At 63.7% G+C, this 110,740-nt stretch carries 115 protein-coding genes and 1 tRNA gene (2 of these 116 only partly in view); 40 read left to right on the top strand and 76 right to left on the bottom strand.

From position 1 onward, the window contains the following. On the top strand, positions 1 to 476 hold the 3' portion of the coding sequence (locus MKI86_RS12115) for a gamma-glutamylcyclotransferase (protein ID WP_241601146.1). The gene continues 76 nt to the left of window position 1, outside the view; 476 of the gene's 552 nt are visible here — the last part of the coding sequence; its start codon lies off the left edge, out of view; its stop codon occupies positions 474 to 476. Here the strand turns inward: MKI86_RS12115 and MKI86_RS12110 are convergent. From MKI86_RS12110 to ftsE, 4 genes are all read right to left on the bottom strand, one after another. After that, positions 455 to 1,264 carry a lysophospholipid acyltransferase family protein gene (locus MKI86_RS12110; RefSeq protein ID WP_241601145.1) on the bottom strand — a complete coding sequence of 270 codons (810 nt, stop codon included), beginning with the start codon at positions 1,262 to 1,264 and terminating at the stop codon, positions 455 to 457. The two genes, MKI86_RS12115 and MKI86_RS12110, sit on opposite strands and share 22 nt — an antisense overlap. A 75-nt stretch (positions 1,265 to 1,339) precedes the next feature. Further along, the gene (locus tag MKI86_RS12105; protein ID WP_370879955.1) at positions 1,340 to 2,041 is read right to left on the bottom strand and encodes a YdcF family protein; all 702 of its coding nucleotides are present in this window, start codon (positions 2,039 to 2,041) and stop codon (positions 1,340 to 1,342) included. Between the two features lie 70 nt (positions 2,042 to 2,111). Next, entirely contained in the window at positions 2,112 to 3,116 is a 1,005-nt protein-coding gene (locus tag MKI86_RS12100) for a cell division protein FtsX (RefSeq protein ID WP_241601144.1), read from the bottom strand. Further along, complete coding sequence (gene ftsE, locus MKI86_RS12095; protein WP_241601142.1) at positions 3,109 to 3,768, bottom strand: cell division ATP-binding protein FtsE; 660 nt, start codon at positions 3,766 to 3,768, stop codon at positions 3,109 to 3,111. Before ftsE ends, MKI86_RS12100 begins: the two co-directional genes overlap by 8 nt. Positions 3,769 to 3,951: 183 nt before the next feature. Here ftsE and MKI86_RS12090 point away from each other — a divergent pair, with 183 nt between their 5' ends. From MKI86_RS12090 to MKI86_RS12080, 3 genes are all read left to right on the top strand, one after another. Continuing rightward, a complete protein-coding gene (locus tag MKI86_RS12090) occupies positions 3,952 to 4,617 on the top strand; it encodes a hypothetical protein (protein ID WP_241601141.1) in 666 nt (221 codons plus the stop codon). A gap of 46 nt (positions 4,618 to 4,663) precedes the next feature. Beyond that, the gene (hpt, locus tag MKI86_RS12085) at positions 4,664 to 5,209 is read left to right on the top strand and encodes a hypoxanthine phosphoribosyltransferase (RefSeq protein ID WP_241601140.1); all 546 of its coding nucleotides are present in this window, start codon (positions 4,664 to 4,666) and stop codon (positions 5,207 to 5,209) included. Between the two features lie 101 nt (positions 5,210 to 5,310). Then, positions 5,311 to 5,670, top strand: coding sequence for a response regulator (locus tag MKI86_RS12080; RefSeq protein ID WP_241601214.1), 360 nt, complete (start codon positions 5,311 to 5,313; stop codon positions 5,668 to 5,670). A gap of 10 nt (positions 5,671 to 5,680) precedes the next feature. Here the strand turns inward: MKI86_RS12080 and MKI86_RS12075 are convergent, their stop codons facing one another. From MKI86_RS12075 to argH, 4 genes are all read right to left on the bottom strand, one after another. Next, a complete protein-coding gene (locus tag MKI86_RS12075; RefSeq protein ID WP_241601138.1) occupies positions 5,681 to 8,293 on the bottom strand; it encodes a TIGR02302 family protein in 2,613 nt (870 codons plus the stop codon). Between the two features lie 106 nt (positions 8,294 to 8,399). After that, the gene (gene lysA, locus MKI86_RS12070; RefSeq protein ID WP_241601137.1) at positions 8,400 to 9,668 is read right to left on the bottom strand and encodes a diaminopimelate decarboxylase; all 1,269 of its coding nucleotides are present in this window, start codon (positions 9,666 to 9,668) and stop codon (positions 8,400 to 8,402) included. Positions 9,669 to 9,732: 64 nt separating this feature from the next. Then, positions 9,733 to 9,915 (bottom strand): LPS translocon maturation chaperone LptM, encoded by a 183-nt coding sequence (gene lptM / locus MKI86_RS12065; protein ID WP_241601136.1) that lies wholly within the window; start codon positions 9,913 to 9,915, stop codon positions 9,733 to 9,735. Positions 9,916 to 10,017: 102 nt separating this feature from the next. Further along, a complete protein-coding gene (argH, locus tag MKI86_RS12060) occupies positions 10,018 to 11,421 on the bottom strand; it encodes an argininosuccinate lyase (protein WP_241601134.1) in 1,404 nt (467 codons plus the stop codon). A gap of 35 nt (positions 11,422 to 11,456) precedes the next feature. Between argH and tlpA the strand changes: the two genes are divergently transcribed. Further along, a complete protein-coding gene (gene tlpA, locus MKI86_RS12055) occupies positions 11,457 to 12,137 on the top strand; it encodes a thiol:disulfide interchange protein TlpA (protein ID WP_241601133.1) in 681 nt (226 codons plus the stop codon). A 2-nt stretch (positions 12,138 to 12,139) separates the two neighbouring features. Here the strand turns inward: tlpA and MKI86_RS12050 are convergent, their stop codons facing one another. From MKI86_RS12050 to MKI86_RS11995, 12 genes are all read right to left on the bottom strand, one after another. After that, a complete protein-coding gene (locus tag MKI86_RS12050; RefSeq protein ID WP_241601132.1) occupies positions 12,140 to 13,162 on the bottom strand; it encodes a sulfate/molybdate ABC transporter ATP-binding protein in 1,023 nt (340 codons plus the stop codon). After that, a complete protein-coding gene (cysW, locus tag MKI86_RS12045) occupies positions 13,159 to 14,055 on the bottom strand; it encodes a sulfate ABC transporter permease subunit CysW (protein WP_241601131.1) in 897 nt (298 codons plus the stop codon). The genes MKI86_RS12050 and cysW overlap by 4 nt, the downstream gene beginning before the upstream one ends. A 2-nt stretch (positions 14,056 to 14,057) precedes the next feature. Further along, complete coding sequence (gene cysT / locus MKI86_RS12040) at positions 14,058 to 14,885, bottom strand: sulfate ABC transporter permease subunit CysT (RefSeq protein WP_241601130.1); 828 nt, start codon at positions 14,883 to 14,885, stop codon at positions 14,058 to 14,060. A gap of 71 nt (positions 14,886 to 14,956) precedes the next feature. Beyond that, complete coding sequence (gene cysP, locus MKI86_RS12035; protein WP_241601128.1) at positions 14,957 to 15,940, bottom strand: sulfate ABC transporter substrate-binding protein; 984 nt, start codon at positions 15,938 to 15,940, stop codon at positions 14,957 to 14,959. Between the two features lie 185 nt (positions 15,941 to 16,125). After that, positions 16,126 to 17,466, bottom strand: coding sequence for a sulfatase-like hydrolase/transferase (locus tag MKI86_RS12030; RefSeq protein WP_241601126.1), 1,341 nt, complete (start codon positions 17,464 to 17,466; stop codon positions 16,126 to 16,128). Positions 17,467 to 17,552: 86 nt separating this feature from the next. Further along, a complete protein-coding gene (locus MKI86_RS12025; protein WP_241601125.1) occupies positions 17,553 to 18,425 on the bottom strand; it encodes a 3-hydroxybutyryl-CoA dehydrogenase in 873 nt (290 codons plus the stop codon). Between the two features lie 146 nt (positions 18,426 to 18,571). Beyond that, positions 18,572 to 19,501 (bottom strand): electron transfer flavoprotein subunit alpha/FixB family protein, encoded by a 930-nt coding sequence (locus MKI86_RS12020; RefSeq protein WP_241601124.1) that lies wholly within the window; start codon positions 19,499 to 19,501, stop codon positions 18,572 to 18,574. Between the two features lie 23 nt (positions 19,502 to 19,524). Then, a complete protein-coding gene (locus tag MKI86_RS12015; RefSeq protein WP_241601122.1) occupies positions 19,525 to 20,271 on the bottom strand; it encodes an electron transfer flavoprotein subunit beta/FixA family protein in 747 nt (248 codons plus the stop codon). Positions 20,272 to 20,455: 184 nt separating this feature from the next. After that, positions 20,456 to 21,241 (bottom strand): rhomboid family intramembrane serine protease, encoded by a 786-nt coding sequence (locus tag MKI86_RS12010; protein ID WP_241601121.1) that lies wholly within the window; start codon positions 21,239 to 21,241, stop codon positions 20,456 to 20,458. A gap of 33 nt (positions 21,242 to 21,274) precedes the next feature. Further along, complete coding sequence (locus MKI86_RS12005) at positions 21,275 to 21,853, bottom strand: cob(I)yrinic acid a,c-diamide adenosyltransferase (protein WP_241601120.1); 579 nt, start codon at positions 21,851 to 21,853, stop codon at positions 21,275 to 21,277. Then, on the bottom strand, positions 21,853 to 22,053 hold the full coding sequence (locus MKI86_RS12000; protein WP_134649373.1) for a twin transmembrane helix small protein: 201 nt from the start codon (positions 22,051 to 22,053) through the stop codon (positions 21,853 to 21,855). Before MKI86_RS12000 ends, MKI86_RS12005 begins: the two co-directional genes overlap by 1 nt. A 98-nt stretch (positions 22,054 to 22,151) precedes the next feature. Next, on the bottom strand, positions 22,152 to 23,000 hold the full coding sequence (locus MKI86_RS11995; RefSeq protein WP_241601119.1) for an SDR family oxidoreductase: 849 nt from the start codon (positions 22,998 to 23,000) through the stop codon (positions 22,152 to 22,154). A 192-nt stretch (positions 23,001 to 23,192) separates the two neighbouring features. Here MKI86_RS11995 and MKI86_RS11990 point away from each other — a divergent pair, with 192 nt between their 5' ends. Then, entirely contained in the window at positions 23,193 to 24,134 is a 942-nt protein-coding gene (locus MKI86_RS11990; RefSeq protein ID WP_241601118.1) for a YihY/virulence factor BrkB family protein, read from the top strand. On the opposite strand, the gene gluQRS is transcribed toward MKI86_RS11990, so the two are convergent. Continuing rightward, positions 24,087 to 24,980: a tRNA glutamyl-Q(34) synthetase GluQRS gene (gluQRS, locus tag MKI86_RS11985; RefSeq protein WP_370879961.1), complete on the bottom strand. Its 894-nt coding sequence runs from the start codon at positions 24,978 to 24,980 to the stop codon at positions 24,087 to 24,089. The genes MKI86_RS11990 and gluQRS overlap by 48 nt on opposite strands. Positions 24,981 to 25,087: 107 nt before the next feature. Here gluQRS and MKI86_RS11980 point away from each other — a divergent pair, with 107 nt between their 5' ends. Next, positions 25,088 to 25,738: a DNA-3-methyladenine glycosylase family protein gene (locus MKI86_RS11980; protein WP_241601116.1), complete on the top strand. Its 651-nt coding sequence runs from the start codon at positions 25,088 to 25,090 to the stop codon at positions 25,736 to 25,738. Between the two features lie 104 nt (positions 25,739 to 25,842). Continuing rightward, complete coding sequence (locus tag MKI86_RS11975; protein WP_241601115.1) at positions 25,843 to 26,400, top strand: HNH endonuclease; 558 nt, start codon at positions 25,843 to 25,845, stop codon at positions 26,398 to 26,400. A gap of 13 nt (positions 26,401 to 26,413) precedes the next feature. Here MKI86_RS11975 and MKI86_RS11970 read toward each other — a convergent pair whose 3' ends face one another. Both MKI86_RS11970 and MKI86_RS11965 read right to left on the bottom strand, forming a co-directional pair. Next, positions 26,414 to 26,923 carry a disulfide bond formation protein B gene (locus MKI86_RS11970; RefSeq protein WP_241601114.1) on the bottom strand — a complete coding sequence of 170 codons (510 nt, stop codon included), beginning with the start codon at positions 26,921 to 26,923 and terminating at the stop codon, positions 26,414 to 26,416. Positions 26,924 to 27,114: 191 nt separating this feature from the next. Then, positions 27,115 to 27,199, bottom strand: a tRNA-Leu gene (locus MKI86_RS11965). A 322-nt stretch (positions 27,200 to 27,521) separates the two neighbouring features. Here MKI86_RS11965 and MKI86_RS11960 point away from each other — a divergent pair. Both MKI86_RS11960 and MKI86_RS11955 read left to right on the top strand, forming a co-directional pair. Continuing rightward, positions 27,522 to 27,785 (top strand): BON domain-containing protein, encoded by a 264-nt coding sequence (locus MKI86_RS11960; RefSeq protein ID WP_241601113.1) that lies wholly within the window; start codon positions 27,522 to 27,524, stop codon positions 27,783 to 27,785. 76 nt (positions 27,786 to 27,861) lie between these two features. Then, positions 27,862 to 29,505, top strand: a complete 1,644-nt coding sequence (locus MKI86_RS11955; RefSeq protein WP_241601112.1) for an AMP-binding protein — start codon at positions 27,862 to 27,864, stop codon at positions 29,503 to 29,505. 1 nt (position 29,506) lies between these two features. On the opposite strand, the gene MKI86_RS11950 is transcribed toward MKI86_RS11955, so the two are convergent. The 3 genes from MKI86_RS11950 to secA form a co-directional block, all read right to left on the bottom strand. Next, on the bottom strand, positions 29,507 to 30,778 hold the full coding sequence (locus tag MKI86_RS11950) for a GNAT family N-acetyltransferase (protein WP_241601111.1): 1,272 nt from the start codon (positions 30,776 to 30,778) through the stop codon (positions 29,507 to 29,509). Next, entirely contained in the window at positions 30,768 to 32,183 is a 1,416-nt protein-coding gene (locus MKI86_RS11945) for a lipopolysaccharide biosynthesis protein (protein ID WP_241601213.1), read from the bottom strand. The genes MKI86_RS11950 and MKI86_RS11945 overlap by 11 nt, the downstream gene beginning before the upstream one ends. A gap of 149 nt (positions 32,184 to 32,332) precedes the next feature. Continuing rightward, positions 32,333 to 35,053 carry a preprotein translocase subunit SecA gene (gene secA / locus MKI86_RS11940; protein WP_241601110.1) on the bottom strand — a complete coding sequence of 907 codons (2,721 nt, stop codon included), beginning with the start codon at positions 35,051 to 35,053 and terminating at the stop codon, positions 32,333 to 32,335. A 239-nt stretch (positions 35,054 to 35,292) separates the two neighbouring features. Between secA and MKI86_RS11935 the strand changes: the two genes are divergently transcribed. The 6 genes from MKI86_RS11935 (at position 35,293) to MKI86_RS11910 (ending at position 39,400) form a co-directional block, all read left to right on the top strand. After that, positions 35,293 to 36,192: a peptidylprolyl isomerase gene (locus MKI86_RS11935; RefSeq protein WP_241601109.1), complete on the top strand. Its 900-nt coding sequence runs from the start codon at positions 35,293 to 35,295 to the stop codon at positions 36,190 to 36,192. A gap of 56 nt (positions 36,193 to 36,248) precedes the next feature. Beyond that, the gene (gene argJ / locus MKI86_RS11930; protein ID WP_241601108.1) at positions 36,249 to 37,487 is read left to right on the top strand and encodes a bifunctional glutamate N-acetyltransferase/amino-acid acetyltransferase ArgJ; all 1,239 of its coding nucleotides are present in this window, start codon (positions 36,249 to 36,251) and stop codon (positions 37,485 to 37,487) included. A gap of 97 nt (positions 37,488 to 37,584) precedes the next feature. Next, positions 37,585 to 38,343, top strand: a complete 759-nt coding sequence (locus tag MKI86_RS11925; protein WP_241601212.1) for a GNAT family N-acetyltransferase — start codon at positions 37,585 to 37,587, stop codon at positions 38,341 to 38,343. Then, on the top strand, positions 38,340 to 38,762 hold the full coding sequence (mutT, locus tag MKI86_RS11920; RefSeq protein ID WP_241601107.1) for an 8-oxo-dGTP diphosphatase MutT: 423 nt from the start codon (positions 38,340 to 38,342) through the stop codon (positions 38,760 to 38,762). Before MKI86_RS11925 ends, mutT begins: the two co-directional genes overlap by 4 nt. A gap of 107 nt (positions 38,763 to 38,869) precedes the next feature. Beyond that, positions 38,870 to 39,187: a hypothetical protein gene (locus tag MKI86_RS11915; RefSeq protein WP_241601106.1), complete on the top strand. Its 318-nt coding sequence runs from the start codon at positions 38,870 to 38,872 to the stop codon at positions 39,185 to 39,187. Positions 39,188 to 39,226: 39 nt separating this feature from the next. Further along, positions 39,227 to 39,400, top strand: coding sequence for a Flp family type IVb pilin (locus MKI86_RS11910; protein WP_241601211.1), 174 nt, complete (start codon positions 39,227 to 39,229; stop codon positions 39,398 to 39,400). 2 nt (positions 39,401 to 39,402) lie between these two features. Here the strand turns inward: MKI86_RS11910 and MKI86_RS11905 are convergent, their stop codons facing one another. After that, positions 39,403 to 40,272 (bottom strand): methyltransferase domain-containing protein, encoded by an 870-nt coding sequence (locus MKI86_RS11905; protein WP_241601105.1) that lies wholly within the window; start codon positions 40,270 to 40,272, stop codon positions 39,403 to 39,405. Positions 40,273 to 40,333: 61 nt separating this feature from the next. On the opposite strand from MKI86_RS11905, the gene MKI86_RS11900 reads away from it, so the two are divergent. Genes MKI86_RS11900 through MKI86_RS11880 form a run of 5 tightly spaced genes read left to right on the top strand, consistent with a single transcriptional unit; the run spans position 40,334 to position 43,296 of the window. Then, a complete protein-coding gene (locus MKI86_RS11900; protein WP_241601104.1) occupies positions 40,334 to 41,125 on the top strand; it encodes a ComF family protein in 792 nt (263 codons plus the stop codon). 33 nt (positions 41,126 to 41,158) lie between these two features. After that, positions 41,159 to 41,416, top strand: coding sequence for a glutaredoxin 3 (grxC, locus tag MKI86_RS11895; protein ID WP_241601103.1), 258 nt, complete (start codon positions 41,159 to 41,161; stop codon positions 41,414 to 41,416). Between the two features lie 19 nt (positions 41,417 to 41,435). Next, on the top strand, positions 41,436 to 42,293 hold the full coding sequence (locus MKI86_RS11890) for a carbon-nitrogen hydrolase family protein (RefSeq protein WP_241601102.1): 858 nt from the start codon (positions 41,436 to 41,438) through the stop codon (positions 42,291 to 42,293). Beyond that, positions 42,290 to 42,718, top strand: a complete 429-nt coding sequence (locus MKI86_RS11885) for a DUF1178 family protein (RefSeq protein WP_241601101.1) — start codon at positions 42,290 to 42,292, stop codon at positions 42,716 to 42,718. The genes MKI86_RS11890 and MKI86_RS11885 overlap by 4 nt, the downstream gene beginning before the upstream one ends. Continuing rightward, positions 42,718 to 43,296: a DUF3291 domain-containing protein gene (locus MKI86_RS11880; RefSeq protein ID WP_241601100.1), complete on the top strand. Its 579-nt coding sequence runs from the start codon at positions 42,718 to 42,720 to the stop codon at positions 43,294 to 43,296. Before MKI86_RS11885 ends, MKI86_RS11880 begins: the two co-directional genes overlap by 1 nt. Here the strand turns inward: MKI86_RS11880 and ubiG are convergent, their stop codons facing one another. The 10 genes from ubiG to MKI86_RS11830 form a co-directional block, all read right to left on the bottom strand. After that, positions 43,297 to 44,043 carry a bifunctional 2-polyprenyl-6-hydroxyphenol methylase/3-demethylubiquinol 3-O-methyltransferase UbiG gene (ubiG, locus tag MKI86_RS11875; protein ID WP_241601099.1) on the bottom strand — a complete coding sequence of 249 codons (747 nt, stop codon included), beginning with the start codon at positions 44,041 to 44,043 and terminating at the stop codon, positions 43,297 to 43,299. A gap of 95 nt (positions 44,044 to 44,138) precedes the next feature. Beyond that, positions 44,139 to 45,566 (bottom strand): mannose-1-phosphate guanylyltransferase/mannose-6-phosphate isomerase, encoded by a 1,428-nt coding sequence (locus MKI86_RS11870; RefSeq protein ID WP_241601098.1) that lies wholly within the window; start codon positions 45,564 to 45,566, stop codon positions 44,139 to 44,141. Positions 45,567 to 45,728: 162 nt separating this feature from the next. After that, positions 45,729 to 46,136 (bottom strand): F0F1 ATP synthase subunit epsilon, encoded by a 408-nt coding sequence (locus MKI86_RS11865; RefSeq protein ID WP_241601097.1) that lies wholly within the window; start codon positions 46,134 to 46,136, stop codon positions 45,729 to 45,731. 74 nt (positions 46,137 to 46,210) lie between these two features. Further along, positions 46,211 to 47,809: a F0F1 ATP synthase subunit beta gene (gene atpD, locus MKI86_RS11860; protein WP_241601096.1), complete on the bottom strand. Its 1,599-nt coding sequence runs from the start codon at positions 47,807 to 47,809 to the stop codon at positions 46,211 to 46,213. A gap of 26 nt (positions 47,810 to 47,835) precedes the next feature. Then, the gene (locus tag MKI86_RS11855) at positions 47,836 to 48,717 is read right to left on the bottom strand and encodes a F0F1 ATP synthase subunit gamma (RefSeq protein WP_241601095.1); all 882 of its coding nucleotides are present in this window, start codon (positions 48,715 to 48,717) and stop codon (positions 47,836 to 47,838) included. Between the two features lie 116 nt (positions 48,718 to 48,833). Beyond that, complete coding sequence (gene atpA / locus MKI86_RS11850; RefSeq protein ID WP_241601094.1) at positions 48,834 to 50,363, bottom strand: F0F1 ATP synthase subunit alpha; 1,530 nt, start codon at positions 50,361 to 50,363, stop codon at positions 48,834 to 48,836. Then, positions 50,363 to 50,929 carry a F0F1 ATP synthase subunit delta gene (locus tag MKI86_RS11845; RefSeq protein ID WP_241601093.1) on the bottom strand — a complete coding sequence of 189 codons (567 nt, stop codon included), beginning with the start codon at positions 50,927 to 50,929 and terminating at the stop codon, positions 50,363 to 50,365. The genes atpA and MKI86_RS11845 overlap by 1 nt, the downstream gene beginning before the upstream one ends. Before the next feature lie 260 nt (positions 50,930 to 51,189). Then, a complete protein-coding gene (locus MKI86_RS11840) occupies positions 51,190 to 51,573 on the bottom strand; it encodes an AGROH133_08824 family phage infection protein (RefSeq protein WP_241601210.1) in 384 nt (127 codons plus the stop codon). 103 nt (positions 51,574 to 51,676) lie between these two features. Next, positions 51,677 to 53,881 (bottom strand): primosomal protein N', encoded by a 2,205-nt coding sequence (locus MKI86_RS11835; protein WP_241601092.1) that lies wholly within the window; start codon positions 53,879 to 53,881, stop codon positions 51,677 to 51,679. Positions 53,882 to 53,938: 57 nt separating this feature from the next. After that, positions 53,939 to 55,075: an AAA family ATPase gene (locus MKI86_RS11830; protein ID WP_241601091.1), complete on the bottom strand. Its 1,137-nt coding sequence runs from the start codon at positions 55,073 to 55,075 to the stop codon at positions 53,939 to 53,941. Positions 55,076 to 55,235: 160 nt separating this feature from the next. Between MKI86_RS11830 and MKI86_RS11825 the strand changes: the two genes are divergently transcribed. Together MKI86_RS11825 and MKI86_RS11820 are read left to right on the top strand one after the other, a co-directional pair. Beyond that, a complete protein-coding gene (locus MKI86_RS11825; RefSeq protein WP_241601090.1) occupies positions 55,236 to 56,171 on the top strand; it encodes a tyrosine recombinase XerC in 936 nt (311 codons plus the stop codon). 63 nt (positions 56,172 to 56,234) lie between these two features. Then, on the top strand, positions 56,235 to 57,317 hold the full coding sequence (locus MKI86_RS11820) for a TraB/GumN family protein (protein WP_241601089.1): 1,083 nt from the start codon (positions 56,235 to 56,237) through the stop codon (positions 57,315 to 57,317). On the opposite strand, the gene MKI86_RS11815 is transcribed toward MKI86_RS11820, so the two are convergent. From MKI86_RS11815 to sdhC, 18 genes are all read right to left on the bottom strand, one after another. After that, the gene (locus tag MKI86_RS11815; protein ID WP_241601088.1) at positions 57,301 to 57,795 is read right to left on the bottom strand and encodes a DUF2867 domain-containing protein; all 495 of its coding nucleotides are present in this window, start codon (positions 57,793 to 57,795) and stop codon (positions 57,301 to 57,303) included. The genes MKI86_RS11820 and MKI86_RS11815 overlap by 17 nt on opposite strands. A 114-nt stretch (positions 57,796 to 57,909) precedes the next feature. Continuing rightward, entirely contained in the window at positions 57,910 to 58,413 is a 504-nt protein-coding gene (locus MKI86_RS11810) for a cytochrome b (RefSeq protein WP_241601087.1), read from the bottom strand. Between the two features lie 117 nt (positions 58,414 to 58,530). Next, positions 58,531 to 59,937 (bottom strand): dihydrolipoyl dehydrogenase, encoded by a 1,407-nt coding sequence (lpdA, locus tag MKI86_RS11805; RefSeq protein WP_241601086.1) that lies wholly within the window; start codon positions 59,935 to 59,937, stop codon positions 58,531 to 58,533. A 23-nt stretch (positions 59,938 to 59,960) separates the two neighbouring features. Beyond that, positions 59,961 to 60,713, bottom strand: coding sequence for an SDR family oxidoreductase (locus tag MKI86_RS11800; RefSeq protein WP_241601085.1), 753 nt, complete (start codon positions 60,711 to 60,713; stop codon positions 59,961 to 59,963). After that, entirely contained in the window at positions 60,710 to 61,198 is a 489-nt protein-coding gene (locus MKI86_RS11795; protein WP_241601084.1) for a hypothetical protein, read from the bottom strand. Before MKI86_RS11795 ends, MKI86_RS11800 begins: the two co-directional genes overlap by 4 nt. Before the next feature lie 3 nt (positions 61,199 to 61,201). Beyond that, positions 61,202 to 61,846, bottom strand: a complete 645-nt coding sequence (locus MKI86_RS11790) for a LysE family translocator (protein ID WP_241601083.1) — start codon at positions 61,844 to 61,846, stop codon at positions 61,202 to 61,204. A 13-nt stretch (positions 61,847 to 61,859) separates the two neighbouring features. Then, entirely contained in the window at positions 61,860 to 62,273 is a 414-nt protein-coding gene (locus MKI86_RS11785; RefSeq protein WP_241601082.1) for an MAPEG family protein, read from the bottom strand. 10 nt (positions 62,274 to 62,283) lie between these two features. Continuing rightward, positions 62,284 to 63,525 carry a 2-oxoglutarate dehydrogenase complex dihydrolipoyllysine-residue succinyltransferase gene (gene odhB, locus MKI86_RS11780; RefSeq protein WP_241601081.1) on the bottom strand — a complete coding sequence of 414 codons (1,242 nt, stop codon included), beginning with the start codon at positions 63,523 to 63,525 and terminating at the stop codon, positions 62,284 to 62,286. A gap of 51 nt (positions 63,526 to 63,576) precedes the next feature. After that, the gene (locus tag MKI86_RS11775) at positions 63,577 to 66,573 is read right to left on the bottom strand and encodes a 2-oxoglutarate dehydrogenase E1 component (protein ID WP_241601080.1); all 2,997 of its coding nucleotides are present in this window, start codon (positions 66,571 to 66,573) and stop codon (positions 63,577 to 63,579) included. Positions 66,574 to 66,717: 144 nt separating this feature from the next. Beyond that, positions 66,718 to 67,620 (bottom strand): succinate--CoA ligase subunit alpha, encoded by a 903-nt coding sequence (gene sucD / locus MKI86_RS11770; RefSeq protein WP_241601079.1) that lies wholly within the window; start codon positions 67,618 to 67,620, stop codon positions 66,718 to 66,720. Positions 67,621 to 67,637: 17 nt separating this feature from the next. Next, the gene (gene sucC, locus MKI86_RS11765) at positions 67,638 to 68,831 is read right to left on the bottom strand and encodes an ADP-forming succinate--CoA ligase subunit beta (protein ID WP_241601078.1); all 1,194 of its coding nucleotides are present in this window, start codon (positions 68,829 to 68,831) and stop codon (positions 67,638 to 67,640) included. 70 nt (positions 68,832 to 68,901) lie between these two features. Continuing rightward, positions 68,902 to 69,864: a malate dehydrogenase gene (gene mdh, locus MKI86_RS11760; RefSeq protein ID WP_134649327.1), complete on the bottom strand. Its 963-nt coding sequence runs from the start codon at positions 69,862 to 69,864 to the stop codon at positions 68,902 to 68,904. A gap of 166 nt (positions 69,865 to 70,030) precedes the next feature. Further along, positions 70,031 to 71,224 (bottom strand): cell division protein ZapE, encoded by a 1,194-nt coding sequence (gene zapE / locus MKI86_RS11755; RefSeq protein WP_241601077.1) that lies wholly within the window; start codon positions 71,222 to 71,224, stop codon positions 70,031 to 70,033. A 42-nt stretch (positions 71,225 to 71,266) separates the two neighbouring features. Then, a complete protein-coding gene (locus MKI86_RS11750) occupies positions 71,267 to 71,797 on the bottom strand; it encodes a protease inhibitor Inh/omp19 family protein (RefSeq protein ID WP_241601076.1) in 531 nt (176 codons plus the stop codon). Positions 71,798 to 71,940: 143 nt separating this feature from the next. Continuing rightward, entirely contained in the window at positions 71,941 to 72,720 is a 780-nt protein-coding gene (locus MKI86_RS11745) for a succinate dehydrogenase iron-sulfur subunit (protein WP_241601075.1), read from the bottom strand. Positions 72,721 to 72,738: 18 nt separating this feature from the next. Next, the gene (gene sdhA, locus MKI86_RS11740; protein ID WP_241601074.1) at positions 72,739 to 74,580 is read right to left on the bottom strand and encodes a succinate dehydrogenase flavoprotein subunit; all 1,842 of its coding nucleotides are present in this window, start codon (positions 74,578 to 74,580) and stop codon (positions 72,739 to 72,741) included. 6 nt (positions 74,581 to 74,586) lie between these two features. Beyond that, the gene (sdhD, locus tag MKI86_RS11735; protein ID WP_241601073.1) at positions 74,587 to 74,967 is read right to left on the bottom strand and encodes a succinate dehydrogenase, hydrophobic membrane anchor protein; all 381 of its coding nucleotides are present in this window, start codon (positions 74,965 to 74,967) and stop codon (positions 74,587 to 74,589) included. 10 nt (positions 74,968 to 74,977) lie between these two features. After that, complete coding sequence (gene sdhC, locus MKI86_RS11730) at positions 74,978 to 75,370, bottom strand: succinate dehydrogenase, cytochrome b556 subunit (protein ID WP_241601072.1); 393 nt, start codon at positions 75,368 to 75,370, stop codon at positions 74,978 to 74,980. A 302-nt stretch (positions 75,371 to 75,672) separates the two neighbouring features. Here sdhC and MKI86_RS11725 point away from each other — a divergent pair, with 302 nt between their 5' ends. After that, positions 75,673 to 76,098 (top strand): hypothetical protein, encoded by a 426-nt coding sequence (locus MKI86_RS11725; RefSeq protein WP_241601071.1) that lies wholly within the window; start codon positions 75,673 to 75,675, stop codon positions 76,096 to 76,098. On the opposite strand, the gene MKI86_RS11720 is transcribed toward MKI86_RS11725, so the two are convergent. The 5 genes from MKI86_RS11720 to tsaD are packed head-to-tail and all read right to left on the bottom strand — an operon-like array spanning position 76,079 to position 79,584. Next, entirely contained in the window at positions 76,079 to 76,735 is a 657-nt protein-coding gene (locus tag MKI86_RS11720; RefSeq protein ID WP_241601070.1) for a class I SAM-dependent methyltransferase, read from the bottom strand. The genes MKI86_RS11725 and MKI86_RS11720 overlap by 20 nt on opposite strands. Before the next feature lie 8 nt (positions 76,736 to 76,743). Next, the gene (locus tag MKI86_RS11715) at positions 76,744 to 77,175 is read right to left on the bottom strand and encodes an EVE domain-containing protein (RefSeq protein WP_241601069.1); all 432 of its coding nucleotides are present in this window, start codon (positions 77,173 to 77,175) and stop codon (positions 76,744 to 76,746) included. A 5-nt stretch (positions 77,176 to 77,180) separates the two neighbouring features. Beyond that, the gene (locus MKI86_RS11710; RefSeq protein WP_241601068.1) at positions 77,181 to 77,474 is read right to left on the bottom strand and encodes a YciI-like protein; all 294 of its coding nucleotides are present in this window, start codon (positions 77,472 to 77,474) and stop codon (positions 77,181 to 77,183) included. A gap of 32 nt (positions 77,475 to 77,506) precedes the next feature. After that, a complete protein-coding gene (locus tag MKI86_RS11705; protein WP_241601067.1) occupies positions 77,507 to 78,493 on the bottom strand; it encodes an NAD(P)H-dependent glycerol-3-phosphate dehydrogenase in 987 nt (328 codons plus the stop codon). Beyond that, positions 78,490 to 79,584 carry a tRNA (adenosine(37)-N6)-threonylcarbamoyltransferase complex transferase subunit TsaD gene (gene tsaD, locus MKI86_RS11700; protein ID WP_241601066.1) on the bottom strand — a complete coding sequence of 365 codons (1,095 nt, stop codon included), beginning with the start codon at positions 79,582 to 79,584 and terminating at the stop codon, positions 78,490 to 78,492. Before tsaD ends, MKI86_RS11705 begins: the two co-directional genes overlap by 4 nt. 73 nt (positions 79,585 to 79,657) lie before the next feature. On the opposite strand from tsaD, the gene hemC reads away from it, so the two are divergent. The 8 genes from hemC (at position 79,658) to MKI86_RS11660 (ending at position 86,293) form a co-directional block, all read left to right on the top strand. After that, the gene (gene hemC, locus MKI86_RS11695; protein ID WP_241601065.1) at positions 79,658 to 80,587 is read left to right on the top strand and encodes a hydroxymethylbilane synthase; all 930 of its coding nucleotides are present in this window, start codon (positions 79,658 to 79,660) and stop codon (positions 80,585 to 80,587) included. Between the two features lie 2 nt (positions 80,588 to 80,589). Then, entirely contained in the window at positions 80,590 to 81,315 is a 726-nt protein-coding gene (locus tag MKI86_RS11690; protein WP_241601064.1) for a uroporphyrinogen-III synthase, read from the top strand. Positions 81,316 to 81,414: 99 nt separating this feature from the next. Then, entirely contained in the window at positions 81,415 to 82,632 is a 1,218-nt protein-coding gene (locus MKI86_RS11685) for a COG4223 family protein (protein ID WP_241601063.1), read from the top strand. A gap of 13 nt (positions 82,633 to 82,645) precedes the next feature. Beyond that, positions 82,646 to 84,262 carry a heme biosynthesis protein HemY gene (locus MKI86_RS11680; RefSeq protein WP_241601062.1) on the top strand — a complete coding sequence of 539 codons (1,617 nt, stop codon included), beginning with the start codon at positions 82,646 to 82,648 and terminating at the stop codon, positions 84,260 to 84,262. A 99-nt stretch (positions 84,263 to 84,361) separates the two neighbouring features. Next, positions 84,362 to 84,850, top strand: a complete 489-nt coding sequence (locus MKI86_RS11675; RefSeq protein WP_241601061.1) for a tellurite resistance TerB family protein — start codon at positions 84,362 to 84,364, stop codon at positions 84,848 to 84,850. Positions 84,851 to 84,853: 3 nt separating this feature from the next. Then, positions 84,854 to 85,570, top strand: coding sequence for a glutamine amidotransferase (locus MKI86_RS11670; protein WP_241601060.1), 717 nt, complete (start codon positions 84,854 to 84,856; stop codon positions 85,568 to 85,570). A gap of 98 nt (positions 85,571 to 85,668) precedes the next feature. Beyond that, positions 85,669 to 85,962, top strand: coding sequence for a YggT family protein (locus tag MKI86_RS11665; RefSeq protein ID WP_134649308.1), 294 nt, complete (start codon positions 85,669 to 85,671; stop codon positions 85,960 to 85,962). Positions 85,963 to 85,966: 4 nt separating this feature from the next. After that, entirely contained in the window at positions 85,967 to 86,293 is a 327-nt protein-coding gene (locus MKI86_RS11660; protein WP_241601059.1) for a DUF167 domain-containing protein, read from the top strand. Between the two features lie 3 nt (positions 86,294 to 86,296). On the opposite strand, the gene ppa is transcribed toward MKI86_RS11660, so the two are convergent. After that, positions 86,297 to 86,830: an inorganic diphosphatase gene (gene ppa, locus MKI86_RS11655; protein WP_134649307.1), complete on the bottom strand. Its 534-nt coding sequence runs from the start codon at positions 86,828 to 86,830 to the stop codon at positions 86,297 to 86,299. A 135-nt stretch (positions 86,831 to 86,965) separates the two neighbouring features. Between ppa and MKI86_RS11650 the strand changes: the two genes are divergently transcribed. Continuing rightward, the gene (locus MKI86_RS11650) at positions 86,966 to 87,580 is read left to right on the top strand and encodes a hypothetical protein (RefSeq protein ID WP_241601058.1); all 615 of its coding nucleotides are present in this window, start codon (positions 86,966 to 86,968) and stop codon (positions 87,578 to 87,580) included. Positions 87,581 to 87,587: 7 nt separating this feature from the next. Here MKI86_RS11650 and MKI86_RS11645 read toward each other — a convergent pair whose 3' ends face one another. The 4 genes from MKI86_RS11645 to MKI86_RS11630 all read right to left on the bottom strand — a co-directional run bounded on the left by MKI86_RS11645 (position 87,588) and on the right by MKI86_RS11630 (position 94,042). After that, a complete protein-coding gene (locus tag MKI86_RS11645) occupies positions 87,588 to 88,094 on the bottom strand; it encodes a GNAT family N-acetyltransferase (RefSeq protein WP_241601057.1) in 507 nt (168 codons plus the stop codon). A 204-nt stretch (positions 88,095 to 88,298) separates the two neighbouring features. Next, complete coding sequence (typA, locus tag MKI86_RS11640; RefSeq protein WP_241601056.1) at positions 88,299 to 90,125, bottom strand: translational GTPase TypA; 1,827 nt, start codon at positions 90,123 to 90,125, stop codon at positions 88,299 to 88,301. 134 nt (positions 90,126 to 90,259) lie between these two features. Beyond that, on the bottom strand, positions 90,260 to 91,822 hold the full coding sequence (locus MKI86_RS11635; protein ID WP_241601055.1) for an alkaline phosphatase D family protein: 1,563 nt from the start codon (positions 91,820 to 91,822) through the stop codon (positions 90,260 to 90,262). A 159-nt stretch (positions 91,823 to 91,981) separates the two neighbouring features. Then, positions 91,982 to 94,042: a M3 family metallopeptidase gene (locus tag MKI86_RS11630; RefSeq protein ID WP_241601054.1), complete on the bottom strand. Its 2,061-nt coding sequence runs from the start codon at positions 94,040 to 94,042 to the stop codon at positions 91,982 to 91,984. A gap of 380 nt (positions 94,043 to 94,422) precedes the next feature. On the opposite strand from MKI86_RS11630, the gene MKI86_RS11625 reads away from it, so the two are divergent. Continuing rightward, positions 94,423 to 95,541 carry a DUF475 domain-containing protein gene (locus tag MKI86_RS11625; protein ID WP_241601053.1) on the top strand — a complete coding sequence of 373 codons (1,119 nt, stop codon included), beginning with the start codon at positions 94,423 to 94,425 and terminating at the stop codon, positions 95,539 to 95,541. 120 nt (positions 95,542 to 95,661) lie between these two features. Here the strand turns inward: MKI86_RS11625 and MKI86_RS11620 are convergent, their stop codons facing one another. The 5 genes from MKI86_RS11620 to MKI86_RS11600 form a co-directional block, all read right to left on the bottom strand. Beyond that, complete coding sequence (locus MKI86_RS11620; RefSeq protein ID WP_241601052.1) at positions 95,662 to 95,826, bottom strand: hypothetical protein; 165 nt, start codon at positions 95,824 to 95,826, stop codon at positions 95,662 to 95,664. A 153-nt stretch (positions 95,827 to 95,979) separates the two neighbouring features. Continuing rightward, a complete protein-coding gene (locus MKI86_RS11615) occupies positions 95,980 to 97,497 on the bottom strand; it encodes a tripartite tricarboxylate transporter permease (protein ID WP_241601051.1) in 1,518 nt (505 codons plus the stop codon). A gap of 10 nt (positions 97,498 to 97,507) precedes the next feature. Further along, complete coding sequence (locus tag MKI86_RS11610) at positions 97,508 to 97,996, bottom strand: tripartite tricarboxylate transporter TctB family protein (RefSeq protein WP_241601050.1); 489 nt, start codon at positions 97,994 to 97,996, stop codon at positions 97,508 to 97,510. Then, positions 97,993 to 98,937 (bottom strand): Bug family tripartite tricarboxylate transporter substrate binding protein, encoded by a 945-nt coding sequence (locus tag MKI86_RS11605; RefSeq protein ID WP_241601049.1) that lies wholly within the window; start codon positions 98,935 to 98,937, stop codon positions 97,993 to 97,995. The genes MKI86_RS11610 and MKI86_RS11605 overlap by 4 nt, the downstream gene beginning before the upstream one ends. Positions 98,938 to 99,158: 221 nt before the next feature. Next, a complete protein-coding gene (locus tag MKI86_RS11600; protein ID WP_370879959.1) occupies positions 99,159 to 100,202 on the bottom strand; it encodes an ABC transporter substrate-binding protein in 1,044 nt (347 codons plus the stop codon). A 100-nt stretch (positions 100,203 to 100,302) separates the two neighbouring features. Here MKI86_RS11600 and MKI86_RS11595 point away from each other — a divergent pair, with 100 nt between their 5' ends. After that, positions 100,303 to 100,977, top strand: coding sequence for a response regulator (locus MKI86_RS11595; protein WP_134649296.1), 675 nt, complete (start codon positions 100,303 to 100,305; stop codon positions 100,975 to 100,977). 5 nt (positions 100,978 to 100,982) lie between these two features. Then, complete coding sequence (locus MKI86_RS11590; RefSeq protein WP_370879958.1) at positions 100,983 to 102,365, top strand: sensor histidine kinase; 1,383 nt, start codon at positions 100,983 to 100,985, stop codon at positions 102,363 to 102,365. Here the strand turns inward: MKI86_RS11590 and MKI86_RS11585 are convergent. After that, on the bottom strand, positions 102,362 to 102,955 hold the full coding sequence (locus tag MKI86_RS11585; RefSeq protein ID WP_241601046.1) for a LysE family translocator: 594 nt from the start codon (positions 102,953 to 102,955) through the stop codon (positions 102,362 to 102,364). The two genes, MKI86_RS11590 and MKI86_RS11585, sit on opposite strands and share 4 nt — an antisense overlap. A 173-nt stretch (positions 102,956 to 103,128) precedes the next feature. Between MKI86_RS11585 and MKI86_RS11580 the strand changes: the two genes are divergently transcribed. Next, positions 103,129 to 103,614, top strand: coding sequence for a MarR family winged helix-turn-helix transcriptional regulator (locus tag MKI86_RS11580; RefSeq protein ID WP_241601045.1), 486 nt, complete (start codon positions 103,129 to 103,131; stop codon positions 103,612 to 103,614). Then, positions 103,611 to 104,846: a multidrug effflux MFS transporter gene (locus MKI86_RS11575; RefSeq protein ID WP_241601044.1), complete on the top strand. Its 1,236-nt coding sequence runs from the start codon at positions 103,611 to 103,613 to the stop codon at positions 104,844 to 104,846. The genes MKI86_RS11580 and MKI86_RS11575 overlap by 4 nt, the downstream gene beginning before the upstream one ends. 51 nt (positions 104,847 to 104,897) lie before the next feature. Here the strand turns inward: MKI86_RS11575 and MKI86_RS11570 are convergent, their stop codons facing one another. Further along, complete coding sequence (locus MKI86_RS11570) at positions 104,898 to 106,121, bottom strand: argininosuccinate synthase (RefSeq protein ID WP_241601043.1); 1,224 nt, start codon at positions 106,119 to 106,121, stop codon at positions 104,898 to 104,900. A gap of 185 nt (positions 106,122 to 106,306) precedes the next feature. Here MKI86_RS11570 and MKI86_RS11565 point away from each other — a divergent pair, with 185 nt between their 5' ends. Both MKI86_RS11565 and MKI86_RS11560 read left to right on the top strand, forming a co-directional pair. Beyond that, the gene (locus tag MKI86_RS11565; RefSeq protein WP_241601042.1) at positions 106,307 to 107,158 is read left to right on the top strand and encodes an SDR family NAD(P)-dependent oxidoreductase; all 852 of its coding nucleotides are present in this window, start codon (positions 106,307 to 106,309) and stop codon (positions 107,156 to 107,158) included. An 82-nt stretch (positions 107,159 to 107,240) separates the two neighbouring features. After that, positions 107,241 to 107,882, top strand: a complete 642-nt coding sequence (locus MKI86_RS11560; protein ID WP_241601041.1) for a LysE family translocator — start codon at positions 107,241 to 107,243, stop codon at positions 107,880 to 107,882. 6 nt (positions 107,883 to 107,888) lie between these two features. On the opposite strand, the gene MKI86_RS11555 is transcribed toward MKI86_RS11560, so the two are convergent. The 4 genes from MKI86_RS11555 to MKI86_RS11540 form a co-directional block, all read right to left on the bottom strand. After that, positions 107,889 to 108,497: a DUF1287 domain-containing protein gene (locus MKI86_RS11555; RefSeq protein ID WP_241601040.1), complete on the bottom strand. Its 609-nt coding sequence runs from the start codon at positions 108,495 to 108,497 to the stop codon at positions 107,889 to 107,891. A gap of 66 nt (positions 108,498 to 108,563) precedes the next feature. After that, positions 108,564 to 109,358 carry an ABC transporter ATP-binding protein gene (locus MKI86_RS11550; protein WP_241601039.1) on the bottom strand — a complete coding sequence of 265 codons (795 nt, stop codon included), beginning with the start codon at positions 109,356 to 109,358 and terminating at the stop codon, positions 108,564 to 108,566. After that, positions 109,358 to 110,236 (bottom strand): ABC transporter permease, encoded by an 879-nt coding sequence (locus tag MKI86_RS11545; RefSeq protein ID WP_241601038.1) that lies wholly within the window; start codon positions 110,234 to 110,236, stop codon positions 109,358 to 109,360. Before MKI86_RS11545 ends, MKI86_RS11550 begins: the two co-directional genes overlap by 1 nt. 126 nt (positions 110,237 to 110,362) lie before the next feature. Next, positions 110,363 to 110,740 carry the end of an ABC transporter substrate-binding protein gene (locus tag MKI86_RS11540; RefSeq protein ID WP_241601037.1) on the bottom strand. 576 nt of this gene lie beyond the right edge of the window, so the window shows 378 of its 954 coding nt (coding positions 577-954); its start codon lies beyond the right edge, outside the window; its stop codon occupies positions 110,363 to 110,365.

Here is a 110,740-nt window from a genome sequence, read left to right as displayed (position 1 = left end):
AACGACAGCCGGCTCATCTTTTCGGCTTCCGCCGTTCGCTGTGCGTGCGCTCTTGGGTCCATCGCGGCACCGAGCAAAAACCCGGCCTGGTACTCGGCCTCGACCGGGGCGGCTCTTGCCGTGGCGTGGCCTTTCGCGTTGCGCCGAACGCCCGGGACGCCGTCGTCGACTATCTGCGCGAGCGCGAACTTGTGACACACGTCTACAAGGAGCGGACGCTCCCTGCCACGCTCGGCGACGGGCGGCGCGTTTCAACGCTCACCTATATCTGCGACCGTGCCCATCACCAGTTCGCCGGATCGCTGTCCGTCGACGAGGCGGCGCGGACCATCAGCACCGCCGTCGGCAAGTCGGGGCACAATATGGATTACGTGCGCAACACGCTGTCGCACCTGCGCGACATGGGCATCCGCGACCACTGGCTGGAGGATGTCGGCCGCACGGCGGAAGGCCTTTACACCCGCATCTCCGCCTGACCGGGCGTTCCCGCCTTCAGTTCCGCCAGTCGCTTGATGGCTGTCGGCGGCAGCATGAGATGCGGATTGGCCTCGACCGTCTCGACGAGCAGCTTGTCGCTGGCCGTCTCCATGACGTCGACGAGATGGGCGAGGAATGCATCGGGATCCATGCCCGGCGCGATGGCGGGCAGAATCTGTACCTTGAAATGGCCCGGCTGGCGGATGAACTTGCGGCGCGGCCAGAACAGGCCCGGATGCATCACGACGGGCACGACCGGCACCTGGAGATCGCGATAGAGCCGCGCGATGCCATACTTGTATTCCGGGGGCGCACCCGGGGGACGGCGCGTGCCTTCCGGATAGATGATCAGCTGGCGCCCGGCATTCATTTCCGCCTTGGTGCGCTCCATTACTGCGGTCATCACCTTGCCGCGCGCACCGCGGTTCACGGGCACCATGCGTTGTTTCTTGATGTACCAGCCGAACAGCGGGATCCAGGTCAGCTCGCGCTTGAGAATGTAGAACGGGTCGCTGAGCCACGGCAGCAGAGCATAGGCATCCCAGAAGGATTGGTGCTTCGGTGCGAAGATGTAGCCGCCCGCCGGAATGTTCTCCAGCCCCTCGATCTCGAAGGTCGTGCCGACGATGACCTTGAAAAGCCAATGGTTGCTGCGCGCCCAGAACTTGGGAACGAAATAGGCCTTCTTGCGCGGCAGCAGGAAGTAGATCGGCGTGAAGACGATCATCTGCGCGATGAGATTGAGATAGAAGACGGCGTTGAAAAGCACGGAGCGAAAAGCGATCATCGGGCGGCCTGTGAACGGAACATGCTCCCGCCCTACACGATATTGCCGGACGGGGAAACTCCCGCCTGATCGATGTCAGCCGCCTTCGATATCGCCCCGAAGGCCGGACCAGTTGCGCGCACCGGCAAACGCCCTTATCTGCGCGAGACTGTACTTCACATATTCGGAAAGCATCGCCTTCAGCACGCCCGGCTGGCGCAGCCAGTTGCCGTTCTTGAGATCCGTGTTGACGACGGGATAGGCAATGAATTCGGTCTGCGGATCGCTGGCCTTCAACTCGAGCAGGCTGCGCGGCATATGATAGTTGTTGGTGACAACGAGAACGCGCCGGAACCGATGGTCATTGATCCAGCGCGCCGCCTCATTGGCATTGCCGACCGTGTCGATGGCATCGTAGCCCATGTCGACGCAGCACTCGAACAATGTGGAGGAGCTCTGCGTGAGCTTGCGCAGCTGGTTGCCGCTTGTCGACGGATTGGCCCCGGAAATCAGCAGGCGCCCGCCGGCCCCCTTTTTTAGAAGGTCGATGGCGTGGTCGATGCGCTGGTAGCCGCCGGTCAGCACGACGATGGCGTCGGCTTTGGGATCGCCAGGCGTTTCCAGCCCGGCCACCGTTTCAGCGAAATACAGGAAGCCCGCGCTTCCGAGGATGGCGGCCAGCAGGATGGCCGCGAGAATGGCGCGCACCAGCAGTCGCACGGGGCCTTTCCGCCTCCGTCGTCCGTCCCGCAGCAGCCCGTTGGGCATGCCGGCCTTCGTCTGATCCAGCATGTTCATGATTCTGTCCATAGAACCGGATTAAGGCAACCCCTAGTCCGTTTCGCAGCGATGGTAGACCGGGCGCGCATTAGGAATCGGGCAGTTGATCGGTACGGGATGGATCCGAGCGGATTTGGTCGATTTCATGGATCGTGCGCATCACCGTGAAGCGGGCCGTCAGCGTGGTGAGGAGCGCGATCACCGCGATGGTTCCTGCAATGCCTAGATAGCCCGTAAGCCCCATGGAAAAGCTGCCGAACAGGGCAGTCGCCTGATCGCTCTGGGGCGTGGCGATCGCCCGCCCCTGCCAGAAACCCGCAATGGCGAAGAACAAGGCGGCCAGCAAGCCGCCGGCAAGCGATCCCTTGAGGCTGATCTTCAGGAAGTGTTTCTGAAATTCGGAGGCGACGAAACCCGCCTCCGCACCCACGAAATGCAGCACTTCCACGATATGCCGGTTTCCCGAAAGCGCGCCCCGGGTGGCAAAGACGACCGTCAGCACCATGGCCGAAAACACCAGAACGAGAACGCCGGTGCCGATGAAGGCGGTCGTTCGCGCCATGGCCACGAGGCGGTCGACCCAGGTGCGGTGATCGTCAAGGAAAGCCTGGGGGATCTTCTGCGACAACGCTGCCCGCATCGCGGTGAAATCCGGCGGGCTCTGCTCGTCGATGGTGACGATGACGAGGCGCGGCACCGGCAGCTCGTCGATATCCAGCCCGTCACCGAGCCAGGGCTCCAGGAGACGCGCGGTGGCAGCCTTGTCGACGATCGTGCCGTCCCGCGTGCCGGTGAAGGTCAGCGCAAGATCGCGCGCGTCTTTCAGCGCCTGTTCCATGTCGAGATTGTCGTCCGGCTTGATCTGGATGGTGATCTCGCGGGAAATCTCGCTCTGCCAGCTCGCGGCCGTTGCGCGCACCATGCTGACGGCACCGAAGGTGAGGCAGGCAAGAAAGGCCATGATGGCGATGACCAGCATCAGCGCGTTGCCGGACACGTTGGACGGCGGCACGATGGGCGCCGTGGGCCGCACGCGCATTTCCGGCCGGCGGGCCGGCTGCTCGGTCTCGGCGGTGTCGCGCATGTCAGTCATAGATGTCGAGCCGTCCCTGCGAGAGGATCATGCGCCGCGCCTCAACCTGATCCATCAGCGACAGGTCGTGCGTGGCGATCACCACGGCCGTGCCGAGCCGGTTGAGTTCGAGGAAGAGGCTGAGCAGCCGCCTTGCCATTGGCGGATCGACGTTACCGGTCGGCTCGTCCGCCAGAAGCAGTTCCGGCCGGTCGATGAGCGCGCGTGCGATGGCCGCACGCTGCTTTTCCCCACCAGACAGGACAGGCGGCAGCACATTGATTCGCTCGCCTAGCCCCACCCACTTCAGGAGTTCCAGCACGTCGGCGCGGTAGCTGATCTCCTCCTTGCCGCGCACGCGCAGCGGCAGCGCGACGTTCTCGTAGGTCGTCAGGTGATCGAGCAGGCGGAAATCCTGGAAGACGATGCCGATACGCCGGCGCAGCATCGGCAATTCGTCGCGCGGGATGGTCGAGATTTCGCGGTCGAAGCTGCGGATGATGCCGCGCGTCGGCTGAAGCGACAGGAACAGCAGACGCAAAAGCGTCGTCTTGCCCGCACCCGACGGGCCGGTGAGGAACTGGAAGGAGCGACGCGGAATATCGAAGGTCAGGTCACGGAGGATTTCCGGTCCCATTCCATAGCGCAGTCCGACATTCTCGAAGTGAATCAAAGGCCAATCCGGTTCTAGAGACGATCACCCAGCGGTACCGCGGCCGACGTCGCACAGGAAAGCGGCTCTTTCACGGTCAGGTTTCCGAAGCATTAACCAGTATGGTTTACGTTTCGTAAGGATTTCATTCAATGCCCGACTTTTCGCCTAGGATTTGCGGGAAGCCGGCGACGGGAGGTGGCGATGAACGCCTTCAAAATCAAGCGCGAAGCGAAAAGCCGGGTCGACGTCCTGCCGCCCGAACCCGGCACGAAGGCCGCAAATCGCGCCCCGCGGTTTTCCAGAAGAATAGAAGTGGTGGACGCCGACTTCGTGGTGATTCGCAGCAGCGCCGCCCGGACGTCGAACGACAATCATCGCAGGCACCCAGCCGCAAACGCCCGCCCCATGTCGGACCATCCTTTGTTCCGGCTGGGTGCGACATGCGCCCGCCTTTGCGAAGCCGGGCTGCAGCGCCTTCCGGGCCGCGCCTTTGCCGGCCTCGTCGCGCTTGCCTTTCTCTTCGTCTTCGCCTTTGCCGGCGGGCTGACCGCGCTCAAGGCAGCCATCCTGCCGACGGCGCAGGCCGATCTGCTGCGCCTTACCGATATTTCCGCGATGGTCGATGACCGCAACGGCATGAAAGTTCTCACCGTTTATGGCCGCCTCGCCAATACGGGTGACAGCGTGAAGATCGTGCCACCGCTCGACGTTATGCTGGAAGGCAGTGGGACGCGCCGCGTCGTGCTCGATGCCGAAACGATCGCGCCCGGTGGCGCCGAGCACTTCGCGCTGCGCATCCCGCACAGCGGCGGAAAAGTACCGAAAGTCTCGGTTTCCCTCGCCCGCGAGGGTGCACCGGCCACCTGACTGTGCTAATCGGCTCCTTCATATCCATTCAGGGAGCCGCCAAGCGATGCAGATTGTCCGCGGAAAGAAGATCGAAACGCTCTACGATGCCGGGCAGATTGCCAAGCGCAACGAGGAGCTTGCCGCACAGATCGCCTCCGGCCCGACGCAGGATCTCCTCGTCATCGCCGTTCTGAAGGGCTCCTTCATCTTTGCGGCCGATCTCACCCGTGCACTGCACGCCGCAGGTCTCGCTCCGGAAGTCGAGTTCATCACGCTTTCAAGCTACGGCGCGGGCACGGTCTCGCAGGGCGTGAAGGTCATCAAGGACATCGACAGCGACGTGCATGGCCGCGATATCCTGCTCATCGACGACATCCTGGAATCCGGCCGCACGCTGAGCTACGCCAAGGAGCTCATGTACGAGCGCGGCGCACGCAATGTCACCATTGCGGTGCTGCTTGACAAGCGCGAGAAGCGCAAGACGGACCTGGAAGCGGACTATGTCGGCTTCGAATGTCCGGATCATTTTGTTGTCGGATATGGCATGGACGTCGCCTATGCCTTCCGCGAACTGCCCTTCGTGGGCGTCGTTACGGGCGACGCGGAATAGAAGGGGAAAACGCACCGCACGCTAATTCCCCCCGTCGTTCGTTTACCGATCGACAAGGAAAGTCTGGTCTTGTCGTACCGGACTGACTGAAAGGGAACATGATGGCGAAGATCCTGATCACGGAAGACGAGGATTCGCTGCGTCTCTTCGTGGCGCGCGCATTGCGGCTGGATGGTCATGAGACCGTGGAAGCGCCCGATGGCGCCGCAGGGCTCGACGCCCTGACCGAAGGCGGTTTCGATCTCCTGCTTTCCGATATCCGCATGCCTGTCATGGACGGCATCGAACTCGCGCATAAGGCATCCGCCGCGCACCCTGCCCTCAAGATCCTGCTCATGACCGGCTATGCCGAACAGCGCGAACGCGCCGACGACCTCTCGTCGAAGATCGTAGATGTCGTGAGCAAGCCCTTCAGCCTGCCGGATATCCGCCGCGCCGTAGCGCAGGCGCTCGCCGCCTGATCACCCACGCTCAACGAATGCCGAGCAACCGCTCCAGATAATCCCGCTCGAAGCCCGGCGCAGCACCCGTGCCGAGGCGGCGGCGGATTTCATCGAGAATTTCGCGCGCCCGCTGAATATCGATCTCTTCCGGAATCTTGGTCGGCCCGCCGGTGTCCGGTCCACGACCATTGACATTGCGATCACGGCCAAGCGGGTCGCGACCGTTGCGCCCGGCCTGCGGAATACCCATACCCGGTCCCTGGCCTTCGCCCATCGCCTGCATCTGGCTCATCATGCTCTGCGCGCCCTGACGCAGCGCCTCCAGCGCGCGGCCCTGGCTGCCGACGGCCGGCTCACCCTGGCCTTCGCCCAGCGCTTCGGATGCGCCCTTCATCTCGCGGCCGGCCTGGCCGAAACCTTCGCCGGGATCGAGCCCCATGCCCTTCAGGGCCTGCTCGACCTCCCCGAGTTGTTTGCCGAGCGCGTCCTGCTGCTCCCTCAGCTTCTTTAGTGCATCACGCAACTGTTCGGCCGTCATCCGGTCCGTGTCCTGCTGGCCGGCACCGTTGTCGCCTTCCTGCTGTTGCTGCTCCCCGTCCTCGCCCGGCATCGGGTCGCCCATCTGCTGACGATCCCGCAGCGCCTGGTCGAGCTTGAAGGTCTGCTCCATCAGCTGTTGTTGATTGCGCATGAGTTCGCCGAGCTTGTCCATCTGCTGGCGCATGGCGTCGTTCTGCTGACCTTGCTGGCCTTGCTGCGGTCGGCCGGCCTGCAGGTTGTTCATCATACGCTGGAGATCGGAGAGCATCTGCTGCGCCTGATCGCGAGCGCCGGAGCGCGCCAGGTTCTCGATCTGGTCCATCATGCGCTGGAGATCCTGTTGCCGCAGAATGCGGCCCTGCTGCTGCGCATTCTCACGCAACTGTCCGTTCTTGGCGGCCTGCCGGGCAAGCTCCTGCATATAGGCCTGCATCGCCTCGCGCAGCTCCTGCATGAGCTTTGCGACCTCTTCGTCCGGCGCATTGCGCTCAAGCGCCTCCGACAGCGCCTTCTGCGCGTCGCGCAGCCGGCGATCGGCGAGCGACAGGTTGCCATCCTCGATGCCGAGCGCGATTTCCCAGAGGTAATCCGCCGCCTCGCGCAACTGGTCGTCCGTCCGGGCGAGTTTCATGCGGGCATTGGCCGATTGCAGCAGCAAATAATGCGTGGGGTTCGGAATGGTCTCTTCCGGCCGGATCATCAGCGCCTCATTGAGCGCAATGGCATGGGGCAGCTGATTGGCGTCGAGAGCGAAAACTTGGCGCTGTTCGGCGACGGCCGCGGCCAACGGCTCGAAGAAGGCCTTTGCCGGCAATACCATTTCCACGGGCTGGCTGCGGCCCTCCTGTCCCGCCGCATCCTTGGCGACGAGCGTGATCTTCACGCGCTTGCCGGCCAGGGGATGTTCGGAAAGGTTGCGGCTGGTCGTGCCCTTTGCTTCGCGCGCCACGCGGCGCGGCAGGTCGAGCCTGTATTCGGGCAACGGATAGAGCGGCCGCGCCTCCGTGGGCTGATCGACCGGCACGATCTCGGCATGGGCCTCCTGAAGCCCGTAATCGTCCTTGGCGATGAAGCTGATATCCAGCGCCGCCGTAACGGTGGCCTTGGGAATGCCGTCGAAGGCGATTTCGGGCACCCGATCAGGTATGACGCTGAACGTCCATGAGCGGCCGTCGACCGTCAGCGTGCCGTCCTTCTGGATGCTGTAATGCATGGTCCTCGCGGCATTCGCGACCGCAACCGCTGGCGTGGTGTCCGTTTTGGCGGCCGCCGCCGTCTCATCCTTCGGCTTGGCCTCCTCCGGGCGGATGGCCGTCGCGGTCGTCTCGCCCGCGGCCTGATAGGTTGCCTGCTCGTTGCCGCTGCCGCCCGTCACACGAACCGTCAGCTCGCTGAACTGCGGAATACGGACGTCGCCCGTCACCGCCTCCCCCTGACCGTTTCCGGTGAGGAAGACGGGCGCGCGCGACGTATGCGCCGGCGGCGTTACCCAAGCGTCGATGCGCACATCCGGCGTGGTCTCGGCAGGCGCGCGGATGGAAACGACATCGGCCAGAAGGCCGCCGCGGTTGGAATAGGAGAAGGCAAAGGCGATGACGACAAGAAGCACAGGCAGCGCACGCAGCGCATGGCGGTCGTGACGCGCGATGTCCGGCTCCGGCGCGCCGGTACGCAGGGCACCGATCATGCGGGCCATGCGCGCCTGGTGCTCGCGCCATAAGGCATCCGCGAAGGCATCGCCACCGGCCGGCCGGTCGTCCTGCACGCGGATAGCCTGGTGGGCGAGCGCATTGCGCCCCTCCAGCATGCGATCGGCCGCATCGACCGATGGCCAGACCAGACCGCGCAGCCGCAGAAGCAGGAGGATTGCGCCGAGGGCGAAGACGGCCAGCGTTGCAATATGCAGCCAGGCCGGCACATGGCGGAAATAGCCGAACCAGGTCAGCGCAAGGAAACCCGCCACGAGCAGCAGGACCGGAAGAAGCCGCGGCGCCAACGCCTCGAGATAGAGCACGACTTTGGCAGCGAGGCGCTTGCCCGCAAGCCGGCGCCCCAGCGGATTGCCGGTCGCCTCCCTCTTGCGCTGCTCTTCAATTGCCATCGTTCACCGCTCGCCGTCGCCTGTTGTCAGGCCTTCGAGGATAACACGCTTTGTGGCGAAGACGAGGGCGCGCGCAAAATCGTGAACGGCATCTTCGGCCGGCAGGTCAGGCAAGCCAGGCCGGAAGCGAGTCGAGACCGATCAGATCGTCATAGGTGGGACGCGGCCGGATGACGTGGAATTCCGAACCGTTGACCAGCACTTCAGGGACGAGAAGACGGCTGTTGTAGGTGCCGGCCTGGACCGCGCCATAGGCACCGGCCGAACCGACGGCGATGAGATCGCCCGGCTTCGGCACCGCCATTTCACGGTCGAGCGCCAGATAATCGCCCGTCTCGCAGACCGGGCCGACGACATCCGCGCGGATGCGAGGCGCATTGGCCGCCGAAATGACGACCGGCTGGATTTCGTGCCAGGCCTCGTAGAGCGTCGGGCGAATGAGATCGTTCATCGCCGCATCGACCACGACGAAGGTCTTCTCCCCGCCGTCCTTCACATAGAGGACTTCGGTAACGAGGATGCCGGCATTGCCGACGATCAGGCGGCCGGGCTCCGTGACGATCTTGCAGCCGAGTCCCTTGAGCTGGTTCTTGACGATTTCCGCATAGGCATCCGGCAGCGGTGGCGGCGCGTTGTCCGTCTTGTAGGGAATGCCGAGACCACCGCCGACATCGACGTGATCGATCGCATGGCCATCGGCACGCAACGTCTCGACGAGTTCGCGCAGCAGCCGGAACGCGTCATCGAAGGGCTGCAGTTCGGTGATCTGGCTGCCGATATGCATGTCGATGCCGGTCACCTTGATGCCGGGCAGCGTCGCGGCGCGGGCATAGACGGTGCGCGCGCGCTCCCAGGAGATGCCGAACTTGTTTTCCTTCTTGCCCGTCGAGATTTTCGCATGGGTGCGGGCGTCCACATCGGGATTGATGCGGAAGGAAACGTGCGCGACCTTACCGGCCTTCACAGCACGGGCGTTCAAAACCTCAAGTTCAGGCTCGGATTCGACGTTGAAGCAGTAGATGCCGGCCTCAAGCGCCAGATCCATTTCCCGCGGCGTCTTGCCGACGCCGGAGAACATGATGCGCGAGGCCGGGACACCTGCCGCGAGTGCGCGGCGCAGTTCCCCCTCGGAAACCACATCGATGCCGGCGCCGAGCCGGGCGAGCGTCTTCAGCACCGCCTGGTTGGAATTTGCCTTCATGGCGTAGCAGACCAGCGCATCGACGCCGTCGAAGGCCTTAGAGAACACCTTGAAGTGCCGCTCCAGCGTTGCCGTCGAATAGACATAGAAGGGTGTGCCGACCGCCTTGGCGATTTCCGGAACCGGCACGTCCTCCGCATGGAGGACACCGTCACGATGCTCGAAATGATTCACGCTTGCAGTCCATTCAGGGCAATTCCGGCAAAGCCAACGTCGTTCGGAATCGCGTTAGGAAAAATTAGAGAAGGGGGTCGAGAAGGAAGCGCCTATCTTCAACCTGCTCGACCTTCTTGCCGTCGACGGTCGTCACGGCCGGCTGCACGCCGGGTCGCTCGAGGTCGCCCTTGCGGCCGCACGCCGTCAGAACCGCTGCAGAAAGGCAGAGCACGAGCGCCAGCTTGCCGATGTCGATGCGTGTCATGAACGTTCCCTGGAATTGCCGGGTGGAGTGGGCAACATCCTTAGCGAATTCGCCCGCCCTTGTGCACCCTTAATCTGCTGATGGGTCCTGCAAGCGCCTTGATCAGTTGCGCTGCCGCCACCAGGCGATCTGCCGGCGAACCTCTGACGGCGCCGTGCCGCCATAGCTCTTGCGACTGGCGACCGAAGCCTCGACCGTCAGCACGTTGAAGATATCGGCGGTGATCGCCTCATGGATCGACTGCAACTCCTCCAGCGACAGTTCGGCGAGATCGCAGCCCTTGCTTTCCGCCAGCGCCACGGCGCGGCCCGTCACATGATGCGCGTCGCGGAACGGCAGGCCCGCCTCGCGCACCAGCCAGTCGGCGAGGTCAGTAGCGGTTGAGTAGCCGGAACCGGCCGCAGCCTTCATCTTGTCGGTGCGAATGGCCATGTCGCGCACCATGCCGGTCATCGCGGCAATGGCGAGTTCCAGGCTCTCGGCGGCGTCGAAGACCTGTTCCTTGTCTTCCTGCATGTCCTTGGAATAGGCGAGCGGCAGGCCCTTCATCACGGTCAAGAGCGCGATCAGCGACCCGTTGATGCGGCCGGTCTTGGCGCGCACCAGTTCCGCCGCATCGGGATTCTTCTTCTGCGGCATGATGGAGGAGCCGGTCGAGAAGGCATCCGACAGGCGGATGAAGCCGAACTGCGGCGTCGACCAGATGACGATTTCTTCCGCAAGGCGCGACAGGTGGACCGAGGCAATGGCCGCGATGGAGAGAAACTCCAGCGCGAAATCGCGGTCGGAGACCGTGTCGATGGAGTTGCGCGTCGGTTCGCGGAAGCCGAGTGCCTTTGCCGTCATGTGGCGATCGATATTGTAGCCGGTGCCGGCAAGTGCTGCCGCACCGATCGGGCTCTCGTCGAGATGCTCGATGGCGTGGCGCACGCGCTGGCGGTCGCGGCCGAACATTTCGACATAGGCCATGCAATGGTGGCCGAAGGTCACCGGCTGGGCGGTCTGGAGATGGGTGAAACCGGGCATGACGGTTTCGGCATGCTCTTCCGCGCGGTCGAGGAAGGCGGCGATCAGGCCGGTCAGCGCCTTCTCGGTCTTCTGCAGCTCTTCCTTCACCCAGAGGCGGAAATCGAGCGCCACCTGGTCATTGCGCGAGCGGGCCGTGTGCAGGCGGCCGGCAGCCGGGCCGATCAGCGTGGCAAGCCGCGCTTCGACATTCATGTGGATGTCTTCGAGCTTTCGCGAAAATTCGAAATTGCCGCTTTCGATCTCTGACAGGATCGTGTCGAGACCGTGAACGATCTTTTCCTTATCGTCCGCCGAAATGATGCCCTGATGGGCGAGCATTTCCGCATGCGCCTTTGAGCCGCGGATGTCCTGGGCATAAAGCTTCTTGTCGAAGCCGATGGAGGCATTTATCTCCTCCATGATCGCATCCGGTCCCGAGGCGAAGCGGCCGCCCCACATCTGGTTCGAGGATTTCGTCTCGGAAGTGCCGTCTGCCATGGGTGCCTGCCTGGAAAAGTGTCCTGGAGAATGAAATGTCAGTAAAGAAGACCTTCGGCCTGCCGGCAGGAAAGCTCATCGCCATTGCCGGCCTTGCCGGACTTCTCGCCGGTGGTGCTGCGATATACGTGACGGAGAGCCTGTCTGGCAATGCCACGGGTGCTGTCGCGTCTGTCGATCCCGCCGCCTGCCCGCTCACCGCCGCCAAGGCCGAGGCCATCACCCCCTTCTCTAAGGGACAGGTCGCCGCCATGAGCACGGTCGACGAACACCGTCCGCTGCCGGAACTCGTCTTCGACGGCCCCGACGGCAAGAAGAAGACCATCGCCGATTTCGCGGGCAAGACCCTGCTGGTAAACCTTTGGGCCACCTGGTGCGTGCCGTGCCGCGAGGAAATGCCCGCACTCAACGCGCTGGAGAAGGACCTCGGCAGCGACAGGTTCGAAGTCGTGGCGATCAACATCGACACCGGCGACGACGAGAAGCCGAAGACCTTCCTCGATGAGACCGGGGTCCATGAGCTCGCCTACTATCGCGATGCGTCGATGGGCGTCTTCAACACGCTGAAGAAGGAGGGCCTTGCCTTCGGCCTGCCCGTCACACTCCTGATGGACGACAAGGGCTGTCTGATCTCGGCCATGAACGGGCCCGCCGCCTGGGACAGCGACGATGCCAAGGCGCTGATCAATGCAGCGCTGACCAGCCCGAAGAGCTGACGTCAGGCCGCAGCGTAAACGCGCGGGCGGCGGATATCGAGGAAGCCCGCATCGCCTCTGCGGTGCGGGAACTCCGGCGCGGTGTCGAATTCCACCGCCTGGCCGCTTCGCGTCATCGCCAGCACGCGGCGCGAATCCGGCCGGTCGATCACGCGTACGATGCTGGCGGCGATGCCCTGCCCGTCCTCACGCCAGGTGACATCGGCCGGGCGGAACAGGATCTGCCCGCTGCCATCTGCAATTCCATCAGCCTCGAACGCAATGCCATCGACATGGGCCTTACCGCCGCGGATATCGGCATCCAGACGGTTGGCGTCACCCAGAAAATTCATCACAAAGGCATCGGCGGGACTGCGGCACACCGCTTCGGGCGTGCCTTCCTGGACGATCTTGCCCTTGTTGAGGATGACGACGCGGTCGGCGAGGTCGAGCGCCTCTTCCTGGTCATGCGTTACGAAAAGCGTGGTGATGCCGAGTTCATCATGGATCTTGCGCAGCCAGCGGCGCAGGTCGCGCCGCACATTGGCATCGAGCGCGCCGAAAGGCTCGTCCAGCAACAGGACGCGCGGATCGACGGCGAGCGCGCGCGCCAGCGCCACGCGCTGCCGCTGCCCACCGGAGATCTGGCCCGGAAAACGATCCTTGAGGCCGCTCAGCTGCACGAGGTCGAGCAATTCCTTCACCCGCGCGGCAATGGCCTGCGGCGAACGCTTGATCTTCGAGACCTTCATGCCGAAGGCGATGTTTTCGCCGACTGTCATATGCGGGAAGAGCGCATAGTGCTGGAAGACGAAGCCGACGCCGCGCTCGCGCACCGGAATATCGGTGGCATTCTCATCGCCGAAATAGATCGCGCCGGCATCGGCATATTCGAGGCCAGCGACCATGCGCAGGATCGTGGTCTTGCCGGAACCGGAGGGACCAAGCAGCGCGACCAGTTCCCCGCTGTCGATATCGAGCGAGACGCCATGCACGGCGCGAAAGGTCTCGAACTCTTTGACCACATTGTCGAGGCGGATCTTCACGGTTTGACCTCCGGAGTGACGGTATCGGCGCCCGCAAGAGCAGAAGGACGCTGGATGCGGCCCGCGCCCTGCCGCTCGAGCGCCACCTTGACGACGAGCGTGACGATGGCGAGGCCGGCGAGGATGGATGCGGCGGCAAACGAGCCCGCCGCGTTGTAATCGTGATAGAGCAGCTCGATATGCAGCGGCAGCGTGTTCGTCTGGCCGCGAATATTGCCCGAGACCACCGAGACCGCGCCGAATTCGCCCATCACGCGCGAATTGCAGAGCACGACGCCGTAGAGCAGAGCCCATTTGATGTTGGGCAGCGTGACTGAGAAGAAAGTGCGCCATCCGCTGGCGCCAAGCGAGGTTGCGGCTTCCTCGAGATCACGCCCCTGCGCCTGCATGAGCGGAATCAGTTCGCGCGCCACGAAGGGTGCGGTGACGAACATGCTGGCGAGCACAATGCCCGGCAGCGCAAACAGGATCTTGATCTCCATCGCCTGCAGCGCATGGCCGAATAGGCCCTGGAGGCCGAAGACGAAGAGATAGGCCACGCCCGCGACGATCGGCGAGACCGAGAACGGGATCTCGATGATGACAGTCAGCAATCGCTTGCCGGGAAAATCGTGTTTGGTGATCGCCCAAGCCGCCGCCACGCCGAAAGCTGTGTTGACGGGCACGGCGATCAGCGCCGTGATCACCGTCAGCATGATGGCATGGCGGGTATCGGGATCGGCGATGGATGCCCCGAAATATGCAACGCCCTTCGAAAATGCCTCGACGCCGATGACGACGAGCGGCGCGACGATCATCAGCCCGACGAGAACGAGGACGAATGTGAGGAGTGCGCGCCGGAAGAGCGGATGGTCGCCCACACGCGGCGGCTTGCCTTTTCCATGATGCGCCATGGTCAGCCCCTTACCGTGTAGCGCAGGGCGCGGGCCTGCATGAAATTGGTGATCGCCAGCATCACGAAGGCCGTCAGGAGCATCACGGAGGCAATCGCGGCGGATGCCGGATAGTCGTATTCCTCAAGCCGGATGAAGGCGAGAAGTGCGGTGATCTCCGTCGAGAACGGCTGGTTTCCGGCGATGAAGATGATCGCACCGAATTCGCCAAGGCTGCGCGCAAAGGACAGCGACACGCCCGCCAGCAGAGCCGGCGTCAGCAGCGGCAGGATGACGGTCACGAAGATCGAGAGATCGCCTGCCCCCAGCGTCTGCCCCGCCTCTTCCAGAGCTGGGTCGAGTTCTTCCAGAACAGGCTGAACCGTGCGCACGATGAAAGGAATGCTCGTGAAGCTCATGGCTACCATGATGCCGAGCGGCGTATAGGCGACCTTGATGCCGATGAGCGATAGCGGCCCGCCGAACCATCCATTGGTGGCAAAGAGCGTTGTCAGCGCAATGCCCGCAACGGCGGTCGGCAGCGCGAAGGGCAGGTCCACCAGCGCATCGACCAGGCGGCGGCCGGGAAAACGGTAGCGAACGAGAACCCAGGCAAGCGACAGGCCGAAGACGAGATTGAACGCCGTCGCCGCAAGCGCACAGGTGACCGTCACGCGGTAGCTCGCAACCGCACGGTCGGAGGAAATGATCCGCCAGTAATCCTCAGGCCCGAGGCTTGCCGCCTTGAAGACGAGCGCGGCCAGCGGCAGCACAACGATGATGGCCACATAGACGAGGGTGATGCCGAGCGCGAGCGGCAATCCTGGCAGTACACGCCGTCTCAAGCGCATGGTCCTTTCTCATGGCAACAACCGGCGGGTTTCTAGCCCACCGGTTGCCCTACAAACAATGGTCGAACGGATCAACGGCTGCCGTAGATTTTGTCCAGCGTGCCGCCTTCGGCGAAGTGCTCTTCGGAGATCTTCTTCCAGCCACCGAACACGTCATCGACATTCACGAGGCGGATTTCCGGGAACTGGTCCTTGAATTCGGCAGCGACCTTTTCGTCATGGACGCGATGGCCGAATTCGGCGGCGATCTTCTGACCCTCGGGCGCATAGAGGAAATCCAGATAGGACTTTGCGAGGTCACGGCTGCCCCTGGCATCCGCTACCTTGTCGACGATTGCGACCGGAAACTCGGCAAGCAGCGAAACGGAGGGCACGACGCTCTGGAACTTGTCTTCGCCATACTGCTTGGCGATCGACTTGGTCTCGGCCTCGAAGGTGATGATCACGTCGCCGATCTCGCGCTCCACAAAGGTCGTCGTCGCCGCGCGACCGCCCGTGTCAAAGACCGGGACATTGTCGAAGATCTTGGTAACGAATTCCTCGACCTTGGCCGGATCGTTGTTGAAGGCTTCCTTGGCATAGGCAGTGGCGGCCAGATAGGTGTAGCGCGCATTGCCCGAGGTCTTCGGGTTGGGGAAGATGACCTTCACGTCGTCGCGGGCAAGGTCAGACCAGTCCTTGATGTTCTTCGGATTGCCCGCGCGAACGAGGAAGGACGGGAAGGAGTAGAAGGGCGACGCATTGTTCGGGAACTTCTGCTGCCAGCCTTCCGCAACGAAGCCGTTCTTCACGAGGAAGTCGATATCCGTCACCTGGTTGAAGGTCACGACATCAGCCTCGAGGCCTTCCACGATGGCGCGCGCCTGCTTGGACGTGCCGCCATGTGACTGGTCGATCGTAATGCCCGGATGCTGCTTGACGAAGGCTTCGTTCTCCGCGGCAAAGAGTTCGCGCGCAACGTCATAGGAGGCGTTCAAAAGCTTGTCGGCGGCATGCGCGGAAATCGGAGCGGCAAGACCGAGAAGGGCCGCGCCGAGAAGGAGAATGCGTTTCATCTGAACACCCCAATGCAATAAGAATTGAGGCAGACAATACCGGCAGCCAGGTGAGCATCCGAGACACGGCTCTGTCGCGGGCCTCACGGCAGGCGAAACAATTTTCCGCGAAAGCAGGCTTTAACGGATTCTTCCGCCGCTCAGCGCTTGGGAAACGGCACTTCGCCTGCTGTTTGACAAATAGGTCAGGACGCCTTTCGCAGCATGTACCAGTCCACGAGACCGAGTGTGAAGCGATCCTTCGCGGCCCGCTCCCACAAGGGAGTATGATGATCTCCAACGACGAGAATATCTGTAGGAAGAAGACGAGTATCAGCCGCTATCACCGCGATGGCATCGAAAACATCGCCCCACAATTCTGTCAGTTCGCACACTGTTGCGTTTGTAATTGGCGAATTCCCAGTGCGGCAACCCAGCGCTCCCCGGTCCTTCGCGACAAACGGCACATGCGAATTGAGTGTGAGCCAATAGACAAACTTCGGTTTATCGCCCGGCTCAAGTAGGCGGGAATGAACCAAGGCGCCGACATCGCTGTCACACAACCCGAGAAAAACGCTGCCGCAACGGCGCGCGGCCAGCATCGGCGCATCCCGGATCATCGTTTCCATGGAATGGAATTCCGAGAAACCGATATTGGGGTACCAAGTGTGTCGCTCAAACATGTCGGACGTGTAACCATGATAGGCAACAGTCTCGTAACCCCGCTCACGAAGAAGTTTCGGCAGGCAATTGTCCGTATGGGCACCAGCGATATAATCGCGATGATCACCCCAGCGCCCACACAATTCCCGGGACGCGGCACCCGTCGTGGAGCCTGAATAAGGCGTGGTTCCACTGGAGAAGGTGTAACCAGCGTGTGAGGCGGCTTTTTCCAGTTTACTGCTGAGAATTTTTTTCTCTGCAGGATCAGCAAAAGCACCGAGCTCCTCTACCATCACGATGAGCAGCTTACCGCCGCGCGCGGCGACCGCGTCGGCACTCAACCCGTTTTGGGAATCGGCGCTGTCAAAAACAGATGTAGACTTGGGGAAGTAATGAAAGTTGAAGTGAAAGTCCGCAGCCATGAGCGACAATGCGACAAGAAGCACGGGTAGCGGCGATGCCAACCGTATCTCGGTGCGGGTTCGATCGAACAGCCACGCAGAAACCAGGGCAAGCGCGAGGTTTATACTTATGACAGCCACATAGAAACTGGAAGCCGATACGTCGATCGTCGCCATATACCGCACGGAATCGATCGCCAGGGCAAGCGGCAGGTGAAAAGCCACCATGACGATAAGGCAGAGATCGATGACGGCTATTATGAAGAAAAGAGCATAGACTGCGAAACGCGGCAGGAAGAGTGCGGCAATCGCGGCAGTCACATAGAGCATCGGCGTAATCAACCGTTCGGCGATGAAGAACGGCATGACCAAAAGAAAAAAGAGATTGGGCAGGAGCCCGACGATCAGCACGAACAGAAGAGCGCCACGTCCGATGAAACGCTGTGCGCCGCGCTCTTCCGGTAAGATAGAAATATCCGTCATAGTACCGTCGCGAGACTGAATAACCTAGTCCTCGCGAGATACCATTGAATTCTTTCAAAAGAACTGAAGTCGAAGCTTTATACGCCTCAGCGCGTGGGAACCGGCACTTCGCCGCGATAGTCGTAGAAGCCGCGGCCGGATTTGCGGCCGAGCCAGCCGGCCTCGACGTATTTCACCAGCAGCGGGCACGGGCGGTATTTGGAATCGGCGAGACCGTCATGCAGGACCTGCATGATCGACAGGCAGGTATCCAGGCCGATGAAATCGGCGAGCTGAAGCGGGCCCATGGGATGGTTGGCGCCGAGCTTCATGGCCGTATCGATGGCTTCGACCGAACCGACGCCCTCATAGAGAGTGTAGATGGCCTCGTTGATCATCGGAAGCAGGATACGGTTGACGATAAAGGCCGGGAAATCTTCCGCGACCGTGATGGTCTTGTCGAGCTTGGCGACGAATTCCTTGGCGGCGGAAAAGGTGCTTTCCTCGGTGGCGATACCGCGCACGAGCTCGACCAGCTTCATGACCGGAACGGGGTTCATGAAGTGTATACCCATGAAGCGCTCCGGCCGGTCGGTGGCGGAGGCAAGGCGTGTGATCGAGAGCGAAGAGGTGTTGGTAGCGAGGATCGCCTCCGGCTTCAGTACGGAACAGACCTGGCCGTAAATCTTGCGCTTGACGGTCTCATCCTCGGTCGCGGCCTCGATGACAAGATCCGCATCCGAGAGATCGTTCACGTCGGTGGAGCCCTTGATGAGCGCCAGCGCCTTCTTCCGGTCTTCGTCAGACATCTTGCCGGACGAGACCTGACGGGCGAGATTGCCGTGGATCGTGGCAAGGCCGGCTTCGATCCGCTCGGCGGACAGGTCGTAGATATGGACCTTGTATCCGGCAAGAGCAGCAACATGCGCGATGCCGCATCCCATCTGGCCCGCACCCACAATACCGACGTTCTTGATCATCGCGCCAATCGCCTCGTTATTTCAGCCTGAGCCCAGTGCCCAGGCAAAAAAACACCGGGCCGGTCAAGCCGGCCCGGTGAATTGATAAAGGCACGCGACGGATATTTCCAGTGAAATCATCGTCGCAAAGACGGCACACGGCCGGCTCAGAGCGCCTTTTCGAGCTGCGGCAGGATCTCGAAGAGATCGCCGACGAGGCCGTAGTCTGCGACCTGGAAGATCGGGGCTTCCTCGTCCTTGTTGATGGCGACGATGACCTTCGAGTCCTTCATGCCGGCAAGGTGCTGGATGGCACCCGAAATGCCGCAAGCGATGTAGAGCTGCGGGGCGACGACCTTGCCCGTCTGGCCGACCTGCCAGTCGTTGGGGGCGTAGCCCGCATCGACGGCGGCGCGCGAGGCACCGACAGCAGCACCGAGCTTGTCTGCGACCGGAAGGATGACTTCCTGGAACTTCTCCGACGAGCCGAGCGCGCGGCCGCCAGAGATAATGATCTTTGCAGATGTCAGCTCCGGACGGTCAGACGAGGACAGCGCGTCGTTGACATGGGTGGAGAGGCCCGGATTCGCAGCCGCTGCGACGGTTTCGACGGGTGCATTGCCGCCCTCGCCCGCTGCGGTGAAGGATGCCGTGCGGACGGTGATCACCTTCTTGGCATCGGTCGACTGAACCGTCTGAATGGCATTGCCTGCGTAGATCGGGCGCTTGAACGTGTCGGCACTGATGACCTCGACGATTTCCGAGACCTGAGCGACATCGAGCAGGGCGGCAACGCGCGGCAGCACGTTCTTGCCCACCGAGGTCGCAGCCGAGACGATAGCCTCATAGTTGCCGGCCAGCGACACGATGAGCGCAGCCAGCGGTTCGGCGAGGTTGTTGGCGAGGCTAGCATCGTCGGCGACGAGCACCTTGGAGACGCCGGACAGCTTGGCAGCGGCGTCGGCGGCCGCCTTGGCGCCCGCGCCGGCGACGAGCACATGCACGTCCGAACCGATCTGCGAAGCCGCCGTCAGCGCCTTGGCGGTCTGGTCGGAAAGGGTGGCGTTGTCGTGGTCTGCCAGAAGAAGAATGGCCATGATCGTGATCTCCTCAATCTTCCTTACAGAACGCCTGCGGTCTTCAGGCTCGCCACCAGTTCGGCAACGTCCTTGACCTTGACACCAGCCTTGCGGCCCGAGGGCTCCTCGGTCTTCAGCACCTTCAGGCGGGGGGCGGTATCGACGCCGAAGTCGCCGGGCGTCTTCTTGTCGAGCGGCTTCTTCTTCGCCTTCATGATGTTGGGCAGCGAGGCATAGCGCGGCTCGTTGAGGCGCAGGTCCGTCGTCACGACGGCCGGCAGCTTCACTTCGATCGTCTGGAGGCCGCCGTCGACTTCGCGGGTGACCTGAGCCGAACCCGAGCCGATCTCGACCTTGGAGGCGAACGTTGCCTGCGCCCAGCCGAGCAGCGCCGACAGCATCTGGCCGGTCTGGTTCGAATCGTCGTCGATCGCCTGCTTGCCGACAATGACGAGGCCGGGCTGTTCAGCCTCGACGACACCCTTCAGGATCTTGGCGACCGCCAGCGGCTCGACAGCATCGTCCGTCTCCACCAGCACCGCCCGGTCGGCGCCCATGGCGAGCGCGGTGCGAAGCGTCTCCTCGGCCTTCGCCGGGCCGATCGACACGACGACCACTTCCTCAGCCTTGCCGGCTTCCTTCAGACGAAGCGCCTCTTCCACCGAAATCTCGTCGAACGGGTTCATCGACATCTTCACATTGGCAAGCTCGACACCCGAGCCATCCGCCTTCACGCGAATTTTGACATTGTAATCAACGACCCGCTTGACTGGGACCAAGATCTTCATGGCTTCCTTCCTTACATATGTCCGCGAGGGGAAAATGCGCCTTTCGAGGGCGCCCTGATTGTCGGTTGGCGACATCGATACGCGTTTTTTCCCCAATTACAATGCGGCACGGCTCCTCTCCGCATGAAAACGGGCCGGTTATAAATAACCTTTACGTTAACGTCAAACTGCCGCGCGTGCGACGTCACCGTCCCCAATGGGTGGGCGGCACGGCGGGGCGATCGGCGACTTTTTCAGCGGGAACCGGCGTCTGCTCCGCATGACGAACAGCCTTGGGCGTGACGATGGTGCGATCGAACAGCGGCACGCCCCGCCTCCGCAAAACGATCACCAGAAACGCTCCGGCAAGGATGCCGCCGACATGCGCGCCCCAGGACACGCTGCCATCGCCATCCACCGCCAGCATATAGAACTGCTGGGCAATCCAGAAGGCGAGCGGGATGACCGCCGGCAGCGGCAGCGGAATTCGGAAGAACACCAGCACCCAAACGCGCACCTTGGGATGAAGCAGGAAATAAGCCGCCACCACCCCGGAGACGGCCCCGGACGCGCCGATCAGCGGCGCTTCGGAAGAGGGCTCCACAAGCCCGTGTACGAGCGCCCCGGCAGCGGCACAGGCGAGATAGAATACCAGAAAGCGGAAATGCCCGAGCGCATCCTCGACATTGTCGCCAAACACCCAGAGAAACAGCATATTGGAGGCGAGATGCATGAAATCGCCGTGCAGAAACGCATAGGTGATGTAGGTGGCATTCTCCGGGACAAGCACCAGCCCCGGCTCGAGGTCCGCGAAATCGAAGACGACGGCGGGTATATAGCCGAGCCCGACGACCGCCGCATCGGAAAAGGCCTGCGTCGAGGCGAAGCCCGTTACGAGCCACACCACCACATTGATGGCGATCAGGCTGATCGTGACATACTGGACCTTGATGTATTTCAGGGAGTTCGCGTCATGCAGCGGTATGAACATGGGTTCCCTTCCGGCCTCGCCTTGCCGGGGACCTTACCTGTTCTGCCCCGGCACCCACAATATGTCCGTGCGTCCCTTTTCGTTCACCCAACGCGCAGCGACGAACAGGAAGTCCGACAGCCGGTTTATGTAGGCAACGGCGGCCGCCGAGACCGCCTCGCCCTCACAATCCTGCAGGGCGACGATACGGCGTTCGGCGCGGCGCGCCACGGTACGCGCCAGATGCAGGGCTGCGGCCGCCGGCGTGCCACCCGGCAAAACGAAGGAGCGCAACGGCTCCAGGTCAGCGTTCAGCGCATCGATTTCCTTTTCCAGCCGGTCAACCTGCGACTGGGCGATGCGCAGCGGCTCGTATTCGGGCTTCTTGCCCGTATCCGGCGTTGCGAGATCCGCGCCGAGATCGAATAGATCGTTCTGGATGCGCATGAGTGTCTTGTCGAGCGAAGGATGATCGGCGAGCTGCTGGCGCGCCAGACCGATGCAGGAATTCGCCTCGTCGACCTCGCCGTAGGATTCGACGCGCAGATCGTGCTTCTTGCGGCGCGGACCGGCAACGAGACCGGTCGTCCCGTCATCGCCCGTGCGGGTGTAGATCTTGTTGAGCTTGACCATCAGCCGCGGCCGCCTCCCGTCACCCACAGCGTCAGCATGATGAGGACAATGGCGATTGCCTGCAGCAGGACGCGTGCCTGCATCAGCTTGTTGGACGTGTTGCCGCTGCCGCCCTTTGCCATGTTGACGAGGCCGCGCACCAGCACGATGGCGACAAGACCCATGACGAGCAGTGTCAGGAATGTAAGGAAGGAAGACATGCCAGCGTTCCGGTTTGATTTCTGTCAGGCATTCACATAGGGCATTTCGCGCAAAGTGCACGCATTTTGCGTTGCCGTGGCTGCGACGACGCGCCGCGTCAGCCGAGACGGCCGATGATACGGTAAAAGAGCGACGCCGGCAGCAGCTTCTTGAGCAGCGCCCCCTGCCGGGCCGGCGTGGTCACGATGTAATGCGGACGCGGCGACCGCGCCGTCAGCGCGTGGCGCAAGACGGCATGCACCGCCTCCGGCCCCAGCTTGCCGCGCGCCGGCTTCGATTCGCCGCGCAAGCGCTGGAGCTGCCGGCGATACTCGTCCGCATGCACGGAGTTTTCGAGGTCGATGTTCTTTTCGATATGCATCAGCGCATTGGCTGTGAAGCGCGAGGCGATCGGGCCCGGCTCGATGAGGCTGACATGGATTCCGGACCCCGCAAGCTCCATGCGCAAGGTCAGCGACAGGCCTTCCAGCGCGAATTTCGAGGCGTTGTATGCGCCCCGCCAGCGATAGGGCACGATGCCGAGGATGGACGAGCAATGCACGATGCGGCCGTGGCCCTGCCGGCGCATAACGGGAATCACCCGCCGCGTCAGGTCGTGCCAGCCGAAGACATTGGTCTCGAACTGCGCCCGCAGCACCTCGACGGAGAGGTCCTCGACGGCGCCGGCCTGGCCGTAGGCACCGTTATTGAACAGGGCATCGAGCCGCCCGCCGGTGCGCGCCAGCACCTCTTCGGTGAGCGCGGCGATGCTGTCGGGCTTCGTATAGTCCATCAGCAGTGCTTCGATGCCGTCGGCCGCAAGGCTTGCGAGGTCCTCGTCGCGCCGAACCGTGGCGAACACGCGCCAGCCTTCCGCCTTCAGCGCACGCGCGCAATAAGCCCCGATCCCCGACGAGCAGCCGGTGACGATGATGCTGGGCCGATCGGCGGCAGTTGGAGAAGACATGACGGTTTCCTGTACAAATTCGCCACCCTTTCCCATATTCACAGGCCAGGGTCCTGCGCGGCGACGCGCAAGTTGGCCGGGGAATCTGAAATAGGACATAACCCCTTAAACCAAATCCGGTTTAAGGGGTTATGTCCTGACAGACAATGAGACAGGCAGCCGGAAACGGCCGCGAACGAACTGGAATTGCCGATGCCTAGCCCAATCCGTGTTGCCTACAGAGTCGTTTTCGACGCGATCTGGCACTTCTCCGAAGACGATGGCTGGGCCATGGCGAGCCATGTCGCCCTTTCGACCTTGCTGGCCATCTTCCCGTTCCTGATCTTCGGCACCGCGCTCGGCTCATTCCTCGGTGCGGACCAGTTTGCCGAGACCGCCGTCCACCTCATCTTCGACACCTGGCCGGAATCGATCGCCGCTCCCATTTCACGCGAGGTCGTGGCGGTTCTGACCATTCCACGCGGCGGCCTGCTGACCGTTTCCGTGCTTGCCGCCGCCTACTTCGCCTCCAACGGCGTGGAGGCGTTGCGCGTCTCTCTCAACCGCGCCTATCGCGTGGCGGAGACCCGCTACTGGTACATCACCCGCCTCGCCAGCCTGGGTTTCGTCATCGCGGGCGTCGTGGCGCTTGCGGTTCTCAGTATCGTGCTCGTTGCGGCACCGCTTGCCGTGCGCGCCACCGGCGACTGGCTGCCCTGGCTGACCTACATCTATTCCTGGGTGGAGAGCTGGGGGCTTTTCGGCACGATCCTCGTCCTGCTCATCGGCTTGCTGATCGCCCATCTCTGGCTGCCGGCCGGCCGGCGCAAGATCGCAGACGTGCTGCCGGGCATCCTCTTCACGCTTGTCGCCTGGAGCATCGGCGCCTATGCTTTCGCGTCCTATCTCGCGACATTCTCCAGCTATGTATCGACCTATGCAGGCCTCGCCTCGATCATGATCGCGCTGGTCTTCCTCTACATCATCGGAGCAATCTTCATCATCGGCGCCGAGATCAACGCGGCGCTGCTGAAATACCGCGTCAAGCATCTGGTTCTCGACCGGATACGCGGCGTGCGCCAGCAGCCTGAGGCCGAGGAGAAGGAATCAGATGAAGCCATAGCCCGCGAGCAGGGTGCGAATGCCGGACGGTGAAACGCCCCTCTCCCGATAGGCGGCGATGCCCGTGTCCTGGCTGCTCTTCGAAAGCTTTCGCCCGTCCGCACCCAGAACCAGTCCATGATGCCGGTAGGTCGGCACCGGCAGACCGAGCAAACTTTGCAACAGCCGATGCACCGCCGTTGCGTGGAAGAGATCCTGCCCCCGCACCACGTCGGTCACGCCCTGCGCCGCGTCGTCGAGAACCACCGCGAGATGATAGCTCGCCGGTGCATCCGGCCGCGACAGCATGACATCGCCCCAGCGTTCCGGGCGGGCCAGCACCTGCCCCGTTTCACCCTCCGGTCCCGAGCCGGTTTCCCGCCATTCCAGCGTCGCCGGCGCCAGCGCGCGGGCCTTTTCCATGTCGAGCCGCCAGGCGTGTTGGCGCCCCGCCGCGATCCAGTCGAGCGCCTGCCCACGGTCAAGATCCCGCTCTTCCGTCGGGTAGAGCGGTGCGCCGTCCGGATCGCGTGGCCAGTCACCACCTGCCGCCTCCACCCGGGCCTTCACCTCACCCCGGCTCAGGAAGCCCGGATAGAGCACGCCCATCGCCTTAAGCCGCTCCAGCGCTTCACCATAAAACGCGACATGCTCGGACTGACGGCGCACCGGTTTTTCCCAATCGAGGCCGAGCCAGGCGAGATCGCGATAGATCGCCTCTTCGAATTCGGGTCGCGAGCGGGCCGGATCTATGTCTTCCATGCGCAGCAGGAAGCGGCCGCCGCTGGCGGCAGCGAGATCGTGGTTGAGGATCGCCGACACCGCATGGCCGAGATGCAGCAACCCGTTCGGGCTTGGCGCGAAACGAAAGACGCGATTTTTTGACAAAGCACTTGGCATGGGGTCTTCTGCCATGAACAGCCCTGTCCCGTCACTACAGGCATGCACGACGGAACCGGCCTGAAGAGGTGCCCGTCGCACAAGAGCGAGGCCGCTTGAAAATGCATATGCACATGATCAGGACGGATGCGGATGTCGCGGCGGGTCTCGTCGACCTCGCTTTGCTCGATGCGCGCCTTTTCAGCGTCATCGACAAGGCGGGGCCTGTGCCGCTGCGGCGGCTCGCACCCGGCTATCGCGGCCTTGCCGGCATCATCGTCTCGCAGATGGTTTCGCGCGCGAGCGCCGATGCGATCTGGCGCCGACTGGAAACGGCGGCGGGCGACATCACGCCCCACCACATCCTCGGACTGTCTGACGATGATTGCCGGGCCATCGGACTGTCGCGCGCCAAGACGGAGACGTTGCGCCGTGCCGCGGAAGCCGTTGACCGGGGCGATCTCGACCTCGATGCCGTCTGCCTGCTCGACGCGCAGGCTGCGGCCCGCACACTTACCGCCATCAATGGCATCGGCCGCTGGACGGCGGACGTCTACCTGCTGTTTTGCGGCGGCCATCCCGATATCTTCCCGTCAGGCGATATCGCCCTACAGAATGCCGTTGCCCATGCACTCGGCCTTGCCGTACGGCCGAGCCCGCAGGAACTCGACCGTATCGCTGAGGCATGGTCGCCCTGGCGCGGCGTTTCGGCCCGGCTTTTCTGGGCATATTATGCCCGGGAGATGCGCCGGGAGGTCGCGCCGGTGCTTGAAGGATGAAGAACGCGAAATAGCTTGTTTTCGCTTTTCATTCCCCGCTTCACAATGCTGTAACAACGCGCCTAATATAGAAGGGCAGATGCCGAATCGCTCAGGAGAAGCCCTTGACGATTTCAGTTTCACCACAGGCCCTGCCAGCTCTCGTATTGAATGCTGACTACAGGCCGCTGAGTTATTACCCCTTGTCGCTCTGGTCATGGCAGGACGCGATCAAGGCCGTATTTCTTGACCGCGTACACATCATTGCCGAATATGAATACTCGGTATCCTCACCGAGTTTTTCGATGCGCCTGCCAAGCGTCGTATGCCTGAAAACCTACGTGCAGCCGTCACGCCACCCGGCCTTTACCCGGTTCAACGTGTTCCTGCGCGACAAGTTCGAATGCCAGTACTGCGGGTCGCCGCACGATCTGACCTTCGACCACGTCATCCCCCGCGCCCATGGCGGCGAAACGACGTGGCAGAATGTGGTCGCTGCCTGCTCCCCGTGCAATTTGAGAAAAGGCAGCAAGCTGCCGAAGCAGGCGGGCATGCACCCGCATCAGAAGCCCTACCAGCCGACGGTTCAGGATCTGCACAACAACGGGCGACTGTTTCCACCCAACTATCTCCACGAAAGCTGGATGGACTATCTCTACTGGGACGTCGAACTGCAGCCCTGACCGGCTGCGGGGATCATGCCTTGCGCGACCGCACGCCGGAGAAGGCGATCGCGGCGAGGATGAGGCTTGCAATCACGTTCCAGCCGGCAAAGGACAGACCGAGGAAACGGAAGGATGCTTCCGTGCACGACGGTCCATGCTTGCTGTTGAGATCGGCGAGCAGGTCGCCTGCATTCTGGGTGACGCCCTGGGCCGTGGTCGCGCAGGTCGCCGGGCCTTCCCAGAAACCCCACTCGACACCCGCGTGATAGACGCCCATGCCCGCACCCACGAGCATCATGATGCCGGCGATCGCCAGCAGCGTCCGCGTCAGCCAGGCCGGGCCGCCGAAAAGCGCCGAGGCCAGCGCCGCAACGGCAACCGGAATGCCGTAATAATAGGGATCGCGCTGAAGCAGGCAGAGCGCGCAGGGAATGTAACCGCCGATATGCTCGAAGCCCAGGGCGCCGCCGACCGTCGCCACCATGCCAAGGGCGAGCAGCGCGGAGGAGACCACGGGCGAGGAAACGCGTTGGAAAGACATGGATGCTCCAGTTCAAGACAGGTCCCCGGCGGCCTCAGACCGGCGCGGGAAACGCGATGACGGCGGCAGTCGCGGGCCGCACCCCGTATCGCGGACATTTACCACCTGCCGTCACCAAGTAAATCACCGCACGAACTTGTGATGCGTTCTAAGTGCTGGAGACGTCATTCGTATGGGACATAGGTGGGAAATGGTGCCCCGCGCCGGGATCGAACCAGCACTCCGTGAGGAACCGCATTTTGAGTGCGGCGCGTCTACCAATTCCGCCAGCGGGGCATGCCTCCCCAATAGAGCGAGGTGGCATGGGGTGTCAACGGGAAAGGCCGGTTGCACGACCGATGATGCCGGCCCCTCCATTTTCTCAAAAATTTCTTTTTAGCGGGAACGAATTTTCGTTAGCCCCGTTTAAGGGACGCAACTGCAGACACCCCCGGATGCGGTTGCGAGGGGGACCCAAGGGCGATGTGCACGCTCTTGGGTCTCAACCCAAATGTCCGACATCCACAAAACTTCCAACATGATTGAACCCATGCGCCGGCCTAGACGAACAATTGCGTCTGTCCGGCGTTCTGTCGCGCAGACGGCAAAGGAGAGCACCATGGTTTTCAAGGAAGGCACCTTCAAGGGCGAACAGCCCGAGCATTTCGAAGGCCCCCACCCCGCATGGCTTGAAACGGCCGTCGCGGATGCGCTTTCGACGGCGGGCGATATCGATGCGTCCGACATCTCCGTTACCTGCAAGGGAACGCGCATCATACTGACCGGCAGTGTCGGCACTCCGGAAGAGGGCACCCGGGCCGTCGAGATCGCGGCGTCCGTCAAGGATGTCAGCGAGGTCGATAGCCGCCTCTCCTGGCTCTGACCCGCAAAAGCGGCCATTGCCCGGCCGCGCTCCGGAATGCTAGTTGCGATGCAGCAGCACACTGGAGCTATGGCGGATGCTTGTCGAAAGACCGGACTATGAAGCGCTGTACGCGGATTTCCGCTGGGATATCCCTGACCGCTTCAATATCGGCACCGCCGTTTCCAATGCATGGGCCGCACGCGATCCAGATCGCGTGTGCCTCCAGCATTTCCTGCCCGATGCCGCCCCTCTCTCCCTGACCTATGGCGAACTTGCCGCGAGATCTGATGCGCTGGCGGCTGCCCTCCGCGCAGAGGGCGTCGAGAAGGGCGACCGCGTCGCGATCCTGCTGCCGCAGGGCTTCGAGACGGTCATCGCCCACTTGGCGGCATACAAGATCGGCGCCATCGCCCTGCCCCTCGCCCTGCTCTTCGGCGCCGACGCCCTGTTCTTCCGTCTGGAGAATGCCGGCGCGAAGGCTATCATCACAAATAACTTCGGTCTTGAGCGCCTCCAGCCGATCCGCAGGGAGCTACCATCGCTGCAACTCGTCATCGCGACGGACGCCGCCGCCGATCCCACCGCGAAATCCTTTTACGACCTCGTGTCGCGTCACACAGGCCCCTTCGACGCGGTCGACAGCGGCCCCGATGATCCCGCGATGATGATCTACACGTCGGGCACGACGGGCCCGCCGAAGGGCGCGCTGCACGGCCATCGCGTTCTGCTGGGTCATGTCCCCGGCTTCCAGATGCATCACGAGTTCCTGCCGCAGCCGGGAGACCGCATCTGGACGCCGGCCGACTGGGCCTGGGCGGGCGGCCTGCTCAACGTTCTCCTGCCGGCGTTGCTGCTCGGCGTGCCCGTCGTTTCCTCGCCGGGCCAGAAATTCGACCCCGACATGGCCTATCGCATCATGCAGGACATGGACGTGCGCAACGCCTTCATTCCGCCCACAGCGCTCCGACTGATGAAGACGGTCGCTAATCCCCATGCGAAATACAGGCTGAACCTGCGCACGATCGGCTCGGCCGGCGAATCGCTCGGCCGCGAGACCTGGGAATGGGTGCGCGACACGCTCGGCATCACCATCAACGAGTTCTACGGCCAGACCGAGTGCAACATCGTGCTTGGCTCCATCGGCAAGCTCGGCGTCTCGCGGCCCGGCCCTATCGGCAAGCCCGTGCCCGGGCACACGGTCGCCATCATCGATGCGAATGGCGCGGAAGTGCCGCGCGGCACCGTCGGCCAGGTCGCCGTCAAGCGCCCCGATCCCGTGATGTTTCTCGGATACTGGAACAACGCCGGGGCAACCGCGGACAAATTCATCGGCGACTGGATGACGACCGGGGACCTCGGGCACATGGACAAGGCGGGTTATGTCACCTTCTTCGGGCGTGACGACGACGTCATCACTTCGTCCGGCTACCGCATCGGCCCAAGCGAAATCGAGGATTGCCTGGCCGGTCATCCCGCCGTGCAGCTCGCCGCGGCGGTGGGCAAGCCCGATCCGGTTCGCACGGAGATCGTCAAGGCCTATGTCATGTTGCGGCCCGACCACGCGCCATCCGCAACGCTCGCCGCCGACATCCGCGACTGGGTGAAGTCCCGCCTCTCGATGCACGAATATCCGCGCGAGGTGGAATTCGTCGATGCGCTGCCGCTGACCACGTCCGGCAAGGTGATCCGCCACCTCTTGCGCAAGCGCGCAGCGGCCGAAGCGCCGTTTTCCGCCTAACCTATCGCCGGGCGAGAGACCGGATCTTCTCGCGCAGCAGCCGCGCCACGTTGCGGGTGTTGCGGTAGAGGTGCAGCTGCGTCGCCACCTGCCGCACATCCCGGTCCCGGTTCTGCTGAAGACCCACGACCAGCGTGCCCATATCCTCTCGCTCTTCCCAGAACCGGCTCATGACGGGATGATCCGGCACGGCGCAAGAGTCCGAGCGCAGGATATTGGCGTCGTCCAGATGCCATTCGGTCAGCTCGGCAAGGAGAAGCTTGCCGGGCGAATATTTCGCGAACTCCTCGTCATAGGCCGTCTTCCACGTATAGGCCTCGCCCCCCATCAGGAAGACGACCATGGACGCGATGGCGCGACCGTCGAGATCGAGCGTATGGATACGCACGCCGTCTGTCTCGGCAAGATTCGTGATCGCCTCGCGGGCGAAGGCAGCGCGATAGCGGTCGTTGATCATCGCCGTGCGGCTGCGGCCCTTCCAGCCAGAGGCTTCGAGCAGGAGGAACTCCTCCATGCGCACACGGATATCCGCGGGCTGGCGGGCGACATTGTAGCTGAGCGCGCCGAGCCGGTCGAGCTTGCGCCACTGCCGCCGCAGTTCGCGGAAATGCTCCGGGGAGATTGCTTTCTGAAGGTAGGTCTGCCCGTCCAGCAGGCTTTCCAGCATCGGGCGCCGATAGGTGTCGGTCACGGTCACCGGCAGGTTGCGGCCAATCGCGACGGCGCGCATCAGCTGCGCGAAGGGGCCGGTGAGCCGTAGGTCCGGCAGGACGAGCACCGATGGCAGCGCCACGCCGGAGCCGCCGAGCGCCTCCAGGAAGTTGTCTAGCGTCTCGGCCGCATCTTCCGCATCGACGAGCGGCGTGCCGATCGGGCCGAACGGATTGGACCAGGCACGCAGGATGCTGGAGCCGATGGAAAAGCCGGGCTTCTCGACGGAAAACGGCATGAGCAGGCGGATGCGGCTGCGCTCCGCGCTTTCGTCCCTGATAATGGCGAGGCGGACGGTACGATCTTCCAGCCGCGGCATGGCGGGCGCCAGAAAGCGCCCGGAGAAGAAGACATTCGGCTCCATGACGCGGTTCGACAGGAAATCGAGCTCCTGCTGAAGCTCATAGCCGGCGGCTGCCGGATAGAGCGCGAGCGAGCGCCCGGCGCGGCCGACGGCAACGCGCAAATCTGCCGGCGGATGGGCCAGCGGCGGTGCCGGCGGGATGGCTGCCTGCGCGCGTCCTCCAGCGATTGCATGGTCGAAGCCGTGGCTATCGGTCATGGTTGTCCATCCCGTTGACAAGGCTTGCCTTCACCGGATTGGCGAAGGCGAAGAGAATGATCGAGAGTTTGCCCCGCACGGCGATATGCAGAAGCAGCGCTTCCACCATCATGGCACCGGCCGTGGCCACAGCGGCCCCGGTTATGCCGAAGAGCGGTATGAGGGTGACGTTGAAGGTAATATTCGCTGCAAGCGCCGTGGCATAGACGATGACGCAGAGCTTCTGCTCGCCGGACATGGTGAGCAGCACCTCTCCCGGCCCGACCAGCGCCTTGGCCATAATGCCGGAAAACAAAATGAACATCAGGCTCCATCCCGCTGTGAAGGCAGGCCCGAACAGCGACAGCAGAAGATGGCCGAACGCGAGAACGGTGAGCCCCACGCCCAGCGACGGCCAGAAGCTCCAGCGGACCGTCTCGCCGGCAAAGTTCGCAAGCGCCACACGGTCGCCGGAAGAAAAGAGCGCGGAGAAGCGCGGCGCCGCGGCCGCCTTCACCGAAAAAAACACGAAATGCACCAGCGCCATCGTCTTGGCGGCCGCAAAATAGACCGCAACGCTTTCCGGATCCAGAAACAGGCCGACCACGATCACATCGGAATTGGTGAGCAGGAAGCCGAAACCCTCGATGAGGAAGATCGGCAACGCCGCCTTGAGCCACAGCGAAAACTCCGTCTTGTGGGGCCCCGCGACATAACGTTTGCCGAGCCGGTGGACGATGTTGAAGAACTGCACGACGGTCGTGAGATATGTCGCAGCCAGCGCGGCGACCATTGCTGTCAGTGCTGTATGCGGGGCCCCGAGCGTCACAGCCAGCACCATGAAGCCGAGAATGAGCAGCGGCCGCGCGATATAAGTCGGGCTCAGCGCCACCACCGCCCAGCTGTGCGCCCGCGCGGTGCTTTCGAGCACATCGCCCAGCGCGATCATCGGCATGCAGAAGAATCCGATGAAGAGCGGCACGACATAGTAGCCCGTCACGCTGTCGCGCAACAGCCAGAGCAGCAGGAGGCCGACAGCCGCGATGGCGCTCGAGGACAGCATGGCGAAGGTGCGCGCGGTCGACGTGAGGCCACGGATTTCCGCATGCGCATTGCGGCCGGCATAGCCGGGCAGGAAGCGCACCACGGTCGTGTGGAAGCCAAGGCAGGACATATCGCCGATGATGACCACCAGCGCCCAGACGAAGACGAAGATACCGTATTCGAACTCGCCCATCGTGCGGGCAAGAACGATCTGCGTGAGAAAGGCGATTGCCGCGCTGGCGACACGGATGGCAAAGGCGGCGAGCGCCATGCGCTGGGTGAGCGTGCGCGGATCGTCGCTGGCCAGTACGCGCAGCAAAGGTACCACCCTGCCGCGCAGACCCGATGGCAGCAATTTCTCTGCCGACTGAATGACCGCTATCAACACAGGAACCCGAACGCTACGCAGAACTCAACACGCCAGTCTTGTCAGGTCAGGGTTAACAAACGGTTGGCCGGCACTGCGGAGGCCTTAACAGTGCACAAAAGAAAATGCCGCCCGAAGGCGGCATTTTCGAAGGATTTCAGCGATCAGGCCTGCTCGAAGGCACCATGGCAGTGCTTGTACTTCTTGCCGGAGCCGCAGGGGCACAGCTCGTTTCTGCCGACACGACCCCAGGTAGACGGATCGTCGGGATTGCGATCCTCCGCGGCAACGGCCATGAAGCCCGTCGCCTCACCGACATTGAACTCGTCCTCGCCGGTCGTGCCGTCGATGTGATGGCCCTCCATCGCCGGCGGCACCGGTGCCGGGGCATCGGCGGCCTGACGCACGAGTTCGACGCGCATCAGCTGTGCCGTTACCGTCTGACGCAGGTTGGCCAGGAGCGCCTGGAAGAGCTCGAAGGCTTCCGCCTTGTATTCCTGCAGCGGATCGCGCTGGGCATAGCCGCGGAAGCCGATGACGGAACGCAGATGGTCGAGATTGACGATATGCTCGCGCCACAGGTGATCCAGCGTCTGGAGCAGCACCGAGCGCTCGACATAGGTCATGATCTCAGGGCCGAAACGCTCGGCGCGGTCGGCGGCGGCATCGTCGGCAGCCTTGCGCAAACGCTCGAGAATGTCCTTCTCGTCGATGCCTTCCTCGGCCGCCCAGGCCTCGATGGGCAGGTCGAGATTGAGCTGTTCGAGAACGCCCGCCTTCAGGCCCTCGACATTCCATTGCTCGGCATAGGCGTTTTCCGGAATGTTGAGCTGGACGAGGTTCTCGACCACCTCATGGCGCATGTCATTCACGATCTCGGACAGGTTTTCGCTGTCCATGAGCTCGATGCGCTGCTCGAAGATGACCTTGCGCTGGTCGTTGAGCACGTCGTCATACTTGAGAAGGTTCTTACGGACGTCGAAGTTCCGCGCCTCAACCTTCTTCTGCGCGCGCTCCAGCGCCTTGTTGATCCAGGGATGGACGATCGCCTCGCCCTCCTTGAGACCCAACTTCTGCAGCATCGAATCCATGCGGTCGGACCCGAAGATGCGCATCAGGTCGTCCTGCAGCGACAGGAAGAACTTCGATCGGCCCGGGTCGCCCTGACGGCCCGAACGACCGCGCAGCTGGTTGTCGATACGGCGGCTTTCGTGGCGCTCGGTTGCGAGAACATAGAGGCCGCCGGCGGCCAGCGCCTCTTCCTTCAGCTTCTTCACCTCGGCAATGACGGCGCTTCGCTTGGCATCAAGCTCCGGGCCCGGCTCCATGTCGGCCAGTTCGCGCTCGAGACGCATTTCCAGGTTGCCGCCGAGCTGGATATCGGTACCGCGACCGGCCATGTTGGTGGCAATCGTGACCGCGCCGGGCACGCCGGCCTGCGAAACGATATACGCTTCCTGCTCGTGGTAGCGGGCGTTCAGGACCTGGAAGTCCTTGAAACCGGATTTCTTCAGGAGTTCGGCCAGAAGCTCGGATTTTTCGATCGAGGTCGTGCCGACAAGGATCGGCTGACCCTTGGCGCGGGCCGCCTTGATCTCTTCGATGATAGCCGAGTACTTCTCTTCCGCCGTCCGATAGACCTCGTCGTCCTCGTCGATACGCTGGATCGGCAGGTTGGTCGGGACTTCCACGACCTCAAGGCCATAGATGTTGCCGAATTCCTCGGCTTCCGTGGACGCCGTACCCGTCATGCCGCCGAGCTTGGAATACATGCGGAAGTAGTTCTGGAAGGTGATCGAGGCCAGCGTCTGGTTTTCCGGCTGGATCGTGACCTTTTCCTTGGCTTCCAGTGCCTGGTGCTGGCCTTCCGAATAGCGGCGGCCCGGCATCATGCGGCCGGTGAATTCGTCGATGATGACGATCTCGTCGTTGCGGACGATGTAGTCCTTGTCGCGGGTGAAGAGCTTGTGAGCCTTCAGCGCGTTGTTGATGTGGTGAACGATCGCGACGTTCTCTACGTCGTAGAGCGATTCACCCTTGAGAAGGCCGGCTTGGCGCAGCAGGTTCTCCAGCTTCTCCGTGCCGACTTCCGAGAAGTTGGCGGAGCGCTGCTTCTCGTCGATCTCGTAATCCCCTTCATCGAGCAGCGGGATGTAGGCATCAATGGTGGTGTAGAGATCGGAACGGTCGTCGAGCGGGCCGGAGATGATCAGCGGCGTGCGCGCCTCGTCGACGAGGATCGAGTCCACTTCGTCGACAATGGCAAAGAAGTGACCGCGCTGTACCATCTGGCCGCGCTCGTACTTCATGTTGTCGCGCAGATAGTCGAAGCCGAGTTCGTTGTTCGTCGCGTAGGTGATGTCGCAGGCATAGGCCGCGCGGCGCTGGTCGTCATCGATCCCATGAACGATGACGCCGGTGGTCAGCCCGAGAAAGCCGTAGATCTTGCCCATCTGGGCGCTGTCGCGGGTGGCGAGGTAGTCGTTGACCGTCACGACATGCACGCCCTTGCCGGCCAGCGCATTGAGATAGACGGGAAGCGTCGCGACGAGCGTCTTGCCTTCACCGGTCTTCATTTCGGCGATCGACTTCTCGTGAAGGATCATGCCGCCGATGAGCTGAACATCGAAGGGACGCAGGCCGAGAACGCGGAAGGCCGCTTCCCGCGCGACCGCAAACGCCGGCACGAGAATATCGTCCAGCGTCTTGCCCGCAGCGAGCTGCTCGCGGAATTCCACGGTTTTTGCCCTCAGCGCGTCGTCGGAGAGCGCTTTCGTCTCAGCTTCGAGCGCATTGATGGCATCAACGCGATTATTATAGGAGCGAACGCGGCGATCGTTCGAGGAACCGAACAACTTGCGGGCTAGGCCGCCAAGGCTGACCATCAGGATGGTCCTTTCTTTATGGGCGCCCCGGCGCGTGACAGGTCGCACGATAATTGCGCGCAAACCCGTGAAACGCCCGGAAACTGTTCTGGACGCGGGATTGCGTGACAGATAAGAGGGGGGTCGAATGATGTCAACGGCTCAGGCGGTTGCACAACTGCCACATTCTGGTGGTGTTGAGCGGTCTGGCACCGGATATCGACCCGATTCCGGCGAGGATGTGAAAGGTCTTTTTTCGTATGTTCAAGTACAGCAAGCTCGCAGCGGTCGCCCTGATCGCGATCGCCGCCGCCAGCACGGGTGCCCGTGCGCAGGACGCCGGCGCCGATCCGGTCGTCGCCAAGGTCGGCACCGTGGAGATCCATGAATCCGAACTCAAGCTCGCAATGGCCGGCCTCGACCCGCAGCTTGCCAACCTGCCGGAAGAGCAGAAGCGCGTGGCCGCGCTTTCCTCCATCATCGACGTCAAGCTGCTGGCAGCCGACGCCGACAAGGAAGGCCTGCGTGACAGCGCCGACTTCAAGCAGCGCCTTGCCTTCCTCACGGACCGCGAACTGCACAACGCCTATTTCAAGAAGCACGTCGTCGACGCCGTTACCCCGGAAGAGGTGAAGGCGCGCTACGACAAGGAAATCGCCGCCATCAAGCCGGAAGACGAGATTCATGCCCGTCACATCCTGGTCAAGACCGAGGATGAGGCCAAGGCCATCATCAAGGATCTCGATGCCGGCAAGGATTTTGTCGAAATCGCCAAGGAAAAGTCCACCGACCCGAACAAGTCGGAAGGCGGCGACCTCGGCTATTTCAGCAAGGGCCGCATGGTTCCGGAATTTGAAGAAGCCGCGTTCGCCCTCGAAAAGGGCGCCTATTCCAAGGTGCCGGTGAAGACCCAGTTCGGCTACCACGTCATCAAGGTCGAGGATAAGCGCAAGCAGCAGCCCCCGGCGCTCGACCAGGTCGAGCCGCAGGTTCGTCAGCTCGTCATGCGCGACAAGTATCTCGAACTGCTGGAAAAGGCCAAGACGGCAGCGCCCGTCGATATCCAGGACCCGGCATTGAAGACGGCCTATGACGCTGTCAACAAGCAGGAAGCCGAAGGTGGCGAAGACGCCGCTCCGGCTGCCGAAGGCCAGCAGTAAGAACACAATGGCCCGGTGGATCCCGCCGGGCCTCTTCCCACCGCAGGAAAAAAAGAATGTCCGGTTCGATCTCTCCGCTTGCCCCGAAAACCTATGCCGAAATGCCGCCGGTGCGCGGTGTGCGCATGGCGACCGCCGCCGCAGGGATCAAGTACAAGAACCGGACTGACGTGCTGATGATGGTCTTCGATCGCCCCGCGGCGGTCGCGGGCGTCTTCACCCGCTCGAAATGCCCTTCGGCGCCCGTCGATTTCTGCCGCGACAACCTGCCCGGCGGCGTCGCGCGCGCCGTTGTCGTCAATTCCGGCAATGCCAATGCCTTCACCGGCCGCAAGGGCCGCGAATCGACGAAACTTACCGCCGAAGCCGCGGCAAAGGCCGTCGGCTGCAAGGAGAGCGAAGTCTTCCTCGCCTCGACGGGCGTGATTGGCGAACCGCTTGATGCCACGAAATTCTCCGGCGTCCTCGATGGCCTCGCCACCTCGGGCACGGGCGACTTCTGGCTGGAGGCCGCCAAGGCGATCATGACCACGGATACCTATCCGAAGGTCGCCACCCGCACCGCCGAGCTCGGCGGCGTCACCGTGCGTATCAATGGCATTGCCAAGGGCGCCGGCATGATCGCGCCCGATATGGCAACCATGCTGTCCTTCGTCGTGACGGACGCTGATCTCCCCGCTGCGGTACTGCAATCGCTGCTCTCGGCCGGCGTCGGCAAAACATTCAATGCCATCACCGTGGACAGCGACACATCGACCTCGGACACGCTTCTGCTGTTTGCGACTGGCGCTGCGGCAGCCGACGGCCAGAAGGCCGTGACGGCGGACGACGCCACGCTCGATGGCTTCCGTGCCGCTCTCAACGATCTTTTGCGCGATCTCGCCCTCCAGGTCGTGCGTGACGGCGAAGGTGCGCGCAAGATGGTGGAGATCACCGTCGAAGGTGCGGAAAGCGACGAAGCCGCCAAGCGGATCGCGCTTTCGATCGCCAATTCACCTCTGGTCAAGACCGCCGTGGCCGGCGAAGACGCCAACTGGGGTCGCATCGTCATGGCCGTGGGCAAATCCGGCGAGTTGGCCGATCGCGATCGCCTTGCCATCTGGTTCGGCGATGTTCGCGTCGCCGTCGACGGCGAACGCGACCCTGGCTATTCCGAGGAAGCGACGAGCGCGATCATGCAGCGTCAAGATATCCCTGTTCGCGTCGAGATCGGCCTCGGCAACGGCCGCGCGACGGTGTGGACCTGCGACCTCACCAAGGAATATGTCGAGATCAACGGCGATTATCGCAGCTAAGCCATTTTCAGGAAATATGCGCAGCCGCACCATGTTCGTGGGGTTGCGCCAGACTAGAGGCCCGGACAGCGTGACCCTTTCGGGACAGAAGACCAAGATGATCGATCTTGCAAAAGTCAGGCGGCTGGAAGCCGTCGGCTTCCGTGCCTGGCCCGCCGCCACAGTGCTGTATGACGGGAGCTGGCTGTGCCGGCTGACCGCCGGCCACCCTTCACGGCGGCTGAACTCGATCAATCCGCTGGATCCGTCCGATTACCGCGATATTGCCATTCGGCTGGAAAAGGCGGCGAAGCGCTTTGCCGATTACGGCCGTCCGCTGCTAGTGCGTCAGACGCCGCTCACGCCGCCGCAACTGATTGCGTTCATGGACGATGCCGGCTGGATGGATATGGGTCGCACGGTCGTCATGATGGCCGATCTGGCCACCCTGCCCCGTGACGAAGGCCTCGATCATCTTCCGAGCCGTGATGTCGGCCGTTTCGTCGATGCGCGGCTGCGCGTGTCCGGCGACGACCCGGCCTTGAAGCCCGGCCTGACCGAGATCATCAACGCCATCAAGCCCGAGGCCGGCCTCTTCATCTTCGAGGAACCGGGCTTCGGCCCGACCGCGGTGACCATCGCGGTACAGGACAACGACCTCGTCGGCATCCTGCAACTCGGTGTCGCCGAGGAACGGCGCGGCCAGGGCCTCGGCACAGGGATTCTTCACGCAAGCCTGCGCTGGGCGAAGCTCAAGGGCGCGCGCCATGCCTGGGTGCAGGTGGAGGCCAACAACACCGCCGCGCTCGCGCTTTATCGCCGTGCGGGCTTCCAGGACGTTTATGAGTACAGCTATCGGGAACCGGCGAGCGTATGACCGAAACGATCGAACAGCCCCGCCGTATCCTGCTCGTAGCCGCCTGCGCGCTCGTCGACGCGGACGGGCGCGTGCTTCTGGCCCAGCGCCCCGAGGGCAAGTCGCTGGCCGGCCTTTGGGAGTTTCCCGGCGGCAAGGTAGAGCCGGGCGAGACGCCCGAGGAGACGCTGATCCGCGAGCTCGACGAGGAACTCGGCATTCGCACGAAGGTGGCGTGCCTCGCGCCGCTCACCTTTGCGAGCCACACCTACGACGATTTTCACCTCCTGATGCCGCTCTACATCTGCCGCCGCTTTGAAGGCACGGCGCATGGACGCGAGGGACAGGCCATCAAGTGGGTGCGGCCGAAAGCGCTGCGCGATTACCCCATGCCCCCCGCCGACGAGCCCCTCATTCCCTTCCTGATGGACCTGCTCTGAGCCGTTCATTAGAATTTAAGTGCGAATTTTCAGTCTCCGTTAAGCAATCGTTTAGCAGCCTCGTTCAAATAATGCCGTGAACGTTGCAATGCCTGCGAGATCCTGTGATGCGTGACGAAGACTTCTGGAAAACCGTTCAGGAGAAAGATTTCACGCCGGCCGGCGATACCCGGACTGGCGCGTTGAATCTGGCTCTGCTTTTCGGGACAGCCGTGATTGCGCTGGCGCTCGTCCTGACACCCGTGCTGTCAGCCAAATCGGACAAGCGCATGATGGCGAATGTCCCCGATGAATTCGACATGATCTCGACGGGCTCCATCCCGACGGACGGAGCCAAGCGCTACACAGTGCGCCGCAGCGTGCTTCAGGAAATGCCCGGCGCCGTCTGCATCGTCAACGGCTCGGGTGCCAGCGGCGGCTGCTGAGAGCGAAATTCATGCGCAAGGGGCGCGGGGATAGGAATGATGACGAGACTGCTGAAATCGTTCCTGTCCGCCGAACATGGCGCGACCGCTGTGGAATACGGCCTGCTTGCAGCCCTCATCTCCGTCGGCATGCTCGTCGGCCTGGGCTCCTTCTCCGACACGCTCGAGAACACTTTCATGATGCTCAGCGAGAAGATCGACCCCACCAAGTGAGGTCACTTGCCTCCGCCCTGCTTGAGCGCGTCCGCAAGCCGCATCGTCGCCGAACCCGGCTTCAGCGGCTTCTGCTGGCTTTCATGCGGCGCCCAGCCCGAGACATAGATGATCGAAAAGGTCGCCCTGATCCGGCCGTCGGGGTCTGAGAAGCGTTCGGCATACAGTTCCGCCGCGCGCAGCAGGACACCGCGTGCCAGCGGCCGCCGGCTGCGGCCGGACAGCGGGTTCGCCATGCCCATGGCGCGCAGATCCTTCATCAGCGGAAAGAGCGAATCGTAGCGCACCGTATAGGTTTCCTTGTCCGTCACCGGCAAGGCAAAGCCGCCGCGCTGGAGCAGGGCCCCGACATCCCGCACATCCGGAAATGGAATGACGCGCGGGCTGGCGCCGCCGGAAATCTCGCTTTCGGCCGCCAGCAACACCTCTCGCAGTTCCTGCAACGTGCCGCTGCCGGGAATGGCGGCAAGGAAAAGGCCATCCGGCTTCAGCGCCCGTCGGATCTGTACGAAAACGCCGGGCGTGTCATTCGTGAGGTGCAGAGCCAGCGGCGACACGATGAGATTGACGGATTGCGGCGCAAGCGGCACCGTTTCGAGCGCAGAAACGGTTACAGGCTCCCCTGCGGCCGAAAACCGCCGGTCGCTCTCCACGCGCTCGATGGCATCGACCTTGCCGGTACCGGCAATCGCCCGCGCCACGGCTCCGGTATGACCATGGAGCTCCACCGCCTTCTCGAAACGGCGGTCGATCACGCTCAGCCGCTCGGCAAATTCCTCCGCGACGATGTCGAGCAGGAAGTCCGCCGGGCCGCTGCGAAGGGCGCGCAACCGGTTGGTGTCGATGAGGGCATGGTCGAAGAGCGTTTCCATTGCAGCAATCCTGTTCGGAATTCCTTCGCTTTGGCCGGCAAGTGCGACTATTGTCAACCGCATGGGCGAAATAGAGGCCGAGGCATTGCCGGCAGTCCCGCTCCGGCAGGCCCTTGCCCGCCGGATGAAAGCCTTCGCGGGTGCGGCTCTCGACGTCATATACCCGCCCGCCTGCGCCGGATGCGGCCGCCTGCTCGGCACGGGTGCGGGGCTTTGCGCACACTGCTGGTCGCGGCTTGCATTGATCGAGCGCCCCTATTGCGAAGTGCTCGGCACACCCTTTTCCCACGATCTCGGCCCCGGCATCCTCAGCGCCGACGCTATCGCCCATCCGCCGCCCTTTGACCGGCTGCGCTCCGTCGCTCTCTATGACGACCTCGCCCGCATCCTCGTCCATTCGCTGAAATATCGCGACCGCACGGACCTCGCTCCCATGATGGCACAATGGATGCTGCGCGCCGGCGACGGCGCGGTCGGAGCCGCCGATGTTATCGTGCCGGTGCCGCTGCACCGCTTGCGGCTGGTCTGGCGCAAGTTCAACCAGGCGGCGGAACTTGCCCGCTCGCTCGGCGCGCTGTCCGGTAGGCCCGTTCTCATCGATGCGGTGCGCCGCACGAAACGCACACGCCGCCAGATCGGGCTCAACCCGCGTGCCCGCGAGGAGAATGTCCGTGGCGCCTTCGCGATCACCACCGCAGGCCGCGAGGCCCTGTTCGGCAAGCGTGTCGTTCTGGTAGATGATGTCTATACCACAGGCGCCACCATTGCCGCCGTCGCGCGCACCCTCAAGCGCGCGGGTGTTGCCGACATCACGGTTTTGACCTTTGCAAGGGCGCTTCCGGGACCTATATAAAGCACGGTTTTTCCGAGTATTGGAGCAGAAAGCATGGCCCCGGTCGTCATCTACACGCGTCAGTTCTGCGGCTATTGCAGCGCCGCCAAGAAGCTTCTCGAGACAAAGGGCGTGGCCTACAAGGAGCATGACGCGACCTATGCACCGGATGTGCGCCAGGAGATGATCAAGCGCTCCAACGGCCGCAACACCTTCCCGCAGATCTTCATCGGCGAGCGCCATGTCGGCGGCTGCGACGATCTGCATGCCCTCGAGCGCGCCGGCGAACTCGACGCGCTTCTCGCCGCCTGAACCGGCACAGGAGCCCGCCATGACCGTGACGATCGCCGCAATCCAGATGTGCTCGGGCACCGATCCCGTCCGCAACGTGGAAACGATGCAGCGCCTCGTGCGCGAGGCTGCCGCCAAGGGCGCGGTCTATGTCCAGACGCCGGAAATGACCGGCGCCATCCAGAAGGACCGCCAGGGCCTGCGCGCTATCCTGCGCCCGGAGGCCGACGACCTCGTGGTCGCCGCCGCCGCCGACCTTGCGCGTGACCTCGGTATCCATGTTCATGTCGGCTCCACGGCCATCGCACTCGCCGACGGCAAGGTCGCCAATCGTGGCTTTCTCTTCGGCCCCGATGGCAAGCGCATCTGCAGCTACGACAAGATCCACATGTTCGATGTCGACCTCGACAATGGCGAAAGCTGGCGCGAGAGCGCCGTCTACACGCCCGGCAACGTCGCCCGCATGGCGGACCTGCCCTTCGCAAAGCTCGGCTTCGCCATCTGCTACGACGTGCGGTTTCCCGAACTCTTCAAGGCACAGGCACAGGCCGGCGCCGAGATCATCTCCGTGCCCGCCGCCTTCACCCGACAGACGGGGGAAGCGCATTGGGAAACGCTGCTGCGCGCACGCGCCATCGAGAACGGCGTCTACATCATCGCTGCCGCGCAGGCCGGCGTCCATGAGGATGGCCGGGAGACCTTCGGCCATTCGATGATCATCGATCCCTGGGGCCGCGTGCTCGCCGCTGCAGGCGGCACGGGCGAGGCCATCGTGCTCGCCGATATCGATACGGGCGCCGTGAAGGCTGCCCATGACCGCATTCCCAACCTGCGCAACGGGCGGACCTTCACGCTCGAGACGGCTTCTGCCTCCGCCAAGGGGGGCGTTGCCGCGTGATCCGCTACGATCTCTCCTGCGACAACGGCCACGCCTTCGAAGGATGGTTCGGCTCGGCGGATGATTTCGACCGCCAGCAGAAGATGTCGCTGGTCTCGTGTCCCGTGTGCGGCTCCACCCATGTTGCCAAGCGCCTCATGGCCCCCTCCGTGTCGACCGCCCGCAAGAAGGAGCGTCGTCAGGAAATGGTCATGCAGGCCGGCCAGAAGGAAATGGTCGCCAAGCTGCGGGAGATCGTTTCGACGATCCGCGCCAATTCCGAGGATGTCGGGGAGCGCTTTCCCGAGGAAGCCCGCAAGATCCATTATGGCGAGGCCGAACAGCGGGGCCTCATCGGCCAGGCAACACTGGACGAGGTGCGCGACCTCCTGGAAGAGGGTGTCGAGATCGCGCCGCTCCCGGTACTGCCTGACGACACGAACTGATGCGCGGTCACCACCTCGCCGTCTACAATTTCGGCATTCACCTCGATGAATATGAAAGCGAGCGCGTCGCGGGTTTTCGCCTGCGCGAACCTTTCAACTTCGAGGCGGCGAGCCGGGCGGAAGGCTATATCGGCCGCTCGGGCTATGACGAGGTGCCGGGGCCGGAAAGCTGGGGTGAGAAGGTCTATCCCCGCTTCCTCGCCGGCAGCGGTTTCCAAGACGCGCCATCATCGCTTTCCCTCTGGTCCAGCCTCGAAAGCCTCATGGCCTTCACCTATGACGGTGTGCATGCCGATGCGCTCAAGCACGCTCGCAACTGGAACCAGAAACAGGCGTGGCCGGCTCTGGTGCTCTGGTGGGTGAGGGAAGGCGCACGGCCTGTGTGGGCAGATGGAGCGGAACGTCTGGAGCATCTCGCCGACCATGGGCCGACGCCCCGCGCCTTCACCTTCAAGAAACCGTTCTGCCCCGATGGCGAACCCGTCATCATCGATCGGGATCGCGTAAAGGCCATCGGTTCGCGCAATGCCGTGGGCCAGCGAGAACTGCTGGCTGGCGTGCGGCTGCTCGAACCCTGATCAGGCCGGCCGACGCGCCACCAGCATGTAGTTGACGTCCATGTCCTTGGACAGGTTCCACTGGTTCAGCAGCGGGTTGAAGAAAACCCCGGTGCGGTCGGTCACGGTGAGGCCGGACGCTGTCAGCGGCTTTTCGATCTCTTCCGGGCGCACAAGCTTTTCATATTGATGCGTGCCGCGCGGCAACCAGCGCAGTACGTTTTCGGCCGCGAAGATCGCGAGCGCTGCGGCCTTCAGCGTACGGTTGATGGTCGCCACGAACGTCATGCCGCCGGGGCGCACCATCGAGGCGCAGGTGGTGAGGAAGAAGTCGACGTCGGAAACGTGCTCGACCACCTCCATGTTGAGCACCACATCGAAGGTCTCGCCGGCCTCGGCCAGGGCCTCGGCCGTCACCGCGCGATAGTCGACCGCAACGCCGCTTCCGGCCGCATGGGCCTTTGCAATGCCGATGTTCTTTTCCGAGGCATCCGCGCCCAGCACCTCGGCCCCCATACGCGCCATCGGCTCGGAAAGCAGCCCGCCGCCGCAACCGATATCGAGGATGCGAAGCCCCTCCAGCGGGCGATGGGCGGTGGGATCGCGACCGAACTGCGCGGAGACGAGATCGCGGATGTAAGCGAGCCGCACCGGGTTGAACTTGTGCAGCGGACGGAATTTGCCGGTGGGATCCCACCACTCCGCCGCCATCGCGGAAAAGCGGTCGACTTCCGCCTGGTCGATCGTCGTGCGGGCTGCCTCGCTCATGGCCGTCTCCTTCGCGTGGATCTATACCCGTGAAGTCGTCCTACCGGCCCAAGTTGTCAAGAGGACGATATGAAGCGCCCCTGCTGGAGACGGTCTCAGCCGCGGCCGAACTCGTCTTCGATGCGGATGATATCGTCCTCGCCGAGATAGGATCCGGTCTGCACCTCGATCAGTTCCAGGAGGATTTTGCCGGGATTGGCGAGCCGGTGCAGCTCGCCCTGCGGAATATAGACCGACTCGTTTTCCCTGAGCGCGATGGTCTTGTCCCCGATCGTCACTTCCGCGGTGCCGCGTACCACGATCCAGTGCTCGGAGCGGTGGTGGTGCTTCTGGAGGGACAGCCGCTTGCCCGGCGTCACGAAAAGGCGCTTCACCTGGAAACGCTCGCCGTTCAGCACGGACGTATAACCGCCCCAGGGCCGGTAGGCGGTGGGGTGCGTCTCCGTCAGCTTCTGCGTCTTGGGCAGGCTGGCAAGCTGCTTGACGAGCTTGCCGACATTCTGGCTGTCCTCCAGTCGGCCGACATAGACCGCATCCTCGCTGGCCACGACGGCGATATCGTCGAGCCCCTGCACGGCGACATGAATATCGCGTGAGATGATCAGCGAGTTGCGGGTGTCGAGCACTGTCGTACTGCCATCAGCGACATTGCCGGCCTCATCCCGCTGGCCGATCTTCCAGACGGAATCCCAGCTGCCGAGATCAGACCAGGAAATCGGCGAGGGAACGACGGCGGCAATGGGTGTCTTTTCGAAAATCGCGTAATCGATGGAGATATCCGGCGCCCGTGTAAAGGCCGCCTCGTCGAGCCGCTCGAAATCGAGGTCGTGATGCGCCTTGTCGACGGCCTCCTGCGCGGCTGCCAGCACCTCCGGCGCATATTGCTGAAGCTCACGCAGGAAAAGCCCGACGGGCAGCATGAACATGCCGGAATTCCAGAGATAACCGCCTGCCGCAAGCATCTCGACGGCCTTGTCGCGGCCCGGCTTCTCGACGAAGCGGCGCACGGCGTTCGCACCGTTGCCGAGATCCTCACCGATCTCGATATAGCCATAGCCCGTGGCAGGCTCGTTCGGCGTGATACCGAACGTCACCAGCCGGCCGGCTCTCGCTGCGACGGCTGCCTTGTCGATACAGCTGAAATAGGTCGAATCGGCATTGATCTCGTGATCCGAGGCGAGCACCTGAATGAGCGCGTCCTCGCCGTACTTGCGTGCAACGACCGTTGCGGCTGCGGCAAGCGCCGGCGCCGTGTTGCGCGCAACCGGCTCCAGAAGGATGGAGGCGAGGGAAACACCGGCAGTACGGGCCTGTTCGGCGACGAGAAAGCGGAAATCACTGTTCGTGATCACGACAGCCGGCTCATAGCGTGCGGTATCAGAGACCCGCGCCAGCGTTCTCTGGAACAGCGTGGTCTCGCCGAGAAATTCGAGGAACTGCTTGGGAGCCGATGCGCGAGACAGCGGCCACAGGCGGGTGCCCTTGCCGCCAGCCATGATTACGGGCACGATCTTGCTGCTCATCATTCCTCCCGGTGAAGCGGCGGTGCCCATTCTATTGGGTCGTCCTGTCCGATATCTTCTTAATCGCCGTGCGCGCAAACAGCAAATGCCGCGACTCAGACAACATGATCGCAACAAAAAACCCGCCGGGGGCGGGTTCGATGTCTTGCGATGGGCGCAGGATCAAACGGGAACGACGATGCCGCGCAACGTGGTGAGTTCCGCCAGATAGCTTTCGATACCGAACTTGTGTTCGTCCGTCGTTGCCTGCGACAGCTCGGCACGAGCCGTTTCAACGCGACGCGCGATCTCATCGGCATTGAAGTCATCGACATGGACTGCGGATTCCGCAAGCAGCGTGCAACCGGTCGGGACGATATCCGCGAAACCGCCAAAGACCACATAGCGATCCTTCTTGCCGTCCGCGAACTTTACGGTGACGACACCCGGCTTGATCGTCGTCATGGTCGGCGCGTGGTTGGCCATGACGGTCATCTCACCCTCGGTCGCCGGAATGACGACTTCGCTGACGCTGCCGGAAACCAACAGGCGCTCGGGAGAAACGAGTTCAAAGTTGAAGTTGTCAGCCATGACCATTCACTTTTTCTGATTTCATACGGCCGGGAAGATTGGCGGGCGCGCCCATCGGGCGCCCGCCAAAAACATCAAGCAGCTTCAGCAGCCAGCTTCTTGGCCTTCTCGATGGCTTCTTCCATGGAACCGACCATGTAGAAGGCGGCCTCCGGAAGGTGGTCGTACTCGCCGTTGACGAGGCCCTTGAAGCCCTTGATCGTGTCTTCGAGAGCAACCAGCTTGCCCGGCGAACCGGTGAAGACTTCGGCCACGAAGAACGGCTGCGACAGGAAGCGCTCGATCTTACGGGCGCGGGCAACGGCCAGCTTGTCGTCTTCCGACAGTTCGTCCATGCCCAGGATGGCGATGATGTCCTGCAGGGCCTTGTAGCGCTGCAGCGTCGTCTGGACCTTACGGGCGACTTCGTAGTGCTCTTCGCCGACAACCATCGGGTCGAGCATGCGCGAGGTCGAGTCGAGCGGGTCAACGGCCGGGTAGATGCCCTTTTCGGCGATCGAACGCGACAGAACGGTCGTGGCATCCAGGTGGGCGAACGAGGTGGCCGGCGCAGGGTCGGTCAAGTCGTCGGCGGGAACGTAGATGGCCTGAACCGAGGTGATCGAGCCCTTGGTCGTGGTCGTGATGCGCTCCTGCATCTGGCCCATGTCCGTGGCGAGCGTCGGCTGGTAGCCCACGGCCGACGGGATACGGCCGAGCAGAGCCGACACTTCGGAACCTGCCTGCGTGAAGCGGAAGATGTTGTCGACGAAGAACAGAACGTCCTGTCCCTTGTCGCGGAAGTCTTCAGCGATGGTCAGACCGGTCAGGGCGACGCGTGCACGCGCGCCCGGCGGTTCGTTCATCTGGCCGTAAACGAGGGCAGCCTTGGAGCCTTCGCCGCCGCCGTGCTTGTTCACGCCCGATTCGATCATTTCGTGGTAAAGGTCGTTGCCTTCGCGGGTACGTTCACCCACGCCAGCGAATACCGAGTAACCACCGTGTGCCTTCGCGACGTTGTTGATCAGTTCCATGATGAGAACGGTCTTGCCAACGCCGGCGCCGCCGAACAGGCCGATCTTGCCGCCCTTTGCGTAGGGAGCGAGAAGGTCCACGACCTTGATGCCGGTGACCAGGATCTGGGCTTCCGTGGACTGCTCGACGTAGGACGGTGCTTCCTGGTGGATCGCACGCTTACCGGAGGTGACCAGCGGGCCGGCTTCGTCGACGGGCTCGCCGATGACGTTCATGATGCGGCCGAGCGTTTCCGGGCCGACCGGAACGGTGATCGGAGCGCCCGTGTCGGCAACGGCCTGGCCGCGGACGAGACCTTCGGTCGAGTCCATGGCGATCGTGCGAACGGTGTTTTCGCCGAGGTGCTGGGCGACTTCGAGAACGAGGCGGTTGCCGTTGTTGTCGGTTTCCAGCGCGTTCAGGATCTGCGGCAGTTCACCGTCGAACGAAACGTCGACGACAGCGCCGATGACCTGCGTCACGCGACCGGTTGCAACAAAAGCAGCCGGAGCCGCAGCCTTCGTGGAGGCCTTGGTGGCAGCGGCCTTCGCAGCCGGTGCCTTTGCGGCCGGAGCCTTGGTTGCTGCGGCTGCGGCCGGAGCCGCCGCTGCTGCGGCCGTCTTGGTCGCAGCCGGCTTCTTTGCCGCTGCGGTGTCCTTCGGGGTAGCTGCCTTAGCCATGTCTCTTACCCTCTTTGTCCTGGTCCTTAGAGCGCTTCAGCGCCCGAGATGATTTCGATGAGTTCCTTGGTGATCTGAGCCTGGCGCTGACGGTTGTAGTTGAGCGTCAGCTTGTTGATCATTTCACCAGCATTGCGGGTCGCGTTGTCCATGGCGCTCATCTTGGCGCCCATTTCGCCGGCGACGTTCTCGAGCAGGGCCCGGAAGATCTGGACGGAAATGTTGCGCGGGATGAGATCGCCGAGGATCGCGGCGGCATCCGGCTCGTAGTCGTAGATCGCGGTCGCGCCGGTCGTCTCCGCCACGGCCACCGGAGCGGAAGCGGGGATAAGCTGGAGCGCGGTCGGGATCTGCGAGATGACCGACTTGAACTCAGAATAGAACAGCGTGCAGACGTCGAACTCGCCCTTCTCGAACAGACCGATGACCTTGCGGCCCACCTGGTCGGCGTTCTCGAAACCGATGCGCTTGACTTCACGCAGGTCGACGCGGTCGATGATCAGCGAAGCGTATTCGCGCCGCAGGATATCGAAGCCCTTCTTGCCCACGCAGATGATCTTGACCGTCTTGCCGCTCGCCAGAAGCTTGCGGGTATGGTCACGCGCCAGACGAGCGATCTGCGAATTGAAACCGCCGCACAGGCCACGCTCGGCCGTGCAGACGACGAGCAGATGAACCTGGTCCTTGCCCGTGCCGGTCATCAGCCGCGGCGCGCTATCGTCCTGGCCGACGGCCTGGGCGATATTGGCGAGAACCGCGCTCATGCGCTGCGAATAGGGCCGGGCAGCCTCGGCCGCTTCCTGGGCACGCCGAAGCTTCGCCGCGGCGACCATTTTCATCGCCTTGGTGATCTTCTGCGTCGCCTTGACGGAGGCGATCCGGTTTTTCAGATCCTTAAGTGAAGGCATCCGTTTTCCGTCCTGTAGCACGATCTCCCGGACAGGTGTCGGGGATGGTCATGCGTCAAATCCAAAAGCTCGGAGCACCTGCGCGCTTCGGGCGCGCAGGGCTGTAACCGTCAGCCTCAGCCGAAGGTCTTGGCGAAGGAGTCGAGAGCAGCCTTGAGCTTGCCCTTCGTGTCGTCGCTGATCGCCTTGTCGGTGCGGATGGCATCGAGGATCGCCTTGCCTTCCGAACGGAAGTAGCCGAGCAGACCCTGCTCGAACTTGCCGACGTCGGAGACAGCGATCTTGTCGAGGTAGCCGTTCACGCCGGCGAAGATCACCACGACCTGCTCTTCCGTCTTCAGCGGCGAGAACTGCGGCTGCTTCAGGAGTTCGGTCAGGCGGGCACCGCGGTTCAGCAGGCGCTGCGTTGCGGCATCCAGGTCCGAGCCGAACTGGGCGAAGGCTGCCATTTCGCGATACTGGGCGAGTTCACCCTTGATCGAGCCGGCGACCTGCTTCATCGCCTTGATCTGTGCGGACGAGCCGACGCGGGAAACCGACAGACCGACGTTAACGGCCGGGCGGATACCCTGGTAGAACAGGTCCGTTTCAAGGAAGATCTGGCCGTCGGTGATCGAGATCACGTTGGTCGGAATGAACGCCGAAACGTCGTTACCCTGGGTTTCGATAACCGGCAGAGCCGTCAGCGAGCCAGCGCCCATGTCGTCGTTGAGCTTTGCAGCGCGCTCGAGGAGACGCGAGTGCAGGTAGAAAACGTCGCCCGGGTAAGCTTCGCGGCCCGGCGGGCGGCGCAGCAGGAGCGACATCTGACGGTAGGAAACGGCCTGCTTGGAAAGGTCGTCGTAACCGATGAGGGCGTGCTTGCCGTTGTCACGGAAGTATTCGCCCATCGCGCAGCCGGCGAACGGTGCGAGATACTGCATCGGCGCCGGATCGGAAGCCGTTGCGGCAACGATGATCGAGTACTGGAGAGCGCCGCGCTCTTCGAGAACCTTCACGAACTGGGCAACCGTCGAACGCTTCTGGCCGATAGCGACGTAGACGCAGTACAGCTTGTCGCCGTCCGGGCCGTTGTCGTGGATCGCCTTCTGGTTCAGGATCGTGTCCAGGATGATAGCGGTCTTGCCGGTCTGGCGGTCGCCGATGACGAGCTCGCGCTGGCCGCGGCCGACCGGGATGAGGGCGTCGATGGCCTTCAGGCCGGTCGACATCGGCTCATGAACCGACTTGCGCGGAATGATGCCGGGAGCCTTGACGTCAACGCGGGCGCGCTGCTTGGCATTGATCGGGCCCTTGCCGTCGATCGGGTTGCCGAGCGCATCGACAACGCGACCGAGCAGTTCCGGACCGACCGGAACGTCAACGATGGCGCCGGTCCGCTTGACGGTGTCGCCTTCCTTGATGTCACGGTCCGAACCGAAGATAACGACACCGACGTTGTCGCTTTCCAGGTTCAGCGCCATCCCGCGGATGCCACCGGGGAACTCGACCATTTCACCGGCCTGGACGTTGTCGAGGCCGTAAACGCGGGCGATACCGTCACCGACGGAAAGCACCTGGCCGACTTCAGAGACTTCCGCCTCTTTGCCGAAATTTTTGATCTGATCTTTGAGAATTGCGGAAATTTCCGCGGCGCGGATATCCATCAGCCGACCTCTTTCAGTGCAAGCTTAAGAGTAGAGAGTTTGGTGCGAAGGGACGTGTCGATCTGGCGCGATCCCACCTTGACGATCAGACCACCGAGAATGGACGGGTCGACGGTGACGGCAATCGCCACGTCTTTGCCGGTGACGCCTTTCAGCGCCGCCTTCAATTCTTTTTCCTGCGCTGCGGTCAGCGCATGGGCCGAAGTGACGTCGGCCGTGATTTCGCCGCGGGCACGAGCCGCGATGACGCGGTAGGCCTTGATCATGCCCGGGACGGCGAAGAGGCGGCGATTTGACGCAACCACCTTGAGGAAGTTTGCCACGAGGCCCGTGATGCCGGCCTTGGCGGCAACGGCGGAAATGGCCTTGGTCTGATCTTCGGCGGAGAAGACGGGGCTGACGATCAGCCGCTTGAGGTCGTCGCTTTCGTCGATCAGGGCCTGGAAACGGTCGAGATCGGCACCGACACTGTCAGCCGAACCGGCTTCCTGAGCAAGGTCGAAAAGCGAGGACGCATATCTTTCTGCAACACCGGAAACGAGCTGGGATGTGTCTGCCACGGGCACAAGCTTCTCTTCTTTTCATCCAGAGTATTGGTCAGTAGCGGAGCTACGGCCCTAACACGCTGAAATCGTTGCTGTAATCTTCAGCTCCCACAGGCGTTGACGCCCGCTTTTTCTGAATTTCGCGGTTCGTCTAGCATAGGAAACCCGGACTCGCAACACGCCGGACGCAGGAATGCGCCATAAGTCGGCCACAGTCGGGGCGAAACTTCACTGCGCGACGTGTGTTCGTCTGTCTGACGACACGAAACGCCGCTTTTGGCTCAGATGAAGCCGAATGCATATCCGAGCGGAAGCGCAGCAAGCACTGCCTGGACTGCAAGCACGAGAAGGTTCTTCAGGCTGAAGGAACCGTCCGACGCAAACGAGACGATGCGGCCGAAGGCGGCAAGTGCAAAGCCCCCGCCGATCGCCATGTAGATCCAGCTCTGCGCCATCATCAGCGCGACGATGGAAAGTCCGGCATAGAAGCCGCCGGCCGAGCGCACGAAGGCTGTCCCTTCCCGGCTGGCGTCCTGGCGCTGCAGGCCCGCAAGCCGGAGCGCCGTGCCCGGGGCAAACAGTCCAAACAGTCCGATAAGTCCCGTCACGACGGCCGCACAGAAGGCCAGAAACTCGCCTGTCTCGGTGGGGATGTAGAATTCCATCATAGGGGCCTCCGTCGCTTTGCGCGCATCTTCTATCGCATGGCGCAGCGGGCCGCAGAAGCCGGCGAAACGTCTGCGCACAATTCTTTGTTAACCATGTCCCTCACAGGAAGCTCTGCGGATCGATGTCGAGCTGAACCTGGATCGACGCGCGTTCCTTCGGGCCGTTGGCGAGCATGGCGCGCAGGAAGGCCTGCATCTCGCTTCCCCGCCGGCCGTGTACCAGCAGGCGAAAGCGATGGCGACCGCGCACAAGCGCCAGCGGCGCTTCCGCAGGTCCCAGGATGGAGATGCCGTCCGCATGGGGGGCCGCCTGCCGAAGGCCGCGCGCATGCGCTTCCGCCTCGTTTCGGCTGTCGGCCGAGACGATGACGGAGGCGAGCCGGCCGAAGGGCGGCAGAAGCGCCTTTTCCCGTTCGCCGATCTCTCGGTCGTAGAAGGCCTGGGCATCGCCGGAGACGATAGCCTGCATCACCGGATGCGTCGGCTGATAGGTCTGAATGAGGCCATGGCTCTTGAGGCCGGAGCGGCCCGCGCGGCCCGTGACCTGTGACAGCAGCTGGAATGTGCGCTCGGCAGCCCGCGGATCGCCGTTCGAAAGCCCGAGATCCGCATCCACCACGCCGACCAGCGACATCAGCGGGAAATTGTGCCCCTTGGCGACAAGCTGCGTGCCGATGACGATATCCGCCTCGCCGCGCGCGATCGCTTCCAGTTCCAGTCGCAGCCGCTTTACCCCCATCAGGTCAGAGGAGAGCACGATGGTCCGCGCCTCCGGGAAATGCCGCTCGACCTCCTCCGCGATGCGCTCGACACCCGGCCCGCAGGCCGCGAGATGGTCGAACGTGCCGCATTCGGGGCAGGCCTCCGGCGTGCGCTCGGCATAGCCGCAATGGTGGCACTGGATCTGTCCGCGGAAACGATGCTCCACCAGCCAGCTCGAGCATTGCGGGCACTGGAAGCGATGGCCGCAGACCCGGCAGAGCGTCAGCGGCGCATAGCCGCGCCGGTTGAGGAAAAGCAGCGCCTGCTGTTCCTTCTCGATGGTGCGGGCGATGCCGCGCAGCATGATCGGCGAGAGAAAGCCGCCGCGCGCCGGGGGATGGCGGCGCATGTCGATGAGATGCAGATCCGGCAGTGCCGCATCGCCGTAGCGCGTCGGCAGATGCAGCTTCCGGTATCGTCCCGTATCGCTGTTGACGCGGCTTTCCACCGACGGCGTTGCAGAAACGAGTACGGCCGGAAAATCACCGATGCGCGCCCTGACAACGGCCATGTCGCGTGCATTATAGAAGACACGGTCTTCCTGCTTGTAGGCGGGGTCGTGCTCTTCATCAACAATGACGAGGCCCAGATTCTCGAAGGGCAAAAAGAGCGCGGAGCGCGCGCCCGCGACCACCCGCACATCGCCTGTCGTCACCTGCCGCCAGACTTTTTCGCGGGTGCGCGGCGCCAGATCCGAATGCCACTCCGCGGGCTTGGCACCAAACCGGTCCTGGAAGCGTTCGAGGAAGCTCGCCGTCAGCGCGATTTCCGGCAGCAGGATCAGCACCTGCCGGCCCTTCCGCAGCGTCTCGGCAATCGCCTCGAAATAGACCTCCGTCTTGCCCGAGCCGGTAATGCCATCGATCAGGGAAACGGAAAACTCGCCCTTGCGCACGCTCTCGACGAGTTCGGCCGCACTATCCGTCTGCGGCCCTTCCAGCCTCGGCGCAACATAATCCGGGTCGGGCGGCGCCACGACGGGCGGCGGCGGCAGGAAGACCGTTTCGAAGGTGCCTTGCTTGACCAAGCCGTCGACCACGCTCGTCGAGGTGCCCGAGGCATGGGCAAGCCCCGAACGCGTCCAGGGAATGCCGTCCTCCACCAGCTCCAGCACGCGCTCGCGTGCGCTGGTCAGGCGCTCCGGCCGGTGGCCGGTGAAGCGCAGCCCCTCGATCATCGGCTCTGGGTCGAAAGCGGTCGGCGCGCGCAGCGCCATGCGCGTCACCAGACCGGGCGGTGTGACGGTGTAGGCAGAAACCCAATCGAGGAAATCACGCATTTCCTTCGACAGCGGCGGGCAATCGAAGACCTTCTCGATCGGCCGGAGCTTCTTCGGATCGACCTTGCCGTCATCACCGCCGTCCCACACGACACCCGGCACCAGCCGCGGTCCAAGCGGCACTTGCACGATGGAGCCCGGCTGAACGGCCATGCCGTCGGGCACCGTATAGGAATAGGGCACGGGCGTTGGCACCGGCACCATGACGGGCACCGTGCGCGGAAAGAGTTTGTCTCCGAAAAGGTCGGTCGAATCGCTGCTCATTTCCCGCGACCATGCCCCCATGACCGCGCGAAGAAAACCGCAAAGATGAAGCCGCCCTCAATCGTCATCGTCAGCCATTGCGCCGGTCAGCCGCATGCCGTCGATCCAGGTCGCGCCGTCATTGCGCACGACCCGTTTCGCACGCACCCCGCAACGCGCCTCCACCTCGGCGGCCAGCCGTTCGGAATGGGTGACGATCCACAGCTGGCTCGTCTGCGCCGCCTGGGCGATCATTTCGGCAAGCGGCGAGAGCATGTCCGGGTGCAGGCTCGCCTCCGGCTCGTTGAGCGCAATCAGCGGCGGCGTGCGATAGGAAAGCAGCGCGGCGGCAAGCGCAAGGAAGCGGATCTGCCCGTCGGACAATTCGCGCGGCTGGAAAACACGCTGGGGAAACTGCGGGAAGGTCAGCCCGTAGGAGGCGAATTCCTCCGGCTCCGGCACCGAAAGCTGCGCGCCGCCGAAAGCATCCGCCACCGCCCGGTCGAGATCGACCGTGTCCTGCCGCGTCCATCGAAGCGTCGCGAACACCGCCGCCATATTGGCCCCGTCCTGATCAAGCAGCGGGGCGGTAACGGCCAGGCAAGGCTGGCGCAGCGCCGAATCGCGGTCCGACCGGAAGCCGTGGAAGAACCGCCATTGCAAGACGGCCCGGCGGAAGGTGCCGATTTCAGGATAGTGCCCGGCATCGCCAAGCAGCGCGACGGCCGTTTCCGACGTCAGCGCCTGTTCGGGATATTCGACCAAACGGCCGTTTTCATCCCGCACCATGATGCCCGGCCCGGCCCGCTTCATCACCGTGACAGGACGGCGCCCGGTCTCGATCGACAATTCTTCCGCCTTGACCTGCGGCTCGAAGGCGAAGCCCGCGGCCGCCTTCGGCGGACGCAACCCCGCTTCCACGCGATAGCGGAAGGTAATCGCCCGTTCCTCGTCGAGCAGCTCGGTTTCCAGCCGGATGCGTACCGGCTCGTTTGCTCGCCGCTTGCCGGTCCACAGTGCCGAGGCCATGCCGCCTTCCGCCGCGATCTCGTAGGCGAAGTCGCCGCGCACGGCAGCCTGCACCAGTTGCAGCGAACGGTAGAGGTTCGATTTTCCCGCGCCGTTTTCGCCAACGAACAGGTTCACCCGCCCAAGATCCATGCGGATCGCGCGCAGCGAGCGATAGTTTTCGGCAGACATGGAACGCAGCAGCATGGACCTATCCGTTTCGGTGGACGCACGTTTTAGGATCGGCTTCGTGTCTACAGGAAGGCAGGCCGCTTTGGCGAGCGCCGTAGCCGAACGTTAGCAGATCCCTAACGCAAATCGCCGATCCTGTGACAAACGCCCCCGGGCTATTGCCAAAGGCAGGGACATGACCGAGCTTCTCATCATCGCCGATCCCACGCTCATGAACGAGCGGCAGGCTTGGCTTGCGGCGCTTGCCGGAGAACGCCGCCTTTCGGCCAATACGCTGGACGCCTACGAGCGCGACACCCGTCAGTTCCTCGCCTTCCTGACCGGGCATATCGCTGCACCCGCCAGCCTGAAGGACATTGGCAACCTGCGGCCGGCGGACCTGCGTGGCTTTCTCGCCGCCCGGCGGCGCGACGGCGCGGGTGCCCGCACGCTTGGCCGCGGCCTTGCCGGTTTGCGCTCTTTCCTGCGCCATCTCGAGCGAAAGGGCCTCGCCAATTCCGCCGGCGCGACCGCCGTACGCTCGCCGAAACAGCCGAAGTCACTGCCCAAACCGCTCTCCGACCGGCAGGCCATCGCCGTCGTCGATGCGCATGAACAGCTCGCCGAAGAGCCATGGATCCGCACCCGTAACGCCGCCGTGCTCGCCTTGCTGTACGGTTGCGGGCTTCGCATCTCCGAGGCGCTGGCGCTGACACAAGCCGATTTTACGGGAAGCCCGACATCACTGCGCATCACAGGCAAGGGTGGCAAGACACGCATCGTGCCGCTCATCGCCCACGCCCGCGCGGGCGTGGAGGATTACATCAAGCTCTGCCCCTTCCCGCTCGGCGACGACAGGCCGCTCTTTCGCGGCGCGCGCGGCGGCCCTTTGCAGCCGGCCATCATCCAGCGCGAAATGCAGAAGATGCGCGGCGCGCTCGGCCTGCCGGACAGCGCGACGCCCCATGCTCTGCGCCATTCCTTCGCCACCCATCTTCTGGCCGGCGGCGGCGACCTGCGCACCATTCAGGAATTGCTCGGCCACGCCAGCCTTTCCACCACGCAGGTCTATACCGGCGTCGATTCCGCGCGCCTCCTCGAAATCTACGATCGCGCCCATCCGCGGGCCTGATCCGTTAAGAGATTCGTGAGAACCCCGAGACTAGGGTCGCCGCAAAATGCAGGGAGTTCGACCATGACAGTCCTTCTTCACAAGCGCCGCATGGCGCTCGCCGACCGGATGGCCGATACCGGCCTGTGGCTGCTTGCCGCGGTCAACATGCTCATCGCGCTCTCTTTCCTCGTCGTGCTCGCGTCCCTATCGCCGGCCAATGCGCAGGACCTACCGGTCTGCGGCGGCAACAACCTGCTCACGCGGTACGAGACGAACGATCCCGCCGCCTTCGCCAAACTGCGCGCCGAAGCCGATGCGGTGCCGAACGGCAAGACCATCTTCTGGAAAATCGAGAAGGACGGCAAGCCGGCTTCCTGGCTGCTCGGCACCATGCATGTAACCGACCCGCGCGTTGTCGCTATGCCCGACGGCGCGCGAAAAGCCTTTGACGAGGCCGCGACTGTCGTCGTCGAATCCGACGAGATTGCAGACGAGAAGAAGGCAGGCGTGACCATCCTGGCGCGCCCTGACCTGACCATGTTCAATGACGGGAAGTCGATCACCGATTTCCTCAGCAAGGATGATGCCGAAACGCTGGCCGAGGGGCTGAAGGGCCGCGGCCTGTCGCTCGCCGCCGTCGAGCGCATGAAGCCCTGGATGATCGCAAGCTTCGTGGCACTTCCGGCCTGCGAGATCGCCCGCAAGACGGCCGGCGCCGCCTTCCTCGACCAGAAGCTCGCCAAGGACGCTCTGGCCGAGGGCAAGACCCTCAAGGGCCTGGAAACCTTGATAGAGCAGATCTCCGCCCTCGACTCGTTACCCATCGAACCACAGATTCAGGGCCTCGTGCAGACCGTCGCCCTCGGCGATACGCTGCAGGACGTCATCGAGACGATGAGCCAGCTCTATCTGGCCGGCGATGTCGGCATGATCATGCCGATGATGCGCGCTGCGGCTCCGCAGGCCGAAGGCGATGTCGACAGCTATGCCGATTTCGAGCAGCGCATCATCATCGACCGCAACCACACCATGGCGACCCGTGCAGCCCCGATCCTCGCGGATGGCAACGTCTTCATGGCCGTCGGCGCGCTGCACCTGCCCGGCGCGGAAGGCGTCGTGGAATTGCTGCGCAAGGAAGGCTTTACGGTTACGGCCGTGAACTGACCACGCGCGTTCCGATGCCTGACAGCATCGTGCGTACGATCAGCTTGTGGAACGGCATCACGGCGGCAAGGTAGAACCGCCCGAGCAGGTTGTTGCGGTGGACGAGCGTCATCACGGAGAGCGTCTGGCCACAGGGCCGGTCGGAGCGCACGTCGATGACGATGCGAAAATCCAGATGCCGGTCGTCGAAGCCCAGCACCACCCGGTCGTCGGTGACGCTCACCACCGGAAAACCGCCGATCTCCGTCTCAGATGTCCGCACCTCGCCGGCCGCCCCTTTCAGCCCGAACGGCGCGACCAGCGCGTTGCGCAGTACCATCAGCCTGCGTATCCAGCGCGGCGGATGCTCCAACGCCAGCCGCGCGGCCTCCCGCGCTGTCAAGTGATCGACAGGCAGTCCGAGCGTGAACCGGTCCGCCCAGTCGGCGGCGGGAAGAACGGGATGGGGGAGCGAGACGGGTCTCGACACGGGCGACATGGCGGTCTCCTTCAAGGCCGCCATGCTGCGCTTTAACGCCGGGAGATGACAGGTGGCCGGTTGTCGCAGCAGGTGGCACGCCGCATCCCGACATGCGGTGACTGCGATCCCGCGTCACGTCCCGCTGGTCATTCTGCGCAGGACGGGCGTCTTCCAATAGAACTGGTGCACCGCGACACCGGCGAGATGCGCAACGATCAGGACCCAGAGCAGGGCCTTGAACAGCCCTGCATGAAGGGAACCCGCCTGCGTAACACCGAAATAATAGGCGGCGATGCCGCTGAGCGGCATCAGGAAGAACAGACCATAAAAGGCCCAATGCGCCGCTGTGGAAACACGCCTGAAGAACAAGGGCTCGGCGGCGGGCGCATCCGGCGCACCCTGTATCACCCGCAATCCGAGACGAAGCCCCGCGAGACAGAGAATGGCGATGCCGACATAGGCATGGATGTTGGCGGACGCCAGATCGTCTGGCGTGACCGTATCACCGCGACGGACGAGGCGGTTCCAGTGTTCAATGCCATCGGAAAAGATGAGGTTGAACCCGATCAGCAGGAACATCATCCAATGCAGGATGCGTTGCGAGATCGAATAGGAAAGAGCGGTATGCGAAGCCATGTGACCCTCTTCGGAAATGCATTACCAGCATTGCCGAGAATAACGGCCGCGGATGAAAAACCAATCCGCGGCCGCCACATGGCTGAAATTTAATATTTGTAAGTCGTCAAATACCGGTCACATGTGAATGGGCTTGAAGAAGGTTGCGAGCGCCGCTTCCTTGACGGCTTCCGACATGGTCGGATGCGCGTGGCAGGTGCGGCCGAGATCTTCCGAGGAGCCGCCGAATTCCATGAGGACAGCCGCCTCGTGGATCATCTCGCCTGCGCCGAAACCGACGATGTGCACGCCGAGCACGCGGTCGGTTTCCTTGTCGGCCAGCACCTTCACGAAACCATCCGTCGCCAGCATGGCGCGGGCACGGCCGTTGGCCGTGAAGGGGAACTTGCCGGCCTTGTAGGCGATGCCTGCGGCCTTCAGTTCTTCCTCTGTCTTGCCGACGGAGGCGACTTCGGGCTGGGTGTAGACGACGCCCGGGATGACGTCATAGTTCACATGGCCCGCCTGGCCGGCGAGGATTTCGGCTACGGCAACGCCCTCGTCTTCCGCCTTGTGGGCGAGCATGGGGCCGCGCACGACATCGCCGAGCGCGTAGATGCCGGGTACATTGGTCTGGAAATGCTTGTCGATCTCGACGCGGCCGCGGCTGTCGAGCGCCACGCCGGCTTCCGTCAGGCCGAGGCCCTCCGTGTAGGGCTTGCGGCCGGTGGCGATCAGCACGACATCGGCGTCGATGGTGGTGGCCTCACCGCCCTTGACCGGCTCGAAGGTCACCTTGGCGCCCGAACCCGTCTTCTCCACGCCCGTCACCTTGGCACCGAGCTTGAAGTCCATGCCCTGCTTGGCCAGCATGCGCTGGAACTGCTTGGAAACTTCGCCGTCCATGCCGCCGAGGATCGTGTCGAGATATTCGACGACGGTGACCTTGGCGCCGAGGCGTGCCCAGACCGAACCGAGCTCCAGCCCGATGACGCCGCCGCCGACGACCACCATATGGCCCGGCACCTTGTCGAGCGCGATGCCGCCCGTCGAGGAGACGATGACTTTTTCGTCGATCTCGACCGGGACACCGGGAATGCCGGCGACATCCGAACCCGTGGCGATCACGATGTTCTTTGTCTCTAGGACCTGCTCCTCGCCCTTGTCATTGGTGACGGAAACCTTGCCGGCGCCCAGCACCTTACCGGTGCCCTGGATGCCGTCGATCTTGTTCTTCTTGAAGAGGAAGGCGACACCGTCGACGTTCGATTTCACCGTCGCATCCTTGTGCGCCATCATCTTCGGCAGATTGAGGGTCGGCTTCACGCCATCGATGCCGAGGGCTTCCATGCCGTGGGCGGCGTGGCTGTAGGCCTCAGACGCGTGCAGCAGCGCCTTGGACGGGATGCAGCCTACATTGAGGCAGGTGCCGCCATAGGTGGACCGCTTTTCGACGACGGCGACCTTCAGGCCGAGCTGGGCCGCCTTGATGGCGCAGACATAGCCGCCGGGGCCGGAACCGATAACGATGAGATCATATGCCATGACAAGTCCTTCCTGCACGGGGCCTAGCGGCCGCCGCTGACGTTGATGGCGGCACCCGTCACATAGGATGCCGCGTCGGAGAGAAGATAGAGAATGGATTGGGCCACTTCATCGGCCGTGCCCGGCCGCTGCATCGGGATGAGCGACGCCATGTCGCGCGCCCGATCCGGCAGGCCGCCGGAGGCGTGGATTTCGGTATCGATGATGCCGGGGCGAACGAGATTGACGCGCACACCCTCGGCCGCGACCTCGCGCGCCAGGCCGATGGTGAAGCTTTCGATGGCGCCCTTGCTGGCGGCATAGTCGACATATTGCCCTGCGGCGCCAAGCAGGGCCGCAACGGACGAGAGGTTGACGATGGCGCCGCCTTTGCCGCCGTGGCGGGTCGACATGCGGCGCACCGCTTCCTGCGCGCAGCGGATCGAGCCCATGACGTTGACGGCGAACATGCGCTCCAGCCGCTCGGATGACATCTCGTCAACGCGCTGCGCCGTCGCCACGATGCCGGCATTGTTGACGAGACCGTCGAGCCGGCCGAACGTGCCGTCGATGGTGGAGAAGATCGAGGCGAGGCCTAGCTCGGTGCCGACATCGCCCTGGACGGGGATGGCCGAACCGTCAACCGCGCGGATTTCCGCCACCACGGCTTCGGCTGCCTGCAGATTGGTGACGTAGTTCACGGCAACCTGCCAGCCGGCAGCACCCGCCAGCCGGCAGACGCTGGCACCGATGCCACGGCTGCCGCCGGTCACGAGAAGAACGGGAGCCTCGATCATGCCGCGCATCCCTTGAGCTTGAGAAGATCCCATGGCACAGCGGACGCCTTGCCCTCGTCCCACAGCTTCGAATAGCGAAGGGACGGGCCGAAGCCGGAGAGCAGCACGCCTGCCGCTGCCGTAGCACTCTCATCAGGCAGGTCGGCCGCATCGCCCGCGCCGTTAAGCGCGTAGATCACGCCCTCCCAAACGGTGCAGGCAGCGATCTCCTCGCCGGTCACATCGCCCTCCGGGCAATTGTACATGACCATGCCGTTCGAGCGGGCGGGATCGCCCGGCATGACGATGCCATCCAGCACGGTGCCGCTTGAAAGGACCTTCAGCTTGAAATGGTGGCTTGTCGCCGCCGCGTTAGAGCCGGTGGGTTCGAAGGTCAGTTCATAGCCACCATCGCGATCCCCGTAGATCGCACGGTCCTGCCGGCACTCCGCCGCGAAGGCGGAGGTTGCGGCAGACAGGCCGGCAAGGATGAGGACGACGCGCATTGCTCAGTGCGCCTTTTCCGTCGCGAGCTTGATGCCCAGCGCGATGAAGACGAGGCCGCTGGTGCGGTCGATCCACTGGCTGGCGCGCGAGAACGCAGCACGCATGCGCGGCGTCGTCATGAAGAGCGAGACGCCGACGAACCAGGCGATCAGGCAGGTGGCCATGACGAGACCATAGCCGAACTTCACGGCAATCGGCGTATGCGCACTGACGACGGTGGAGAAGATCGACAGGAAGAAGAACACGGCCTTGGGATTGAGCGCATTGGCAAGGAAGCCGAGACCGAAGGCGCGCAACGCCGACTGGTCGCTCTTTTGTCCCTCGCGCCCCTCAACCGCCTCGAGCGAAAGATCGGCCTTTCCGGCGCGCAGCGCCTTGATGCCGATATAGATCAGATAGGCCACGCCGCACCACTTCACGATGTTGAAGAGGTAGATCGACTGGGAAATGATCAGCCCGAGCCCGAGGATCGTATAGGTAACGTGGAACATCAGCGACGCGCCGACGCCGAAGGAGGTGATGATCGCCGCCCGGCGCCCGTGCACCAGCGACTGGCGCATGACCATGGCAAGATCGGCCCCCGGCGAAACGATCGCGAAGGAGAAGATGGCCATCAGCGAGGCGAGTTCGAGAAGATAGCTGCTCATCGTTCTCGTCCTCCTAGACGATGATGACGACCGCCATCACCGCCAGGCCCGCCAGCGAGGCAAGCCAGACCAGCGAGCGGATATAGGGAATGCCCGTCAGATAGAGGGGGATATAGACAAGCCGGGCGACGAACCACAGCCATGCGCCGATGAGACCCCAGCCCGATGGGTCGCCCGCGATCGCAAGCGTCAAAGCGAGCGCGACAAAACCGGGATAGGTCTCGCGGAAATTCGCGGACGCGCGCGCGGCGCGTCCGGCGAGGATGCCTTGCGGTTCGCGTGCACCGTCACGCGGACCGGCATTCCACTCGGAGCCGAGTTCCTTCGTGGCGAACATGCCCTGCAGGAGGATATGGAAGACGAGCAGCGCCACGCTCAGGACGATGAGCACGAGGATGGGGTAAGCCGCCGTCGCTGCCGTCTCCATGAAACCCTCCTTAGAGATCGAGAACCAGACGCTCCGGATCTTCCAGGCTGTCCTTGACACGCACGAGGAAGGTCACGGCTTCCTTGCCGTCGACGATGCGGTGGTCATAGGACAGCGCGAGATACATCATCGGGCGGATGACGATCTGGCCGCCGACGACGACCGGGCGCTCCTGGATCTTGTGCATGCCGAGGATACCCGACTGCGGCGCGTTCAGGATCGGCGAGGACATCAGCGAGCCGTAGACACCGCCGTTGGAGATGGTGAACGTGCCACCCTGCATGTCCGCCATGGACAGCGCGCCGTCACGCGCGGCCTTGCCGAGACGGCCGATTTCCTTCTCGATGGCGGCAATACCCATCTGGTCGGCATCGCGTACGACCGGCACCACCAGACCCTTGTCCGTGCCGACGGCGACGCCGACATGGCAATAGTTCTTGTAGATGATGTCGGTGCCGTCGATCTCGGCGTTGACGGCCGGCAGTTCCTTCAGCGCGTGCGTCACGGCCTTGGTGAAGAAGCCCATGAAGCCGAGCTTCACGCCGTGCTTCTTCTCGAAGAGATCCTTGTAACGGTTGCGCAGGTCCATCACGGCCGACATGTCCACCTCATTGTAGGTGGTCAGCATGGCTGCGGTGTTCTGGGCGTCCTTGAGGCGCTTGGCGATGGTCTGGCGCAGGCGCGTCATCTTCACGCGCTCTTCGCGCGGCGCATCGGCTTCAGAAGAGGCCGGACGGGCAGCAACCTTGGCAGGCTCGGCGGAAGCCGCCGACGATGCCGTGATACCCTTTGCAACGGCGGCAAGCACGTCGCCCTTCAGCACCTGACCGCGCTTGCCCGAACCGTCGACCTGATCGGCCGAAAGGTTGTTTTCGGCAAGCAGCTTGGCGGCGGCAGGAGCAGCCGGCATGGCGGACGCGCCGCCGGCAGCGGGCTTGGCTTCGGCGACCGGAGCGGCAGCAGGAGCCTTCTCGACCTTTTCGGCGGCGGCAGGAGCAGCCGCACCGGCGGAAGCACCTTCGGAGATCTGGCCGAGCAGGCCGCCTGGCTCGACGGTTTCGCCGGCGTTGGCGGTGATTTCGCCGAGCACGCCGGAGGCGGGTGCAGGCACTTCGATCGTCACCTTGTCGGTTTCGAGCTCACAGAGCGGCTCGTCGGCCTTGACGACATCGCCCACCTTCTTGAACCAGGTGCCGACGGTCGCTTCGCTGACAGATTCGCCCAGAGTGGGGACGCGGATTTCGGTAGCCATGACTGTGTTCCGTTCGTGATTCTTTTCGTGGTTACTGGATAGCCGGGCGGATCAACCGCCCAGCGCGTCCTCGAGGAATGCGGCAAGCTGTGCCAGGTGCTTCGACATGAGACCCGTCGCCGGCGATGCGGCGGCCGGACGGCCGGTGTAGCGCACGCGCTGATACTTGGCGTCGATATGGGCGAGCACCCATTCGAGATACGGATCGATAAACGCCCAGGCACCCATGTTCTTGGGCTCTTCCTGGCACCAGACCATCTCGGCATTGCGGAAGCGCGATAGTTCGTTGATCAGCGCCTTGGCAGGGAACGGATAGAGCTGTTCCAGACGCAGCAGGTAGACATCGTCGATGCCGCGCTTCTCGCGCTCTTCCAAGAGGTCGTAATAGACCTTGCCCGAGCACATCACGACACGGCGGATCTTGGCATCCTTCTGGAGCTTGATCGGGCCGTCCTTGATTACCTCGGCGTCGTCCCACAGCAGGCGGTGGAAAGAGGTTTCCCCGGCCATTTCCGACAGCGAGGACACGGCCCGCTTGTGGCGCAGCAGCGACTTCGGCGTCATCATGATGAGCGGTTTGCGGAAGTCGCGCTTCACCTGGCGGCGCAGGATGTGGAAGTAGTTCGCCGGCGTCGTGACGTTGGCGACCTGCATGTTGTCTTCCGCGCAAAGTTGCAGGAAGCGCTCCAGACGGGCGGATGAATGCTCCGGTCCCTGGCCCTCATAGCCATGCGGCAGAAGGCAGACGAGACCCGACATGCGAAGCCACTTGCGTTCGCCCGAGGAGACGAACTGGTCGAAGATCACCTGCGCGCCGTTGGCGAAGTCGCCGAACTGGGCTTCCCAGAGGGTCAGGGCGTTTGGACGGGCCAGCGAATAGCCATATTCGAAGCCGAGCACCGCTTCTTCCGAGAGCATCGAGTTGATGACCTCGTATCGCGCCTGCGTGGGCGAGAGGTTGGAAAGCGGGATGTAGCGGTCTTCGGTTTCCTGATCGTAGAGAACCGAGTGACGCTGCGAGAACGTGCCGCGTTCGCAATCCTGACCGGAAAGGCGGATCTTGGTGCCTTCCACGCACAGCGTGCCGAAGGCGAGCGCTTCGCCCATCGCCCAATCGATGCCCTCGCCCGTCTCGACCATCTGCATGCGGTTGTCCATGAACCGCTGGATGGTCTTGTGGGCCTTGAAGCCTTCCGGGGTCGTCGCGATCTTGCGGCCGATTTCCTTGAGCTGCTTCATCGGCACCGAGGTCTTGCCGCGGCGCTGTTCGTCCTGGTTGTCGGCCGAGCGCAGGCCCGACCATGCACCGTCGAGCCAGTCGGCCTTGTTCGGCTTGTAGGACTGGCCGGCCTCGAACTCCTGTTCGAGATTGGCGCGCCAATCGGCCTTCATCTTCTCGAATTCGCCTTCGGAGATGACGCCCTCGGCGATCAGCCGCGCGCCGTAGAGGCTGACGACGGTCTTGTGGGCGCGGATCGCCTTGTACATCTTCGGCTGCGTGAACGCCGGCTCGTCGCCTTCGTTATGGCCGAAGCGGCGGTAGCAGAAGATATCCAGCACGACCGGCTTGTGAAACTTCATGCGGAATTCGGTCGCGACCTTGGCGGCATAGGTCACCGCCTCCGGATCGTCACCGTTCACGTGGAAGATCGGCGCCTCGATCATCTTGGCCACATCGGACGGATAGGGCGAAGAGCGCGAGAAGGCCGGGTTCGTGGTGAAGCCGATCTGGTTGTTGATGATGACGTGGACCGTGCCGGCAACGCGGTGTCCGCGCAGACCGGACAGGCCGAGGATTTCGGCCACGACGCCCTGGCCCGCAAAGGCGGCATCGCCGTGCAGCAGCAGTGGCATCACCTTGGCGCGCTCACGCAGCGGGATGATATCGCCTTCGAAGACCGTCGCCATCTGGTCCTGCTTGGCGCGGGCCTTGCCCATCACGACAGGGTTGACGATCTCGAGATGCGAGGGGTTGGCCGTCAGCGACAGGTGCACCTTGTTGCCGTCGAACTCGCGGTCCGAAGAGGCGCCGAGGTGATACTTCACGTCACCCGAACCTTCGACGTCGTCAGGCGCGTAGGAGCCGCCCTTGAACTCGTGGAAGACCGCGCGGTGGGGCTTGGCCATCACGTTGGTGAGAACGTTCAAGCGGCCGCGGTGCGCCATGCCGAGCACGATTTCCTTCAGGCCCATCTGGCCGCCGCGCTTGATGATCTGCTCCAGCGCCGGGATGAGTGCTTCGCCGCCGTCGAGGCCGAAGCGCTTGGTGCCCTTGTACTTGACATCGATGAACTGCTCGAAACCTTCCGCTTCGATCAGCTTTTGCAGGATCGCCTTCTTGCCTTCGACGGTGAAGTCGACGCCCTTGTCGGGGCCTTCGATGCGCTCCTGAATCCAGCCCTTCTCTTCCGGGTTGGAGATATGCATGAATTCGACGCCGATCGTCGAGCAGTAGGTGCGCTCGAGGATTTCGACCATTTCGCGCACGGTGGCGTATTCCAGGCCGAGGACGTTGTCGATGAAGATCTTGCGGTCGAGATCCTTCTCCTCGAACCCGTAGTTCGAAGGCGAAAGCTCGTGATAGTCCTCGACGGGTGCCGCGATGGCGAGCGGGTCGAGCTTGGCGTGCAGATGGCCGCGGGCGCGGTAGGCGCGGATCATCATGATGGCGCGCACGCTGTCGCGCGTCGCCTGGTTGACGTCGGCCTGATTGACGGCCGTGCCGGTCTGGGCGGCGGCGGCTTCAGCCTTTGCCTGCACCTTCTTTTCCAGAACCTTCTCGACCACGCCCCAGTTGCCGTCGAGCGCCGAGACGAGTTCGCCATTGGCGGCGATCGGCCAGTTGGCGCGCTTCCAGGACGCACCCTTGGCGGCCTTCACGACATCGGAGGGCTGGTCTTCCAGAGCCTTGAAGAAGGCCTGCCATTCCTCGCCGACGGAGGCGGGGTTTGCCTCGTACTGGGCATAGAGCTGCTCGATATAGGCCGCGTTTGCTCCGTCGAGGAAGGAGGTGGCCAGGAATTGTTCGTTGGCGTCTTGCCGTGCCATGGTCTTTCGCGGGCGCCGCGCCCGCCTCCCGAACGATCGTGTTGACCGGGCCTGCCCGGTTTGCCGCCCGCCGCCCGGTTTTTGGCCGGTGACGGGTGAGATGGGTCGGCCGGCGTCTTGCGCCGGCCCACCCGCTTTTGTTTGTCAGCCCTTCAGGACTTCCACCAGCGTCTTGCCGAGGCGCGCCGGCGACGGCGAAACGCGGATGCCTGCCGCTTCCATGGCGGCGATCTTGGATTCCGCATCGCCCTTGCCGCCGGAAACGACAGCGCCGGCATGGCCCATGGTGCGGCCCTTCGGCGCCGTGCGGCCCGCAATGAAGCCGGCCATCGGCTTTTTGCGGCCCTTCTTGGCTTCGTCGATGAGGAACTGTGCCGCATCTTCTTCGGCCGAGCCGCCGATTTCGCCGATCATGATGATGGAGGTCGTGGCTTCGTCGGCCAGGAACATCTCCAAGACGTCGATGAACTCGGTGCCCTTGACCGGGTCGCCGCCGATACCGACAGCCGTGGTCTGGCCGAGGCCTTCGTTGGAGGTCTGGAACACTGCTTCATAGGTAAGCGTGCCGGAGCGCGAAACAATACCGACGGAGCCCTTGCGGAAGATCGAGCCCGGCATGATGCCGATCTTGCATTCTTCCGGCGTCAGGATGCCGGGGCAGTTCGGGCCGAGCAGGCGGGACTTGGAGCGGTCGAGGCGAGCCTTGACGCGCACCATGTCGGCAACCGGGATGCCCTCGGTGATGCAGGTGATGAACGGGATTTCCGCTTCGATCGCCTCGATGATCGCGTCCGCGGCGCCTGCCGGCGGAACGTAGATCACGGACGCGTCTGCGCCGGTCTTTTCCTTGGCTTCGGCGACAGAGGCGAAGATCGGCAGGCTTTCACCCTTGGAACCGGTCCAGGTTTCGCCACCCTTCTTCGGGTGAATGCCGCCGACCATCTTCGTACCGTAATAGGCGAGCGCCTGTTCGGTGTGGAAGGTGCCGGTCTTGCCGGTCAGGCCCTGAACGAGGACCTTGGTGTTCTTGTTGACGAGAATCGACATGAGGTCTGGTCCTTCCGTTAGCCGTTGATCGCGGCGACGATCTTCTTGGCGGCGTCGTCCAGATCGTCGGCGGCGGTGATCGCCAGGCCGGATTCGTTCAGGATCTTCTTGCCAAGCTCGACATTCGTGCCTTCGAGACGAACGACCAGCGGAACCTTGAGGCCGACTTCCTGCACGGCAGCGACCACGCCCTCGGCGATGACGTCACACTTCATGATGCCGCCGAAGATGTTGACGAGGATGCCCTCGACCTTCGGGTCGGCGGTGATGATCTTGAAGGCAGCTGCCACCTTCTCCTTGCCGGCGCCGCCGCCGACGTCGCAGAAGTTCGCCGGCTCCTTGCCGTAGAGCTTGATGATGTCCATCGTCGCCATGGCGAGACCGGCACCATTGACCATGCAGCCGATATTGCCGTCGAGCGCCACATAGGCGAGATCCCACTTGGAGGCCTCGATTTCCTTGGCGTCCTCTTCGGTCTCGTCGCGCAGCGCCTTGATGTCTTCGTGGCGGAACAGCGCGTTGCCGTCGAAGGAGACCTTGGCGTCGAGAACGCGCACGCGGCCGTTCTTCATGACGATCAGCGGGTTGATCTCGAGCAGGCTCATGTCCTTTTCGACAAAGGCCTTGTAGAGGATTGGGAACAGCTTCTCGCCGTCGGCCTTCGCTTCGCCTTCGAGCTTGAGGGCCGATGTCAGCTTCGCCAGATCGTCGGCCGTGACACCCTTCTCGGGGTTGATGGCGACGGTGACGATCTTCTCCGGCGTGTCATGCGCGACGGCCTCGATGTCCATGCCGCCTTCGGTCGAAACGACGAAGGCGACTTCGCCGACGGAGCGGTCGACGAGCAGCGACAGATAGAGTTCGCGGTCGATATCGGCGCCGTCCTCGATATAGAGGCGGTTCACCTGCTTGCCGGCCGGGCCGGTCTGGGCGGTGACGAGCGTGTTGCCGAGCATTTCCTTGGCATGGGCCTTGGCCTCCTCGATCGAGAAGGCGAGGCGCACACCACCCTTTGCATCGGGGCCGAGTTCCTTGAACTTGCCCTTGCCGCGACCGCCGGCATGGATCTGGCTCTTGACCACGTAGAGCGGGCCGGGCAGCGACTTTGCAGCCGCCTCGGCCTCGTCGGCGGAGAAGATCGCCACGCCTTCGGCGACCGGCGCGCCATAGCTCTTCAAAAGAGCCTTGGCCTGATATTCATGAATGTTCATGGTGAAATCCTGTCTGGAGCATGTCCAACAAAATGCCTTTGCCGGACATGCGTGAACAAAAGAACCGGAATTACTTCAGCGCGGGCGCGATGTTGATGCAGGCTTCGCAAAGGCCTGCGACGGCCGCAACCGACTTCTCGAAGGCTTCCTGCTCGGCCTTGTTGAACTCGACCTCGATGATGCGCTCGACGCCGCCTTCACCGATGACGGTGGGAACGCCGACATACATGTCCTTCACGCCGTACTGGCCCGACAGGTAAGCCGCGCAGGGCAGAACGCGCTTCTTGTCCTTCAGGTAGGACTCGGCCATTTCGATGGCGGAAGCGGCCGGCGCGTAGTAGGCCGAGCCCGTCTTGAGCAGGCCGACGATCTCCGCGCCGCCGTCACGGGTGCGCTGGATGATTTCTTCCAGGCGCTCCTTGGTGACCCAGCCCATCTTGACGAGGTCGGTCAGCGGAATGCCGGCAACGGTGGAGTAACGGGCGAGCGGCACCATCGTGTCGCCGTGGCCGCCGAGAACGAAGGCGGTGACGTCCTGGACGGAAACCTTGAATTCCTCGGAGAGGAACAGGCGGAAGCGGGCCGAGTCCAGCACGCCGGCCATGCCGACGACCTTGTTCTTCGGCAGGCCGGAGAACTTCTGCAGCGCCCAGACCATCGCATCGAGCGGGTTGGTGATGCAGATGACGAAAGCGTCGGGGGCGTATTTCTTGATGCCGGCGCCGACCTGTTCCATGACCTTGAGGTTGATGCCCAGCAGGTCGTCGCGGCTCATGCCGGGCTTGCGGGCAACGCCTGCGGTGACGATGCACACATCGGCACCCTCGATCGCGGCGTAGTCGCTGGCACCCGTCAGCGAGGCGTTGAAGCCTTCGACCGGCGAGGACTGGGCGATATCGAGGCCCTTGCCCTGCGGGATACCGTCGGCAATGTCGAAGAGGACGATGTCGCCCAGCTCCTTCAGGCCGGCGAGATGCGCCAGCGTGCCACCGATCATGCCAGAACCAATAAGTGCGATCTTCTTGCGGGCCATGAAAGCTTCCTTTGCTCCGATCAACAGGCCCCGGAATGTCGCAACCGCAGGACCCTTCGGCGCAAGGGCTTACGCTTCCTAGGTTAAAAATTCAATGCATACTTTTGGATCGAAGTATTTCAATCGGTTAGATGCAAATTTTCTTACGTAAACGTAAGAATTTCCGTCATGCTTTCGTCACGTCCGTACTGTATCTGGCGTTGTGGTCTGCCAGATACTCGGTGCTGCGGATCTCGATGAGGCGCGAAACCGTGCGATCGAATTCGAAGCCCTCGGTGCCTTTGCGGGTCACCAGAAGCTTCTCTGGCGCGGCGGCAGCGGACGCGAAAAGACGCGCGCGATGATCGTAGATCGTGTCCACGAGATTGATGAAGCGCTTGGTCTCGTTGCGCTTTTCCGCGCCGAGCAGAGGTATGTTGTCAACGAACAGCGTATCGTAGTGCGCAAGGATCTCGAGATAATCGGCGGCACCCAGCGGCCTGACGCACAGATCGGCAAAGGAGAAGCGGGCAACGCGCCCGCCCGCCTGCGGCACGGTGATGGTTCGCCCACGAAACGACAGGGTCGCCGGAGCAACGGTCGTGCCAGCCGTCTCGCGACGCCAGGCAGCATCCATCGCCGCATCCGCCTCGCTGCCCAGCGGATGGCGGAAGACGGGCAGGCCGCTGTCCTTTTCCATGCGATAGTCCGTCACGGAATCGAGCGGCACGATCTCGACATACTGCTTAAGAAGATCGACGAAGGGCAGGAAGAGATCGCGGTTCAGGCCCTCGCGATAGAGGTTGTCCGGCTCGACATTCGACGTCGCGACAAGAATGCAACCACGCTGGAAAAGCTCACCGAAGAGCCGCGACAGGATCATCGCATCCGCAATGTCGGTCACGGAGAATTCATCGAAGCAGAGCAGGCGCGCTTCCTCGATGAGGCTGGCGGCGACCGGCGGCACGGGGTCAGCCTGCTTGGTCTCACCCGCCTTCAGCTTCTGCCGATGCTTGTGGATGCGGTCATGCACATCCGCCATGAATTCGTGGAAATGCGCCCGCCGCTTGCGCTTCAGCGGCGCAAGCTCGAAGAACATGTCCATCAGCATGGTCTTGCCGCGGCCGACGCCGCCATGGATGTAGAGCCCCTTGGGGGCCGCGACGCTTTCGGGCTTGCGGGAGGCGAAGAGCCAGCCGAGCGCGCTCGACTTGCGCGCCGGGCGCTGGACGTGGAGTTCGCTGAGCAGTCTGTCGAAACGCAGCGCCATCGCCTGCTGCGCCACATCCGGCTTCAGCGTTCCGCTGTCCACAAGGGCCTTCAGCCTGCCTGAAACGCCATGGTCCGGATGTGTCGAAACACTGTCCCAGTGCTTGCCCATGGGCGATGCTTATCCGCGTCTGAGGTCGGAAAAAGGGAGGAATCAGCGCGAAAGGCTAACCGGCTGGCCCGAATTGGTCGATCCGTCGAAGCGGGTATCGGCTGTCTTGTAGAGACGCGCGATGGGGTTGCCCTCGCGGTCCTTGAGAACGACCTGCTTGCCGGCGACTTCCCAGGAACCCATTGCCGTCAGCTCGCCTGCACAACCGCGCGTGCCGCCGCGCGACCCGCCACCGAGATTGGTGAGCGTCAGGAACATGTCGCAGGAGGACGGGCCGTTCGCCACTCGCCAGTTGCCGACCATGGATTCCTTCTTGACGTCGAGCGCGCTCGCTGCCGCGGCCGCGTTGCCAGTGCCGGTCGCCATGGCCGTATCGGTCGTGGGCTGAGCCGGGAACTGCGTGGTGCTCGTGGTCGGATCGGGCAGCTGGCTGGACGACACGCTACCGACAGGCTGGCCCTGCAGAGGTGTAATGTTCGGCTGCGTATTCACGCTGTCCATCGGCGCGGTCCGCTGGCACCCCGCAAGAGCAAGCGCCATCATCAGTCCGCCAGCCACATGATGAATCCGCATGTCGATACTCCCGATATCTGCCCGATACTGCTGCCATGCAGCAATTCCCGCCGAATTAACGTGAATCGCCCGCACGAATCAAGACGAAACGGCCCGAACGGTCAGGCCGCCTCGTCACATTTCGTGAACGCTGCTTATGTAGGTCAGAGACGGCGCTCGACCAGCATCTTTTTGATCTCGCCGATTGCCTTGGCCGGATTAAGGCCCTTTGGGCATGCCTGGGCGCAGTTCATGATCGTGTGGCAGCGGTAAAGACGGAAGGGATCTTCCAGATTATCGAGGCGCTCGCCGGTGGCTTCGTCGCGGCTGTCGATCAGCCAGCGGTAGGCCTGGAGCAGCACGGCCGGCCCGAGATAACGGTCGCCGTTCCACCAGTAGCTCGGACAGGATGTCGAGCAGCAGGCGCACAGGATACACTCGTAGAGCCCGTCCAGCTTGAGGCGATCGTCATGGCTCTGCTTCCACTCCTTGGCCGGCGTCGGCGACACCGTCTTCAGCCAGGGCTCGATCGAGCGATGCTGGGCGTAGAAGTTGGTGAGGTCAGGGATGAGATCCTTGACCACAGGCATATGCGGCAGCGGATAGACCTTCACCGCGCCCTTCACCTCGTCCATGCCCTTGGTGCAGGCGAGCGTGTTGGTGCCGTCGATGTTCATGGCGCAGGAGCCGCAGATGCCTTCACGGCACGAGCGGCGCAGCGTCAGCGTCGGGTCGATCTTGTTCTTGATGTAGAGCAGCGCGTCCAGCACCATGGGACCGCAATCGTCGACATCGATGTAATAGGTGTCGATCGACGGGTTCTTGCCGTCGTCAGGGTTCCAGCGATAGACGCGCAGCTCGCGCGTGTTGGAGGCGCCGGCCGGCTTGGGCCAGACCTTGCCTTCGCTGATCTGCGAGTTTTTCGGGAGAGCGAGTTCAACCATGTCCTGTTCTCCTCGATATCAGTAGACGCGCGCCTTGGGCGCGATCTTCTGGGGATCGATCCCGTCGGCGATGAGGTCGGTGTGCACGGGGCGGTAGTCGAGCTTCACATCGCCCGCCTCGTTGACCCATGCGAGCGTGTGCTTGCGCCAGTTGACGTCGTCGCGGCCGCCGAACGGACCGTCGACATAGTCCTCGCGGGCATGCGAGCCGCGGCTTTCCTTGCGGGCCTCGGCGCCGTAGACCGTCGTGATGGCGTTGGCCATCAGGTTTTCCAGCTCCAGCGTCTCGACGAGGTCGGAATTCCAGATCATCGAACGGTCGGTGACCTTGATGTCAGGCAGTTCCTTCCAGATTTCCGTGATGCGCTTGCAGCCGCTTTCCAGCGATTCCTGCGTGCGGAACACGGCGGCGTCTTCCTGCATGGTGCGCTGCATCTTGTCGCGCAGCACCGCCGTGGGCGTACCACCATTGGCGTTGCGCAAACGGTCGAAGCGATCCATGATCCTGTCGCAGGCAGCGATGTCGAGCGCCGGGACAGCCTCGTTGCGATCGATGACCTCGCCGGCGCGGATGGCGGCGGCACGGCCGAAGACCACGAGGTCGATCAGCGAGTTGGAGCCGAGGCGGTTTGCGCCGTGCACCGAAGCGCAGCCGGCTTCGCCCACCGCCATCAGGCCGGGCGCGATGCGCTCCGGGTTCTGGCTGTCGGCATTGAGCACTTCGCCCCAGTAGTTCGTGGGAATGCCGCCCATATTGTAGTGCACGGTCGGCAGGACCGGGATCGGCTCGCGCGTCACGTCGACGCCGGCGAAAATCTTCGCGCTCTCGGAAATGCCCGGCAGGCGCTCGTGCAGGACGGCCGGATCAAGATGGTCGAGATGAAGGAAGATGTGGTCCTTGTTTTTGCCGACGCCGCGGCCTTCGCGGATTTCCATCGTCATGCAGCGCGAAACGACGTCGCGCGAGGCGAGGTCCTTCGCGGACGGCGCATAGCGCTCCATGAAGCGTTCGCCTTCGGAGTTGACGAGATAGCCGCCCTCGCCGCGCGCACCTTCGGTGATGAGGCAGCCCGCGCCGTAGATGCCGGTCGGGTGGAACTGCACGAACTCCATGTCCTGTAGCGGCAGGCCGGCGCGCGCGATCATGCCGCCGCCGTCGCCCGTGCAGGTATGTGCCGAGGTGGCGGAGAAGTAGGCACGGCCGTAACCGCCCGTCGCCAGAACCACCATCTTGGCGGCGAAGCGATGGATCGTGCCGTCATCGAGGTTCCACGCGACGACCCCGGTGCAGCGGCCATCGGCCGACATGATCAGATCGAGCGCGAAATACTCGATGAAGAATTCGGCGTTGTTACGCAGCGACTGGCCGTACAGCGTGTGCAGGATGGCGTGGCCGGTACGGTCGGCGGCGGCACAGGTGCGCTGCACCGGCGGACCTTCGCCGTAGTTTTGCATGTGGCCGCCGAACGGGCGCTGGTAGATCTTGCCTTCGGCGTTGCGCGAGAAGGGCACGCCATAATGCTCGAGCTCATAGACCGCCTTCGGCGCTTCCATGGCGAGATACTGCATGGCGTCGACGTCGCCGAGCCAGTCAGAGCCCTTGACGGTATCGTAAAGGTGCCACTGCCAGCAGTCGGGCGTCATGTTGACGAGCGAGGCGGCAATGCCGCCCTGGGCGGCGACCGTGTGCGAACGCGTCGGGAAGACCTTGGTGATGCAGGCGGTCTTGAGACCCTGCTCGGCCATGCCGAGCGTGGCGCGCAGGCCGGCGCCGCCGGCCCCGACGACGATCACGTCGAAGGAGTGGTCCACATAGGTATAGGCCTTGCCGTTGGCCGCCGGGGAGGGGATCGCTGCCATGATGGATTATCCTGCGAAGGCGATTTTGAGGACGGCGAAAAGACAGAGCCCGCCGACCAGGATCGCGAAGAAGGTGTTGAGCATGAGAAGACCGATCTTGATGCCTTCCGCATGCACGTAGTCCTCGATGATGACCTGCATGCCAAGCTTCATGTGGATGAGGCCGGAGATCACGACGAGGCCCATGAGGACGGCGACGAGCGGGTTCGACAGCGCTGCCGTCACCTCTGCATAGGAGGCGCCGTTATAGCAGATGAGGAAGCCGACGAAGAACAACAGCAGTGGAACGTTGGCGACGGCCGTGAGACGCTGGCGCCAGAAGTGCTCCGTGCCGTCCTTTGCCGAGCCGAGGCCGCGAACCTTGCCGAGGGGCGTGCGCATATCCATGGGGCTCTCCTCAGCGTGCCAGGTAGCCGACGACCCAGATCAGCACCGTCAGGGCGACGGAGGCGATCGGGGTTGCGATGGCGAGTTTGGTATTGAAGTGCTTTTCGTAGCCGCGGCCCATGTCCCACATGAAATGGCGGAGCCCGCCGAGCATGTGGTGGACAAGCGCCCAGGTGTAGCCGAAGAGCACGAGGCGGCCGATCAGCGTGCCGAAGAACCAGTTGACCCAGTTGAAATAGGCCTCGCCCGAAGCGGCGGCGATCAGCCACCAGGCAACGAGTACCGTGCCGAAGTAAAGTGCCGCACCTGTGATGCGGTGCACGATGGACATGACCATCGTCGGGATCGGCTTGTAGACTTGGAGATGCGGCGAGAGCGGCCGGCTTCGAGTGACATTCGCCATCTGAACCTCACGGAACCCCGGAGAGCCACAAACTGGACAAATTTTCTCCGGAATTGCAGTATGTTGTGCACAATGCAGTGATTGCGACGTTTAATCACCGGAAAGCGGAACCACAAGCCTCATTGCAGTGCAAAATGAATTTAATCGATTAGAAATCGCCCGCGTGTCCGCCCCGTTTTGACACATCGCGGCGCCGTTAACGATAACCGCAAATTCCTCAAGCGTGTCAGTGACTTTCAGCGCCTTGCGGTCCATTCTGCCTGTTAACGATTTGTTAACCACGCCACGGAAGGCAGGACAGAATGACTCTGTTATCGGCACTCCGCGCGACGAAAGTCTTCGTGCTTGCGGCCGCGCTCGTGACAGGCGGCATGACGGCCGCTCATGCCGGAGATGGCCTGCGCCATCGCCATCATCCCAATCATGGCGGCTTGCGGACGATTTCGCGGCTCGATACCGATGCCAGCCGCGGCGGCGTCAGCACCCAGCTGCGCTACCAGCGCCACAGGATCCGGCATGCCGATCCCGATTTCTATTCCGGCGGGATCGTCGCCTACCGTGATGGCGGCAGCGGCCTTTATTTCTATGTCGAAGACGACGGCGGCTATCGCTGGTCAGCCCGGCCGGCGGAGCGTCGCGCAAGCGGGCCGAAGATCATAACGCTGAGCCCTGATCACAACGATTGTGCCTGGGAAGCGGGCGTCTGCGTTATCCGGCCAGGCCGGTGAAACGCCACACAGTGGTCTTCTTGACCTCGCTGTCCTCAAGCGCCCGCGTCACCGGCACGGTATAGGTGGCAAGCGCTTCCATGCGATCGCGCGGACAATAGGCGCGACCGGGATCGCCGACCAGCACCGTGGCGCCGCGCGCGGCAAGCGCGGTGAACCAGGGTATGAGCGCGTCGGCGAAGGCCCGGTCGTAAAACACGTCGCCGGCTAAAATGACGTCCCAGCCCTCGTCGCGGCCGAGCATGTCCTCGCTCGTGCTGTCGAGCGAAACATCGTTCAGCGCGGCATTCAGCCGGATCGCCGTTCCGCTCCAGGGATCGATATCCGCCGCCAGCACTACGAAAGCACCGGAAAGCCAAGCAGCGATGCCGACGAGGCCGGAGCCGCTGGCGAAATCGAGCACGGATTTGCCGGCCACCAGCGCCGGGTAATCCAGCACATGGCGCGCAAGCCCCTGACCGCCCGCCCAGGCAAAGGCCCAGAAGGGCGGCGGCAGGCCGATCTCCTCCAGCTCCGCCTCGGTCTTCAGCCACAGGTCATGCGCCTCCGAGGCGAGCCTGAGCTTCACCTCCGGCACATGCGGCGGCGCCAGCACGTCCGTATTGTCGATGATGAAGACTTGCGGGTCCGTCCTCACGGGCTGTGTCAGCGCGGCGGATTGTCGAGGCCGCCCATGCGGCAGACCTCGATCCACTCCTCCTCCGTGACCGGCTGCACCGAAAGGCGCATGGAGGTGACGAGCGCCATCTTGGCAAGCTTCGGGTTGGCCTTCACATCCTTCAGCGAGACAGGCTTCGGCATGTCGCACACCGCCCGGATATCGACGCAGTCCCAGCGCGGATCGTCGCCCGCCGTGGAATCGGGATGCGACAGGGCGCAGACTTCGGTGATGCCGACGACCTCCAGCCCCTCGTTGGAGTGGTAGAAGAAGCCCTTGTCGCCGATCTTCATGGCCCGCATGTTGTTGCGTGCCAGGTAGTTGCGCACGCCGTCCCACTCCTCGCCTTCCTCGCCTTTCGACTTCAGCTTGTCCCAGGAGAACTTGAAGGGTTCGGATTTGTAGAGCCAGTACGCCATGGGTCTCAGGCCTCCGGGTTGTTGAAGACCCAGTTCCAGGCCTTCACCTCGACGGATGCGAACAGGCCGGCCTTGGCATAGGGATCGTTGGCGGCGATTTCCCGTGCGGCCTCGATCGTCTCTGCCTTGACCACGACGAGGCTGCCGGTGGGCTTGCCGTCGTCGCCAAGAAAAGGGCCGGCAAAGGCGAGCGTGCCCTCCGCGTTGAGCGTGTTCAGATAGGCGACGTGTTCGGGACGCGTGTCGAGGCGCACCTGCAGTGCACCGGGCTTGTCCTGGCAAACGAATGCAAAATGCATGGACGATCCTTCTCTGGCTCCTGGCCGTTCTGTCATTCCTGGGTGATGGGGCGCGTCATGAGCTGCCCGATGGCCGTTTTCACATCGAGCGTACCCTCGATGATGCGCGCCACCGCATCGGTGATCGGCATGTCGATACCCTTTTTGGCAGCAACGCCGGATGCGACGGAAGCGGCGAACGCCCCTTCGACGAGGTCGCCCGACCAGCCGGCGGCCGTGCCCTCGCGCCCGAGCGCGATACCGAAGCGCAGGTTGCGCGACTGGTGGCTGGTGCCGGTCAGTACGAGATCGCCCAGACCGGACAGGCCCATGACCGTCACGCCCTCGCCGCCATGGCCTTCGACAAAGCGCGACAGTTCCGCAAGCCCGCGTGAAATGAGCGCCGCACGGGCCGAATCGCCAAGCTGCGCGCCCTCGATGATGCCACAGGCAATCGCCAGCACGTTCTTGAGCGCGCCGCCGAGCTGCACGCCGATCCGGTCCGTCGACGGATAGAGTCGAAAGGTCGGCCCGGACAAGGCCTGCGCCAGCACCGCACCGATCTCGATCGTCCGCGCAGCGATCACCATCGCCGTCGGCAGGCCCTTGGCGATATCAGCCGCAAAGCCGGGGCCGGACAGCACAGCGATCTCGCGACCCGGCAGTTCCTCTTCCAGCACGTCCGTCAGGAGGCGTCCCGTGCCCTTTTCTATGCCCTTGGCACAGATAACGACCGCCGTACCCGGCGCGAGCAGCGGCGCAAGCACGCGCGCGGCTTCGCGCTGCGCCTGCGAGGGCATGGCGAAGAGCACGATGCCGGCCTCACGCACCGCCTCGATATCGGCGCTGTATGTCAGCTCATGCGGCAGGTCGATGCCCGGCAGCGCCTTTTCGTGACGGCGCGAAAGCCGCATCGTCTCGACAATATCGGCAGCGCGGCCGATGAGAACAACGTCCCCGCCGCTTGCCGCAGCCACGCTTGCAAGCGCGGTCCCGAAGGCGCCCGCGCCAACCACGGCAATCCTGCGCGAGACACTCATGCCTTGGCTCCCCGCTTGCCGGACCCCAGAACCGTCGCCGCCGCCTTGTCGAGCGGCCAGCGCGAGCGGGGTGCCACGGAAAGATCGTCCGCCGAAAGCCCCACGGCCATGCGCTCCAGTCCCGCCCAGGCGATCATTGCGGCATTGTCCGTGCAGAGCGCCATCGGCGGCGCGATGAACCGGAAGCGGTTCTTGTCGCACAGCGTCTGAAGCGTCGCACGCAGCTCCGCATTGGCCGCAACACCGCCCGCAACCACGAGCGCCGGTGTCGCGACGTCAGGGTAGAGCGTCCGGAACCGTTCCAGCCCGCGGCCGATGCGATCCTTCAACGTGCGCGACACGGCGCGCTGGAAGGAAGCGCAGATATCAGCGATATCCTGCTCGGTAACAGGCTCTATCGACTGCGCGGCCTGCCGCACCGCCGTCTTCAACCCGGAGAAGGAGAAATCGAGCCGCGCTTCGCCGACGAGCGGGCGTGGAAAGGTGAAACGTTCGGCATTGCCGCTCTTCGCCATGCGCTCAACCGCCGGGCCGCCGGGATAAGGCAGGCCGAGCAGCTTGGCCGTCTTGTCGAAGGCCTCGCCGAGCGCGTCGTCGATGGTTGTGCCCCAGCGCTCGTAATCGTCGACGCCGCGCACCAGCACAAGCTGGGTATGGCCGCCGGACACCAGCAGCATCAGATAGGGAAACGCGACGCCATCCGTCAGCCGGGCCGTTAGCGCATGGCCTTCGAGATGGTTGACGGCATAGAGCGGCTTGCCGGTCGCCCGCGCAATGGCCTTGCCGGTCATCAGCCCGACGATCAGGCCGCCGATCAGCCCCGGACCGCTCGTCGCGGCAATGGCATCGACATCGGCAAGCGTGCGCCCGGACCGCAGGAGCGCCTCGGAGATCAGACTGTCCAGCGCCTCGACATGCGCGCGCGCTGCAATCTCGGGCACCACACCGCCATAGGCGCTGTGCTCTTCAAGCTGGCTCAGCACCACCTCGCCCAAGATCTCGCCATGCCCGTCCGCCGCACGCGTGACAACAGCCGCGGCGGTCTCGTCGCAGCTCGTTTCAATGCCGAGAATGGTCAGTTGGGACGACATGAAGCACTTGGATTGATTGCGATGGGCGGTAAAGCCGTTTACGAGACATCCCGGTAACAATGGATCAATGCGGATGCAAACAAAACCTTTCCGGATCGGTACGCGCGGCAGCCCGCTGGCGCTCGCCCAGGCCCACGAAACCCGTTCGCGCCTGATGGCGGCCCATGGCTTGGCCGAGGACATGTTCGAGATCGTCGTGCTCTCCACGAAGGGCGACCGCATCACCGATCGCTCCCTGGCGCTGATTGGCGGCAAGGGCCTGTTCACCGAGGAGATCGAGGCGCAGCTGTCTTCCGGCGAGCTCGATTTCGCCGTGCATTCCTCCAAGGACATGCCGACGAAGCTGCCGGAAGGCCTGCATCTCTCCGCCTTCCTGCCGCGTGAGGACATCCGCGACGCCTTCATCGGCCGCGCTGCAAAGCGCCTGCTCGACCTGCCGCAGGGCGCAACCGTCGGCTCGGCCTCGCTGCGCCGGCAGGCGCTGATCCGGCGCCTGCGTCCCGATCTCAACGTCATAGTCTTCCGTGGCCAGGTCGATACCCGCCTCGGCAAGCTCGCCGCCGGCGAGGCCGATGCCACGCTGCTAGCCTATGCCGGCCTGAAGCGTCTCGGCAAGACGGATGTGCCGACCGAACTGCTCGATCCGGTTTCCTTCCCGCCGGCGCCGGCTCAGGGCGCGATCTGTATCGAAAGCCGCATCGGCGACGATCGCATCAGCGGTCTGCTTTCCGCCATAGACGACCGTGCGACCCACGCCGCCGTCGCCTGTGAGCGCGGCTTTCTCGCCACGCTCGACGGCTCCTGTCGTACGCCCATCGCCGGTTACGCGACCGTCGAGGGCGATTACATCCGGTTCCGCGGCATGATCCTGACCCCGGATGGCAGCCGTTTCCACGAAATCGAGACGAGCGGCCCGGCCAGCGACGCCGGCAGGCTCGGCGCCGATGCCGGCGAGGCGATCCGCGCGAAGGCGGGAGCCGATTTCTTCGACAGCTGGGTCTGACTATGCGCGTGCTCGTGCTTCGCCCCGAGCCGGCAGCGGCCCGCACCGCCCGAACCCTCGAAGCGCGTGGCCACGAGGCCGTACTGTTGCCGTTGTCGAAAGCCGAACACGACGTCGCGGCTGTCAGGGCGGCACTCGCGACCCCGCATACCGCCATCGCCGTGACCAGCGCCGAAATCGCACGCCTGTTTTCGACGATCGACCATGACCTTACCCCGCATCTGTCGACGTGCGTCTTCGCCGTCGGACAGGCCTCCGCCGATGCGATGAAGGCCGTCGGCTTCCATGAGGTTCACGCAGCCGGCGGTGACGGCGCCGCCTTGGCCGACAGCATCATCGCGCATTATCGCGCGGCCAGTGTGCCGGAGCACCCCATCCTCTATCTCGCCGGCAACCCGCGCGCGCCCGGCTTCGAAAACAGGCTGCACGAAGCGGGCATCCCGATCCGAGCGGTAGAAAGTTACCGCATGGCGGCGCTCATCCACCCGCCGGCCGTGATCACGACCGCGCTGCTGGAGCCGGTCCCCGATGCCGTACTTCTCTACTCGCCGGAAAGTGCGCGCGCCTTCTTCCGCCTCGCCCCGCTCGAGGAAAAGCCGGCTCGGTTTGCGGCACTACGCGTCCTCTGCATGAGCCCGAATGTCGCGTCCATGGTGCCCGAACGCTTTGCCGCGCAGGCGGAAACCGCAGCCGCGCCCGATGAGGCGAGCCTGCTCGCGCTGCTCTGACGGCAGGACGCGGCGGATGAATTTGCCGGCAGGGTCTTTCCCTCCCCGCCATCCCTGTCTACCTTTAGTGCAGTGCACATGAATGCAAGGAGGTCGGCCATGGAACCGGAAAACCCGTCCCGTCGCAAGAAGAGTGGCGACGAACCCGTGACGATCGATCTCGAAGCCGTTCCCGCAAACGGCGACGAGACCCGGCAGGCTGCTGAAGAACCCGCGGCGGAAGACGCGGCGCCGACAACGGAAACGGCCTCTGACGCGACCGCAGAACAGGAAGAACCGAAGGACGAGCCGGTCGAGCCCGCCCGCCCGACCTATGAGGAGCCCGTGCGCGTCGAGACGCCGCCGCCTCCGCAGCGCGGCAATGCCGGCACGCTGGCCGCCGGCATTCTCGGCGGCCTCATCGCCCTCCTCGGCGCCGGCAGCCTGCAATATGGCGGCTACCTCCCCGCCCCCGGCCCCGAACGCGCCGGCGACGATGCCGCCCTTTCGAGCCTAGCGAACGAAGTCGAGGCGCTGAAGGCCCGTTTGGCGGAAACCCCGTCGGCCGCCCCGGTCGATCTCCAGCCGCTCGAAACCCGCCTTGCGGCCCTGGAAAAATCGACCGCTGACGGTGGCGGCGCACCCGGCGCGGCCCCGGAAAGCGTGACGAAGCTGGAAGGCGACGTGTCGCGGCTGAACAGCGAGCTTGCCGGGCTGCGCGACCAGATCGCCCGCACCAGCGAGGCAGTGGGCACCACCGAAAGCCAGCTGACCGAACGCATCGCCGCCGCCGAACAGAAGCTCGATACGCCGCGCAGCGATATCGAAATGGCCAAGGCCGTCGCAGCGAGCGCGCTCAAGACCGCCATCGATCGCGGCGGCCCGTATCTTGCGGAGCTGGAGGCCTTCGCCAGCGTCGCACCGGACGATCCGTCCATCGCGGGCCTGCGCGCCCATGCGGCCGTGGGCGTTGCGTCGCGCGCCGACCTTGCCGCCGATTTCCAGAAGACGGCCGACGCCATCCTCGACGCGGTGCACCAGCCGGACGGCGAGCAGGGCATCATGAGCCGCCTGATGTCCAGCGCCGCCTCGGCCATCCGCGTTCGCCCGGTCGGCAGCATTGAGGGTGACAGCCCTGAGGCCGTCGTGGCCCGCATCGAAAACAAGCTGCAGAACGGCGATTTCAAGGGCGCGCAGATTGAATGGCAGACACTGCCCGAGAAAGGCCAGGCCGCCGGCGCGGACTACAAGCGCAAGCTCGACGAGCGCGTCGCGGTCGAGGAGCTGATCGGCAACGTCGTGTCCGGTGCGCTCAACGCCACGGCGAAACAGGGCTGACGGGAGAAGCTTCATGATCCGCATACTCGTTTTCGCTCTCTTCGTCCTCGCGCTTGCCGCCGGTTTCGCCTGGCTCGCCGATCGTCCGGGCGAACTGTCCATTATCTGGCAGGGCCAGCGCGCCGATATGAGCCTGATGGTGGCGGCGACGCTTGTCGTCTCTTTGATCGCGGCCGTGATGTTCTGCTGGTGGCTGGTGCGGGTCGTCTGGACCTCGCCGCACTCCATCCAGCGCTACTTCCGTGCCCGCAAGCGCGACCGCGGCTACCAGGCGCTGTCGACCGGCCTGATCGCGGCCGGTGCGGGCGATGCCGCCGGTGCCCGCAAGATGCTGTCGCGCACCAGGGGCCTGCTCAGTGCCGACCAGGAACCGCTCATCCACCTGCTCGAAGCGCAGGCCGCGATGATCGAGGGCCGCTACGACGACGCGCGCAAGAAGTTCGAACTCATGGCCGATGACCCGGAAACGCGTGAACTCGGCCTACGCGGTCTCTATCTCGAAGCGCGCCGGCTTGGCGCCAACGAGGCGGCGCGGCAATATGCCGAACGTGCCGCCGAGAAGGCGCCGCAGCTGCCCTGGGCAACGGAGGCGGCGCTGGAATATCGCTCGGAAGCGGGCGATTGGGACGAGGCACTGAAATTGCTTGGCGATGGCCGCTCCGGCTCGGCGGAGGACAAGAAGACCTTCACCCGCCGCAAGGCCGTGCTGCTCACCGCACGCGCGGCCGACAAGCTCGACGCCGACCCGAAGGGCGCGCGCGAGGATGCCCATCAGGCGTTGAAGCTGGACGAGACCTTCGTTCCCGCCGGGCTCATCGAGGCGAAGGCCTATCTGCGCGAAGACAACCTGCGCAAGGCGGCCAGCATCCTCGAAAAGCTCTGGAAGGCGACGGCGCATGCGGATGTCGCCAAGCTCTACGTCCGCGCCCGCAGCGGCGATTCTGCTACCGACCGCCTGAAGCGGGCCGAAAAGCTGGAGGCGCTGCGGCCGAACAATGCCGAGGCGCTCTATGTCGTGGCCGAGGCAGCGCTGGAGACGCGCAATTTCGCGCTGGCCCGCGCAAAGGCCGAAGCTTCGGCCCGCCTTTCGCCACGCGAAAGCGCCTTCCTGCTTCTGGCCGATATCGAGGATGCCGAAACCGGCGATCAGGGCCGTATCCGTCACTGGATGAACCAGGCGCTCAAAGCACCGCGTGATCCGGCCTGGACCGCCGACGGCATCACATCGCCGGAATGGCGCGCCGTCTCCCCCGTCACGGGCCGCCTCGATGCCTTCGAATGGAAGACCCCCGTCAGCGAGCTGCAGGCGCCCGTCGAAGACGGTGCCGCCAACTCCGTCGAGGAAGCGATCCGCACCCTTCCCCCGCTGGCGATCGAGACCAAACCCGTCGCGGTCGTCGAGAATGTCGTCACCGTCGCCAAGGTCGAGCCGGAGAAACCGGCCGTGGCGGCCGAGACAGCGGTCGAGCCCGTTGCGGTGAAAAGCACCAAGACCGAAGCCGTCCCTGAAAAGGCAAAGCCGGCACCGGTCGAACAAGAGGAACGACCGTTCTATGGCCTGCCGGACGATCCGGGCGTCAAGGAAGGCGCGCTCAAGCGTGACGGCACGAGCGGCTTCAGGCTGTTCTAGAAGGCGAAAGTCTGCCCGTGCGGGCGACGGACATGACAACAGAATGGGCGCCTGCCGCTGAAAGCGGACAGGGCCCTGCGACAACGGGGCTGATACCATATGTTCGAACGCCTGCAGCAATTCCTGGCGAGCCTTTCCGGCGGCGAGAACAAACCTGCCTTTGCCGCCGACGATCCGAGGGTCGCCGTCATGGCGCTCTGCATTCAGGTCATGGAAGCGGACGGCAAGGTGCTCGAGGTCGAAAAGCAGACCCTGCGTGCGCGCTTCAAAGACTATTACGGCATGGATGAGAAGGAGCTGGACGCCCTCTTCGCAGCCGGCACGAACGCCGAAAGCGAAGCCATCGATTTCTTCCACTTCACCTCGGAACTGAAACGCCAGCTCTCCGAAGACCAGCGCATCGGCCTGATCGGGCTGCTCTGGGAAATCGTCTATGCCGACGGCGAGCGCAACGAGATGGAGGACCACGCCATCTGGCGGATCGCCGATCTGCTCGGCGTGTCCGGCCGCGAGCGCATCATGAAACGGCAGGAAGTGGCCCAGCGCACCGGCGGACATGCCGTGCACGAGGAGACTGGCGAAACCTGAACCATGCCCGACCTGTCCCAGTTCCCGCCGCGCAAGCGCCCGGTTCTCGTGGTGCTGCACCAGGAGAGATCGAGCCCCGGCCGCGTCGGGCAGATCCTGGAGAGCATGGGCCATGCGCTCGATATACGCCGCCCTGTGCTGGGAGATCCGCTGCCGCAAACGCTTGCCCGACACGCCGGCGCGGTTGTCTTTGGCGGCCCGATGAGCGCCAATGACGACGAGCCCTACATCCGCGAAGAGGTCGACTGGCTGGCTGTTCCGCTTCGTGAGAACCGCCCCTTCCTCGGTATCTGCCTCGGCGCGCAAATGCTCGTGCGCCAGCTCGGCGGCAAGGTTTTCGGCCATGATGAGGGCTGGACGGAAATCGGATGGTATCCGCTCACCGCCACGGAAGCCGGCGCCGCGCTGATGCCCTGGCCTGACATGGTCTACCAGTTCCACCGCGAAGGGTTCGACCTGCCCTCGGGCGCCACCCTGCTCGCCACCGGCCATCATTATGAGAACCAGGCCTTCCGCTACGCCGACAATGCCTGGGGCATCCAGTTCCACGGCGAACTGACGCTGGCCATGATGCATCGCTGGGTGGTTCACGGCGCGCATCGTTTCGAGTTGCCCGGCGCGCAGGTGGGCAGCCTTCATCTCCATGGCCGCCTGCTGCATGACGCAGCCCTGCGGCTCTGGATGACCGCCTTTCTCGAGCGGGTCTTCCACGAGGACTGAGGCGCCGCGTTAAACATGTTGCTGCCGCGTCCGGCGCCGGCCTTGCTGGCTGCGCCCGCAATGGCTACATGTCAGCACGAAACCATTTGGAGACATCAATGATAGCGGTCATCAACACCCTATTGTTCATCATCAATATCGCCTGGTTCCTGGTGATCGCGTCCGCGATCTTCTCCTGGCTCTATGCGTTCAACGTGATCAACACGAACAATCAGGTTATCGCCACCATCGGCCGCTCGCTCTACCAGCTGACCGAACCGATCTACCGGCCCATCCGCCGCGTGCTGCCCAATTTCGGCGGCGTGGATCTGTCGCCGCTCGTCGTGCTCGTCATCCTGTTCTTCCTGGAGCAGGTGATCCGCACGGTTCTCGCCCCGGCTCTCCTGTCCTGATCCCGTGACCGTCGCGCCCGGCGCCGCGATCCGGCGCCACGACGACCATGTGCGCCTGTCGGTACGGCTGACGCCGAACGGCGGGCGCGATGCGGTCGACGGCTGGGAAACCGGCGCCGACGGCGAAAGTTATCTCAAGGCGAGGGTGAGCGACCCACCCGACAAGGGCAAGGCCAACAAGGCGCTGATCGCGCTTATTGCCAAAACGTCGGGCGTGGCGAAGTCCGCCGTAAACCTTCTGAGCGGCGATACCCAGAGAAAGAAAATCCTCCGGATCGAGGGCGACCCGGAGGATATCATTTCGAGGCTGGAGACCGCCGTACGGGGCTGAGCCTTACTTCTGCGCGTTATAGCGCTCGACGGCTTCGAGGATCAGCTTCTTGGCGACGGTCACGTCCTGCCAGCCGCCGATCTTTACCCACTTGCCGGGCTCCAGATCCTTGTAGTGCTCGAAGAAATGCTCGATCTGCTTCAGCGTGATTTCCGGCAGGTCGGTGTAGTTCTCGACCTTGTCGTAGCGGCGCGTCAGCTTCGGCACCGGCACGGCGATGATCTTCTCGTCCTGGCCGCCATCGTCTTCCATGACCATGACGCCAATCGGGCGCACGTTGATGACGCAGCCCGGGATGAGCGGACGCGTGTTGCAGATGAGAACGTCGATCGGGTCGCCGTCTTCCGAAAGCGTGTGCGGTACGAAGCCGTAATTGCCCGGATAGGTCATCGGCGTATAAAGGAAACGGTCGACGACAAGCGCGCCGGCATCCTTGTCCATCTCGTACTTGATCGGATGACCGCCGACCGGCACCTCGACAATCACGTTCACGTCATCAGGCGGGTTCTTGCCAACGGAAATCGCATCGATACGCATGGGGGGCTCCCTCGATTGGAAAAGCAATGATTTGCGGGCTTCCTAATGCGAATCCCGCTGCGGCGCAACATGACTTTCGCCGAAGCCGAATAGACCGGGCCCGTGCCCCGTCTTTCCCGTGACCGGAGGATACCGATGCGCCTGATGCCCCTTGTTCTTTCCGCCGCGCTCGCCGCCGGCAGTGCCGTTGTCGCAAACGCCAATGAAAGCGCCTATACGGACCGCAATCTCGATGCCTGCGAGACGATTGCGCAGGAGAATGAAGGCCCGAGCATTACGCTGCAATGCGCCGGCTACAAAGACCTCTCCGTCTATTTCAAGGAAGGGGACCTGCGGCAGAGCCAGGCCTATGGGCCAATCGGCAAGCCCTATCTCGACGAGGCCTTCGAGACCTTTGGACCATTCAACCATACGGGCGCGAAGATCGAGTGGCGGCTGAGTGCCGACGGCACCCCTATCGCCGCCATCGCGCGCTGGTTCGTGGCCGACCCCGAACAGACCGATAGCACCGATACCCGCTACGGCCAGATCCTCGTCGTCTCCACGATTGCGACGGCAACGAACCCGAGAAGCTGCGTCGTTGGCTATGTCGATGCGCTCGAAAACAAGGACGCCAACGCGCTGGCCCGCGAAATCGCGGACGAAAAGGCCGCCGGTTTTATTTGCGGAACGTCGCAGCCGGAGTGGCGCGGCAAACAGGGAAAGTTTTCAGAGCAGCCGATGCGCTACCTGCCCGGTGCTGCGGAGTAGTCGAAGCCTAGGGCCAGACGAAGCCGACCTTCTTGAGGTCCTTTTCGCCGAAATTCTCCATGCCCTCGGCGATGTCTCGACCGCCGGACGACCGGAAGAACCGATAGGCATGGTCGCTGTCTTCCAGGCACCAGACGATGAGGCCCTTGCAGCCCAGCGACTTGAGCAGCAGCTTCGCCTCGCCGAAAAGCTGCCGGCCAAGGCCGATGCCCTGATATTCCGGCCGCAGGTAGATTTCGTAGATTTCCCCTTCCTGGGGGAGCGCGCGGGCGCGGTTGAGGCCAAGCGTTGCATAGCCCGCGACCGTTCCCGCCACATCCAGCACCAGCAGCGTGGCCGGGCCACGGGTCGCCTTGCGCCACCATGTCTCGCCACGGCGGTCGACCATCTGGATCAGCGGCTTGTGCGGAATGAGGCCGGCATAGGCCTGCAGCCACGAGATCCGATGCGTTTCGGATATCGCGCGTGCGTCCTGCGGCTCGGCGCGCCGCACGTCGATCGACAGTGTCTTCATAACACCACTCATATTCCTGCGCCGACTCGACCGGAATCCCGCAAGACCTGAAGGCATGCATTGCCCACAGCCGAGTTCCGGACGGCGCAAGGAAAAGTTAACGCATTTTTAACAAACGTCACAAGCCGTAAAAGTATGGCACACACATGAAAAACCCCGGCGCGAAGGCCGGGGTTCAAAGTGTCTCGATACGGGAAGGAGCGATCAGGCCGCGCCGGACGCACGCTGCTTGTCGAATCGCTTCCGGTCGTTGGCATCGAGGAACATCTTGCGCAGACGGATGGACTTCGGCGTCACTTCCATCAACTCGTCGTCCTGGATCCACGACAGCGCGCGGTCGAGCGTCATGCGGATCGGCGGGGTCAGCTTCACGGCTTCATCCTTGCCGGCAGCGCGGATGTTGGTGAGCTGCTTGCCCTTCAATACGTTGACCTCGAGGTCGTTATCGCGGGTGTGGATGCCGATGATCATGCCCGCATAGACCTTTTCGCCCGGCTCGATGATCATCGGGCCGCGGTCTTCGAGGTTGAACATGGCATAGGCGACGGCTTCGCCCGAACCGTTCGACAGCAGCACGCCATTGACGCGGCCACCGATCGTGCCCTTGTAGGGCTGGTAGTCGTGGAACAGGCGGTTCATGACAGCCGTGCCGCGCGTATCGGTGAGAAGTTCCGACTGGTAGCCGATCAGGCCGCGGGTCGGCGCCAGGAACTTCAGGCGAACGCGGTTGCCGCCCGACGGACGCAGTTCCGTCATCTCGGCCTTGCGCTCGGACATCTTCTGCACGACGACGCCGGAATGCTCCTCATCGACGTCGATGACGACTTCCTCGATCGGCTCCAGTGTGTTGCCGTTCTCGTCCTTGTGCATGACGACGCGCGGACGCGAAACGGCCAGTTCGAAACCTTCGCGGCGCATGGTCTCGATGAGAACGGCGAGCTGAAGTTCGCCGCGACCGGAAACGTAGAACGAATCCTTGCCTTCTGCTTCTTCGATCTTGAGCGCGACGTTACCTTCGGCTTCCTTGAACAGACGGTCGCGGATGACGCGGCTCGTCACCTTGTCGCCTTCCGTGCCGGCAAGCGGACTGTCGTTGACGATGAAGGACATGGTGACGGTCGGCGGGTCGATCGGCTGCGCCGTCAGCGCTTCAGAGACAGACGGGTCGCAGAACGTGTCGGCGACCGTGCCCTTGGAGAGACCGGCAATGGCGACGATGTCGCCTGCATGCGCTTCGTCGATCGCGGTGCGCTCGATGCCGCGGAAGGCGAGGATCTTCGAGATACGGCCGGTTTCGATGAGCTTGCCGTCCTGGCCGAGAACCTTGACGGCCTGGTTCGGCTTGATCGAGCCGGAATGGACGCGGCCGGTGATGATGCGGCCGAGGAAGGGGCTGGCTTCGAGGATCGTGCCGATCATGCGGAACGGACCTTCGGCGACCGTCGGCTCGGGAACGTGCTTGAGCACGAGGTCGAGCAGCGGGGCCATGCCTTCGTCCTGCGGTCCCTCGGGGTTGACGTTCATCCAGCCGTTACGGCCCGAACCGTAGAGGATCGGGAAGTCGAGCTGTTCGTCGGTGGCGTCGAGATTGGCGAACAGGTCGAAGACCTCGTTCAGCACTTCCTCGTGACGGCCATCCGGACGGTCGATCTTGTTGATCGCGACGATCGGCTTGAGACCGACCTTGAGGGCCTTGCCGACCACGAACTTGGTCTGCGGCATCGGGCCTTCCGACGAGTCGACGAGAACGATCGCGCCGTCCACCATCGAGAGGATGCGTTCGACTTCGCCGCCGAAGTCGGCGTGGCCGGGGGTGTCGACAATGTTGATGCGAACGCCCTTCCACTCGACCGACGTGGCCTTGGCGAGGATGGTGATGCCGCGTTCTTTTTCAATGTCGTTCGAGTCCATGACGCGTTCAGCGACGCGCTGGTTTTCACGGAACGTGCCGGACTGCTTCAGGAGCTCATCGACGAGCGTGGTCTTGCCATGGTCGACGTGCGCGATGATCGCGATATTGCGGATGGACATGGTTTAATCTCTGAGGTTAAGGGGCGCGCGCAAAATGAGGGCACCGTCTTCAATGGGCGGGCTCTTACATGTTTTTCCGCAATTGCGAAAGGGGCGGTCCGCAACTCCGTTGCATTTCCGGCATTCGCGCGCCTTCAGGAGGAGAGCACGGGCGGCAGCGTGATGCGCCAGAGCTCCTGATCTTCCCTGTCCATGAGGCGCACCGTCATCTCGCGGCTTGCACCATGAATGTCGACGAGGCCGAAGAACTGGAGGCCCGCGGACGGCGGCAGGTTGCTGTCGATCCCGCCTTTGGAAGATTTGATGAAACGCACCTCCGGCCCGAAGGTCCGGTCGAGCGGCTTTGGCCCGTAGGTGCCGGAATGCAGCGGGCCCGAGATGAACTCCCAGAACGGAAGGAAGTCCTTGAAGACCGCGCGCGACGGGTCGTAGTGGTGGGCTGCGGTATAATGCACATCCGCCGTCAGCCACACGACATTATGGATCGCGTTGTCCCGCATGAAGGTGAGCAGATCGGCAATGTCGCGCTCGCGTCCGGCCGGCGGGCCGTTCAGTCCGTCCGCCACGCCCTCGAAGCCTACGCTTTTGGTGTAGTCGTCCCAGATGACGAGGCCGAGCGGCATGTCGCAGGCGATCACCTTCCACGTCGCGCGCGACGCTGCCAGTTCCCGGCGCAACCAGGCCGCCTGTCGCGGGCCGAACAGATCATGATCCGCCGCCGAGCGGTTGGCGCTGCGGTAGGAGCGCAGGTCGACGAAGAACACATCGAGCAGCGGACCATAGGCCACCTTGCGGAAGATGCGGCCGGGCTCCTCCGCGCAATAGCGGATCGTCGTCATTTCTTGAAAGGCCTGCCGCGCCCGCGCCTCGTAGACGTGAATGTCCTTGTCCGGATAGCGCCGGTCGCCGGTCAGATCGCTGGATGCCGACCAGTTGTTCAGAACCTCGTGGTCGTCCCACTGGAAAAAGGTCGGGCACTGACTGTTGAAGGCGAGCAGGTGGTCGTCGAGCAGATTGTATTTCCACTGGCCACGGAATTCGTCCAGCGTGCGCGCCACATCGCGCTTCTCGTCGGTGACGATGCGGTTCTTCCACACGCCGCCGTCCCGCAGCGTGATTTCGTCGGGGATCGGCCCATCGGCATAGATCGTGTCGCCGGAATGGATGAAGAAATCCGGCTCGTGGCGCAGCATGGTCGAATAGGTCTTCATGCCGACATCGTCGATGCCCCAGCCCTGCCCCGCCGTATCGCCCGACCAGACGAAGCGCACCGAGCGGTCGCGCATCGGCGCGGTGCGGAAACGCCCGACGATCGGCTCCGACACGAGGTGGCTGGAATAAGGATCGCTCGCCGTGAACCGGTAGAAGATATCCTGATCCGGCAACAGATCCCGCAGCAGCGCCTTGACGGTGTGGTCGGAGGCACCGGTCGCGTCGAGCAGCGGCATGCGCGCGGCATCGGTGAAGCTCTCCGTGGTCGAATATTCCAGCAATACCTCGGACGGACGGTCCGTACGCGCCCAGACCACGCCGGACGCGCAATCGACGTCACCCGACTGTACGCCATGGGAAAAGGAAGGGCTGCCATGCCGGCGCGCATAGAAGGGAACGGCAAGCGCCGATGAGGTTGCAAGCGCACCGGCGCCGGCAGTCAGAAGAAACGACCGCCGCGTCAGCGTTTCCGGAACAATCGCCATGCCACCTCCGGCCATACCCGCGAATCGACGGGCAGACCTTCGGTCCGGGGCATGTCAGCCCGGTAACGGCACGATGACGTTTCACCTAAGCTTTGGTGACGGGACGATGACGGCGGCGGTCTCCGGTGTCACAGTCCCTCATCACAAATTACAGCGCCCTCAAGCGGCGAGCCCCTTCTTCTCCAGCATGGCCTCGGGGCTCGGCAGTTTACCGCGGAAGGCCTTGTAGGCGTCTTCCGGGTCCACCGAACCGCCAACGGAGTAGATATAGGTCTTCAGCCGTTCCGCCATTTGCGGGTTGAAGGCATCGCCCGTCTCGGTGAAGGCGGAGAAGGCATCGGCATCCAGCACTTCCGACCACATGTAGGAATAGTAGCCGGCCGAATAGCCGTCGCCGGAGAAGCCGTGCTGGAAGTGCGGCGTGGCATGGCGCATGACGATGGATTTCGGCAGGCCGATCTTATCCAGCACCTCAGCCTGCACCGCCATCGGATCCTCGACCGGTCCCCGGGTATGGAAAGCCATATCCACCAGCGCCGAGGAGGTGAACTCCACCGTCGCGAAACCGGAATTGAAGGTGCGCGCGGCAAGAACCTTGTCGAGCAGGGCCTGCGGCATCGGCTCGCCGGTCTGGTAGTGCACCGCATAGCGCGTCAGGATTTCCGGCACCGTCAGCCAGTGTTCGTAAAGCTGCGAGGGCAGTTCCACGAAATCGCGCGAAACGCCGGTGCCGGAGACCGAGGGATATGTGACATCGGATAACATGCCGTGCAACGCATGGCCGAATTCGTGGAACAGCGTGCGCGCATCGTCGAGCGACAAAAGCGCTGGCTTGCCCTCGGCAGGCTTCGCGAAATTGCAGACATTGTAGATGATCGGGATCTCGCCGACCGAACCGTTCGCCAACGGCAGGCGATGCTGGCTCTGGTAGGAGCTCATCCAGGCACCTGACCGCTTCGAGGAGCGGGCGAAGTAGTCCCCAAGGAACATCGCGACCAGCCTGTCGTCCCGGTCGCGGATCTCGAAGACGCGCACATCGGGATGATAGACCGGCACGCCCTTCTTCTCGACGGCGCGAATGCCGAACAGGCGCTCTGCGACATCGAAGCAGGCGTCGATGATCTTCTCCAGCTGGAGATAGGGCTTCAGCTCGGCCTCCGAGAAATTGAATTTCTTGGCGCGCAGCTTTTCGGCGTAATAACGCCAGTCCCAAGGCATGACCTCGTGGTTGCGCCCCTCCTCCGCGATGAGGTCGGCCAGTTCCGCTTCCTCCTCGCGCGCCCGCGCCACGGCCTTTTCCCAGACCTGCATGAGCAGGCCGTTTACCGCCTCGGGCGTCTTGGCCATGGTGTTGTCGAGCTTCAGGGCAGCAAAGTTTTCGTAGCCGAGCAACCCCGCCTTTTCGGAGCGAAGCGCCAGCGTGTCCTTCACGATGCCGAGATTGTCCGTCTCGCCGGCATTCTCGCCGCGCGCCACCCACGCCCGGAACGCCTGCTCGCGCAACTCCCGGCGGGCGGAAAAGGTCAGGAACGGTTCGATGATCGAGCGCGACAGCGTGACGGCATAGCGCCCATCCTCGCCGCGTTCGCGGGCCGCCGCTGCCATCGCGTCCTTCAGGAAATCCGGCAGGCCGTCGAGTGCCTCGCCCTCGTCGAGGAAGAGCACCCAGTTCTTCTCGTCGGCAAGCACGTTCTGGCCGAATTTCGCGCCAAGCCCCGCCAGCGTCTCGTTGATCGTGGAAAGCCGGGCCTGTTCAGGCTTCTCGAGCTTGGCGCCCGATTTCACGAAGCCTTTCCAGTGCCGCTCCAGCACGCGCACCTGCTCAAGCGAGAGATTGAGACCGGCGCGTCCTTCCCACAGCGCATCGATGCGCTTGAAGAGGGCAGCATTGGTGCCGATCTTGGAATAGTGGCGCGACATCTTCGGTGCGATCGCGCGCTCCAGGGTCTGGATCGTGTCGTTGGTATTGGCGCCCGCACGGCTCCAGAACAGCGCGGAAACGCGCGAAAGCGCGTCGCCCGCGGTCTCCAGCGCCACGACCGTGTTCTCGAAGGTCGGCACATCCGGATTGTTGGCAATCGCGTCGATTTCCGCTTCATGGGCGGCGAGTGCGGCGTCGAAGCTTGCGGCAAAGGCATCGTCCTTGACCAGATCGAACCGCGGCAGGCCATTGAGGCCGGTCCACTCGACGAGGGCGGGATCGATCGACGTTTCGGTCATGGAAGTTCCTTTCTGGCAAATCAGCGTGCGGCGAATATAGGAATGGACGGGGGCGTTGGTACAGGGTGCCGATGCAAAATCGGGGAACGAAAGACGCAAAGGCGCGTTTGTTGGCCTGCGGCACGCTGCATCTTGACGCGGAGGGCAACTTCGGTGAAAACAGCCCTACCCGCGGTCCTTTGACATCGTTTGCCGCGGCGAACCCTGGTGCCGGGCCCCTCTGGCGAGAGTTTTTACGGCGCTCTCGTGATGTCGGTACCGCCAGCAATCAGCCGGCGGATTCATACGCACATGAATAATCTCACCATGCCTCACCCGCATGCCCGTCGTGGTATGCGCAACGTCACTTCGCTTACCTCCACGAAGATGGAGGCGCTGTCATGATCGGCACCGGCGAAGGCAAGACCACACTTTCCTATCTCAAATGGGCTCTGATCTCGACCGTCATCGGTCTCGCGCTCGGCGCGTGGCTGGGATGGCAGACCGAAGGCACGCTCGCCGGCATGGCGACCGTCTTCTTCATCTGCGCGGTCCTGGCGGTGCTTGAAATCTCGCTCTCCTTCGACAACGCCATCGTGAATGCCAACAAGCTCAAGGACATGACCCCGCTCTGGCAACGCCGGTTCCTGACCTGGGGCATTCTCATCGCCGTCTTCGGCATGCGCATCGTCTTCCCGCTTCTGATCGTCGTCATCGCCGCCGGTATCGGCCCGATCGACGCGCTCATCCTCGCTGCCCGCGAGCCTGCGGAATATGCCCGCATCATGAATGACGCGCACCTGCCCATCGCAGCCTTTGGCGGCACCTTCCTGATGATGGTCGGCCTCACCTACTTCTTCAACCATGAGAAGGACGTGCACTGGATCGGCTTCATCGAGAAGCACATGGCCCGCTCGGCGACCGTCAAGGGCATCGAGATCGCCTTCGTGCTGCTGCTCATCGTTCTGTTCTCGCGGCTGCTCGATGGCGAGGATGCCAATACCTTCGTCTTTTCCGCCATCTACGGTCTCCTGACCTTCCTGGCGGTGGAAGTCATCGGCGGCCTGCTCGATGCTTCGCAGAAGGCAATGTCTGAAGCCGCCAAGGGCGGTCTGGGCGCGTTCATCTACTTGGAAGTGCTGGACGCCAGCTTCTCCTTCGACGGCGTCATCGGCGCCTTCGCGCTGACCCAGAACCTGTTCATCATCGCTATCGGTCTCGGGATCGGCGCCATGTATGTGCGCTCGATGACCATCATGCTGGTGGAGAAGGGCACGCTTGCGGAATACCGATATCTGGAGCACGGCGCGTTCTATGCGATCCTGATCCTGTCGGTGGTCATGTACTGCCAGACGCTGGTGCACATTCCCGAGGTCATCACGGGTCTGGGCGGCGCGACGCTCATCGGCATCTCGCTCTGGTCCTCGATCCGCTACAACAGGCGCGAACGGGCGCTGGAGCACCATGCCAATGCCTCCGTCTCCGACCGCGTGGCGACCCAGCTCGGCGAGAACGCCTGACGATGGCAGCCGGCCGTTCGGACGGCCGGCTTTCTCAAGTAGAGAAAAAGCAACACCAAATACAGAAGGCCCGCCGGTCTTGCGACCAGCGGGCCTTTTCGTTCGGGGATTATTTAAGCGTTAGACGCGGGGGAAGTCGATGGGATTGATGCCCAGCGTCTTCAGGTCGCGTTCCTTCGGGCGGCGGTGCCCTTCAACGGCCGCAGCGGCTGCGTTGGCAGCGCTCAGGACGGCGAAGGCCCGGCCGAAAAAGCCCTGGGCGAAGGAATTGCGGAGGGAAGTCATTGTATTGCTCGCTTTCTGTTTTAGCTTACGCGCTGTAGATGATGCTTTTCGCGTGAAAGTACAACAGCCGCTTTCTCAGCCCAGCCATGCAACGAGCGCAGGCCGGAAACACGGTTCCCGGCCTGCATTGTTTTCAACGGTGGAAGAAAAACTTCAGTCTTCGTTTGCCGCAAACTGCGAGAGGACTTCGCCCTTGCCCCGCGCCCGCAGAACGAGCGGCACGACCACCGCAAGGACAGCGAGCCCGAACAGCACGGCCGCGATGGGCGACATGAAGAGCGACGTCACGTCGCCCTGGCTGATCGCCAGCGCGCGGCGCAGCTGCTGTTCGGCCATCGGCCCGAGGATCAGGCCGACGACGACAGGCGCGATCGGATAGCCGAACAGCCGCATGGCAAAGCCGAGGAGGCCGAACACGAGAAGCATGCCGAGTTCGAAGACCGACGGATTAGCGCCGATGGTGCCAAGCGTCGCAAACAGCAGAATGCCGGCATAGAGCCACGGCTTGGGAATGGTCAGCAGCTTCACCCACAGGCCAATCAGCGGCAGGTTCAGCACCAGCAGCATGAAATTGGCAATGAGCAGGCTGGCGATCAGGCCCCAGACGAGCTGCGGATTGGTCGCAAACAAGAGCGGGCCGGGCTGAAGGCCGTATTGCTGGAAGCCGGCGAGCATAATGGCCGCCGTCGCAGTCGTCGGCAGGCCGAGCGACAAGAGCGGCACGAGCGTTCCGGCGGCCGAGGCGTTGTTGGCCGCTTCCGGCCCCGCCACGCCCTCGATCGCGCCCTTGCCGAACTCGTCCTTGTGCTTGGAAAACTGCCGCTCCGTGGAATAGGACAAGAAGCTCGCAATATCCGCCCCGCCGGCCGGCATGGCGCCGATGGGGAAGCCGATCGCGGTGCCGCGCAGCCAGGGTTTCCAGGAGCGCGCCCAGTCCTGCGCATTCATCCAGACCGAGCCCTTCACCGCCTCCACCTTCTCTGGGATGCGGTTGCCCTGACAGGCGACGAAAAGTGTCTCGCCGATGGCGAACATGGCCACGGCCAGCGTCGTCACCTCGATACCGTCGAGCAGGTCGGGAACGCCGAAGGAGAGGCGCGCCTGCCCGGTCTGCTGGTCGATGCCGATCACGGCAAGGCCGAGCCCGACGAAGAGCGCCGTCAGACCGCGCAGGGTGGAATCGCCGAACGCCGCCGACACCGTCACGAAGGCCAGCACCATCAGCGCAAAATACTCGCGCGGCCCGAAGGAGAGCGCGAACTTCACGACGAAGGGCGCGATGAAGGCAAGGCCGAGCGTGGCGATGAGGCCTGCGACGAAGGAGCCGATGGCGGCCGTGGCCAGCGCCGGCCCGCCGCGGCCCGCACGCGCCATCTTGTTGCCTTCGAGCGCGGTGACGACGGAAGCGCTTTCCCCCGGCGTGTTGAGCAGGATCGAAGTGGTCGAGCCGCCATACATGCCGCCGTAATAGATGCCGGCGAACATGATGAGTGATCCGGCCGGATCGAGCTTGTAGGTGACGGGCAGAAGCAGGGCGACCGTCAGCGCCGGGCCGATCCCGGGCAGTACGCCGACCGCCGTGCCGAGTGTTACGCCGATCAGCGCATAGAGCAAGTTCATCGGCTGGGCGGCGATGATCAGCCCCTGCAGGAGGAATTCGAATGTATTCATCGCCAGGCCCTCAGAAGAACAGGTGTTCGAGCGGCCCGGCGGGCAGCGAGAGTTGCAGGAAGCGGCCGAAGATCACGTAGATGACGAAGCTCAGCGCAATGCCGATCGGCAGGGAAATCCAGAGCTTGCGCCGGCCGAAACCGAAGGCAGTCAGCGCGAAGAGCACGCCTGTGGCGATGGAGAAGCCGGCAGTCTTCAGGAGCAGCATCTGCCCGGCAAGGCCCGCGACGATCATCACGACCGGCTGCACCTCGATGGGCTCGCGCTCGGGAAAATCCCCGCGCCAGGCCTCGAAGGCCGTCCACACGGCGAGCAGCGCCAGCCCGATCGCGACGACATGTGGCACCGTGGCGGGGCCGATGCGCGAATAGTTGGTCACTTCCGCAAGCCGGCCGGCATCCCACCAAATGACGCAGGCAAGAGCGAACAGGACCGGGGCGATGAACAGCGCCGCCCGGTCGGGGCGGCGCTTTGCGTGAGAGGACGGAACCTCGCTCATTTGACGAGCCCGATGTCCTTGAGGATGCTTTCGGTTGCGGCCACGTCCTTGTCGAGCTGCTCCTTGAAAGCGTCGCCGGCCAGATACGTGTCCTGCCAGCCCTTGGTCTTCAGCGTGTCCTTCCAGGCGGCGGAGTTCACCAACTTCTCGATGTCGCCATTGATGGTCGCGACCTGCTCGTCCGAAAGGCCGGGGGCGGCCGCGATCATGCGCCAGTTCTCAACAACGACGTCGAGGCCGCCTTCCTTGAGGGTCGGCCCGTCAATGCCCTCGATGCGCTCGGCGCTCGAAATGGCGATCAGGCGCAGAGTACCGGCCTTCACCTGAGCCTCGAACTCGCCGTAGCCGGAAATGCCTGCTGTCACCTGGTTGCCGAGGATCGCGGCAAGCGCCTCGCCGCCGCCGGCATAGGCGACATAATTGATCTTGGTCGGATCGACGCCAGCCGCCTTGGCGATCAGGCCGGCCGTGATGTGGTCCGTGCCGCCGGCCGAGCCGCCTGCCCAGGACACCGCGCCCGGATCGGCCTTCAGCGCCTTGACGAGGTCTTCGAGATTCTGGATCGGCGAGGCGGCCGGAACGACGATCGCCTCATATTCGCCGGTCAGGCGGGCGATCGGCGTCACGTCCTTGAGCGTTACCGGCGACTGGTTGGTGAGGATCGCGCCGACCATGACGTAACCGCCGACAATGAGCGCGTTCGGATTGCCGTTGTTCTGGCTGGCGAACTGGGCAAGGCCGATCGTGCCGCCGGCGCCCGGAACGTTCACCACCTGCACGCTGCCGGAAATCTTCTCGTCCTGCAACACGGTCTGGATAGAACGGGCCGTCTGGTCCCAGCCGCCGCCCGGACCGGCCGGCGCGATGATCGTGTAGTCGGCGGCCGCGGCCGGAAGCGCCAGGGCGCCGGCGATAAGGGATGCCAGGAAGAAATGTTTCAAGGGTCTGTCCTCCGTCAGGCGCGGTTTACGCGCATATCGTTGCTTGGCGAGAGGACACGCGCAGCCACGAGCGGCACACGCCCGCTGGCGGGCGCGTTGCGACAGAATTTTCCTCCCGGTCTTCCCTCCGCCTCCACGGATGGGAAGACCCCTAAGCCAACACAGGAAGCTGACATCTACCTGACATGGCCACGCGCTGCCTTTCAGCGACGCCCAAAAGCCTATTGCATGCGCAGCACGTCGTTCCAGCGGGCAATGAGCCGCGCCCGCTTCACCTGGTCTAGATAGACCATAAGACCGGGACTGACCGGCACGGGCTTCAGCTGCGCGCCGAGCAGGGCCCGCATGGTGCGCGCGGTATTGGAACCGGAGACCTCCGGGCTGACGGCCGCGATCTGCAATTCGCGCGACAGGATTTCCTGCCCCTGCTTCGACATGAAGAAGGCAAGGTAGCGCCGGCCGAGTTCCGGAGACGCCGCCGCCTGCGGCACGAGGCCGATGCGCGACATGACGACGGTATAGTCCTTCGGCAGCACGATGCCGACATTGGGATTGCGCGAGGCCCAGTCCGCCGCATAGGAGCCGAGAATGTTGTAGCCGAGCACGAACCGCCCGTCGGCCACGCGCTCGAGAATGGCCGAACTGGTGGAATAGAGTTTGACCCCGGCTGCCCCCATCGCCCGGATCACCGTCCAGATATCGCCGAACTGCTCCTGGTCGCGCGCCATGAAGAGAAAGCCCACGCCCGAGCGCTCGATGTCGTAGGTGCCGATCCGGCCGTAGACCGCTTCGCCTTCGCTCTTCAGGTATTCGACGAATTCGGCGCGCGAGGCCGGCGGTTTGCGGTCCTTGAAGCTCGGCTTGTGATAGACGAAGACGGCCGGCTCGAAGGTCAACGCGTAGGCGGTGTTGCGCCAGTTGGCCCATTGCGGCCAGTGTTCGCTCATCGGCAGGTCGCTGCGCTGGGCATAGCCGTCATTGCTCAGCTTCACCTGCAGGTCCATGGCCGAAGAGAAGGCGAAGTCGGCGGTCTTCTTGCCGGCATCCGTCTCATGCACGATCCGGTCATGCACCTCGCCGGTCAGCATTTCCTCGTAGCGCACGGCCACATCCGGATTGGCCGCCTGGAAGCCCGCGATCATCGGACGGGCAAGCGGCTCGTCGAGCGAGGAATAGACGACGAGAACCGCCGCATCCGCTTTGCCGCCCCTGGCCGGAAACAGCGTAGCCTCCGCGAAGGCGCGCGGCATCATGGCAAGCAGCATCAGGAAGGCGAGGACAAGGCGCATCGCAAGACCTTGCCAAAGCGCAAGGCCGTTCACAAGTCCGCCGCCGCCCGCTACGTTGGCCGCGGGAGGACAAAACGTGCGCATTCTGCTGGTCGAGGACAACGAAGCCCTGGCGGACGGCCTGTCCGCGATCCTCAAGGGGACCGGTCATGCCGTGGATGTGGTGCGCGACGGTGCATCCGCCGATGCGGCCATCGCAACAGAAAACTTCGATCTCGTTGTGCTCGACCTGACCTTGCCGGAAATGGACGGGCTCGATGTCCTCCGCTCCATGCGCGCGCGCCAGAACAAGGCGGCCGTGATGATCCTCACTGCCCGCGGCGCGCCGGAGGAACGGGTGCGCGGGCTCGACCTCGGCGCCGACGACTACATGATCAAGCCCTTCGACATCTCGGAATTCGAGGCGCGCGTGCGTATGCTGCTGCGCCGTCAGGCCGGGCTGCGGTCTGCCGCCGTCACCTATGGCGGCGTGGCGTTCGACCTCAATTCCCGTACCTTTTCCGCTGATGGCGCGCCGCTCGATATTCCCGCTCGCGAACTCGGGCTGCTCGAAATCCTCTTCCTGCGCGCCGGCAAGGTAGTCGCCAAGGAGGCGATCATGCAGTCCCTCGCCGCCTTCGACGACGATCTCTCCGCCAACGCCATCGAGCAATACGTTAGCCGGCTCAGGAAAAGGCTCGCGCCGCACGGCCTGACGGTGCGCACGGCCCGCGGCATCGGCTACTATCTCGACAAGGCGACCGTCGCTTGACCCTCTTGCCAGCCTCCTCGCTGCGGCGCCGCCTGCTGGCCTGGCTGCTCGTCTCGACAGCGGTCATCGGCGTCATCGCCCTCGTCGATACCTACCGCGAGGCCGTGAAGACGGCGAATTCCGTCTCAGACCGCGTGCTTGCCGGTTCTGCGCTCGCCATTGCCGAACGCGTCGTGGTGACGGAGAACGGCGCGCTGGAGGTGGATATTCCCTATGTCGCGCTGGAAATGCTGACCTCGGCGGCCCAGGACCGGGTCTTCTACCGCGTGGACGGTCCACCGGGCCAGTTCATCACGGGCTACCAGAACCTGCCCACCATCGCCCAGGCGGAAGGCCAGTCGATGGGGTTCCAGGACGCCACATTCCGCGGCGAGCCGATCCGCATCGCCGTGCTTCACCGCTCGGCGTCGACGGGCATCAACTCCGTCCCCTTCGCGGTCACGGTCGCCGAAACCACCATCGCCCGCCGCCAGTTGACGCAGGCCATCCTCATCCGCTCGGCACTGCGCCTCGCCATGATGATCGCGGGCGCCGCCGCCATCGTGTGGATCGCTGTCACTGTGTCGCTCCGGCCACTCTATCGCCTGAGCGATGCCATCGCCGAGCGCAACCCGGATGATCTCCACCCGATCGAGCAGCGCGCGCCGAGCGAAGTACAGGGGCTGGTCGACACCGTCAATTCCTTCATGGTGCGCCTGCAATCCGCGCTCGATGCGCTGCGCCATTTTTCCGGCAATGCCAGCCACCAGCTGCGCACGCCGCTCGCCATCATCCGCACGCAGCTCGCGCTCGCCAGCCGTGCCACGACGCTGGACGAAGCCCAGGAGGCCGCGCGCAAGGGCGATGCCGCCGTCGCCCATGCCGAACGCATCCTCGCCCAGCTTCTCCTGATGGCGAAGGTCGACGCCGCCGGGTCGAACGAGCGCCGCCGCCCCGCGCCGATCGACATTTCCGCCCTCGCCCAGCAACTGACCGCCGACCGCGTACCGTCGGCGGCGGATGCAGGCATCGACCTTGGCTATGAGGGGGATGGTCCCGTGCTTGCGCGCGCAGAACCGCTGCTGTTCGGCGAACTGCTGCGCAACCTCGTGGAAAACGCCATCGCCTATGCCGGGCGCGGCGCGGAGGTCACGGTCAGCGTTCGGCAGTCGGAGAATACGGCCGTGCTTGCGGTGGAAGACAACGGACCCGGTATTCCACCCGAACGGCGTCCGCTCGTTCGCCAGCGGTTCTCGCGAGGCGAACATCGCGATGCACCGGGCATGGGCCTCGGCCTGCCGATCGTCGAGGAGATCGCCGCACTGTTCGATGCGACGGTTTCGCTGGAGAGCGGCGAAAACGATCGCGGGCTACGCGTAACGGTCCGCTTCCCGGTGGCGGCCGGCTAGGCCTTGCGCCAGCCAAGCAGCCCGGGCGCCGCGTGCCATATGGCCTGAACGGCGAAGCCCATGAAGAGAAGGCCCGACAGGCGCACGATGGCGAGTTCATGCCGGCGATAGAAGCGCCGCACCAGGCCCGCGCCGATGATCCCGATCAGGATGACATCGGCCACGAGGAAGCCGAAGAAGGACACGCCGAGCAGCCCCGGCAGCGCGGAAAAATCGAGCGCGTTGGAGGACCCCGCCAGCAGCGCCGTGAAGGTCGCCAGCGCGACCGGATAACCCTTCGGATTGGTCAATCCGAAGACGAGGCCACGCCGCAGCGGCCGCTCCACCGTCATTACCGCGCTGCCGTCCTGCCGCGGTTTTGCCCGCAGCGCCGACCAGCCGATCCATGCCAGATAGAAACCGCACAGAAGACCGAGTACGTCGAAGACCGTCGTGCCGATCGTTCGCGCCCCGACGATGGCGACCAGCGCCAGCGCCGACCATAGCAGGTCCCCCGCCCCGATGCCGAGAAGCGCAAGGAAGGCCGGTCCGGGAATGAGCACGTAGAGAAGGGCGGCCATAAAGGCGCCGAAGAACATCGTGGCTGTCATGGTTTGTCCCCAGAAGATCGCTCAATCTCAGGGCTTTCAGGGGATTCGTCAAGATGGTGCAGGCGCGGATCCGCGCGATGCAAGGCAGTCATGCAAAGGGCTGCGGGCTTGCCGGTTGCGACTGGCCACGGGAAATAGTAAGCAAGACTTAGAATAGCTGTTTGAAAGCCTCCATGTCGTCACGCCCCGATCCCGATGCGCTCGGCTTCGTCCTCACCGACGTCGCGCGCATGTTGAGAAGCGCCTTCGAACGGCGCATCGCCTCCGCCGGCCTTGGCCTCACCCCGGGCGAGGCCCGCACGCTCGTCCGCATCGCCTCGCTCGAAGGAAGCCGTCAGTTCGACATCGCCCAGCGCATGGGCATCGAGCCAATGACGCTCTCCACCTATCTCGACCGCCTCCAGAGCCTCGGCCTCATCGAACGGCGGCCGGATCCGGCCGACCGCCGCGCCAAGCTGATCTTCACCACCCCCGCCGCCGGCACCTTGATAACAGGCATCCGCACGGAACAGCTCGACCTGATGCAACAGGTCACGAGCGGCATCGGCGCAGACGAACTGGCACAGATCCATAGGCGCCTGAAGCTGCTGCGCGCCAACCTCTCGGCTCTGGAAGAAGACGACGCCGCCCTGACGCTTGCGCGGGAGACCGGACGATGACGCAGGCCCGCATGAGCGAGCGCCGCACCTCCATCATCAGCGCCTTTCTCGTTGCCATCGGCCCCGTTTCCATGGCGCTTTACACGCCCGCCATGCCCGAGCTGGTACACGCCTTCGCCTCGACGGAATCCGCAATCAAGCTGACGCTTTCCTTCTATTTCGCCGGCTTTGCGCTCTCGCAACTGGTATCCGGCACCATGTCCGACGTGCTCGGTCGACGAAAGACGACCCTGATCTTCATGTCCGTCTATCTCGTGGGCAGCATGATGGCGGCCTTCGCCCCGACCGTCGAGGTGCTGCTGGCCGGTCGCCTCGTGCAGGGCATCGGCGTTTCGGTCGGCACGACGGTGTCACGCGCCATCGTGCGCGACCAGTTCACCGGCAGCGAGGCCGCCCGTATCATGAACATGGTCGGCATGATGCTGGCCATCGGTCCGGCCGTCTCGCCGACGCTCGGCGGCTTCGCGCTCGGCTTGTTCGGCTGGCAGTCGATCTTCTTCCTGATGGTGGGCTTTGCGCTCTCGGCCTGCGGCATCGTCTATTTCTGCATGGCCGAAACGACGACGCCGGATCCCGCCAAGGGCCATATCCGGCCGGTCCTGAGCGCCTACCGCGCCATCGCCACCAGCCCCCGCTTCCTGTCGGCGACGCTGGTGATAGCCGGCGCGCTGGGCGCCCTCTATGGCCAGGCGACCATGCTGCCCTTCATCCTCATAGATCGCGTCGGGCTGACGCCCACCCAGTTCGGCGTCGGCATGCTCATGCAGTCCGGCTTCTTCTTCCTCGGCACGGTCGCCGTGCGGCTCCTGATGCGGCGGCTCACGGCCAACGGGATCGTCATTGCCGGCCTCTGTTGCATCGGCACGGCCAGCATCCTCATCGTACTGGCATCCCATGTGCTTGCGCAACCAACCTTTCTGAGCGTCATGGGCCCGGTCGGCCTCTACGCCTTCGGCATCGCTTTCATCATGCCCTATATGATGACCGCCGCCATGGAGCCCTTTCCGCATATCGCGGGCTCCGCCTCGGCGGCGATGGGCTTCATCCAGATGGGTTCCGGCTTCCTTGCCGGCGTGATCGCCGCCGCTATCGGAATGCCGCTCTTCGCCTTCGGCATCATCATCCCGTCCATGGGCCTGATGGCCGTGCTGGCCTATGCCTGGTATCGCGCGGTCTGCGGGCGCGAACCCGTCCTTGCCGGGGCAACCTCCACGGGCAAACCCTCGGAATGAAAAAACCCGCCGCCGTCTCCGGCAGCGGGCCATGTCTGCGATGCCTTGAGATCAGCCGCGCTTGTTGCGGGCGGCCAGCGTGCGCAGGCGCAACGCGTTCAGCTTGATGAAGCCTGCGGCGTCCTTCTGGTCATAGGCGCCCTGGTCGTCCTCGAAGGTGACCAGCTTGTCGGAATAGAGCGACTTGTCCGATTCACGGCCGATAACCATGACATTGCCCTTGTAGAGCTTCAGCGTCACTTCGCCCTCGACATGGGTCTGGCTCTTGTCGATCAGGGCCTGCAGCATCTCACGCTCCGGCGAGAACCAGAAGCCGTAATAGATCAGCTCCGCATAGCGCGGCATGATCTCGTCCTTGAGATGCGCGGCGCCGCGGTCGAGCGTGATCGATTCGATGGCGCGGTGCGCGGCAAGCAGGATCGTGCCGCCGGGCGTTTCGTAAACGCCGCGCGACTTCATGCCGACGAAGCGGTTCTCCACGAGGTCGAGACGGCCGATGCCGTTGTCGCGGCCATAGGTGTTGAGCGCCGCAAGCAGCGTCGCAGGCGACATGCGCACGCCGTTGATGGAGACGGCGTCGCCGCGCTCGAAGCCGACCTTGATGATGGTGGCCTTGTCGGGTGCGGCTTCAGGCGAGATGGTGCGCATATGCACATATTCGGGGGCTTCGATGGCCGGATCTTCCAGAACCTTGCCCTCGGAAGAGGAGTGCAGCAGGTTGGCGTCCACCGAGAACGGCGCTTCGCCCTTCTTGTCCTTGGCGACCGGAATCTGGTGCTGCTCGGCGAATTCGAGCAGGTGCGTGCGGCTCTTGAACGACCAGTCGCGCCAGGGGGCGATGATCTTGATGTCGGGGTTCAGCGCATAGGCCGAAAGCTCGAAGCGGACCTGGTCGTTGCCCTTGCCGGTGGCGCCATGCGCGATGGCGTCGGCGCCGGTCCTGGCGGCGATCTCGATGAGGTGCTTGGAGATCAGCGGGCGGGCGATCGACGTGCCGAGCAGGTAGACGCCTTCATAGACAGCATTGGCACGGAACATCGGGAAGACGAAATCGCGCACGAATTCCTCGCGCACGTCCTCGATGAAGATCTCCTTGATGCCGAGCATCTCGGCCTTCTTGCGCGCCGGCTCCAGCTCTTCGCCCTGGCCGAGGTCGGCCGTGAACGTCACGACTTCCGCGTTGAGTTCGGTTTGAAGCCACTTCAGGATGATCGAGGTATCGAGGCCGCCGGAATAGGCCAGCACGACTTTCTTTACGTCTTTATGTGATGCCATGATGATGAGGTCCGTTGCATGAAAGGGTCGCGGCAAGCCCGCAAGGCCCGGTGTCGCGGCACTTTTAGCGAGATTGGCGCGTGACGCAAGGGCGGTGCCCGCTGCATCCTGCCGCAAGCGGGGTTTGACGCCGCCGCAGGCGACCCCATATTGCGCAGGACTGGACCATGGAAGGGGATGAACCCATGACCGACCTCAAGGACATCATCAAGGAAGCCAATGTCGCCGTCATCACCGGCGGCGCATCCGGTATCGGCCTTGCCGCCGCGCGGCGCTTTGCCGAGGCCGGCATGTTCGTGACCATCGCCGACCGCAATACCGACCAGCTCGCCGAAGCGCGCGCCGAACTCGAAGCCATCGCCGGCGAAGCCAACATCATGGCGGTGGAAACCGACGTCACCCATCGTCACGAGCTAGAGGCGCTGGAGCGCGCCGTCCAGCAGCGTTTCGCCCGCGTTCACGTGCTCATGAACAATGCCGGCATCCAGCCGGACACCTCGATCTTCAGCGCCGAGGCGAACTGGGACCACATCCTCGCCGTCAACCTCATGGGCGTCATCCACGGCACGCAGGTCTTCGGGCCCAACATGCTGGCCCATGGCGAGCCTGGGCTCATCATCAACACCGGCTCCAAGCAGGGCATCACCACGCCGCCCGGCAATCCGGCGTATAATGTCTCCAAATCCGGCGTGAAGGTTTTCACCGAGGCGCTCCAGCATGAGCTGCGGAACACAGAGGGTGCAAAACTTTCCGCCCACCTCCTCATCCCCGGTTTCGTCTATACCGCGCTCACCAAAGGCGAGCGCACGGAAAAGCCGGATGCCGCCTGGACACCGGCCGAGACTGTCGATTTCATGATCGAGAGCCTCGAACGCGGCGATTTCTACATCCTGTGCCCTGATAACGACGTGTCGCGTGCACTGGACGAGCGCCGCATGGCCTGGGCGATCGGCGACGTCATCGAAAACCGCCCCCCGCTGTCACGCTGGCACCCGGATTATGCGGAGAAATTTCGCGCCTTCGTGGAAGAGACGTAACGGGCCATAACAAGCTTTGATTGGTAATCGGCAGAAAGCCGGATAAGAGTTTTCGGACTTTCCGGCTTTCGAGACCCTTGCCATGGACTTCCTGCCCACATTCCCGACACTGCTCGCCTTTTCCGCGGCCAGCCTGCTGCTCGCCGCCACGCCTGGCCCCGACATGACATTGTCGATCAGCCGGGCGCTGTCGCAGGGCCGCGGGGCCGCATTGTTTGTCGTGTTGGGCACCGGGCTCGGCATCTGCGTGCACACGCTGCTCGTCGCCTTCGGCATCGCGGCCCTCATCACCGCCTCGCCGACCGCCTTCATGATCCTCAAGACCGGCGGCGCCGCCTACCTGCTGTGGCTCGCCGTCCAGGCCATCCGCTATGGTTCGAACTTTACCGTGAAGGCCTCGACCGGCCCGCGCGGCAGCGCACTCGCCAACATCTCGACCGGCTTCTGGGTGAACCTGCTCAACCCGAAGGTCATCATCTTCTTCATGACCTTCCTGCCGCAGTTCGTCTCGGCGAGCGATCCGCACGTGACCGGCAAGCTCATCTTCTTCGGCATTTTCTTCATTCTCATCGGCATGCCGGTCAACGCCATCGTCGTGCTGGCCGCAGACAAGCTGGCCGCCTGGCTTCAGCAAAACCCGAAGGTGCTGCGCGGTATCGACTACACCTTCGCCGGCGTCTTCTCGGTCTTCGCGATGAAGATCTTCCTCACGCAGGCGCGGTAGGACAGATCACACCTTGTAGCGGTAGTGGCCGGTGATGGGATAGGCAAACAGCACGTCCTCCATCCTGGCGCCGGCGCCGATATTGTGCACAACCATCGGCCGGCCGCTGTCGGGCGTGCGCTCATCCGCGACGATGCCGATATGCGGAAGGTTGCCGGGCAACATCTGCGAAACAACGTCGCCCGGACGGTAATCGGCGGCGTCCTTGCTTATGGGCAGGGTCGCATCCGCCCGCCGGAAGAAGGCTTGCAGGTTGGGCACTCGCCGATGGTCGATATTGCGATCGGTCCGGCTCAGACCCCACAGAGCGGGATAGGCCGAAAAGGCGCGCCGCATGTCCTCGTGCACCAGCACCTGGAGGTCGACATCGAGAGCGTCGCGATAGGCCCTGATGATGACATCCGTGCACACGCCGCGCTCGCGCGGCACATCGCCGCCGGGATAGCCGAGCTTCGTATAAGCGGCATCATAGGTGCGCGTAACACCGACCTGCCGCCGCGCGGCCGTCACGAGCTTTGCGGCGGCGTCATCGACGGGCTGCGCGCGCAACGCCGTCGCCGCCGCCAGAACAAGACCTGACGACAGGCCACCGACAAGAAAATCACGACGAAACAATATGCATACCCCCGAATTCCGACCGCGCGACGCTGCAGAAGGATTCAGGCGCTTTGGTGACACGCCTCAGCCGATCAGCAGGGCGTCGTCATCCAGCGTCTGGCCGCGCATCTTGCGGAACATCGCGATGAGATCCTCGACCTGCAGCGTCTTGCGGCTGTCGCCGGCGACATCCAGCACGATCTCGCCACCATGCAGCATCACGGTGCGGTGGCCGTAATCGAGCGCCTGGCGCATGGAATGCGTCACCATCAGCGTCGTCAGCTTGCGCTCGGAAACGATCTTCTGCGTGAGGTTCATGATGAACTCGGCCATGCCCGGATCGAGCGCGGCCGTATGTTCGTCAAGCAGCAGCACATCGGAACCGGCAAGCGTGGCCATGACGAGCGAGACCGCCTGCCGCTGGCCGCCGGAGAGCAGATCCATGCGGTCGCGCATGCGGTTCTCAAGCCCCAGATTGAGCTCGGCGATCCGGTTGCGGAAGAGCGCGCGCCGCTGCGGGCCAAGCGCCGAGGCAAGTCCGCGCCGTTCGCCACGACGGGCGGCGAGCGCCAGGTTCTCCTCGATCGACAGCGCCCCGCAGCTTCCCGTCAGCGGATCCTGGAAGACGCGCGCCACGCGCCCCGCTCGGGCGGCGGTTCCCTGCCGCGTGACATCGGCCGTGCCGATCGTCACCTTGCCCTCGGTAGCGATCACGTCGCCGGCGAGAACGCCGAGCAGCGTCGACTTGCCGGCGCCGTTGGACCCGATGACCGTGACGAACTGCCCCTCCTCGATGTTGAGGCTCACGCCGTTCAGCGCCTGCTTCTGCAGCGGCGTGCCCTTGCCGAAGGTGACCTTGATATCGGAAACGGAAATCATCAGGCGGCTCCTCCGCGGCGAAGGCGCGGCAGAACGAGCGCCACGGTGACGAGCAGCGCCGTCACGAAGTTGAGGTCCGAGGCCTGGAGGCCGAGAATATCGGACGACAGCGCAAGCTGGATGGCGATGCGGTAGAGGATCGAGCCGACGACGCAACCGATCAGCGCGATCAGGATGCCGCGCGCGCCAAACAGCGTCTCGCCGATGATGACGGCGGCAAGACCGACCACGATGGTGCCCACGCCGGACGTCACGTCGGCAAAGCCGTTGGTCTGGGCAAACAGCGCGCCGCCGAGCGCGACCAGCGCGTTGGAAAGCGCGATCCCGAGATAGATCTGCTTGTTGGTGTTGACGCCCTGCGCGCGCGCCATGCGGGCATTGGCGCCGGTGGCACGCATTGAAAGGCCGGCATCGCTTTCAAGAAAGCGCCAGACCACGATGACCGAGATGACGACGAGGACGCCGACGAACAGCGGGCGAACGTAGAAATCCCGCAGGCCATGGCCGAAGAACGGGCTGATCATCGTATCGGCATTGATCAGTGCCACATTCGGCTTGCCCATCACACGCAGGTTGACGGAGAAGAGCGCGATCATCGTCAGGATAGAGGCGAGCAGGTTGAGAATGCGGAACCGCACGTTCAGCACGGCCGTCACCAGCCCCGCCAGCGCGCCCGCCACCATGGCAACTGCCGCCGCCAGCCACGGATTGACACCCGCGATGATCAGGACGGCGGCAACGGCCGCGCCGAGCGGAAAGGATCCGTCCACTGTCAGGTCGGGAAAATCCAGCACGCGGAAGGCAAGGTAAACACCGATGGCGACGAAGGCATAGACCAGCCCCAGTTCGACGGCACCCCAGAAGGCAATCAGGCTCACGGTTCTCGGCTTTCTCTCAGGTCACCCTCCCGCACATATGCGGGTCAGGTCCTCTTAACAGATCAACCGCTGCCGGGCGATCCGGCAGCGGTTGATTCCGATTGGCAATGCGCGGAAATCCCGCGTTTAGTCGATCACGCGGGTCGCGCGGCCGACGACGGCTTCGGGAAGCGTGACGCCCATCTTGGTCGCCGCGCCCTTGTTGACGACGAGGTCCGTGCCGGCGGCAACCTTCACGGCGATATCGCCCGGCTTCTCGCCCTTGAGGATGCGCACGACGATGTCGCCCGTCTGCTTGCCCACGTCCTTGTAGTTGAAGCCGAGTGCCGCGATGGCGCCGCGCGAAACGGAGTCCGTGTCGGCGGTGAAGAGCGGTAGCTTGGCTTCCTCGGCGACTGCGACCGCGCCTTCAAGCGCGGAGATGATCGTGTTGTCCGTCGGGATGTAGATGACATCGGCACGCCCGACGAGCGCGCGGGCGGCGCCCTGCACTTCGGCGGACTT

It is taken from the genome of Shinella sedimenti (assembly GCF_022601905.1).
GTDB classification, from domain to species: domain Bacteria; phylum Pseudomonadota; class Alphaproteobacteria; order Rhizobiales; family Rhizobiaceae; genus Shinella; species Shinella sedimenti.
Note: the sequence above shows the minus strand (reverse complement) of the source record. Positions and strands in the feature narration are given on the sequence as shown.

What these genes read in the sequence shown, in the direction of transcription:
- MKI86_RS12110 (WP_241601145.1), bottom strand. Translation starts at nt 1,264, where the DNA reads ATGATCGCTTTTCGCTCCGTGCTTTTCAACGCCGTCTTCTATCTCAAT.
- MKI86_RS12105 (WP_370879955.1), bottom strand. Translation starts at nt 2,041, where the DNA reads ATGAACATGCTGGATCAGACGAAGGCCGGCATGCCCAACGGGCTGCTG.
- MKI86_RS12100 (WP_241601144.1), bottom strand. Translation starts at nt 3,116, where the DNA reads ATGACTGACATGCGCGACACCGCCGAGACCGAGCAGCCGGCCCGCCGG.
- MKI86_RS12090 (WP_241601141.1), top strand. Translation starts at nt 3,952, where the DNA reads ATGAACGCCTTCAAAATCAAGCGCGAAGCGAAAAGCCGGGTCGACGTC.
- hpt (WP_241601140.1), top strand. Translation starts at nt 4,664, where the DNA reads ATGCAGATTGTCCGCGGAAAGAAGATCGAAACGCTCTACGATGCCGGG.
- MKI86_RS12080 (WP_241601214.1), top strand. Translation starts at nt 5,311, where the DNA reads ATGGCGAAGATCCTGATCACGGAAGACGAGGATTCGCTGCGTCTCTTC.
- MKI86_RS12075 (WP_241601138.1), bottom strand. Translation starts at nt 8,293, where the DNA reads ATGGCAATTGAAGAGCAGCGCAAGAGGGAGGCGACCGGCAATCCGCTG.
- lptM (WP_241601136.1), bottom strand. Translation starts at nt 9,915, where the DNA reads ATGACACGCATCGACATCGGCAAGCTGGCGCTCGTGCTCTGCCTTTCT.
- argH (WP_241601134.1), bottom strand. Translation starts at nt 11,421, where the DNA reads ATGGCAGACGGCACTTCCGAGACGAAATCCTCGAACCAGATGTGGGGC.
- tlpA (WP_241601133.1), top strand. Translation starts at nt 11,457, where the DNA reads ATGTCAGTAAAGAAGACCTTCGGCCTGCCGGCAGGAAAGCTCATCGCC.
- cysW (WP_241601131.1), bottom strand. Translation starts at nt 14,055, where the DNA reads ATGGCGCATCATGGAAAAGGCAAGCCGCCGCGTGTGGGCGACCATCCG.
- cysT (WP_241601130.1), bottom strand. Translation starts at nt 14,885, where the DNA reads ATGCGCTTGAGACGGCGTGTACTGCCAGGATTGCCGCTCGCGCTCGGC.
- cysP (WP_241601128.1), bottom strand. Translation starts at nt 15,940, where the DNA reads ATGAAACGCATTCTCCTTCTCGGCGCGGCCCTTCTCGGTCTTGCCGCT.
- MKI86_RS12030 (WP_241601126.1), bottom strand. Translation starts at nt 17,466, where the DNA reads ATGACGGATATTTCTATCTTACCGGAAGAGCGCGGCGCACAGCGTTTC.
- MKI86_RS12025 (WP_241601125.1), bottom strand. Translation starts at nt 18,425, where the DNA reads ATGATCAAGAACGTCGGTATTGTGGGTGCGGGCCAGATGGGATGCGGC.
- MKI86_RS12020 (WP_241601124.1), bottom strand. Translation starts at nt 19,501, where the DNA reads ATGGCCATTCTTCTTCTGGCAGACCACGACAACGCCACCCTTTCCGAC.
- MKI86_RS12015 (WP_241601122.1), bottom strand. Translation starts at nt 20,271, where the DNA reads ATGAAGATCTTGGTCCCAGTCAAGCGGGTCGTTGATTACAATGTCAAA.
- MKI86_RS12010 (WP_241601121.1), bottom strand. Translation starts at nt 21,241, where the DNA reads ATGTTCATACCGCTGCATGACGCGAACTCCCTGAAATACATCAAGGTC.
- MKI86_RS12005 (WP_241601120.1), bottom strand. Translation starts at nt 21,853, where the DNA reads ATGGTCAAGCTCAACAAGATCTACACCCGCACGGGCGATGACGGGACG.
- MKI86_RS12000 (WP_134649373.1), bottom strand. Translation starts at nt 22,053, where the DNA reads ATGTCTTCCTTCCTTACATTCCTGACACTGCTCGTCATGGGTCTTGTC.
- MKI86_RS11995 (WP_241601119.1), bottom strand. Translation starts at nt 23,000, where the DNA reads ATGTCTTCTCCAACTGCCGCCGATCGGCCCAGCATCATCGTCACCGGC.
- MKI86_RS11990 (WP_241601118.1), top strand. Translation starts at nt 23,193, where the DNA reads ATGCCTAGCCCAATCCGTGTTGCCTACAGAGTCGTTTTCGACGCGATC.
- gluQRS (WP_370879961.1), bottom strand. Translation starts at nt 24,980, where the DNA reads ATGCCAAGTGCTTTGTCAAAAAATCGCGTCTTTCGTTTCGCGCCAAGC.
- MKI86_RS11980 (WP_241601116.1), top strand. Translation starts at nt 25,088, where the DNA reads ATGCACATGATCAGGACGGATGCGGATGTCGCGGCGGGTCTCGTCGAC.
- MKI86_RS11970 (WP_241601114.1), bottom strand. Translation starts at nt 26,923, where the DNA reads ATGTCTTTCCAACGCGTTTCCTCGCCCGTGGTCTCCTCCGCGCTGCTC.
- MKI86_RS11960 (WP_241601113.1), top strand. Translation starts at nt 27,522, where the DNA reads ATGGTTTTCAAGGAAGGCACCTTCAAGGGCGAACAGCCCGAGCATTTC.
- MKI86_RS11955 (WP_241601112.1), top strand. Translation starts at nt 27,862, where the DNA reads ATGCTTGTCGAAAGACCGGACTATGAAGCGCTGTACGCGGATTTCCGC.
- MKI86_RS11950 (WP_241601111.1), bottom strand. Translation starts at nt 30,778, where the DNA reads ATGACCGATAGCCACGGCTTCGACCATGCAATCGCTGGAGGACGCGCG.
- secA (WP_241601110.1), bottom strand. Translation starts at nt 35,053, where the DNA reads ATGGTCAGCCTTGGCGGCCTAGCCCGCAAGTTGTTCGGTTCCTCGAAC.
- MKI86_RS11935 (WP_241601109.1), top strand. Translation starts at nt 35,293, where the DNA reads ATGTTCAAGTACAGCAAGCTCGCAGCGGTCGCCCTGATCGCGATCGCC.
- argJ (WP_241601108.1), top strand. Translation starts at nt 36,249, where the DNA reads ATGTCCGGTTCGATCTCTCCGCTTGCCCCGAAAACCTATGCCGAAATG.
- MKI86_RS11925 (WP_241601212.1), top strand. Translation starts at nt 37,585, where the DNA reads ATGATCGATCTTGCAAAAGTCAGGCGGCTGGAAGCCGTCGGCTTCCGT.
- mutT (WP_241601107.1), top strand. Translation starts at nt 38,340, where the DNA reads ATGACCGAAACGATCGAACAGCCCCGCCGTATCCTGCTCGTAGCCGCC.
- MKI86_RS11915 (WP_241601106.1), top strand. Translation starts at nt 38,870, where the DNA reads ATGCGTGACGAAGACTTCTGGAAAACCGTTCAGGAGAAAGATTTCACG.
- MKI86_RS11910 (WP_241601211.1), top strand. Translation starts at nt 39,227, where the DNA reads ATGACGAGACTGCTGAAATCGTTCCTGTCCGCCGAACATGGCGCGACC.
- MKI86_RS11905 (WP_241601105.1), bottom strand. Translation starts at nt 40,272, where the DNA reads ATGGAAACGCTCTTCGACCATGCCCTCATCGACACCAACCGGTTGCGC.
- MKI86_RS11900 (WP_241601104.1), top strand. Translation starts at nt 40,334, where the DNA reads ATGGGCGAAATAGAGGCCGAGGCATTGCCGGCAGTCCCGCTCCGGCAG.
- grxC (WP_241601103.1), top strand. Translation starts at nt 41,159, where the DNA reads ATGGCCCCGGTCGTCATCTACACGCGTCAGTTCTGCGGCTATTGCAGC.
- MKI86_RS11890 (WP_241601102.1), top strand. Translation starts at nt 41,436, where the DNA reads ATGACCGTGACGATCGCCGCAATCCAGATGTGCTCGGGCACCGATCCC.
- MKI86_RS11880 (WP_241601100.1), top strand. Translation starts at nt 42,718, where the DNA reads ATGCGCGGTCACCACCTCGCCGTCTACAATTTCGGCATTCACCTCGAT.
- ubiG (WP_241601099.1), bottom strand. Translation starts at nt 44,043, where the DNA reads ATGAGCGAGGCAGCCCGCACGACGATCGACCAGGCGGAAGTCGACCGC.
- MKI86_RS11870 (WP_241601098.1), bottom strand. Translation starts at nt 45,566, where the DNA reads ATGAGCAGCAAGATCGTGCCCGTAATCATGGCTGGCGGCAAGGGCACC.
- MKI86_RS11865 (WP_241601097.1), bottom strand. Translation starts at nt 46,136, where the DNA reads ATGGCTGACAACTTCAACTTTGAACTCGTTTCTCCCGAGCGCCTGTTG.
- atpD (WP_241601096.1), bottom strand. Translation starts at nt 47,809, where the DNA reads ATGGCTAAGGCAGCTACCCCGAAGGACACCGCAGCGGCAAAGAAGCCG.
- MKI86_RS11855 (WP_241601095.1), bottom strand. Translation starts at nt 48,717, where the DNA reads ATGCCTTCACTTAAGGATCTGAAAAACCGGATCGCCTCCGTCAAGGCG.
- atpA (WP_241601094.1), bottom strand. Translation starts at nt 50,363, where the DNA reads ATGGATATCCGCGCCGCGGAAATTTCCGCAATTCTCAAAGATCAGATC.
- MKI86_RS11840 (WP_241601210.1), bottom strand. Translation starts at nt 51,573, where the DNA reads ATGGAATTCTACATCCCCACCGAGACAGGCGAGTTTCTGGCCTTCTGT.
- MKI86_RS11835 (WP_241601092.1), bottom strand. Translation starts at nt 53,881, where the DNA reads ATGAGCAGCGATTCGACCGACCTTTTCGGAGACAAACTCTTTCCGCGC.
- MKI86_RS11830 (WP_241601091.1), bottom strand. Translation starts at nt 55,075, where the DNA reads ATGCTGCTGCGTTCCATGTCTGCCGAAAACTATCGCTCGCTGCGCGCG.
- MKI86_RS11825 (WP_241601090.1), top strand. Translation starts at nt 55,236, where the DNA reads ATGACCGAGCTTCTCATCATCGCCGATCCCACGCTCATGAACGAGCGG.
- MKI86_RS11820 (WP_241601089.1), top strand. Translation starts at nt 56,235, where the DNA reads ATGACAGTCCTTCTTCACAAGCGCCGCATGGCGCTCGCCGACCGGATG.
- MKI86_RS11815 (WP_241601088.1), bottom strand. Translation starts at nt 57,795, where the DNA reads ATGTCGCCCGTGTCGAGACCCGTCTCGCTCCCCCATCCCGTTCTTCCC.
- MKI86_RS11810 (WP_241601087.1), bottom strand. Translation starts at nt 58,413, where the DNA reads ATGGCTTCGCATACCGCTCTTTCCTATTCGATCTCGCAACGCATCCTG.
- lpdA (WP_241601086.1), bottom strand. Translation starts at nt 59,937, where the DNA reads ATGGCATATGATCTCATCGTTATCGGTTCCGGCCCCGGCGGCTATGTC.
- MKI86_RS11800 (WP_241601085.1), bottom strand. Translation starts at nt 60,713, where the DNA reads ATGATCGAGGCTCCCGTTCTTCTCGTGACCGGCGGCAGCCGTGGCATC.
- MKI86_RS11795 (WP_241601084.1), bottom strand. Translation starts at nt 61,198, where the DNA reads ATGCGCGTCGTCCTCATCCTTGCCGGCCTGTCTGCCGCAACCTCCGCC.
- MKI86_RS11790 (WP_241601083.1), bottom strand. Translation starts at nt 61,846, where the DNA reads ATGAGCAGCTATCTTCTCGAACTCGCCTCGCTGATGGCCATCTTCTCC.
- MKI86_RS11785 (WP_241601082.1), bottom strand. Translation starts at nt 62,273, where the DNA reads ATGGAGACGGCAGCGACGGCGGCTTACCCCATCCTCGTGCTCATCGTC.
- odhB (WP_241601081.1), bottom strand. Translation starts at nt 63,525, where the DNA reads ATGGCTACCGAAATCCGCGTCCCCACTCTGGGCGAATCTGTCAGCGAA.
- MKI86_RS11775 (WP_241601080.1), bottom strand. Translation starts at nt 66,573, where the DNA reads ATGGCACGGCAAGACGCCAACGAACAATTCCTGGCCACCTCCTTCCTC.
- sucD (WP_241601079.1), bottom strand. Translation starts at nt 67,620, where the DNA reads ATGTCGATTCTCGTCAACAAGAACACCAAGGTCCTCGTTCAGGGCCTG.
- sucC (WP_241601078.1), bottom strand. Translation starts at nt 68,831, where the DNA reads ATGAACATTCATGAATATCAGGCCAAGGCTCTTTTGAAGAGCTATGGC.
- mdh (WP_134649327.1), bottom strand. Translation starts at nt 69,864, where the DNA reads ATGGCCCGCAAGAAGATCGCACTTATTGGTTCTGGCATGATCGGTGGC.
- zapE (WP_241601077.1), bottom strand. Translation starts at nt 71,224, where the DNA reads ATGGGCAAGCACTGGGACAGTGTTTCGACACATCCGGACCATGGCGTT.
- MKI86_RS11750 (WP_241601076.1), bottom strand. Translation starts at nt 71,797, where the DNA reads ATGCGGATTCATCATGTGGCTGGCGGACTGATGATGGCGCTTGCTCTT.
- MKI86_RS11745 (WP_241601075.1), bottom strand. Translation starts at nt 72,720, where the DNA reads ATGGTTGAACTCGCTCTCCCGAAAAACTCGCAGATCAGCGAAGGCAAG.
- sdhA (WP_241601074.1), bottom strand. Translation starts at nt 74,580, where the DNA reads ATGGCAGCGATCCCCTCCCCGGCGGCCAACGGCAAGGCCTATACCTAT.
- sdhD (WP_241601073.1), bottom strand. Translation starts at nt 74,967, where the DNA reads ATGGATATGCGCACGCCCCTCGGCAAGGTTCGCGGCCTCGGCTCGGCA.
- sdhC (WP_241601072.1), bottom strand. Translation starts at nt 75,370, where the DNA reads ATGGCGAATGTCACTCGAAGCCGGCCGCTCTCGCCGCATCTCCAAGTC.
- MKI86_RS11725 (WP_241601071.1), top strand. Translation starts at nt 75,673, where the DNA reads ATGACTCTGTTATCGGCACTCCGCGCGACGAAAGTCTTCGTGCTTGCG.
- MKI86_RS11715 (WP_241601069.1), bottom strand. Translation starts at nt 77,175, where the DNA reads ATGGCGTACTGGCTCTACAAATCCGAACCCTTCAAGTTCTCCTGGGAC.
- MKI86_RS11710 (WP_241601068.1), bottom strand. Translation starts at nt 77,474, where the DNA reads ATGCATTTTGCATTCGTTTGCCAGGACAAGCCCGGTGCACTGCAGGTG.
- MKI86_RS11705 (WP_241601067.1), bottom strand. Translation starts at nt 78,493, where the DNA reads ATGAGTGTCTCGCGCAGGATTGCCGTGGTTGGCGCGGGCGCCTTCGGG.
- tsaD (WP_241601066.1), bottom strand. Translation starts at nt 79,584, where the DNA reads ATGTCGTCCCAACTGACCATTCTCGGCATTGAAACGAGCTGCGACGAG.
- hemC (WP_241601065.1), top strand. Translation starts at nt 79,658, where the DNA reads ATGCAAACAAAACCTTTCCGGATCGGTACGCGCGGCAGCCCGCTGGCG.
- MKI86_RS11690 (WP_241601064.1), top strand. Translation starts at nt 80,590, where the DNA reads ATGCGCGTGCTCGTGCTTCGCCCCGAGCCGGCAGCGGCCCGCACCGCC.
- MKI86_RS11685 (WP_241601063.1), top strand. Translation starts at nt 81,415, where the DNA reads ATGGAACCGGAAAACCCGTCCCGTCGCAAGAAGAGTGGCGACGAACCC.
- MKI86_RS11680 (WP_241601062.1), top strand. Translation starts at nt 82,646, where the DNA reads ATGATCCGCATACTCGTTTTCGCTCTCTTCGTCCTCGCGCTTGCCGCC.
- MKI86_RS11675 (WP_241601061.1), top strand. Translation starts at nt 84,362, where the DNA reads ATGTTCGAACGCCTGCAGCAATTCCTGGCGAGCCTTTCCGGCGGCGAG.
- MKI86_RS11670 (WP_241601060.1), top strand. Translation starts at nt 84,854, where the DNA reads ATGCCCGACCTGTCCCAGTTCCCGCCGCGCAAGCGCCCGGTTCTCGTG.
- MKI86_RS11665 (WP_134649308.1), top strand. Translation starts at nt 85,669, where the DNA reads ATGATAGCGGTCATCAACACCCTATTGTTCATCATCAATATCGCCTGG.
- ppa (WP_134649307.1), bottom strand. Translation starts at nt 86,830, where the DNA reads ATGCGTATCGATGCGATTTCCGTTGGCAAGAACCCGCCTGATGACGTG.
- MKI86_RS11650 (WP_241601058.1), top strand. Translation starts at nt 86,966, where the DNA reads ATGCGCCTGATGCCCCTTGTTCTTTCCGCCGCGCTCGCCGCCGGCAGT.
- MKI86_RS11645 (WP_241601057.1), bottom strand. Translation starts at nt 88,094, where the DNA reads ATGAAGACACTGTCGATCGACGTGCGGCGCGCCGAGCCGCAGGACGCA.
- typA (WP_241601056.1), bottom strand. Translation starts at nt 90,125, where the DNA reads ATGTCCATCCGCAATATCGCGATCATCGCGCACGTCGACCATGGCAAG.
- MKI86_RS11635 (WP_241601055.1), bottom strand. Translation starts at nt 91,822, where the DNA reads ATGGCGATTGTTCCGGAAACGCTGACGCGGCGGTCGTTTCTTCTGACT.
- MKI86_RS11630 (WP_241601054.1), bottom strand. Translation starts at nt 94,042, where the DNA reads ATGACCGAAACGTCGATCGATCCCGCCCTCGTCGAGTGGACCGGCCTC.
- MKI86_RS11625 (WP_241601053.1), top strand. Translation starts at nt 94,423, where the DNA reads ATGATCGGCACCGGCGAAGGCAAGACCACACTTTCCTATCTCAAATGG.
- MKI86_RS11620 (WP_241601052.1), bottom strand. Translation starts at nt 95,826, where the DNA reads ATGACTTCCCTCCGCAATTCCTTCGCCCAGGGCTTTTTCGGCCGGGCC.
- MKI86_RS11615 (WP_241601051.1), bottom strand. Translation starts at nt 97,497, where the DNA reads ATGAATACATTCGAATTCCTCCTGCAGGGGCTGATCATCGCCGCCCAG.
- MKI86_RS11610 (WP_241601050.1), bottom strand. Translation starts at nt 97,996, where the DNA reads ATGAGCGAGGTTCCGTCCTCTCACGCAAAGCGCCGCCCCGACCGGGCG.
- MKI86_RS11600 (WP_370879959.1), bottom strand. Translation starts at nt 100,202, where the DNA reads ATGCTGCTTGCCATGATGCCGCGCGCCTTCGCGGAGGCTACGCTGTTT.
- MKI86_RS11585 (WP_241601046.1), bottom strand. Translation starts at nt 102,955, where the DNA reads ATGACAGCCACGATGTTCTTCGGCGCCTTTATGGCCGCCCTTCTCTAC.
- MKI86_RS11580 (WP_241601045.1), top strand. Translation starts at nt 103,129, where the DNA reads ATGTCGTCACGCCCCGATCCCGATGCGCTCGGCTTCGTCCTCACCGAC.
- MKI86_RS11575 (WP_241601044.1), top strand. Translation starts at nt 103,611, where the DNA reads ATGACGCAGGCCCGCATGAGCGAGCGCCGCACCTCCATCATCAGCGCC.
- MKI86_RS11570 (WP_241601043.1), bottom strand. Translation starts at nt 106,121, where the DNA reads ATGGCATCACATAAAGACGTAAAGAAAGTCGTGCTGGCCTATTCCGGC.
- MKI86_RS11565 (WP_241601042.1), top strand. Translation starts at nt 106,307, where the DNA reads ATGACCGACCTCAAGGACATCATCAAGGAAGCCAATGTCGCCGTCATC.
- MKI86_RS11560 (WP_241601041.1), top strand. Translation starts at nt 107,241, where the DNA reads ATGGACTTCCTGCCCACATTCCCGACACTGCTCGCCTTTTCCGCGGCC.
- MKI86_RS11550 (WP_241601039.1), bottom strand. Translation starts at nt 109,358, where the DNA reads ATGATTTCCGTTTCCGATATCAAGGTCACCTTCGGCAAGGGCACGCCG.